We start from the raw sequence: 115,343 nt of genomic DNA, 5'->3' as shown, positions 1-115,343 counted from the left end.
CGATCGTCGCGGCGGCCAAGGAACTGGGCAAGTTCCTGGAGCAGGAGCTCGAGCAGTACCTGATCGGCGAAGTGCTGCAGAAGGCGATGCCGCCGCTGGTCCAGGCGGTGGAGAAGGCCGTGGGCGGCATGGTGTTCAACGCGGTCAGCGACATGCTCGACGGCGGCGACAGCTCCGCCTCGCAGGTCGGGCCGAGCTTCAGCATCGATCCGGAGATGCTCGAGTCCTACAGCAACGTCTTCGACCAGCACGCATCAGAGATCGAAGGCCACTCGCAGACGCTGATGTCGAATCTGCAGAGCCTGAACTTCAGCAGCTAGCCGGGAAACGCGTTCTTCCGTCGGCCGTGGAGGCCACAGCCGAGGAAGACGCGCGAGAGTTTAAGAAGCCTGCGTCAGGTTGGCCGCGGCCGTGGTGAGCAGCGGGAGGCGCGAGTTCTCGGTGAGGCGCAACGTCAGTTCCACCGCCGCGTCGAGCGCGAGCCGCTGCCCCTGGGTCACGAACACCGGCTCCGCCCCCTCCTGGGTGCGAAGCGCCCGGCCGAGGACGCCGCCCTCGTCGTCCACGAGGTCGGTCGCGGCTCCGCGCTGGGGGCCGGGCTCCGCGTACGTTCCGACGTAGGCCGAGTCGGACAGGCCGAAGGTCGGCTTGCCGGTGGCCAGTCCCAAGTGCGTGGCGAGGTTGAGGTCCGTGCCGTGGTTCGGGCCGTTGCCCGGGCAAACGATCACGCCGGCCGGGATGGTCAGGCCCCGCAACGCCTCGACGGCAGCCAAGGTCTCCTCGAAGTTGAGCGAGAACTCCCGCGCGTCCTTCAGCGTGTGGTCCACGGCCGACGACTCCTGCTCCAGGCCGGACTCGGCATCGAAGAGCACTGCGGCGGCCCGGAGGATTCGCGCCCCGTCGCCGTCGAGGTGGCGCAGATCGACGGCGGCGACATGGACCAGCGGCGAGGGAAGGGGCTGGTCCCGCTCGACCTGGCTCAGCAGCGAACGCTCGGTGCGCGCGGCGCGGTCAGGGTCCTGCGGGATGTTGAAGCCGCGGGTGACCGGCGGCTTGACGATGAGGTTCCCCTGCTCGTCCCACTCGTTGACCTCGACGAACTCGCCGTCGCGGAAACGGCGCTCCTCGGACACGACGCCGTTGCGGTGCCAGGCCCTGGCGATCCCGTCGACGCGGCGGTTGCGCACGAAGTTCTCCGTCTTCGGCGTGCCGTCGTCGTACCACGAGCGGCCCCAGCCGTCGGGCTTGCCGCCCTTGTACGCGACCTCGGCGGCGAGCGTGCCGTTCGGGTAGTACTCGGTCATCACGCCGGTGAAGGGCTCGTCGCGGTACGAGTAGTAGAGGTCCTCGTCCATCTCGAGGTCCGGGTCGTCCTCGTTGACCCGCAGTACCAGCTCGTCGCCCGCGTCGTTCGGGCCCTCGGTGTTCATGTCAATCACCATAGCTTCTCCGCATACCGTAAGGCAGGCTGGCGCCGTCCAGCAGGTGCGAGCAGTTCGGACAGGTCCGCGCCGGGCTGGTCTTGGTCCACGGGAACAGCGGCGCGAAGGACATCTCGCCGATCGCGCTGTCGCCGCTGTTCACGCCCGCGGCCTGCCGCTCGTTGAGCATCCCGTTGGCCGCCTTCACCTCGGCGTGGCCGAACGGGTCGTCGTCGCCCTTGGTGTCGTGCCCGGTCGACGAGTCGCGCCAGGTGTAGCCGTCGTCGCCCTTGCCGTCCTTCATGTCCTGCACGCGGTCGGAGAGCGTCTGGTTGCGGTCGGCGGTCGGGATGACCTGCGCCGAGTCGCCGTTGACGCCCTCGTAGACCGCACCGGTGCGCCGGTCGACGCCGACGGCCATCGCGGCGCCGGTGTCGTTCTTGGTGAACGTGCCGGCTTCCTTGGCGTCCTGGTAGGTCTTGAGCCGCTCGTCGGCGAGGCCCTTCATGTAGTCGTCGACCGGGACGTCCTTGCCGTCCACCTTGACGTGCGTGATCAGGTCGCCGTCGCGGGTGACCGAATCCTCCGGCAGCTGGCCCAGTTTCACGCCGTCGGTCTTGCTCCCGCCGACCCACGGGACCCCGTCCTTGCCCTCGGGCGGCTTGAGCACGTCCGAGTAGACCTTGCCCTCCGCGCCCTTGCCCGCTTCCTCGGTCGGGGAGAGGATGTTCTTGAACTTCTGGTACAGGTCCGTCTGCGCGGCCTTCGCCCCGGACTTGTCCACATCGCCGCCGACCCGGCCGGCGTTCTCCTTCATCTGCCCCAGGACGTCCTTGAGGTCGTTGGCGGCCTTCTCGTCGCCCGCCTTGGCGTCCCGGCCGATCTTCTGAAGGTTGCCCTTCGTCTTCTGATAGAGCTGTCGGAGGGCGTTGGACGCGTCGGTGCCCAAGCCCTTCCCGACGCTCTCGGCCGCATCCTCGAACGCCTTGCGTATCTCGCCATCCCCGGCCACGCACAGCATCCTGTCAGAGCGACGCAGGACGCGTCTATTTCCGGCGCGGGCGCAGCGAACAGTGTCAGGCAGCTGGGAAGCAGGCGCGGGCGACGGCATGGACGTCCTCGGTCAGGTTCCGGTCTTCGGTGCCTGGGTCGAGGACCTTGGCGGCCGTGGCGGCGAAGTCGACCAGTTCGGCCGAACCGACCGCGTCAACGTTCACCTGCTGCATGCGCAGCGCGCGTGTCGCGGCCACGAGTTCGACCGCGAGCACCAGGCGCAGCAACTCCACGCACTCCTCGAGCCTCGTCGTGGCCAGCGGAGCGAAGCTCGCATGGTCTTCGTCGCCGCGGGAGACGACCGAGTGGTTGAGGGTCGCGGGCTGAGCTGCGGAGCGCAGTTGGGCGAGGGCAGACTGGACGCCGTACTCCAGGATCATCAGGCCACTGCTGCCGTCCTCGCTTTGCGCCAGGAACGGCGGCACGCCGGTACGAGAGGGCTCGAATATCTCAGCCAACCGGGCGGCGGAAAGCTCGGCCGTGCCGACCAGCGCCAGCCGCAGATGGTCGAGCGCGAGGGCGAGGCGGGCCTGGTGGAAGCCGCCGTGGTGGACGTAGCGCGGGGCGCCGTCAGGCCCGTCCCGCACGAGCAGGGGATTCTCGGCCGCGGCGTTGATCTCGATGCACAGCACCGCTTCCAGCGTGTCGAACGCCTCCACCGCCGCGCCGTGGACCTGCGGCAGCGCACGCAGGCCGAAGCGGTCCTGAACCCGGCTGCCCGGCGCCGTCGGTCCGGGTATCAGGGCACGCATTCTGGCGGCGGTCGCCGCGGCCCCGGCGTGCGGACGCATCCGGTGTACGGCCACGTCGAAGGGCTCGAGGCTGCCGTGCACGGCGAGCAGCACCAATGCGGCGAGAGGCGGGATGGAGTCCAGCAGCACCCGTAGATCCTCCAAGGCCAACGCGGCCCGGCCGATCGTCAGGGCACTGCTGGACATCAGCGGCAGCGCGTCCCAGCCGGAAAGCCGGACTGGAGCAGGCGATGCACCGTCGCCTTCGCCCGGCATCCAGGGAAGCTCGCCGGACAGCGTGAGTGCGAGTTCCGCCAGCGCAGACAGGTCCGCTGTGCCAATCGAGCCGTGCGTATGCACCTCGGGCACGTGGCCGCGCGCCAATGTCGAGGCGAGTGCCTGGACGACGTCCCGGCCCACCGCCGTGCCCGCTCGTAGCAACTGGTTGAGTCGTACTGCCATCATGGCGCGCGCGGACGGCGCCGGCAGCAGCGGTCCGAATCCGCCGCTGTGCGCACGCAGCAGGTCCCGGCCGAAGCGGTCGAAGTGGTCTGCGGTCACCAGCGTGGTCAGGTTCGCGCCCACGCCCGTGCCGTATCCGTACGTGGGGCGATGGGGAGCCGCAGCAGCGAGGGCGGAGATCGCGGCGCCTCGGGATGCGCCCACGCGGGCCAGCGCCTCGGCGGCGACCACCGGCACCGCGCGCCGACGTGCCAGTGCGGCCACGTCGGCAGGCTCGAGGTCGTCCATGCCGAGCAGTACTGTCCTCATCGAGCGGACTCTAGGGCCTGCGCGAGGTTCATATCTATTGCGAGATTTGGTGATCGGCTGAGCGCTGGTGGGGCGTGGGATGACTTGTCGGGTCAGGGTGTGGTCGGCCGCTTCGCTCCGTCCGTTTTTCGCCTGTAAACCCGCCCACCCGTTGCGTTGGCAGGGCGGGCTGGAGTTTCAAGGTCTCGCCTCCGGCGCGGGCCCTTCCCTCGGAGAGAGTGCCGGGTCTCCGTAAGTGCTGGCGTCGGCGGGGCGGGTTGGGGTTTTGGGTGGTGGGGTTGCGGGGGTGTGTTCTCTCCTCGGTTGGTCCCCGGAGGCAATCAGGGACCTGCCGGGAGGTCAAGCGGCGGTGGTTTCCGTTGCTGGTGGATTGTGTATGGCGCCGCTTGACCTCCCGGCAGAACCCTGATGGGGCTTCGCCTGCCCGACCGAGGAGAGAGCCCACCCCCTGAGGTCCGGTGCGAGCTGCGCTCGGGCCGAGTCCCGCCGGTGGCCCGGTCGCGCTTGATGCACGATCATGCATCGCTGTTCTGGGCTGCGCTTCTCTTCTCTTCTCTTCTCTTCTCTTCTCTTCTCTTCTCTTCTCTTCTCCTTTCAACGTCGGGGAGCGCGCCCGAGTTCCCCGGAAATATCCTGGATTTTCTTTAACCGGCAAAGGCCGGATACGCGGCTTTTGTCGGTGGTGGTGTCTAGCATGGAAATGTACGGGGGATCGGGACTTGCGACGGGAGGGGTGGTGGGCGCGGTGGCTGGGCAGATGGCGGCGGGGGTGTGGCTGAAGACGGTGCAGGAATTGTCCTCGGCGTGCGACCGTGCCGCGCGATCTTGCGCGTTGCGTGAGCTCCGGGCCGATCGGACGAGGGTGATGGAGAATCCTTCCGCATCGGGCACGGCCGGCCTGCGGGATTCTGCTGCGAGATCCGGGATCGGGGTCGATCGCCCCGAGGCCGTGCAGGATCTGACATCAAGCGCGACCCGAGCGCCGACCTTTCGGGCGGATCGAGGGTCGGGATGGCCGGGTCAAGGTGATGCAGAATCTTTCCGCCCCGAGCGCGACCGCGACACGGGACTCGATCGCGCGGATCGAGGATCGAGATGCTCGGGCCAAGGCGATGCAGGATTCTTCCGCACCGAGCGCGACCGGGCCACAGGACTGGACTCGGCCCGAGTGCAGCTCGCACCGGACCTCAGGGGGTGGGCTCTCTCCTCGGTCGGGCAGGCGAAGCCCGATCAGGGTTCTGCCGGGAGGTCAAGCGGCGCCATGCAAAATCCACCATCAGCGGAAGCCACCGCCGCTTGACCTCCCGGCAGGTCCCTGATTGCCTCCGGGGACCGACCGAGGAGAGAGCACACCCCCGCAACCCCACCACCCCGAACCCCAACCCGCCCCGCCGACGCCAGCACTTACGGAGACCCGGCACTCTCTCCGAGGGAAGGCCCCCGCCGGAGGCGAGATCTTGAAACCCCAGCCCACCCCACCAACGCAACGGGTGGGCGGGCGGTCAGACATGAAACAGGCGACGCGAAGCGGCCGCCCACACCACCACGACCACCCCGACCCGACCGGCCACCACCTCCCACCAACACTCAGTCGATCATCAAATCGTTCTAGATCAGCCGTTCCGCCTAGATCTGAACCTCGCGCAGACCCCAGCTGGCCGCGCGATTCCATGCGCTGAGTTCACAGCCTGAAAGTCGTCCCGGTGGCCGAAAGCGTGTCCTATACTCGCCGCATGACTTCGGCTGGCATCCGGCTCGTTCGCCGTACGCACCTGGACACTGTCCGGTACGTCGGCTGCCTGTGTTGCGCCTAGCCGTCTGACCCGCCGCTCGCGGCGGCGCTCCTGAACTTCCTCACGTCCGCATGTATCGGCGCCTTGCCCGGCGGACTTCGGCGCGGACCTCCGCGCCTCTTTCCCGGCCCCTCGCCTGCCGCCGCGTGCGCCAGGCGTTCCGGCACACGCGTCTGACCAAGACAGGCCCGTTCCATGACAGCACAGACAACCCTGCCGCACTCTCCCGTCGCCGCGCCCTCGCCTGCCGAACTGCTCGCCTTCGCGCACCAGGCCGCCGCCGACCCAGTGCTCATCGCCCGGCTCGAGACCCTGCCGGACCAGCGCACCTGGTTCGCACTGCCGGGCCCCGTCGGCAGTGAGGCCTGGGTGATCGGCTGGCCGCCCGGCGCCGAGACCGGGTGGCATGATCACGGCGGTTCCGTCGGCGCGTTCGTCACCGGAGCCGGCTCCCTGCACGAATCCTCACTCGCCGTGCCGCTGCCGACCTCCGGCTGGCGCACGCTCGAGCTGCTGCCCGACCTCGACCGGGAGCGCGACCTGCCCGCGGGCGCGGGCAGGGCCTTCGGGCCGAACCATCTGCACCAGATGGTCAACCCCAGCGCGACCGAGCATGCCGTCTCCGTACACGTCTATTACCCGCCGTTGCCCTTGATCCGCAGATACCGGCGCCGTGGACGGGTAATGGAGCTCAAGATGGTGGAGAGTCCGGAGCAGTGGTGAGCGGCGGGAGGGGAGCGATGGCGGGTGTGACCAGGCGCCGGACCATCGACGAGATCCTGTCGGAGGCTCGGGGCAGACTGGAGCGGGTGAGTGCCACCGAGGCGCACTCCCGCGCCTCGCGAGGCGCGCTGTTGATCGACATTCGGTACGAGGCACTGCGGAGGCGCGACGGCATCATCCCCCACGCCCTGATCATCGAACGCAACGAGCTGCAGTGGCGGCTCGATCCGCTTTGCCCGTACCGGCTGCCGCAGGCCGAGCACCACGACGTGGAGGTGCTCGTGCTGTGCAACGAGGGATACGCCTCGTCGCTCGCCGCGGCCGATCTGCAAGACCTGGGGCTGCACCGGGCCACCGACGTGGTCGGCGGATTCCAGGCCTGGGCCGCCGCCGGCCTCCCGGTGTCCCGGCCCCCGACCGAGGAGAACGCTTGATCACCTTCGAGAACGTGACGAAGAAGTACCCTGACGGCACCGAAGCCGTCGCCGGCCTGAGCCTGGAGGCGCCCGACGCGGCGATCACCGTGCTCGTGGGGCCCTCGGGGTGCGGCAAGACCACCACGCTGCGGATGACCAACCGACTGGTCGAGCCCAGCGACGGACGCATCCTGATAGACGGCGTGGACGTCCGGGACCAGCCGCTGACCAAGCTGCGCCGCGGCATCGGCTATGTCATCCAGCACGCCGGGCTCTTCCCGCACCGCACCGTCGCGGAGAACATCGGCACCGTGCCGCGGCTGCTCGGCATGGACCGGCGCGCGGCCCGGCGCCGGGCGCAGGAGCTGATGGAATTGGTGGGGCTGGACCTGGCCTTGGGCGGGCGTTACCCGCACCAGCTCTCCGGCGGCCAGCAGCAGCGCGTCGGGGTGGCCCGGGCGCTGGCCGCGGACCCGGCGATCCTGTTGATGGACGAACCGTTCTCGGCCGTCGACCCGATCGTGCGCAAGGGCTTGCAGGAGCAGTTCCTGCAGATCCAGGCCGAGGTCGGCAAGACGATCCTGTTCGTCACCCACGACGTGGACGAGGCGATCCGGCTCGGCGACCGGATCGCGGTGCTGCGTGAAGGCGGCCACCTCGCCCAGCTCGACCCGCCGCGACGGCTGCTGGAGAAACCGGCCGACGCGTTCGTCGAGCAGTTCCTGGGCCTGGACCGGGGCGTGCGGAGGCTGACCTTCATACCCAGCTCCGGCCTGACCCTGCGCACGGATGCCTTGGTCGCGCCGGGTATAGAGCCGGACGCATCCCAACTCGCCCTGCCGTGGCTGCTGCGCACGGACGAGAACCGCCGGCCGGCCGGCTGGTTCGCGCCGGGCGATCCGACCGGAGACGAGCTGCCGATCGGGCATCCGTTCGTGGCCGAGACCGACTCGCTGCGCGCCGCCCTGGACGCGGCGGTGCTCAGCCCCTCGGGCTGGGCCGTCGGCGTGGACGAGGACGGGCGTGTCGTCGGCGTGATCAGCCAGGAGGACATCGCCGCGGCCATCCGCGCGACGCACCATCAGCCCGCGCGCGAGCGGGTGGTCTCATGAGCGAGCTTGCGAGCTCATCATTGGGCACAGTGCGTCGCGAATGCGGCCTACCGAGCGCTAGCGAGGTGGTCTCATGAGCGAGCTTGCGAGCTCATCATTGGGCACAGTGCGTCGCGAATGCGGCCTACCGAGCGCTAGCGAGGTGGTCTCATGAGTGTTTTCGACCTGCCGAGCTATGTTCAGGAGAGCTACCTAGGCCTCGTCGGGCTTCAGCTCGAGATCGGCCTCGGCGCCACGCTTCTCGGCCTGTTGGTCGCGCTTCCGGTGGGTCAGCTCTGCTCGCGGCTGCCGCGGTTCTACCCGCCGGTGCTCGGGATCGTCACCATCCTCTACTCGATCCCCTCCCTCGCCTTGTTCATCGTGCTGATCGACGTGTACGGCGAGAGCTACACCTCGGTGTTCATCCCGCTCGCGGTCTACTCGCTGGCGGTCCTGGTGCCGGGGGTGGTCGACGCGATCCACTCGGTGCCGCGTTCGGTCCTCGATGCGGCCGACGGCCTCGGCTACGGCCGAATACGCCGCTACCTGGCCGTCGAGCTGCCGATCGCGCTGCCCCCGCTGATGGCCGCTCTGCGCGTGGCCGTCGTCTCCTCGCTCAGTCTGATGAGCGTCGGCGCGGTCATCGGGAACTACGGCGGCCTCGGCGACCTGTTCACGCTCGGCCTGCGCTTCTTCAACGTCCGGCTTATCTGGCTCGGCGTGATCACGCTGCTGGTGCTCTCCATCCTCTGCGACCTGGCCCTGCGCGGGGTGCAGCGGCTACTGACCCCGTGGGCGCGAGTGGCCGGGAGCGGCGGATGAACCTGCTGACCTATGTGCGGCAGTTCTTCGAGAACCCCGCCTACCGCACGGGCTACAACTCGATCGGCCACCGCCTCCTGGAGCACTGCGAGTACTCGTTGCTGGCGTTGGCCATCGCGGTCGTCATCGCGTTGCCGCCGGCCCTGTTCTCCGGCCACCACGGCCGCGGCGAGGGCGTGATCTCGGGCCTGGCCGTCGTCGGCCGGGCGATGCCCAGCCTCGGCCTGCTGGTGCTGCTCGCGGTGGAGCTCAACCTCAGCCTCGCCGTGACCATGATCCCGTTCGTATTGCTGGGCATCCCGCCGATCCTGCTCTACACCCACGCCGCCGTGCGCGGGGTCGACCCGGCCGCCGTCGACGCGGCGCGCGGGCTCGGCATGACCGGCTGGCAGACCCTCCGGCGGGTCGAGATCCCGGCGGCGCTGCCGCTGATCCTGGTCGGCCTGCGCAGCGCCGCGGTGCAGATCGTCGCCACCGCCACGCTGGCCGCGGAGACGTCCTTCGGCGGACTCGGACGCTACATCGTCGACGGGTTCAGCCAGTACGACTACGCCCAGGTGGTCGGCGGCGCGGTGCTCGTGGCCGGGCTCAGCGTGATCACGCTGCTCGTGTTCTGGCTGCTCGACCGCCTCCTGGTTTCCCCCGGCCTGCGCTCTCGCTAGACCAGGCCATCCCCCTTCACGACAAAGGAGCACCATGGCACGCAAGGTCTACCTCCGCTTCGCCGCCCCGACGGCAACTGTGCTCGCGCTCGGCCTGCTGGCCGGCTGCGGCAGTACCTCGAGCCCGGTCGGCTCGGGTGCGAGTTCGGGCGCGCCGAGCAGTAATCCGCTGGTACAGAAGGCCGCGCCGGACACGGTCGTGGTCGGCTCGGACAACTTCGCCGAGTCGATCCTGCTCGCCGACATCTACGGGCAGGCGCTGGCGGACAAGGGCACGAAGGTGTCCTACAAGCTCAACATCGGCAGCCGTGAGGTCACCTACGGACTGATCAAGTCCGGTGGGATCACGCTCAAGCCGGAGTACAACGGCGCGCTGCTGGCCTACCTGGACAAGTCCGCCACCGAGAGCTCGACCACCGAGGTGGACTCGGCCATCTCCGCGGCCCTGCCGTCGAACCTGGAGATACTCCAGTCCTCGACCGCGCAGGACAACGACACGCTGACGCTGTCCAAGCAGGAGGCGGCGGGCCTGGGCCTGACCCAGGGCGCGACGATCTCCGACTTCATCGCGAAGCTGGGTACGAAGAAGCTCGTGCTCGGCGGCTCCTCCGAGTTCCAGACCCGCACCCAGGGCCTGGTCGGCCTGGAGAAGACCTACGGGCTCAAGGCGTCGCAGGTCACGTACAAGACGCTCGACTCCGGCGGCCCGCTCACCGAGAAGGCGCTGACCGCCGGCGACGTGGGCGCGGGCGACCTGTTCACCACCGACTCGACCATCTCCCAGGGCGGCCTGCTCACCCTGACGGACGACAAGGGCATCTTCGGCGTGCAGGACGTGCTGCCGCTGGTGAACAAGTCCTCGTTCAGCCAGAGCCAGGCGGACGTGCTCAACGCGGTGGACGCCAAGCTCGACAGCGCCACGCTGCTCAAGCTCGACACCGAGGTGCAGGTGCAGAAGGAAGACCCGCTGACGGTGGCCGGCCAGTGGCTGCAGAGCGTGGGTCTCGGCTCGTAGCAGTCGCGGGACGCATCGCTGCACTCTGATGTGGCGGACCGGCTCCGGCCGGTCCGCCACATTTGCGTTTGGGCCGGCTCGCGCCGAGCCGGCGTTGTTCTAGAGACAGGGCCATTACCAATTCACCGGCAATTTCCATGAGCGTGCTAGTTGGATTCCAATGCAGATCGCCCGGATGCAAGTGCGGGCAAGCGGAATCCGCGATGTGACAGACTTTATAAGAGTTCTACACCTTAACCGGATCAGTCTCATCTCCTACCCACCCGACGTGCCGCTCCCCGCATCCGCGGACGGCCGCTCGCTCGGCCGGAAAACGGCTGAGTTCCGGAACCGTGGAGAAGGCCGTGTCCGGTCGCTGATACGTGCAGGGCAGGATCTTGACAGGGTACTCAATTGCACTGGATCATGTCCTCCCATGGCTGAACGGGAGATGCTCATGCGACAACGGTGGAAGACGTGGTCGGACGAAGCGATAGGTGACAGGTGGTTGATCATCAGGATGATGCCGGCGGCGGGCTGGCCGCTGGTGGTCTCGCTCGCCGCCGTCGACCTGGTCGTCGGCCTGCTTCCGGTGGCGTTCGTGCTCTTCTCCAGCGACGTGATCGGCCGGGTGCCGGGCGCGGTAGAACACGGCACCGGCTCGAGCCAGTGGCACGCGCTGATAGCCGCGTTCGCGCTGGCGTCCGGGGCCTTCATCGTGCTGCAGCTGTTCGTGCCCTTGCAGACCTCGCTCGGCGAGGTGATGAAGTACCGGGTGGACGGCCACTTCCAGCGCACCCTGATCACCTCGGCGCTCGACTCGACCGGGATCGGGCCGATGGAGGACCCGGCCACTCTCGACCGCCTCGACGAGGCGACCGAGAAGCTCGACCACAGCTGGCAGACCCCGGGCGGGGCGACCGCCGGGATGCTGCGCTACCTGAGCCGCTACGCCGGCCTGCTCGGCTACGTCGTGCTCGTCGGCGCGGTCAGCGCGTGGTGGGTGGCGCTGCTGTTGCTGGCCTCGACGATGGCCTTCCGCTACGGGCACCGTTCCGGGTTGCGGATCTGGAGCCGGCTGTGGCCGGTGATCGGGCCGCACCGGCGCCGCCGCGACTACTTCCGCGATCTCGGCATGTCCGCGGGCGCGGCGAAGGAGCTGCGCATCTTCGGGCTGACCGGCTGGGTCACCGGCGAGTTCCGCACCAGCGCGATCGCCTCGCTCAAGCCCATGTGGAAGGCCCGGCGCCGCAGCAACACCTACAACTTCCTGGTCTTCGCCGCGTTCGGCCTCGTCGTCGACACGCTGGCCGTCGCCTACATCGTCCGCTCCGCCGCCTCGGGTGAGATCTCGCTGACCAAACTCGCTCTCGGCCTGCAGGGCACGATCGCGGCCGTTCTGATCGGCGTCTTCTTCCATGAGGCCGACTTCCCGACGCAGTTCGGCATGAACGCCGTCTCGGCGGCCGAGGAGTTCGCCGCGAAGGTGGCCGGCGCGGTCGTCGACGACATCCCCGACGGCGCGATCGCCACCGCGCAGGGCCTGCCCGCGCAGACGCTGCGCTTCGACGACGTCTCGTTCTCCTATCCAGGCAGCGGACGCCAGGTACTCGACGGCCTCGACCTGACGCTCAACGCGGGGGAGTGCACCGCGATCGTCGGGCTCAACGGCGCCGGCAAGACGACGCTGGTGAAGTTGCTCGCGCGCCTCTACGAGCCGACATCCGGCGCTCTGCGCGTGGACGGCACCGACGTGCGCTCTTTCGAGGTGGACGCCTGGCGCCGACAGATCGGCGTCATCTTCCAGGACTTCACCCGCTATCAGCTCTCCGTCACCGACAACATCACCGTGGGCGCGGTCGAACGCCCGGTGGACATGCAGGCGGTGCGGGCCGCGGCCGGGAAAGTCGGCCTGGTCGAGACGATCGAGGCGCTGCCGCGCGGCTTCGACACGCCGCTGGCCCGGCAGTACGACGACGGCGCCGACCTCTCCGGCGGACAGTGGCAGCGCGTCGCCATCGCCCGCGCGCTCTACGCCGTCGACGCGGGCGCGCGCGTCCTCGTGCTCGACGAACCGACCGCGGCGCTCGACGTGCGAGCGGAAGCAGAGTTCTTCGACTCCTTCGTCGACCTCACTCGCGGCCTGACCACGCTGCTGATCTCGCACCGCTTCTCCAGCGTCCGCCGCGCCGACCGGATCGTCGTGCTCGAACACGGCCGGGTGATCGAGGACGGCACGCACGAGTCGCTGCTCACCGAGGAAGGCCGCTACGCGGAGTTGTTCCACCTGCAGGCCGAGCGGTTCGCGGCCGGCCTCGACGCCGAGGGCGCCGAGGGCGACGAGGACGACGAGGACGAGAAGGAGGAGATCTGATGAGGGACGCGCTCGCCAGCACCTGGCAGCTCTACGCGATCGCCTGGCGCACCAGCCGCGGCCGCATCCTGCTCTCGACCGTCCTGGTGCTGCTCGAAGGACTGGCCTGGCCCGTGCTCGCCCTGAGCATGAAGGGCGGGGTGGACGCCGCCGTCGCGCACGAGCACGGCTCGATGATCGGCTACGGCGCCGCGATCGCGGTCTCCGCCATCGGCGTGCTGCTGCTGCACCACTTCTCCTACGTGCCCTACATCGAGACCTGCGACATGGTCGAGGTCGACCTCGACGCCGAGCTCATCGCGCTGGCGAACGGCTCGGCCCGGATCGAGCACCACGAACGGGCCGAGTACGCGGACCGGATCGCCGTGCTGCGGCGCGAGCTGAGCACCTTCGACACCGGCCTGACCGGGCTGTTCACCGGGCTCTCGCTGCTCGTCGCGCTGGTCACCACCAGCGTCATCCTGGCGGGCGTCGCCCCGTGGCTGCTGCTGCTTCCGGTCGCGGCGCTGCCGCCGGTGTGGACCGGCCAGCTCGCCCAGCGGATGGTCGACCGGTCAAAGAGTTACGCCGCCACTCCGCTGCGCCAGGCCGAGCATTTCTACAAGCTGGCCACCACCGCGGCCAGCGCGAAGGAACTGCGGGTCCTGCGACTGCGGAGCGAGGTGGTCCGGCGCCAGTCGGAGCAGTGGGAGATCGCCAGCCGCATCCTGCGGACCGGACAGCTGCGCGCGACCTACGTCAGTGCCCTGGGTCAGCTGTGCTTCGCCGCGGCCTACGTCGGATCAGTGCTCTTCGTACTGTTCCAGGCCGCGCACGGGCACGAGCAGGTCGGCGACGTGGTCCTCGTCGTCACGCTCGCCGCGCAGGTCAACCAGCAGGTCAGCACCGGGCTGGATCTGCTGCAGAAGCTCCAGCGCGTCGCCTACGCCCTGACCCGGCTGCGCTGGCTGCGCAAGCTCGTCGCCGAGCAGGAGCCGCCGGCCCCCGATGCGCCGCTGCCCGAGACGATCCAGCGCGGCATCGAGCTGTGCGACGTCGCCTTCACCTACCCGGGCACCGCCCAGCCGGTGCTCAGCGATGTCAACCTGCGGATCAAGGCCGGTTCGACGGTCGCGATCGTGGGGGAGAACGGCGCGGGCAAGACCACCCTGGTGAAGCTGCTCTGCCGCTTCTACGACGTCTCGAACGGGACCATCAGCCTCGACGGCGTCGACATCACCCGCTTTCCGCTCGAAGAGTGGCGCGGCCGGATCTCGGCCGGCTTCCAGGACTTCGTGCGCTTCGAGCTCACCGCCCAGCGCACCGTCGGCATCGGGGACCTGCCGCGGCTCGACGACGAGGCCGCGGTGCTCGGCGCGCTCGACCGGGCCCGGGCCACGGTGGTGCTCGAGCGGCTCGAGGACGGCTTGGCGACGGAGCTCGGCCGCGGCTACAGCGACGGCACCGAGCTCTCCGGCGGCCAGTGGCAACGGCTGGCCCTCGGCCGCGCGATGATGCGGGAACTGCCGCTGCTGCTCGTGCTCGACGAGCCGACCTCGGCCCTCGACGCGATGGCCGAGCACCAGCTCTTCGAGCAGTACGCGGTCAACGCCCGAAGGGTGGGCGAGGAGGCGGGGGCGATCACCGTGCTGGTCTCGCACCGCTTCTCCACCGTGAGCATGGCCGACCAGATCCTGGTGGTCGCGGACGGGAGGATAGCCGAGGCGGGCAGCCACGACGAGCTCATGCGGGCCGACGGCCTGTACGCCGAGCTCTACTCGCTGCACGCCTCAGCGTTCGAATAAACATCCGGCCGAAGCCGTCGAATAACAGAATACTGATTGAGATTCCCCGGGTGTCCGGGCGGTCGCGCGTCGGCCGCCCGGACGAGTATTTTCGGGTTCTGCTATTCCCGGCCCGTGACAGCCTTCTGCAAGGCGGTTTCCACGTCCGCCTCCGCCAACGCGCCGCTGTACTGGTCGTGCAGGACCCGCAGCACGTTCTCGTACCAGAACGGCGAGAGCGCGGTCTTGTGCTGGTCCAGCTGCACGAAGCCGATCTCGTAGGCGCGCTGAACCAAGGCGCGCCCGCGCGCGGCCACGGAGCCGGCCGCCACCGGCCACAGGTCGCACAGGTGGCTGTAGCCCACCTGGAAGGCGTGGATCGCCCGCGACTCCGCCTCGGTCGGGTCGGCCTTGTGCTCGTGGCGCGGAAGCCGGTGGTAGACGGCCGTTGCGGCGGGGGCGTGGTGGAACCGGTACCCCTCCCGGTCCATCCGCAGCCACAGCTCCCAGTCCTCAGCCAGCCGGATGCCCGCGTCGAACCGCGGCCAGTCCGGCCCGGTCCGGCGCAGGGTCAGGCCCAGCGGCGGGATGAAGTTGGCCATCTGCAGGAACTCGCGGTCGAAGTCGTAGTTGAAGGCCGGCCGGGCGTCCCGGTAGCCCTCGGCCGTCGGCTCCGCGCGCACATCGCTGACCAGCATCGTGGTGTACACGGCGTCCGCCAAGCCCTCGATGAGCGGCGGCAGCACGGCATCGAAGTGCCCCGGGAGCAGCACGTCGTCATCGTCGAGGAAGGTCACGAAGTCGCCGTCGGCCACGTCCATCGCCGCGTTCCGTGCGGCCGAAGGGCCCCGGTTGCCTTCCAGCTCCAGCAGTTCCAGCGCGAGGTCGTTGCGGAACGGCGCCACCGCCTCGGTCACGTCGGCGCCCCCGTCGTTCACGACGATCGCCTGGATGCGGCCCCCGAGGTCCTGCGCCCGCAGGCTCGCCAGCGCGTAGCCGAGCGCGTCCGGCCGGTTCGCCGTCGGGATGACGACGCTGATCTGATCCACTGTTCCCGCCTGTCCGATCGAGCCCTGCTCCGCTGGATCACCGGGGGACTTTATCAGACCCCTTAAGTTCTGCGCCGATGGCTGATCCGTGCGTGACACCTCCGGTGGCGGCGGATTCGTGCAGCTCGGACCGCTCCGCCCGGATCCGGTGAGGATGTGGGCACGTTTCCTGCCTCTGCCCCCGCCTCGCCCGCCCGACCGCACCGGAGAAGCCCATGACCCTCGCCGAATCCGCCGCCGCGCTCCAGCCGGAACTGGCCGCGCTGCGCCGGGAGATCCACCGGGAGCCGGAGATCGGCCTGCACCTGCCCGCGACCCAGGCCCGTGTCCTGAAGGCGCTCGACGGGCTCGGGCTGGAGGTGACGCTCGGGCAGCAGCTGAGCAGCGTCACCGCCGTGCTGCGCGGCGACCGGCCCGGGCCGGCCGTACTGCTGCGCGCGGACATGGACGCGCTGCCGGTGCAGGAGACGAGCGGCCTGCCGTACGCCTCGACCGTTCCCGGCGCGATGCACGCCTGCGGCCACGACCTGCACGTTGCCGCTCTGGTCGGTGCCGCGCGGCTGCTGGCCGAGCGCAAGGCGGAGCTGGCCGGGTCGGTCGTCTTCATGTTCCAGCCCGGCGAGGAGGGCGGCGGCGGGGCGCAGATCATGATCGATGAAGGGGTTCTCGACGCCGCGGGCGAGCGCGTCGTCGCCGCCTACGCCCTGCACGTGGGCTCGGCGCTGCTGCCGCAGGGCTGGGTCGCCGGACGGCCGGGACCGATCATGGCCGCGGCCGACTCGCTGCGGGTGACCTTCAACGGCCGAGGCGGTCACGGCTCGAGCCCGCAACTCGCGCTCGACCCGGTGCCCGCGATCTGCGAGGCCGTACTCGCCCTGCAGACCATGGTGACCCGCCGCTTCGACGCGTTCGACCCAGTGGTGCTGACCGTCGGCACCCTGCACGCGGGCACCGTCGAGAACGTCATCCCGCAGTCCGCCTCTTTCGCGGCGACGGTCCGTTCCTTCTCGCCGCAGTCCCGCGCCGTGGTCGCTGAGGAGTCGGTGCGGGTGGTGCGCGGCGTCGCGGCGACGCACGGGCTCGCCGTCGACGCTGAGTTCGAGTACGGATACCCGGTCACGGTCAACGACGCCGCCGAGAGCGCGTTCGCGGCCGGCACGGTGGAGCAGGTGCTGGGGGAGGGGCGCTACGTCGAGATGCCCCACGCCATCGCCGGCTCGGAGGACTTCGGCGTCCTCGGCGCCCTCGTCCCCTCCGCCTACGTGATGCTCGGCGCCTGCCCGGCGGACCGCGATCCGTTCACGGCCGCCTTCAACCACGCGCCGGAGGCGCTCTTCGACGACGCGGTCGTCGGCGACGGCGCGGCGCTGCTCGCGGGTCTGGCGATCGGCAGGCTCGCCCGCGGCTGAGCCGCGTCCGTGTCCTGATCGTTGTCTTCCCACGGATCGATCGGCACGTAGCCGTGGGCGCGGCCCTGCGCGTCGAGGAGGTGGCCGACCAGCTTCACCGTCCGCAGGGTCAGCTGCCGGTCGAGCACGCGCGCGGCCGGCACGCGGCGCGCCAGCGCCGCCTCGACCTGCCGCGCGTCGCCGATCCGATGCGTCATCACATTCGCCACCACGTTGGCCCGGGAACCTGCCGTCATCGCGCACATCCGGGTGGCCGGCTGCTCGGCGAACCAACCCGCCGCCGTGGATTCGTCCGGCGCGGGCACGTCCAGCCAGAGCGTCGTGCTCACGGACTGGCCGCTCAGCCGCGGGCTCGCGTCGCAGCGCAGCACGAGGCGGCCGGAGCGGCGCAGGTCGCCGACCCGCCGCCGGACCGTCGACTCCGGCATGTCCGTGTGCTTGGCCAGTTCCGCGAAGCTCATCCGGCCGTCCGCGCCGAGCGCCTGCATCAGGGCCCGATCGGCCATCACGTCGCGCAGCGGCGGCTCGGCCGGACGGACCGAGGGCGCCTCGCCGCTGATGGCGCGGCGCTGAGCCGCGTCCAACGCCCCCTCATGCCACGTGCTGCCCTCCCGGACCAGCCGCTCGACGAAGGCCGTACGGGTGCGCAGCACGCCCGGGACGCGGCCGATCCGCTCCAGGACGTACGCCGTGACCTGGCCCGGTTCCAGCGCCGCCACGGTGATCAGCAGGTCCGCGTCGCCGCTGACGACCTCCACGGTCGGCGTGCGGGCGTCGCCGGCCAGCGTCTCGGCCACCGACCCGACCGAGCCCGCCTGGCACTCCACACACACCAGCGCGGTCAGCCCGATGCCCATCCGCTCGGCCGAGGGGTAGCAGGTCACCCAGGCGTCGCCGTCCGCGGACAGCCGGCCCCAGCGCCGGGACAGGGTGGCCTGGTCCACGCCGAGCGGGCCGGCCAGCTTGGACCAGGGCGCGCGCGGGTCCACCCGCAGCGCGTCGACGAGGGCGAGGTCGAGTTCGTCGATCATGGCTGATCCTTGCGTGCAGGCGGGCTTCCCGGCGGATTCGTGCGACGATAGCGCATCGTTTCCCCCGGCGGCGATCCTTTCTCGCACTTCACCTCCCGCGATCCGCAGACCCGACCGGAAGTGCCCATGCCACGTCTTGCCCCGCCGAACGCCGGCGCCGCGCTCGTCCGCTTCCTCGTGGTGGTCGAGTTCTTCAGCGGCACGCTGCAGGGCGCCTTCCCGGTCCTGCTCCCGGATCTCGGCCGCACCCTGCACTTCGGCGCGGGCGACCAGGCCATCGTGCTCGGGGTGAACTACCTCGTCTCCGGCATCACCGTCCCGGTCTCCTCCCGGCTCGGCGATCTGTTCGGCCACCGTCGGCTGCTGCTCGCGACGCTCGCGATCGCCTGCGTCGGGTACCTGCTCTCCGCCGCCGCGACCGGCCTCGCGCTGCTGCTGGTCGGCCAGGCGCTGGCCGGCGTGCTCAGCTGCTGGCTGCCGCTCGAGCTCGCCCTGCTGCGGGACCGGCTCGGCGAGGATCGCGGCGGGCGCGCCGTCGGCCCGCTGGTCGGCTCGCTGACGCTGGGCACGATCGTCGGCGCGGCGCTGCGTCCGGGCCTGTGGATCCTGGCCGCGCTGCCCGCGCTGGCGCTGCTCGTGGTCTGGCGCCGCGTCCCGGAGTCGACCACCCGCGCGCTCGGGCGGGTGGACTGGTCCGGCGCGGCCCTGCTCAGCCTCGGCCTCGGCCTGCTCTTCGGCGGGTTCAGCAGCGTCGGTTCGCACTACGGCGCCCTGATGACGGGAGCGCTGCTGGCGGGTGCGGCGGTGCTGCTCGCACTCTTCGTCCGGCAGGAGCTGACGGCCGACTCCCCGACGGTGGACGTGCGCATGCTCGCCCGCCGGTCGACGGCACCGGTCTTCGGCCTCAGCTTCCTGCTCGGCTGCGCGCTCTACGGCTCGCAGTCCCCGACACTGTCCTTCGAGGCGGCCAAACCGGCATCGACCGGCTACGGACTGGCCGCCGACGACCAGCTGCTCGGGCTGCTCTCGCTCCCGGCGGTGCTCGGCGCGATGATCGGCGCCCTCGCCGCGCACCGGCTGGCCCGCCGCTTCGGCGGCCGCGCCGTCCTGACGTGCGGCTTCGCTCTGAGCGCGGCTGGCTACCTGGGTATCGCGCTGCGCCACGGCAGCGCGGGCGCGTTCATCGCCCCCAGCGCGGTCACCGGCTTCGGCGCCGGCCTCGGGCTCAGCCTGCTGCCAGGGCTGCTGATGCACCGTCTGCCGGCGGATCAGACCGGCATCGGCACCGGCGTCTACAACACGCTCAAGACCCTGGCCGGCGCGGCGACGGGCGCGGCCGGAGCGGCGCTGCTCGACTCGTTCCTGCTGCGCCCGGGCGTGCCGACGCAGAGTACGTACGTCGCGATCTGGTTCGGCTGCAGCGCGCTGTGCGTCCTGGGCGTGCCGATCGCGCTCGCCCTGCGCAACGGGCCCGAAAGCCGGCCGGAGCCGGTACCCGGTGGTGATGTGTCCGAAATGGGGATGTTTGCACAGTAAACTGCTTCATGAGGCTAATGTATAGCCTGTGAAGCTTTATCCGATTCCTGACATGAACGGCGCCGGGGCCTGTCCGCCGGACTCCGCCGACACCGTCCACGCGGTGAGCCACCACGCCTTTCTCGACCCGGCCACCCGGATGCTGCTGAGCTCCGACGGCTCGACGACCCGTCTGCTGGAAGCCGTGGTGGGCCCGCTGCACCTGCAGGTGCTCCACCAGGCGGTCGCCGGTTCCGCCGAGGTGCCCGAACCGATCCGTACGGCGCTCCGTCTCGACGGCGCAGTGCCGGTCCTCAACCGATGCTCGGCCCTGGTGGACGGACGCTCGCGTCTGGTCTCGCTCAACCACGTGGTCGCGCTGCACACCCCGGAGACCCAGGTCGGCAGGATCGTGTCCGGCACCGACCACGGCATCGGCCCGGAACTGGCCCGCCAGCGGGTCGAACACCGGCGCGAGCAGCTCGTGACCGGACTGGCCCGTTGGCCGGAGGGGCCGAGCGGACGCTGGGCGGCGGTGAAGGTCTATCTGATCTGCCACGGCGACGAGCCGCTGGTGTATCTGCGGGAGCTGTTCAACCCGGCGCTGGTTTCCGCGGCCACCGCCGATCCGGTCGCCGTGCCCGCCCGCGACGACGGCGCACGGCGCAGGCCTGCCGCCGTGTCGGTGCCGCGTCGGCCCGGTTCTCAGGATGCGGAGATCCGACGGGCGCGGCTCGGCACCATGCCGGGGCCGGTGTCGGCTGCGGACTGCCGCTCCCTCTCCGAGCTGACGGCGCTTGCCGCGACCGGACAGGGCTTCGTGATCCAGGTCGGCGACCGTGCGAAGAGGTTCGACCGCTGTACGCAGCAGGATGTGCAGGACCGGCACGCCCTGATCCGGCTGCTGGCCGCGACCGCGAACCGCGGCCTCGGCGTGCCGGTCGCGGCTGTGAACCGCATCGCAGGTGCCCGACTCGAGGGTATGTTCGAGGCGTATCTGCACACTGCGAGCCTCCTCAACGCGCTGCACAATGCCGATCAGGCAGCTGACACGCGGCTGGTGGACCGGATGCAGGAGCGTCTCGGGCAGCTGCCCGGGCGCCATCCGCGCGCAGAGGCCGCGCTCGCGCAGGCGGCCTTCGCGACGCGGTTCGCCGTGCCCGGATCCGGATGGCCGCGCACGTTCGTCTCGCACGATGTACGCGTCCTCGACTACGAATACGCCCTGACCCGCACGGATCCGGCCGCGGGCGTATTCGCCTCCTCCGGGCATCTGCCGGCGATCGGCGAGCATGCCCGCGAACTCGACGGTGCGCACATCGCGTTCGCCGCGTCGATCGCGAACCCCGTCTCCGTCGAGGTCGGCGACGACGCCACATCAGAACAGCTCCTCGGCCTGTGCGCGCGCCTCAACCCCGCGCGCACGCCCGGCAAGCTCGCCTTGATCGCCCGGATGAGCGCCGACCGGCTGCGGACGAAGCTGCCCGGGCTGCTCGAGGCCGTCGCGAAGTCGGGACACCCGGTGGCATGGATCTGCGATCCCCTCGGCGACACCCAGGCGGGGATCACAGCGTTCTTCGACGTGCACGCCGCGGCGGGCATGCGTCCCGGCGGCCTGCATCTGGAAGCCGCCGCCGAAGACGTCGGCGGTGACGAGCGCTCCTTGCGAGCGCTCGAATGCGTCCTGCACACCGTCGACCTCGCGATCGGCTTCGCGCAGGCCGCCGCGACGACTACGAGCCCTGCGGCCGCCCCACCCGCGTCGACGATGCAGGAGCCTGATGTGACGCGACGCAAATGGGGCCGGCGTTTCGATCTCTACGACACCGACGGAGACGGCTGGATCAGCCGCGCCGACCTCGAACGGTTCATCATCGAACTCGCCTCCACGTTCCTGCTTTCCGACAGCTCGCCCAAGGTCTGTGCCGCGCTCAGCGCCCAGCTTCACCTGTGGACCTCGCTCGCAGAGCGGGTCGGCGGCAGCGACAGACTCAGCAGGCAGCAGTTCGTCAGTGCCGCGCAGGCGCTGCGGACCGCGCACGCAGAACACTTCCGCACCCTGGTCAAGGCCGAGGTGGACACCGCCGTGGCGTTGGCGGACGTGTGCGGCGACGGGGAGATCGAATCCTCCGGCTTCGTCTCCTTCATGGCCGCGACCGGAGTGCCCCGGCACCACGCCGTGACGTTCCTGTCCACGCTCAGCGGCGGCGACCGGGTCGATACCGGGAAGTGGTCGGAGTTCGCGCTGCGCTACTTCACGAGCGCCGACCCGCGCGACCCGGCCAACGCTCTGCTCGGCGAGGTGTACGCATGAGTGGCAGCCTCCTGACGGATTACGTCCTGGGCCGAGCGGCCGAATACGGGGACAAGCCCGCCGTCGTCGACGCCGCGACCGGCGAGGCGATCACCTTCGGCCGGATCCCCGCGCGGATCGAGGAGATCGCCCAGGTTCTGCGTCATCAAGGCCTGAGACCCGGCATGGCCGCGGCCGTGCGCATGCCCAACGGGCCGCAGCTGCCCCTCGTCCAGCACGCGATCCTGAGCCTGGGCGCGGTGGCCGTCTCACTCAATGCCCTGACGACCGAGCCCGAGACCGGCTCGGCGATGGTGCAGACCGGCGCCGGTCTGCTGATCTGCGAGCCGCCGGGCGCCATCGAGGCCGCCGTGTGCGGCCCGGCCCCATCGCGCTCGTCAGACGGGGCGGACGGGGCGGACGGTGACGCGCCGGCGATGGTGTTCATGTCGAGCGGCACCACGGGCACGCCCAAGCCCGTCTCTCTGCCGCACCGCAGCCTCATCGGCGCGCTCGCCCGCCTCGAGGCCGTCCACCGGGTCGAGGCCGACGACGTCGTCTTCTGCGCCGTCGCGCTCTCACACGTCTACGGCGTCCAGTCGGCGCTGCACCCGGCTCTGCGTGCCGGAGCGAGCGTGCTCACCCTCGCCCGCTTCGACCTCGATCTGATGATCGACGCGATCGTGCGCCACCGGGCCACGCTCCTCTATCTCGTCCCCACCATCCTGCGCAGGCTCGCCGACCACCCGCGCCATCGCGAGCTGGCCGGCCTGCGCGCGATCGTCTCGGCCGGATCCCCGCTCGGAGCGGACCTCGCCGAGCACGCCGCGACCCGGCTCGGCGTGCGGATCGTGGAGAACTACGGCATGACCGAGGCGGGCGGCGCCACCCATACCGTCCCCGACGACGCCCGGCCCGAGCCCGGCTCGATCGGGCTGCCGCTGCCCGGTATCCGCTGCCGCCTGGTGGATCATGCGACCGGCCGGGAGGCGGATCCGGGCGAGCCGGGCGAGCTGTGGATGTCCAGCCCGGATTTCGTGCAGGAGGGCTGGCTGCCGACCGGCGACGTGGTCGAGCGAGCGGTCGACGGCGGCTACCGGATCGTCGGACGCATCAAAGAGCTGATCAAGTGCAACGGCAATCAGGTCGCGCCGGGCGAGCTCGAAGCCGTACTGGCGCAGCACCCTGACGTGATCGACGCGGCAGTGGTCGGCGTACCGGACGAGCGCTACGGCGAGGTGCCCAAAGCCTTCGTCGTCGCGTCCGGCGCCGACGGAGCGGAACTGCTGGCCTACGTGGCCGAACGCGTCGCACCCTATAAGAAGGTCCGAGCGATCGAATTCGTCGCGGCCCTTCCTCGCAACTCGGGCGGAAAGGTCCTGCGGCACAGGCTTGCGACGAGGAACGGCGCGCCCGTCACCGTCGTCACCGGCGGCAGCCGCGGCTTCGGACGCGCGGCCGCCGAGGAACTCGTCCGCCGCGGCCACCGCGTCGTCCTGACCGCGCGTGGCTCCGACCGGCTCGCCCGGGCCGAGGAGGAACTGCGCGCACTCGGCGGCGACGTCCTCTCCGTTCCCGCCGACCTCGCCGAGCCGGGCGCGTTCGAGGCGGTGCTGTGCCGCACCGAAGCAGAGTTCGGACCCGTCGGCACGCTGGTGAACAACGCCGGCGTGCAGGGACCCGTCGGAGAGCTGTGGAAGATCGACCCGGACCAGTGGTGGGCGGCGATCACGGTGAACCTGCGCAGCGCCGCGCTCGCCTGCAGCGCCGTGCTGCCGGTGATGACGCAGCGTCGGCAGGGCCGGATCGTCAACATCGTCAGCCACGCGGGCGTCGCGCAGTGGCCGCACCTGTCCGCGTACTCGGTGTCGAAGGCGGCGCTGATCAAGCTGACCGAGAACCTCGCCGCCGAGACCCGCCGCTACGGTGTCGCGGTCTTCAGCTTCCACCCCGGGCTGCTGGAGATCGGGCTCGGCGAAACGCAGCTCGCCACCGAGGCGGCCCCGGGCTCGTGGTCCGCCAAGGTCTCCGACTGGCTGCGCCAGGAGCAGGCGGCGGGCCATCTCACCCCCGTCCCCGACGCGGTGGCTGCCCTCGCCCGGCTCATCGAGCAGAGCGACAGCCAGCGCACCGGCAGCTACCTCACCACCGCCGACTTCCCGGCCGCGAGCCGCCGCGCCACGATCGGGATGACCACGGCTCCGGCGATCAGGTGAGCGGCGGCGAGGACCAGCTTGGTGGAGACCGCCGTATCCTGGGCCGTCAGCGGCACGAGGAGTGAGAGCGCGAGCAGCGGCAGCGTCAGGCCGAGGTAGATCCGGGCAGGGTCGCGAGCGAAGCGGGCCAGTGCGATCACGACGAAGGTGAACCAGAACGTCACCACCATCGTCCCCATCGCTAACATGCCGACAGTGATCGTCGAGGCCTGATGCGAGCCGAAGCCGGCCGCGCGCATCGGCACGTCGGCCAGGCGCGCGGCCAGCCCCCACACCTCGACGACGACGCTCGCGGCGAGCCCGGCGAGGTACGCGACCTGCCACACCGGACGGCGGGACAGGAACGCGAGGGACGCGGCGGAGCTGGACATGGGTTCCTCCTCGATTGCGGACGGTGCTCTCACCGGGGAGACGGTCCCGCCGCGCGCGTCTCTACATCGGGCCCGAGCGGATTCGGTAGAAAGAAATCGAGCGGACCGTGTCGAGGGCGCGGGGACGGCTCCGTCACGTCAGTGAGAGCGCCGAACGGGCGCGCAGACCGAGAGGAAGGCGACCACGATGAAGTACCTGCTCATGATCTACGGCAACCAGGAGAAGTGGGCGAGCATCCCGGCCGAGCAGTTTCCGCAGGAGATCGCCAAGCAGGACGCCTACAACAAGAAGTACACCGCGACCGGCGAGCTGCTCGGCGCCTTCGGGCTGGCCGACGCGGTGGCCGCGAGACTGGTCACCCGACGGGACGGCGAGCCGGCCGTGAGCGACGGGCCCTACCTGGAGACGAAGGAGTACATGGCCTCGTTCTACCTGATCGACGTCGAGAGCGAGGAGCGGGCCTACGAGCTGGCCGCGGACATGCCGTGGGCCGACCAGAACCCGACCGAGGTCTGGCCGATCCTGCACGAAGCCGCGAACGACGTCTGAGCCGGTGGATGCGGTGACTGACGACCGTCGACGGGTCGAGGACCTGCTGCGCGAGCTGGCGCCGCAAGTCCTCGGCACGCTCACGCGCCGCTACGGCCGCTTCGACACGTGCGAGGACGCCACCCAGGAGGCGCTGATCAAGGCCGCGCGGCTCTGGCCCGAGGACGGCGTCCCGGTCCACCCGCTCAGCTGGCTGCTCACGGTGGCCACCCGAGTGCTGATCGACGAGTACCGCAGCGACACGTCGCGTCGGCGGCGTGAGGACGCGGTGTTCGCGGCGACGCCTCAGTCCGAGCTGCTCGCCCGTCCCGCCGACTCGGTCGCGCGGGGCGGGCCGACGGACCGGGACGACTCGCTGGAGTTGCTGTTCCTGTGCTGCCATCCGGCGTTGTCCGTGCCCAGCCAGATCGCGCTGACGCTGCGCGCCGTCGGCGGTTTGACGACGGCGCAGATCGCGGCGGCGTTCCTGGTGCCCGAGGGGACGATGGCGCAGCGCATCAGCCGGGCGAAGGCGACGATCAAATCCGGCGGCATAAGGTTCGAGATGCCGGCCGGCGAAGCGGAGGCCGCGGAACGTCTGCGGGCGGTCCAGCACGTCCTGTACCTGGTCTTCAACGAGGGATACACCGCCTCGTCGGGCGAGGACCTGACTGCGCCGAGTTTGTCCGACGAGGCGATCCGGCTCACCCGCCTTCTGCGCCGCGCGCTGCCGGAGGACGGTGAGACGGCCGGACTGCTGGCCCTGATGCTGCTGACGGACGCCCGCCGCCCCGCCCGCACGTCGCCCGGCGGCGCGCTCGTGCCCTTGGCCGAGCAGGATCGCGGACTCTGGACTCAGGACTCGATCACGGAGGGCGTCGCCCTGATCTCCGAGGTGCTGCCGCGGGGCGTGGTCGGCCCGTACCAGCTGAACGCCGCGATCGCGGCCGTGCACGACGAGTCGCCGACGATACAGGACACTGATTGGCCGCAGATCCTCGGGCTCTACGATCTGCTGGAGCAAGTCGCGCCGAATCCCATGACCACATTGAACAAAGCGGTCGCGGTCGCCATGGTGCGCGGGCCCGAAGCGGGCCTGGATCTCGTCGTAGCCCTCGAACAAGACGGCCGGCTCGCGCGCAACCACCGTCTCCTGGCGACCCGCGCGCACTTGAAGGAGATGTCCGGCGACCCCTCCGGCGCCGTGACCGACTACCGCGAAGCCGCCCGGCGCACCGCCAGTCTTCCCGAACGCCGCTATCTCTCCGGCCGCGCCGCCGCAATGGACGGCACGGGCCCCGCCTGAAATTCGCGGGACCCGTGCCGTGCTCAACGCTCCTTATGTCAGGAGCTCACGAGCTTCCACAGATGGTCTGAGGTGCCGTTGTCGTTCCATTGCAGCGCCAAGGCGCCGGACGTGGTCGAGGCGTTGGCGATGCCGAGAGCCAAACCGCTGTTGGCATTGACGATTTGATACTCGCCGTTGCCGACCGGGTTGATGTACCACAGGTGATCAGCGGTACCGTTGTCAGTCCATTGCAACGCGTCGGCACCGGCGGCCGTGGAGGCGTTCGTGATGCCTAGGACCAGGCCGCTGTTCACGTTCACGATCTTGTACTTGTCGCTGCCCTGGCTGACCAGCTTCCACTCGTGGTCGGCGGTGCCGTTGTCAGTCCACTGCAGCGCGCCGGCCCCCGACGCGGTCGAGGCGCCGCTGATGCCGAGCACCAGGCCGCTGTTGACGTTCTGCAGCTTGAACGTGCCGGACAGCGTGGACGGTGTCGGAGTCACGATGAGCTGGTAGCCGTTCGACGCGTTCATCGAGTTGACCGGCACGGTGATCGATCCGTTGGAGATGGTGTAATCGCCCACGGAGACCGTCTGCGGCCCGAGCGAGGCCGTGGTCCGGCCGGCCGAGACGACCTGTTCGAGCACCGCGTGCGCGGTGCCGCTGAAGCCGGACAGGCTGCTCAGCCCGTTGACGGTGACCGCGGCCGAGCCGCTGCCGCCGCCGAAGATCACGTTGACCTGGTTGCGGGCGGAGTTGACCGAGGCGGCTCCGTCGATGCCGGTCTGCGCCGGCGGAACGGTGGAGACCATCTCGCCGCTCATCTGGCCGTACCAGTCATACAGCCACCAGGCCGCGTTCTGCGCGCCGCCGGTGCCGGTGAGCGTGTCGCCCATGGTGCCGTACTGGTTCCAGAAGGCGAGATCGGCCTCGTACACGCCGGCCCGCTCGAACTTCGCGATGTAGCCGGCCAGCGGGCCGGGCACGCCGGCCTCGCTGGTGGTGGCGTACTCCTCGATCACGATCGGCAGGGGGCTGATGCCGAGGCTCTTCTCCAGCGCCACGCACGCGGCCACGTCGGCGACGATGTTCTGCTGGCCCTGCAGCTCGTGCCAGCTCAGGTACTGCGGAAGGGCGTTGTTCGCCTTGGCGTAGCTCAGGAACGAGGACATCGAGCTCTGGTTCCAGGCCGAGTAGCTCGGCCCGTCGATCGGGATGCTCGAGTCGTTCTTGCGGATCTCCTGGTACGACTCGACCCAGCCGGCGTTGAAACTGCCGGCGGCCGAGGTGTTCCAGGTCCAGTCCGGCTCGTTCCAGATCTCCATGGCCTGGATGTTGCTCGCGCCCGAGGACTTGACCGAGGCGACCTGCTTGTCGATCGCGGAGAGCCAGTCGGACCAGCTCACCCACTTGTACGGGAAGTTCGGGTACCAGTCGGGCATCCGCACGATGACCTTGGCGCCGGCCGCGGCCGCCTCGGGGGCCACGACCAGCGCGTCACCGGCGGGCGCGGGCTCGCCGTTGGGCAGCTGCTTCCCGCCGGGGGCCATCTGGACGAAGCTGCTGGGATGCAGGGGATTGACATCGGCCGCGGACGGCGTGCCGTTCGCGGACAGGCCGTAGAGCGCGCCGGAGGCCACATGGGTGACCGAGCGCAGGTTGGTGCTCGCGTTGACCACGAGGGTGTTGGACGAGGATGCCGCGGATGCCGGGGTGAGCGCGCCCGGCGCGAGGAATCCCGCGGCGAGCAGGAGTGCGAGCCCGGGCGCCGTCGCCTTGGGTATTCGCATGGGGGTCACGTCCTTCGGAGAGAAGGCGGAAGCCGCTACGTGCGCGGATTCCGGCGATCGGTGGGGTGGCGCGCAGAGCGCAAACGATTGCGTCGCGTACCCTAGAACTGCCCTGCGAAGTTGTCAAGGTTCGATGCATGCTGAGATAGCACTGGTAGTAGCGTGGAGAAAACAAGGAAAAGTTAGGAAACGTAAAGGGATCGCGCGGTCCTGATCATCCGGGCCGCCCGGCGGACGGCGTCGAACCGGTCCGCGGCGGGGCGCCCGGGCACGGCCCGACCACGGCGCCGGTAGGCCGAAACCAGGGCCACGCGAGGACCGCGATATGAAAGTTTTCATATCCCAACTGCAACGCTTCCACTTCCATGAGCTGCCGCTTGACGCCGTGACGAGCCCTGCTTAGCGTCCGCAATGCTCGACGGAGCCCGCATCAGGCTTCGAAACATTCCCTTGCGCGAAACCTCGGAAGGACACCGGTTCATGCGCTCCGACCCCCACGCCCGGCCCGGCCGGACCACTACCCCGGCCACGGCCGCGGAGCCCCTGCCCTGGCACTCCCGCCGGCTGACGGCCGCGGCCGGCGCCGTCACCGCGGTCGTGCTCGCGGCCGGGGCGACCCTGCTGTCCGCGGCCGGCCCGGCCAACGCCGCCACCTCGCTCGGCTCCCTCGCCGCGGCCCAGGGCGGCCGCTACTTCGGCACCGCGCTGACCCAGAGCAACCTGAGCAACTCCGCCCTGACCGCCGTCGCCAACGCCCAGTTCAACATGGTGACCCCCGGCAACGAGATGAAGTGGGACACCACCGAGCCCTCGAACGGCTCCTACAACTTCGGCCCCGGCGACCAGATCGTCTCCTACGCCCAGGCCCACGGCATGAAGGTGCGCGGCCACAACCTGGTCTGGCAGAGCCAGCTGCCCTCGTGGGTCTCCAGCCTGCCCAGCACCCAGGTGCAGGCCGCGATGGAAGCCCACATCACCACCGAGGTCACCCACTACAAGGGCGAGGTCTACAGCTGGGACGTGGTCAACGAGCCGTTCAACGGCGACGGCTCGTACGTCTCGGACGCCTTCTACAACGCCATGGGCGTGGGCTACATCGCCGACGCGCTGCGCACCGCGCACGCGGCCGACCCGAACGCGAAGCTCTACCTCAACGACTACAACATCGAGGGCGAGAACGCGAAGAGCAACGCGATGTACTCGCTGGCCCAGTCGCTGCTCTCGCAGGGCGTGCCGCTCAATGGAATCGGCTTCGAGAGCCACTTCATCCTGGGCCAGGTCCCCTCGGACATGCAGGCGAACATGCAGCGTTTCGCCAGCCTCGGCCTGGACGTCGCCGTCACCGAGCTCGACGACCGGATCACCCTGCCGGCCACCTCGGCCAACCTGCAACAGCAGGCCACGGACTTCGCCAACGTGGTCAAGGACTGCCTCGGCGTGACGCGCTGCGTCGGCGTGAGCCAGTGGGGCGTGGGCGACGCCGACTCGTGGGTGCCCGGCACCTTCTCCGGCCAGGGCGCCGCGACCATGTTCGACCAGAACTACCAGCCCAAGCCCGCGTACACCGCCGTGGTCAACGCCCTCGGCGGCACCTCGGTGACCCCGCCGCCGACCACCCCGCCCAGCTCCGCGCCGCCGAGCAGCGCCCCGCCGAGCAGTGCTCCGCCCACCTCCGGCGCGGCCGGGACGTGTTCGGTCTCTGATGTGGTCAGCGCCTGGAACACCGGCCTGACCGAGCAGATCACCGTCAAGAACACCGGCACGAGCACGATCAACGGCTGGAAGCTGACCTTCACCCTGGCGTCCGGCCAGACGATCACCAACGCGTGGAACGCCACGATCTCCCCGAGCTCCGGTTCCGTGTCGGCGGCGAACCTCAGCTACAACGGGACCATCGCCCCCGGCGCGACCACCAGCTTCGGGTTCCAGGCCAACCACACCGGCAACACCGCCGCCCCGACCAACTTCGCTCTGAACGGAGCGAGCTGCACGAGCGGCTGACGCCCGGCCCGATCATCCGAGCGGAATCCGAGCGGCCCCGTCGTATCGACGACGGGGCCGCTTCACGCTGTTCCGGCGGGCGCGTCATCCGGCTGGTGCAAGGTGATCGGCGACTGGATGCCCGACGACCCGGCCGTGCCGCTGCACCTGCTGCGTTCCGTGACCGAGGCCGTGCACGCGATCGGCGGCAAGGTCGCCGTGCACTGCCAGACCGCGGAAGGATCGCGCAACGCGGTCTTGGCCGGCGCCGACAGCCTCGAGCACGGCATGCACCTCGACCCGGCGCTCCTCGACCAGATGGCAGCGCAGGGTACTGCGCTGGTCCCGACGTTGAGCGTCCTCGTCACCCAGATCGACAACCTGCGAACGAAGGATCCGAGCTTGCGCAGGGACTGGCTGCTGAGCGGCTGCCTGGGGATGGCGCCCCTGGTCCGAGCCGCGCACGAGGCTGGGGTCACGGTCCTCGCCGGCACGGACATGTTCGAGTTCGGCAAGGTCGCCGACGAGGTCGGCTGGCTGATCGACTCGGGCCTGCCGGTTGAGGCGGCACTCGGTGCCGCCTCATGGACGGCGAGAAGCTGGCTCGGCCTCTCCGGGCTCGCCGACGGCTCGCCCGCCGACCTCGTCGCTTTCGATGCCGACCCCGCGAAGGACCCGACCGTCCTGCACCGGCCCAGCCGGGTCGTCCTACGCGGACGCGTCATCAGGTGACGGGCTCCCGCTGAAAGCCGGCATCGCCTCGTACCGCGCGTGGTCGAAGTCGGCGTGGAAGCCGTCGGCCGCCATGTCCATGACCCACATGCCGACGAAAGCGCCGGTGAAGCCGGGATGGTCGCGCCCGGCGACGACGCCGGTGTGGGCGACATGCTCGTCCGAGAGGATGGTGGCGTCGAGCTCCACCGGGACGCCGCGCCAGCCCTCGCCGGCGTCGTAGCTGAAGCGCAGGGTCGGGCCGGACAGGTCGACGCGCAGCCCGAGCGGCCCGGCGGGCACCTCGACCGTCGCGGCGGGGTGCGCCGTTCGCAAGCCGTTGTCTTCCGTCATCAGCTGCAGTTCCCGTCGTCCCTCGGGAGTGACGGTCACGTAGAGGTAGTGCCAATCTCGGGTGTTGTAGTACGCGGTGATACCGCCAGGTGGTGGAACGAGCGAGGCTCGCAATCGAGCGAGACGGCGAGCGAACAGCGGCTGTCCGTCACCCGCCGCGCCACCAGGCTCGGGGTGCGCGGGCCGTGCGGGGACTGGCCGCCGGTGATGCGCAGGTGCGAGGGGCGCGCGTCCAGGCGCAGCCACTCGACCGCCGCCGGACGTCGCAGGGTACTCCATTGCGCACCGAGCACGGGCGCGTCGAAGTCGTCGTGGGCGGGCGGTTGCGGAAACGGGCGCTCGGGCAACGCCGGGCCTTCGACCTGCTCGTGCGGCACCCCACCGACGACGCGCGGCCAGCCGTCCGCCGACCACTCCACCCGCTGCACCGCCGTCTCCCGGCCGAGCACGCACTTGCCGAGCGGCGTGTAGGGGCGCGCGGTGAGGTGGGCGAGGAACCACTCGACGGTCTGTGTGCGCACCAGACTGCCGTGGCCCGCCTTCTGTAGCACCAGATTCGGATGGCCGTGCGCGGTCAGCATCGGCCCGGCCGGATCGGCTTCGTAGGGTCCGTATATGTCACGTGATCGGGCGACCGTCACCTGATGCTCGTATCCGGTGCCGCCCTCCGCCACCATCAGGTAGTACCAGCTGTCGACGCGGTAGAGGTGCGGGCCCTCGGTGATGCCCGCGGGAGTTCCGGTGAAGATGGTCTCCGGATCGCCGGTCAGCTTGCCCGCGGCGCAGTCGTACGGCTGGATCTGGATGCCGGCGAAGGGCCGGCGGCCCGGATGCCAGTCCGCCGTCATCGAAAGCAGATAGCAGGACCCTTCTTCGTCGTGGAAGAGCGAGGGATCGAAGCCGCGCGCGTGCACGGCGACCGGGTCCGTCCACGGCCCCTCGGCGGATTCGGCCGTGGTGACGAAGTTCGGGGTGTCCCACCAGCCGTGGCCGTGGCTGGCGACGTTGGTGAACACCAGGTGGAAGCGTCCGTGCGCATGGCTGAGGCAGGGCGCCCACACCCCGCCGGAGTCCGGCGCGCCGGCGAGGTCGAGCAGCCGGGTCTCGGTCAGCGCCCCGCCGAGCGGCCGCCAGTGCGCGAGATCGCGCGAGTGGTGCAGGCTCACTCCCGGGTACCACTCGAAGGTGGAGGTGGCGAGGTAGTAGTCCGCCCCGACCCGCAGGATCGAGGGGTCCGGGTGGAAGCCGGGCAGGACGGGGTTGGTCACGGCGGGCATCGCCGCGAGGTCTCCTTGCGCGGGGGTGGGTGGATCAGCGTCCGAATCCGGCGGTCAGCCCGGCCAGCAGGTGGCGCCGGCCGAGGAGGTAGAGCACGAGCAGCGGGAGCATGGAGAGCACCACGGCGGCCATGGTGGAGGGCACGTCCGTGCCGTGGTTGCCCTGGAAGTTCCACAGGCCCAGGGTGAGCACCCGGGTCGAGTCGGACTGGGTGAGCACCAGGGGGAAGAGGAATCCGTTCCACGCGCCGAGCGCCGTGTAGATCCCGACGGTCAGCAGGCCCGGCCGGGTCAGCGGGAGCACCAGCGTGCGCAGGACGCGGCGCGGGGTGGCGCCGTCCAGGCTCATCGCCTCGTAGAGCGACTCCGGGATGTCGCGCATGGTGCTGCTCAGTACGAGCACTGACATAGGCGGCGAGAAAGCCGCTGTGGGCAGAATGATCGCGAGCAGGGAGTCGTACATGTGCACCCGCGTCATCAGGAAGTACAGCGGGATGATGGTCGCCTGCGCGGGCACGGCCAGGCCCATCAGCATCACCGTGAAGGCGATGCGCATGCCCCGGCTGCGGCCACGGACCATCGCGTAGGCGGCGGGAGCGGCCAGCGCGAGCACGATCGCGACCGTGCCGACCGTGACGGCGGCGGTGTTGGCCAGGTAGCCGAGGAATCCGGAGTCGAGCACGTTCGCGTAGCTGCCGAAGTCGGGGTGCGCCGGCGGCGCGAGCGGACCGCTGCTCAGGTAGCTCGAGCGGCTGGAGAAGCTGTTGGCGAGCAGGTAGTAGAGCGGCACGCCGACCACCACCAGCCAGATCGCCGCCGCCAGAGCGCCGGCCCAGTTCGGCCGGTCTCGCCGCCCGTGCCGTTCCAGGCGGGCCGGGGACGCGGTGCGGGTGCGGCGTCGGGCCGCCGCGGTGGCCGAGGAGCTCACAAGCCCTCCCGTTGGCTGGTCATCCGGCGCACGCCGCGGCGGCGACGGCCTTCGACGGCGCCACCCTCACCGCCCGCGACCTGCCGGCGAACGGCAAGATCCTGATGGTCGTGGGCCAGGACAGCGACACCCTGTCCGCGTATCAGAGCTCTGTGCTCGACAACCCCTCGCTCGCCGCGCCCGGCCCCGGCGGGATCACCCTGTACACCAACCTGATCGAAGGCGGGAACCCGTCCGCGCTCGCCGGCATGTTCTCCACCGCGAACTGGGGCGCGGGGAACGTGAACTTCCAGCAGACCCTCAGCCAGTACCCGAACGCCGCGCTCTCGGCCGGCCTCGACCTGTCCGATTCCGGCTCCGGCTGCACCAACCAGCCGCTGCGCGCCCTGCTCGGCGGCCCGGGCTCCGACATCACCGCGGCCATGACCAGCCAGTATCGCAGTGACCTGACCAAGATGATCAACCAGCTCAAGGCCTGGAACCGACCCACGTACCTGCGCATCGGGTACGAGTTCGACGGTCCCTGGAACTGCTACAACTCGGGCTACTACATCTCGGCGTTCCAGTACATCAAGGAGCAGATAGACGCGCTCGGCGCCACGAACGTCGCCACGGTCTGGCAGAGCGCCGCGTGGCCGATCGACACCGACACCTCCGACCCGCAGTACGACTACATCGTCACCGACCCGAACCACCTCAACGAGTGGTACCCCGGCGACCAGTACGTCGACTACGTCGCGCTCTCGGACTTCTACAACTCCGGCTCCGAAGGGGAGCAGTGGGGCTGCAGCAGCTACAGCGTCGACCCGGTGAGCCTGCAGAACACGGTGCTGACTTTCGCCCGTGTGCATGACAAGCCGGCCATGATCGCCGAGTCCGCGCCGCAGGGGTACAGCAACGCGAACCTCACCCAGAGCTGCATCATGAACTAGAACCCGCAGAGCACCACGGCTCAGAGCATCTGGAATCAGTGGTACGCGCCGTACTTCCAGTGGATCGAGAACAACAGCGACGTGATCCGCGTGGTGTCCTACATCAACACCGACTGGGATCAGCAGACCCAGTGGATGTGCGGCAACGGCGACGCCGCCGGCGGCACCGGCTGCTCGAACGGCTACTGGGGCGACTCGGCGGTCCAGGACAATCCGACGATCCTGAGTGACTTCCTAACGACGATCAAGCAGTGCATCTTCGTCAACGGCACCACCGGCACCTGCCCGACCGGAGGCGCCAGCGGCCCGGCGTCTCCGCCCCCGCCGACCAGTTCGGCGCCGACTCCTTCGGCTTCGGCTTCGGCGACGGGTGGTTCTTCGGGTTCGGGTTTCTCGGAGGGGGTGAGTGGCGGTGAGATCTACTTCAAGCCGTCCGGGTTCACGGTGTCGTCGGTGTATGTGCATTACACGGTCAGTGGGCAGAGTCAGTTGAACTATGCGATGTCGTGGAATGCGTCGGCGGGGCAGTGGCAGCAGCCGGTTTCGTTGTCGGCGGGTCAGAGCGTGAGTTTCAGCTTCGACTACACGCCCACCGGCCAGGGCTACCAGGACACGACACCCACCTACAGCTACTCCGCATAGCGAGCGTCCAGTGATCTCCGCCCGACAGTGCGTCCGGCGGAGTGGACCTCGGATTTTGCTTTACTGCGCATTGATGATCGGCTGAGTGTTCCTGGGGCGTGGTGCCTTGCCGGGTCGGGGTGGTCGTCGTGGTGGGGGCGGCCGCTTCGCGTCGCCCGGTTCGTCTGACCACCCACCCACCCGTTGCGTTGGCGGGGCGGGCTGGGGTTTCAAGATCGAAAGGCGCCGCTGGCAGGCCCTTCCCTCGGAGAGAGATGCCGGGGTTTGTGGGGCGCTGGCGTGACGGGGCGGGCTGTTGTTCGGGGTGGTGAGGTTGCGGGGGTGTGCTCTCTCCTCAGTCGGTCCCCGGAGGCAATCAGGAACCTGCCGGGAGGTCAAGCGGCGGCGGCCTGCGCTGATGGTGAATCATGCATGGCGCCGCTTGACCTCCCGGCAGAACCCTGATCGGGCTTCGCCTGCCCGACCGAGGAGAGAGCCCACCCCCTGGGGGAGTGGTTTGAGCGGCGCTCGGGCCCGGGTCCCTCCCTGTGGCCGGGCCGCGCTCGATCCGGAAGAATCCTGCATCACCATGATCCGACCATCTCGATCATCGATCCGCGCGGAGGGGCCGGTGGTCCGGCCCCGCCTGATGTGAGATCTGGCATCGCCGTCTGAGCCGCTGTTTTCTTCTCTAGTCCTTCAACGCCGGGGAGCACGCCCGAGTTCCCCAGAAATATCCGGAATATTCCTTATCCAGTAAAAGCCAGATGTACGGCTTTTGTCGGTGGCGGCGTCTAGCCTCCGTCTTTCACCAAGCGTGTGAGTTCGTGGTCTGAGTCGGCTGGTTGGTGTGCCGGGTTCGAGGGCATGGCGAAGTGCCGACGCGATGGTCGGGCTCTTCCTGGTTCCTTCGGGTCGCGGCGGACGAGGCTGTGTGGTTGGTCAGCAGGTGCAGGGCCTGGGCAGGGCGGCGAGGCGGTCGAAGGCTTCTGTCAGCTGTTTCGCCCAGGGCCAGTGCTCGGCGATACGCAGGCGTGTGCGCCGGGCCGATCTGGTGATGCGCGCTGCGACGTGCAGCAGCCGGTAGCGGATCTTCTTCGGCTCGGCACGGGCGAGAGCGCCGTCGAGCAGCAGCATCCTCATCCAGCAGGTCAGGTCGATTCCGGTCAGGGCGAGTTCGAGCCAGGCCTGGTTGATGGCGTATTCGCGGGATGGGAAGCGCCCGAAGCCGGAGTCTTTGCCTGTCCGGATGCGGTCTTCGACCCGAGCGTGTGCCCGGTGACGTGCCTCGATCCAGGTCAACGGCCCGTCGCTGAGCCGGCTGTCGGTGGCGATGACCTGGTGGCGGTATCCCTCGATGGTGTCGAACAGGCTCAGTTGGGCGCCGGGGTGCGGGCGTTCGCGCCGCACGATGAACCGGGTGTCTGCGGGCAGGTTCGTACCGTAGCCGTAGAGCAGCCCGGTGATCTCGGCGACCTCGGCGCCGTCGCGTACCTGCCCGTCGGCCTCGATCGCCGGGTACCACGCTGTGGCGGGCAGTTTCGTGATCGCCTGCCGGACCTGCTCGTCGATCGGCGCGCCGACCGAGAAGCGCACGTCCACGCCCCGGTCACGCAGGGACCTGATGTGCGCGAGGAAGGCGTGCGTGCACCCGGCGGTATCCGTGCGCACCAGGATCGGGGCCCCGTGCCGATGCTCGTCCGGGATCTGCGCGAGCGCGGCGTCGAGGACCTCGATGTGATCGGCCGCCGTGTTCGATCCGGCCCTACCCGGGCGCAGGACGCCTGAAAGGGCCTCACCCGTGTTGTCCAGAAAGCACAGCAGTGGGTGGTAGCCGAACGTCTTCTTCCAGGTCGGTGTCGCGTTCTCCTTCTCGGAGTAGCAGATGCCGATCGAGGCGTCGATATCGAGCACCAGACCGGGTATCACCCGGCCGGCGGCTTCGGCCTGCGGCAGCGCGCCGCGCGTCTCGGCGCGCTGCACCCAGGCGAGTTCGCGCGCCACCGCCCGCGCACCGCGCAGCCGGGCGATCGCGGCGGCGTCGATCGAGTTCAACACCCGCCACGCCGTCGGATCCGATGCCACGGGGCCGAACAGTTCCGCCTGGTCCCGCAGCACCGCGAGGTCGCTGATCGCCTCACCGCCGTCCGCGAGCATCACCGCGAGATCGACCGCGACGCGTCCCGGCGCATGGCCGCCGGCCCGCTGCCGCAGCCCGGCGAGCGCGTCGATGAACGCGGACTCCAGTCCCGTGGCCTCGGCCAGGTCCGCCAACAGCCGGGACCCGGCATGCCCCACTACACCGCGCCCGTCGGACGAGACGACAAGACGAGGGCGCGACGTTGTACTCTTCACCTCGAAAGTGCTCCCTGCTGCAGAACATGTGACCCTAGAGAAGCCACATCATTCCAGCTCAGAGAGCACTTTCGTATATCAGGACCACGATCCGGACGCCACTACTGAAGCGCCGAGGCTAGCATGGAAGCGTACATAGGTTGTCGGGACTTGGGACTTGTGGCGGGAAGGGTGGTGGAGGTGACCGAGGGACGCGCCCGCTTGCTCGCGTACGACGCCGGATCGGAAGATCCCGGGCCGCATGCCGCACGGAATCGTCACTGTCCAGCACGTACGAGATGCAGGAATTCCCCTCAGACCACGACCGAGCCACGCGATCCCGCGCCTCGCATGACCACCGGGACAATCACACCAGGGCGATGCAGAATCCTTCCGCACCGAGCGCGACCAGGCCACCGGACAGAACCCGGCCCGAGCGCAGCTCACACCGGGCCCCAGGGGGTGGGCCAATGCCGTTCGTTTCATGTGCTCAATAGTGGGAGGAGTGTGGGTGTTGGGGGCTGTCTGAGGGTGGTGACGGGGCGGCCGGTGGCGGTTCTGGGTCGGCCGTCATAGCGGTGGGATGAGCGTTTGACGGTGCGTTCGGCGGTGCGTCCGGGTACGGGTCTGTGTGCGTAGCGGCGCAGGTCGTCTGCTATATCAAGGGTTTTAGTGACTGCTCGGGCCAGGGTGTGTGCCGCTTGGCGGATGACCGAGCGGCGCACCTCTTTCAAGACCTTGGTGAAGGAGATCTCGTCCGGGTCGCGCCCGCGCTCGTCGGCCAGCAGGCCGTTGAGACGGGTCAGCGCGTGGTTGACGGTCAGGTGCGCCCAGATCTCCTGGAGCACCAGTTCGGGGCTGCCGGAGCGCAGCACGAACGCGTGGCCTTGCTGGTAGGTCTTGAGCGAGCGGTTGCTGCCCTCTGATTCCCAGCGCTCGGCGTAGAGCGCGGCCAGTTCGGCGGCCGGGGCTTCGCCCGGATCGAGCAGGTTCGTCAGCAGCCTGACGCGTTCCCCGCCGCGCACGGTGTACTCGATCACCCGGACCCATACCGGCTGGCCGCGTCCGCGCACGCTCTGCTCCCACAGCGCGGCCAGGTAGCTGCCGTCGGCGAGCACGCGGACGTCGGCGCGGGCGATCCGGGTGGATCCGCGCATGAGCACCGCGGTGCCCTGCTCGTTGAACCGTCTGATCAGCTCCCGGCCGGGAAACCCCCGGTCCATGATCACGATCATCTCGGGGCCGGTCGCGGCGACCACGCCCTTGATCAGATCGCGTTCCCCGGTCGCGTACGGGCCGATCGCCGCCTCGCGCACCGCACGCGTCCCGGTCTCTACCAGCGTCACCACCCGCGCCTGCGGATAGCCGCCCGACTCGATCCGCCCACCCACCCGGGTAGACGGACCGCCGAAAAACCCCCGGTTCCCCGCGCTTTCGGGCACATCGAGCACGAACCCGTCGATCGCGCACACCAGCCGCCCACGCCACCGCGCCCCGGCCGTCCGCTCGCCCGCGACCTGCCCGGCCACCAGGTGAAAGAGCTCTTCCATCACTCCCGCGCCCAGGCGCTTGCGCGCCGCGTGGATCGAGGACTTCGCCGGCACGTCCCCGGCCAACTCCTCGATCGCGCCCACCAGGTTGTCCATCACGTCCTCGTACGAGTCCTGCGCAAACAACGCCAGCGCCAGCGCGTAATAGACCATGAACTCCAACGGCAAAGCATTGGGAACCAGATCCGGCCGCGCACGAGCCTGCACCGCCTGCCGCACCAACCCCGGAGCAACCCACCGCGTCAACACGCCTAGATTGACCCGATCCGTCCTACCAGCCCAAGGATGCTTCACACCCCCTCCAACGAGCCACCACACCGAACGATACGAAAAACAGACCAACTGAAACGAACGGCATTGGGGGTTGGGCTCTCTCCTCGGTCGGGCAGGCGAAGCCCGATCAGGGTTCTGCCGGGAGGTCAAGCGGCGCCATGCAGAATCGAGCATCGCCCCAGGTCACCGCCGCTTGAGCTCCCGGCAGGTTCCTGATTGCCTCCGGGGACCGGCCGAGGAGAGAGCACGCCCCCGGCACCCGACCACCCCGAACCCCAGCCCGCCCCGCCAACAACAGCACCCACGCAACCCCGGCATCTCTCTCCGAGGGAAGGCCCCCGCCGGAGGCGAAAGCTTGAAACCGCAGCCCACCCCGCCAACGCAACGGGTGGGCGGGTGGACAGAAGAACCGGGCGGCGCGAAGCGGCCGCCCACACCGAGACGACCGCCCCGACCCGACACGCCACCACACTCCAGGAGCACTCAGCTGATCATCAATTCGCCTTAGTGCTTGAGCGAATCGGCGCCGCGGTAGCCCTCGGGCACTCCGTCGACGAGGACGATATCAGCCTTCATGTTCCGGGTGCGCAGTGACATGATCTGCTGATACTCCGGCGAATCCCACCACGCCCGCAGCTGGTCGCGGCTCGGGAACTCGATGACGATCGCGTCCATCACCGCATCTCCTTCGACGACCTCTGCGCCGCCGCCGTGCACCACGAACCGCCCGTCGAACGGCTCGAGCGCGGCGTCGATGTGCTGAAGGTACTCGACGATCTCGGCGTTGAACTCGACTTCGCGAACGAACGCGATGGCGTAGGCCCTCATGGTGGCTCCTCCTCGGATTGCGGTGCCGGGTTCTTCCCTGCACTCATGACCCTACGAAGGACTCGTCGGGCGGGAATCAGTCGGCTATCAGTAATCCGAAGCCTGACGATGCTCCCCGGCTCTCTGCCCTGAGCGAACATCGTGGTTCGCGCGACGGTCCGCGGATAGGCTCGCATAGCATGGATGCCATCCAGTTGTCTCCGCGCTTGCATCTGCTTCGCTTCCCGGTCGGGCAGGCGTACCTGTGGGACGAGCGCGGGTCGTTGACGCTGATCGACACCGGGCCGGTCGGCCAGGGCGAGGCGATCGCGCAGTCGATACGGCGGCTCGGCTACGGGCCCGCGGATCTGCGCCGGGTCGTGCTGACGCATTTCCATGAGGATCACACGGGTTCGGCCGCCGAGATCCAGGCGTGGGGCCACGCGGAGGTCCTCGCGCACCGGCTCGATGCCGCGTTCGTCCGGGGCGAGGCTGCGTGGCCGGCGCCGGACTTCTCCGACGCCCCCGCCTGGGAGCGCCAGCTGTATGCGAACAAGCCCGCCCTCCCGGCGGCACCGGCCGCGCGGGTGGATCGGGAGCTCGAGGACGGCGACGTGCTCGACTTCGGCGGCGGCGCCGAGGTCGTCGCCGTGCCCGGTCACACCGAGGGCAGCATCGCGATCCACCTGCCCGCCGCGGCCGTCCTGTTCGTGGGCGACGCCGTGGCCAACGTCGGCAGGCCGACGCTCGGAGTCTTCAACCTCGATCGCGCGCGGGCGATCGCGTCGCTGGACCGCCTGTGCGGCCTTTCCGTGGAGGTGGCCTGCTTCGGTCACGGCGAGCCCGTCCTCGCCGACGCCTCGACCGCGCTCGGACTCGCCAGCGCGCAGGCTCGGGGCGGCCCGTCAGCCCACTGAGTCCACTGACTCCGCGGGGTCGGCTTCCTCGGCGTCGTCCCGGACCGTGGCCCCCTCAGGGTTCGAGGTGAGGATGTCGCGGACCTGTTCGGCGGCGCGGAACATGCTCTCGCTGATGAAGTCGCTGAAGCGGGCGATGTTCTCCAAGCGGACGGCGGCCGGGGTGCCGCGGCCGAGGACGGCCACGCCCTGGCGTGCGGTCTCGGCGACCTGCGCGATGCCCTGGGCGCCGGCGATCGTGGACTGATACCAGAGGTTCTCGTGGACGGCGTAGCGCTCGCGGCGGCGTTCGTCGCGCTCCCGGCGCACCAGGCCCTGGCCCTCCAGGAAGGTGACCGCCTTGGAGACCGAGGCGGGGCTCACCTGGAGCCGCTCGACCAGTTCGGCCGCGGTGAGGCTGCCGGAATCGGTGACGAACAGGCTGGTGAGCACGCGCGAGGTCATCTTCGGCAGGCCCTGTGCCATGAACAAGGTGGTGAAGGTCTCCTCGTATTCGCGCACGGCGTCGTCGTCGCGCCCGTGGGCCTGGGCCCGCGCGACCCGCCCGCCGGCAGGCACCGCCGCCGCCGGTTTGCGCCGACGGGAGCGGCGCTCGGTGGCGCGCTGTGCCATCTCGGGGCGGTACGCGGTGGGACCGCCGTTGCGCATCACCTCGCGGGTGATGGTCGAGGTGGGGCGGTCGAGCCGCCGGGCGATCTCCGCGTAGGCGAGTTCGTCGGCCAGTCCCGACGCGATCCGTTGACGTTCGGCCTGGGTGAGCCTGCCTCCCGGCATCGCGGGCTCCTTTCACACGTGCTCGACCTTGACGCCGCCAGCATAGCGTTCATCTTCATTCAATGCAACGAACGCAGGGCTCTTCGTTGCGTTAGTTCTGTCCTCGATGCAACGAAATCCTCACTCTGACCTCGCAGCACTCCACTGCGATGCAACAAGTATGTTGCGCGATCCATGAACGCAACGTAGCGTTTCCCATGTCAGAAACAATGACCCGAGGAGCGCACCATGCAGACCTACGCCACCCCCGCCCCGATCCGCACCCTGCTGCAGATCCCGGCCGGACGCGTCCAGTTCATCGCCACCGACCGCGCCGAGACCACCGTCGAGATCCGCCCGGCCGACCCGGGCAAGTCCCGCGACCAGAAGGCCGCCGCGCGCACCACGGCCGAGTTCGCCGACGGGACCCTGCGCATCCGCACCGACGAGCCCGCCCACCCCCGCCTCGGCCCGACCGGCGCGATCGAGGTCACCGTGCAGGTGCCCGCCGGCTCGCACCTGAAGGCGGAGACCGCCGCGTGCGAGGTGCGCGTGGTCGGACGGATGGGCGAGATCGCCTTCGACGGCGCCCACCGCCACATCAAGATCGACGAGGCCGCGGCCCTGGAGCTGACCGCGGTGGACGGCGACGTCGAGGTCGGGCGGCTGACCGGCCCGGCCCGGATCACCACCGCTCGCGGCGCCATCCGCGTCGCCGAGGCGGCCCGCGGCACCCTCGAGCTGAGCACCCAGTCCGGCGACATCACCGTCGGCGCCATCCCCGGCAGCAGCGCCACCCTCGAAGCCACGACGCTTCACGGCCGCGTCCACAACACCCTGCGCAACAGCGCCGCCACCCCCGACCTCGCCATCCACGCCAGCACCAACAACGGCGATATCACCGCCCACACCCTGGAGAAGTGAGCAGCCGACTCGCCCGTTCAGACGCGGACGGGCGCGCTGAGCCGGCCGTCGCCGAGGTCGAAGACCTGGTCCGCCGCTTCGGCGATGCGACGGTCGTGGGTGCTGAGCACGATGGCGGTGCCCTCGACGTCGGCGATCTCCCGCAGCAGGCGGAGGATGCCGGCGCCGGTGTTCGAGTCGAGGTGGCCGGTCGGTTCGTCGGCGATCAGCAGATCGGGTCGCTGGGCGAGCGACCGGGCGACGGAGACGCGCTGCTGCTGGCCGCCGGAGAGCTCGGCGGGGCGGTGCTCGGCCCGGTCGGACAGCCCGACCAGGTCCAGCAGGCGGCGCACGCGCCGGTCCCGTTCCCGGGGATCGGCGCGCGCCAGCCGCAGCGGCATGCTGACGTTCTCCGCGGCGCTGAGGTGGGAGACGAGGCCGAAGGACTGGAAGACGAAGCCGATCCTGGTCCGCCGCAACAGGATCCGGTCCCGCTCGGAGAGCGAGGCCAGGTCGGTGCCGTCGATGCGCACCGACCCGGCGCTCGGCAGATCGAGCCCGCCGAGGATGTTGAGCAGCGTGGTCTTTCCCGAGCCCGAGCGGCCGCGCACGACGTGGATGCGCCCGGCCTCCACGACGAGGTCGATGTCCCGCAGGGCATTGACTTGCGTCCTGCCCCGGCCGAACGAGCGGCTCACGCCGACGGCTTCGAGCAGGGGTGCCTTCATCTCCGCGTTCACGCTTCGTCCTGCTCGGGCTTGGTGTCGGCCTCGTCGAACCCGGCCGCTCGTCCGTGCTCGGGCCAGACCTCGATGTGCCCGGGTTCGCGAGTCAGGCGGACCAGGTTCTTGATGCCGAGCGGTTCGGTGAACTCGGGCGGCAGTTGGAGCCGGCCGGCTCGGTCGATGACTGCGTATTCGACGTCTGCGTTCGAAGGATGGAGGGGACCGTTGCCGTCGTCCAGTGACGCTTCAGCGCCGGGCGCGATGCCCGGCCGGTGCGTCTCCGTCGCGATCCGCCCGTCTCGGATGGCGACCGTGCGCCGCACCTGGCCGGCCACCTCCTCGTCGTGCGTGACGATCAGCGTGGTGACGCCGTGCTCGACGTTGGCCTCGCGCAAGCCGGAGATGACGTGCCGCGCCGATTCGGCGTCCAGTTCACCGGTCGGTTCGTCGGCCAGCAGCACCGCCGGGGAGTTGGCCAGTGCGACGGCGATGGCGACGCGCTGCTGCTCACCGCCGGAGAGATGTCCGGGAGTGCGGTCGCGGCAGTGCGCGACACCCATCGAGTCGAGCAGTTCGAGCGCACGCGCTCGGCGCGCCTTGCGCCCGATTCCGTTGAATCGCTGGGGGAGCGCGACGTTCTGCGCGGCGGTCAGTTGTGGCAGCAGGTTGCGCGGCGGACTCTGCCAGATGAAGCCGACACTCTGCCGCCGGTAGAGCATGCGCTCGTGCGCGCTCAGACCCGCCAGTTCCCGCCCGTCGACCCGAACCGAGCCGGCCGAAGGCGAGTCGAGGCCCGAGAGAATGCCCAGCAGGGTCGACTTCCCGCTCCCGGACGCGCCCACGAGCGCGATGAACTCGCCCTTGGCGACGTGAAGGTCGAGCCCTTGCAGGGCCTGGACTTCCAGGTTCTCGGTCCGGTAGATCCGCACCAGCGACGTGCACTCGATCGCCGACGACGAGGCGCCGCTTATGGTCTGCGTCTGCGCGTTCACGGCCTACTGTTCTCCCTGAGCTTGGTCGCCGAGGCGTAGGACTGCGGCCGCGCCGCGCCGGGCGAGAGCGGCGCCGCCGAGGCCCGCGAGGAGGGCCAGCGGAATGAGCGTCGATACCGGTACGGCGAGGTCGGCCACGGTCAGCCGCACACCGGCCCGGCCGAGGACCGCCGCCAGCGCGGGCCGCACGATCCATGGAAGTACGTACGCTGCGATCGTGCCGCCGAGCACCGCGAACACGATCGGCGCACCGAGTTCGACGGCCGTGACGCCGCGCGCCTGCCCCGCCGTCATTCCCGTGACCGTCAGCCGGGCGGTCGTCGCACGCCGTTCCGCCGCGTCCCCGAAGGCGCTGATGGCGACGATCACGCATCCGGCGCCCAGCGCGGCCGCGGACAGCACGGTGAGGTACATCGCGATCGCGTGCGCCAGCGGCTTCTGATCAGCGCTCTGCGCCACCGCGCCGGTCGTGCGATGCAGGGCGAAAGCGATGTCCGCGGTGCTCAGCGCGAGCGTCAGGATGAAAACGATGATGGCCGCAGGCGCGGGTGTGCGGGCGATGCGACCCAGACCGAGTAGGAGGATCGCGCCACGTCCGCGCCGGGACCGGCGCATCAGGACACGGAGAACGGCTGGTCCGAGCGCCAGCGTCACGAGCGTGGCGAGCGTGGCGGCGAGCAGGGGAGCGCAGGCCGTGTAGAAGTCGACGCCCCCGCCCGACGCCAGTCCGCTCGCGTGCACCTGATCGAGCCCAGCCACGCACAGCACGGCCGCTGCCGTTCTGAGCACCAAGCCCCGATCGACAGCGAACACACGGCTGCGGCGTCGCAGGCCACTGCCGGTCTTCTCGGCTCGCACGTGCCGATGCAGAGCGGGCCAGTAGCGTCCAAAGGTGAGAACCGTCGGAGCCGCCGTGGCCGCGACGCCGATCAAACCAAGGTGCCACCAGAGAGCCGACGGCGCCGTCCCCGGCAGGGCGAGGGTGATTCCGCTCGCCACCGCGAACATCGGGAGCATCGTCAGGATGCTGTCGGCCGCAGCCCGCCCGAGCAGTTCGCGCAGCGGTGCGCCGCGGGCCAGCAGAAGCCTCGACTCCGAGGCGCGCCGGTCCAGACTCGTCCGGGTGAGGAGCGCGAGGGCGATGAGCCCGATCACGACCAGGCTCGCCATGGGCAGCGCGATCTCCACGGCCTCGTCGTTCTGACCCTCGACGAAGCGCTCCAGAGTCGGCGCGAGGCCGGATTTCAACTCCAGTCCGATGCCAAGATTGTTGCCGGTGTTGCTGCCCGAAGCACTGGCTCGGTAGAGCTCCAACGCATCCCCGTCGAGGCCCGAGGTCAGTGCACTGACGATCGCGGCGGTTTCCCCGGGCTGGTACCCGGTCTCGACGAGGGGCACGGTCCAGCTCAGCTCCAGCTCGCCGGTCTCGTAGACGTTGCCCAGGATAGCGATCTCGTTCGTCCCGATGAAGGCGCCGGTGTCCCAGTACGGCGGGGTCAGCCCGGGCGTGTCCAGCACGGGAGCACCGAGGTAGGGGCGCGAGCGCCAGAACGCCCCGTCGGGATCGGTGGGCGTGACGACCCCGACGACGATCATCGGCGACCCTCCGACCACCAGGCTCGAGCCGACGTGCGCGCTGAGCCTCGCGAGTGTCGCGGGGGTGACCGCGATCTCCAGCTCCTGCGAGCCGTCCGGCATCAGCTGCGTCGTATCAGGCCAATGTCCTGCGACGAGCTTGGCGTGCGCGGACAGGTTCTGCCGGTAGTCGACCGTGAGCATCGGCGGTGTTCCGGGCGAGGCGATCGCGCTCGCCGGAGCGTCGCTCAGGCCGACCGGCGGCGAGACGAGGTCGGCCCAGGCCTGCGTCATGCCCTGTACGGGCACATGCGGCGCCATCGTGGCGTAGAACCGGCCGGTCTCCTGATCGATCGCGGTGCCCGGGTCGCTGTTCGCGGCGGCGAACAAGGGATAGTCCGCGTCGGCCTCGACCGTGCGCAGAGTGACCGGGGTCTGATTCACCGCGGCTTGCAGCGCGTTCGTCCGCGATTGCAGATCCACCCGGGCTGAGACCGCGGTCGCGCTCATGACGCAGCCCGCGAGCAGGGCCAAGGCCGCGCAGCCGGGCCTGCGCCACGCGGCGGCGAACCTGTTGAGAGGAACCCCCATCTTCGCGACCCTCACCCTCGAGCCCCGAACTGTGCGAACCGGCCCGTGCGCGCAAGGCAGCTCGCGAGGGCGACTGTCACGGTCGTCGCGACGATGATCAGCGCTGCCGTCGCGCTCCAGGTTGCGTCCAGCAGCACCATGACCGAAGGCCGGGGTGGTGAGCCGTCCGCGCCGAGCACGAACACCGGCGTGAACACGCGGGCGAAGAGGAATCCGAGGCCGGTGCCGAGTAGAGCCGCCGGAACGATGACGCACGCGTGCAGGAGGCAGGTGAGCCCGACGAGCTGCGAGCGGGTCGTGCCGAGTGCGCCGAGCACCGCGTCGCGCCGGGCCGAGTCGCGTGAGGCGGCGAGCAAAGCCGTCACCAGGCCCAGCATGGCGAGAAGCACGAGCGCGGGCGTCGCGATGTCAAGCGCCTGTTGCGGGATCGCAGACAACGGATCCGAGATCAAGTTGGCCTGTACCTCGTCCGCAGTGGTAGCCACCGCGCCGGCCGGCAGTGCGGCAGGCGCATTACCGCTCTTGGTATCCAGCCACCAGGTGTAGCTCGGCCAGAGCTCGGCCCCGCCGGCGTTGACGACGTCGGCCAGCGTGGGAAGGTCGACGATCAGACCGTCCGGGTTGCCGGCCGGGAGTGCCGGGAACGCCGAGACCGTGGCGATGATCAGAGCACTGACGGACACGCCGTTCACACTGAGCTGGACCGTCGACCCGATGTGCACGCCGTTGGCGCTGAGGTAGTCATCCGTGGCCAGGGCAGGAACCACGAGCCCGGGTCCGGCCGCCGGCGCCAGCATGACGTCGGTCGACTGGTTGTGCCGGGTCCACTTGGCCATGGCCGCCGCGCCTGGGAACGAGATGGTGCCGCCGCCTCCCGCGACCTGCTCGGTCAACCCGGAGATGGCGAGTTTGTAGGCCTTGTCGGCGGTTCCGAGCGTGACGCCGATGATGCGCAACGGATAGTCGGCTTTGGCATCGGGTGCGATCTGTGCGCTCAGGGCGTGCTCGGCCTCGTCGGGTGCGAGTTGCCCGACAGGGATCGAATACGTCAGGCCGACCGCGTCTTGGATGGTCAGAGCCACGGAGACCGTATCCCCCCTGATGTTGGAAGCGTGGCCGGTCGCGGTCAGCGTGCCGGTGAGGCCGAGCGCGACCGGCCGTCCTGGCACGGAGATACCGGACATCACAGGATGCTGTGAACTGCTCGGTGTCAGCCCAGCCCACAGCTTCGCCGCGGACCCGTCCACCAGATCGGCACGGAGCGCGACCGTCGAAGCGGCGTTCGCCGCGTCGAGCGCCACGAGCGTGCCGGTCCCGATGTCGATCTCGTCGACGGGAGTGGCGGCGATGACTCCGGGAGCGGAAGCGACCGAGGCCACCTCACCAGGCGGCAGGGTCTGGCGCAGCGCGACCGCGACCTGCGCGCCATTGACGAACGCGGCTTGGTCGTGCGCGGATCGGAGTCGGCTGGCATGCTGCGCGGCCAAGGATCCGCAGCCGGCGACCGACGCGACGCACAGCAACGCCGGAACGAAGTACCGCAGAGGTGTGCGCGCCAGTTCCCAGGTCGCCAGCCGCACCGGTGCGCTGCGGACCCGGCGGGCGACGAACTCCGCGACCCGGGCGCCGCCGCCCACCAGCCGTCCGCACAGCGCGGCACCGGCGGCGACGGCCAGAGCAGGCGCGGCGGCGACGATCAGCACCGGGGTGGCGCCGCTCCCGTTCGCCGCGCGGGTGGAGAGCCCGACCTCACCGGCCTGCCACACTGCCACGCCCGCAAGGGCGATCAACGCGATGTCGCCGCCCGCGCGGATGATTCCGGGGACCGAAGACTGCCGGCCGGAGGCGATGGCGACGTCCGCGGGCTCGGCGGTCCGGGCCGCGCGGCCGCAGAGCAACAGCGAGGCCACCAGTGCGACCGCGAGCCCTGATACCCAAGCTACGCTCGGAATCGCGCGCCCGAAGTCCTCGCCCCACAACTCCGACTGCGTCAGCACTCCACCCACGGCGAACAGGAAGACGATCGCGACGTCCACCACGTAGAAGGAGACGAGGGTTCGCCGCGGCGCCCCGCGCGAACACAGCAGCGCGGCCTGGACTCTGCTCCGTGCGACCAGGCTCCCTGCCGCGGCCGCGAGCGCGACCCCCGCCAACACCCCGAGCAGGATCGCGCCCGCCAGGAGTTGAGCCCGGCCCGCAGCTGTCCGCGCCGCGATGCCGGCGACGAGCCCGGGTAGGCCCGAGGAGACCGTGAATCCGTTCTGCGGCGCCAAATCCGCGGAGTGTAGAAGAGCGCTGGCCTGCGCCGCGAGCGTCGCCGAGTCCTGATCTCCCGTTGCGGGAGTGAGCACCCACGTGCCACTCGCGGTACTGAGGGCACCGGCCGCGAAGGCCGCAGGATTGGCGACCAGCGGACCGAAGTAGGTCGTGGGGCCGCTCGGCTCCACACCCGACATGCCGATCTGGTTCCACGTCAGAGCACCCGGATCGTCGTCGGCATACCGGAAGGAGCCGGTCACCACGAAGGCGACGCTGGAGTGGGAATTCGGATCGGTCAGGCTCACGCTGGCGCCGACGCGCAGGTCCATGGCTTCGAGGGCTGATTCCGGCACCGCCACGCCGATCGCCTTGCCGGGAACGAAGATCGGCCACGTGCCTGCAGTCAGAATGGCGTGCGGCCGCACCGCAGCCGACGAGACCGCGTAGGTCTGCTCGGTCGAAGCGTCGTTGCTCTCGGATGGAAGATCGAAAATCTCTGACACGGTGAGCGCGTCGACGTGCCACAACGCGGAACCCGCATGCGCCACAGCATCCCGAACGCGTTGAGCGCTGGCGGCGTTGTCGGCGAAATCCTGAGCCGGCCGGGAGATCACGACAGCGTCCGCCGACGAGGCACGCAGGTCGCGCTGCGCCCCCTCCGACAACCCCGTGCCCCAAGCGGTGGCGAACAGTGCGGCCAACCCCGCGGCGACCGCCACCGCGGCCGCCAGCGCCGCCAGGGCCCAGTGCCGGGTCCGCAGCTCCCGCAGTGCGGTCATCCAGCACGCCGTGCGCAGCAGACATCTGTCGCGGGCACTCCGACGTGCATACGACTCCCCCTGAGATGGAACTGTATGTACCGAAAAGTCGCGCGGTGAGCGCGCAGGAGAGCGCTCTCCCAAAGCCTGGAGGAATGAACTCCACGGTGTCAACCCCCGTCGTGCGGAACAAGCAGGACGCGAGGAGGTCGATGACCTCCTCGCGTCCTTGGGCAGTGAACTTCCGGCCGACCTGCTCAGCCTTCGACCGCGGCCTCCACACTCGGGTAGAGACTCAGTTCTGTGAGCAGGCCCGCGGTCTCGAAGACGCGGACCACCGCCTTGCCCGCGCCGGCGATGCGGAAGGCGCGGCCGGCGCCGTGCGCCCGCTGCATCGCCTCCAGGATGGTGCGCAGGCCCGAGGAGTCACAGAACTCGCACTTGGTCAGGTCGAGTACGGCCACCGGCCGGCTGAGCGCGTCGCTCAGCGGACGGTGCAGCTTCGTCGCGCCCAGTAGGTCCAGGTCGCCGTGGACCGACACCACTGCATAGTCGGCCGTGTCAGCTGTGACTGCCACATCGAACGTCGTCTCGCTCATGCTCTGCATCCCTCTGGCGTCTGTCGTGTCGTCGCGGCGCCTTCGGAGCCGCGCTGGCCCCTCGTACCCCGCGACGGCACGCTCATCCGTCCTGTTGCCTATCGTGTGACTGCTTATTGCGCGACGGTCCACACGAAGGTGGCCGAGCCGGACACCCCCTTCGTATCGGTCGCGGTGATGGTCACGGTGTAAGTCCCGAGTGTGGTGCCGGTTCCGGAGACCGTGCCGTTGGCTGCGATCGAGAAGCCTGGCGGCAGTCCGGTCGCGGTGTAGGTGAGCGTCTGGGACGCGTTCGAGTCCACGGCCTGCATGGTGAAGGAGGCCGAGGCGCCCTTCGGGCTGCTGTAGCCGAACGGGTTGACCACGCCCACTGTCTCCGCGCCCGGCACGCCGGAGTTGGCGGTGACGTTCGCGCTCACGGCAGCGTTGGCGCTCGAGACGCCGGCGGCGGACGCTCCCGCCGCGATCTGGCCGGTCAGGGTCTGGGCCAGGCTGGTCGAGCCGGTCAGCGGCAGGTTGTTCGACGCGTCCCCGACCTTGATCGAGTACGTGCCGGCCTGCGCCTCCCACTGGTTGTCCGTCTGCGCCCAGGAGGCGAGGTCGTGGATGTTGAGGGGGAAACTCACGGTGGCGCTTTGGCCGGGGTTGAGGCTGACCCGGTCGAAGCCCTTGAGCTGGAGCGGCGGGTCGGCGCTGGCGGCGGGATCGCCCACGTACATCTGGGCGACGTCGGCTCCGGCGACCGAACCGGTGTTGGTCATCGTCGCGGTCACGGTGGCGTTGCCGTCGGCGTTGAAGGCGCCGACGCTGAGGTTGGAGAACGAGAACTTCGTGTAGGAGAGCCCGTATCCGAACGAGAACAATGGCGTGATGTTCTGCGACTGGTACCAGCGGTAGCCGATGTTCACGCCCTCGCTGTAGATCGGCCCGGTCGGCGTGCCCGGCCACTGCGCGGTCGTCTGCGCGGGAACCTGGCTCAGACTGGACGGGAAGGTGACCGGCAGCTTGCCGGACGGGTCCGCGGTGCCGAAGATCAGCGCCGCCGTCGCCGCGCCGGTCTCGCCGCCGCCGTACCAGTTCTCGAACACGCCGGCGACCGAGCCCAGCCACGGCATGACGACCGGGCCGCCGCTGTTGATCACGACGATGGTGTGCGGGTTGGCCGCGGCCACATCCGCGATCATCGTCTCGTCGGCGCTGGAGAGGTCGATGGAGGTCAGGTCGCTCTCCTCGCCCTCGGGCAGGTTGACGTAGATGATCGCGTCGGTGGCGGCCTGCGCGGCGGCGACCGCCTGCGGGATGTCCGCGGTGCCGTTGTCGTCGCCCTGGGTGTAGGTCACGGTGACGTTCGGCCCGACCGCGTTCTGGATGCCGGTCAGCGGCCAGATCGTGTTCGAGCTGTCGACCCCGCCGCTGCCGCCGCCGGCGAGCTCGACCCCGGCGCCGCCGTCGGTGCCGATGACCGCGATCGTCTGCTTGGTGGTCGGGTTGGGGTTGAGCGGGAGCAGGCCGCTGTTCTTGAGCAGGACCGTGCCCTCCTCGCCCATCTGCAGCGCGGTCTGCACGTGTGCCGCGTTGGTGACGGTGTTGGAGAGGGATCCGGACGCGGGGTTGTCGAACATGCCGAACGCGAACATCTGAGTGAGGATCTGGGCGACCCGCTCGTTGACGATCGCGGGGCTCAGGGTGCCCGCGGACAAGGCCGCGGTGACGTCGCCTGCGTTGGAGAACGGCATCGCCACGTTCATGCCGCCCTCGAGGTCGCCGACGGCGGAACCGGCGCCACCCCAGTCGGAGGTGATGAAGCCGCCGTAGTTCGCCTGGTTGTCCAGACCGTCCTGCAGCATCTCGGCGCTGGCGCACGAGGCGGCGTTGTTGACCACCGCGTAGGAGCACATCATCGAGGCGGGCGCGGACTGCTCGGCCGCGGCCTGGAAGGGTGCCAGGTAGAGCTCTTCGAGCGCCTGCTGGCTGACCGTCTCATTGTTGCTGCCGTTGGGGTACTGCTCCTGGTCGTAGGCGGCGACGTGCTTGACCATGGCCATCACGTCCTGGCTCTGCAGGCCGTCGACCTCGGCCGTGGTGATCTGGCCGGCAAGGTACGGGTCCTCGCCGTAGGTCTCGTAGGTCCGGCCCCAGCGCGGGTCGCGCACCAGGTTGGCCGTCGGGCCGAGCGAGACATTCGCGCCCTTGCCGGCGAACTCGGCGCCCTTGGCCGTGCCTTCTTGCTGGACCAATGCCGGGTCCCAGGTCGCGGCGGCGTTCTCGCCGTCCGGGAACGCGGTGACGCCGCCGTTGCCGTCGCCGACTCCGGACGGGCCGTCCTCCATGTTGATCGAGCGGATGCACAGGTTCGGAATGGCCGGGACCTGGCCGATGTAGCTCGAGGTGCCGTCACCGGAGAGCAGGCTGGCCTCCTCGGACTGGTTCATGGTGTTGAGCACCTGCTGTACCCGCTGGGAGACCGGCGCGGTGGACCCGACCCAGGGGCAGCTGCCGTTGCCGCCGTTGCCGGTCCCGCCGGTGAGCGGCGCGGTCGTCGTCAAGCCGTAGACATCGAGCTCGAAGATCGAGTCGCCCCACTGGGTCGCCCTCGTCGTGGCGTAGACGCGGACGTACCGCGCGGTGGTGGAGACGGGGTACGTCTCCTGCCCGCCGGCGCCGGTCGTGGTGGAGTACACCGTGGTCCAGGTCGCGTTGTCGTTGGACACCTGGATCTGGAACGCGGAGGCGTAGGCGGATTCCCAGAGCAGGCCTATGCTGCAGATCTGCGTCTTGGACCCGAGGTCCACATCGAGCCACTGCGGGTCGCTGTACGCGCTCTCCCACCGGGTGCCCGGGTCGCCGTCGGTGGCGGCGTAGGCCGGGTTGCCGGTGGCGGAATAGGTCGAGGAGGCCGTGGTCGGCTGGCCCATCGCAAGATCCTGAATCCCGCAGTACTCGGTCGGGCTGGTCCCGCCGCTTCCACCTCCGCCCCCGCCGCCTCCGCTGCTCGAGCCCTGAGAGAACGCCATGTAGTGGAAGTTGAAGCCGTTCGAGTCCTGATCGACGGTGAGGGTCTGGGTGCCGGCCGGCAGCGTGACGCTGACGGTGACGGTCGTCCAGGTCTCGTATCCGCCGGTGTTGGGCACCGCGACCGAGCCGGTCAGGTTGGTGCCGGAGGAGTTCACGATGTGTAAGGCATCTGCGATTCCGTACGGCGAGGCGACCCGGAAGCCCACGGTGTACGCCCCGGCGCTCGCGACGTTGACGGTGTACTTGAACCACTGGCCGGGGTTGGTCCAGCCCATGTCGTAGGCTCCGCCGCCAGTGTTGTTCTGGGTGTCGGCTGTGGTCTCGAGGTCGACGCCGTCGCTTCGGTAGCTGTTGGCGCTTCCGTTGGTGGAGGCCACGTTGTAGGCCGTGCCCTGGCCACCGGTGTCGTAGTTGGCGACCGGGAGCGTGCCCGGGACGGCGGTCGGGGTGCCGCCGAACGGCTGGTCATTGCCCGACGAGCCTGAACCCGTGCCTCCGCCGCCCCCGCCGCCCGAAGTCTGGGTGAAGGCCATGTAGTGGAAGTTGAAGCCGTTCGAGTCCTGATCGACGGTGAGGGTCTGGGTGCCGGCCGGTAGGGTGACGTTGGCGGTCACCGTGGCCCAGGTCTCGTATCCGCCGGTGTTGGGCACCGCGACCGAGCCGCTCAGGTTGGTGCCGGACGAGTTGGCGATGTGCAGCGCGTCGGTGATCCCGTAGGGCGAGGAGACGCGCAGCGCGACGCTGTAGGTTCCGGCAGCGGCGACGTTGACGGTGTACTTGAACCACTGGCCGGCGTTGGTCCAGCCGATGTCGTAGGCTCCGCCGCCGGTGTTGTTCTGGGTGTCGGCGGTGGTCTCGACGTCGATCCCGTCGGCCCGGTAGCTGTTGGCGCTTCCGTTGGTGGAGGCCACGTTGTAGGCCGTGCCCTGCCCGCCGGTGTCGTAGTTGGCCGCCAAGACGGTGCCGGGCACCGGGGCCGCCGTGCCGCCGTAGGGCGCCTCCGCCGCGGCGGACGCCGGGGAGTTGGCGCTGGCGGCCATGGACAGCGAGAAGAGCGCCGTGACCGCGAGCAGCGCACGCAGCGCGGGCCGGCGGCGGGGTCCGCCGCGCGCGGGCGCCGGGGGCCGTGGGAGTGGGCGAGGACTCATGACATTCCCTTCGATTACCTGATCCGCGGCCCGAATTCCGGGCGCGTGCCAGCGGTCGCAGAGCACATATACGTGCCCGCGTCTCGTCGGCATCGGAGCGCGCGCGATGGCTGGTGAAACCTGTGAGAGCGCTCTCCGAGGGAGGTGTACGGGAATTCCCGGGCGGTGTCAATCCCATGCGACAGGTTCCGGGAATCGATCACGGATTCACCCCATGGGTTCCGGAACCCGGCAGAACTCTTGACATGCGGATCGTTCAATACGGATTGATGACCGACTGGGTGCTGATGGGGTGTAGTGGCTTGTCGGGTCGGGGTAGTCGGCGGGGCGGCCGCTTCGCGTCGCCCACGGTTCTTCTGTCCACCCGCCCACCCGTTGCGTTGGTGGGGTGGGCTGGAGTTTCAAGATCTCGCCTCCGGCTGGGGCCCTTCCTCGGAGAGAGATGCCGGGGTTGCGTGGGTGCCGGCGTGGCGGGGCGGGCTGTTGTTCGGGATGGTGAGGTTGCGGGGGTGTGCTCTCTCCTCGGTTGGTCCCCGGAGGCAATCAGGGACCTGCCGGGAGGTCAAGCGGCGGTGGCTGTGGCTGGTGCTTGATTCTGCATGGCGCCGCTTGACCTCCCGGCAGAACCCTGATCGGGCTTCGCCTGCCCGACCGAGGAGAGAGCACACCCCCTGAGGGTCCGGTGCGAGCTGCGCTCGGGCCGAGCCCCGGCCCGCGGCCCGGCCGCGCCCGATCCGGAAGAAACCTGCACCACCCTGATCCGACCATCCCGATCATCGATCCGCGCGAAGGGTCCCGTGGGCCGGTCGCACCTCATGTCGGATCTTACATCACCCTGATCCGAGCATCCCGATCCCAGATCTCGCGGCAGAATCCCGCGGCCAGCCGCGCCCGATGCGGAAGGATTCTGCAGCGCCCCGGTCCGATCCACCCGGTGCTCACGCGATGCGCACGATCGCGTGGCTCGGTCGCACCCCGAGGGAAATCCTGCACCGCCTTCAGCCACACCCCTGACGCCATCTGCCCAGCCACCGCGCCCACCACCCCTCCCGTCGCAAGTCCCGATCCCCGTACTCTTCCATGCTAGACGCCGCCACCGACAAAAACCGCGTATCCGGCGTTTACCAGATAAAGAAAATTCAGGCTATTTCCGGGCACTCGGCGACGTTCCCCGGCGTTGAAGGAGTAGAGAGGAAGGGCAGCTCAGGACGGCGATGCAGGATTTTGCCGGATCGATCGCGGCCGGGCCGCGGGCCGGGGCTCGGCCTGAGCGCAGCTCGCACCGGACCCTCAGGGGGTGTGCTCTCTCCTCGGTCGGGCAGGCGAAGCCCGATCAGGGTTCTGCCCAATGCCGCGTAGTTAAGGGTTCTGGTGGTCTGTCAAGGGCTGTTTCTTGATCGTGTAGGTGCCGGGGGCTGTTTTGGTCAGGAGTCCTTGGTGGGCCCAGCGGTTGATTCTGACGCCCAGGTTGTTGGTGTGTTTTCGGCCGCTGATACCGAGGGCGGCGGCGATCTCGGGGATGCGTCGGGGCTGGTCGGGGGTCTGTCGGAGGAGGTTCAGGACGTGGTTTTTCTCGGGTGCTCGGCCGGGTTGGCCGGGTTGGCCGGGGGGTGGGGCGGGTGGCGGGGTGATGGTGGGCGGGTGGATCGTGAGGGTGATGCCGGTGATCGTGGTGCTGTGGGTGGGTCTGGTGGGGTCTTTGTAGGTGTAGCGCTGGCCGGGGGATTTGAGTTTGCGGGTGCTGTGGCGGGGGCGGCGGGCGGGGTTGGGGTGGGGCCAGGACGGCGTGGCCGATGGGCCCGGGCCGGTCGGTGGGGTTGCCGAGGTCGGCGAGGATGGTGTGGGTGCGGGCGGTGTGCAGGGCGAGGGTGAAGGACATCCGGTCGGGGTCGGTGCCGGGGATTGTTTCGGCTGCTTCGCACATGAGGGTGCGTAGGGCCTGGTAGACGGTGAGGATGCCCCACATCTCCTGGGCCAGGCCCGCGGGGTCGCGTGAGCGTAGGACGCGTCCGTCGAGCAGGGTGTGGCGGATGGCGAGGAACGCGGTCTCGGTCTCCCAGCGTTCGTGGTAGAGGGCGAGGAGTGTGGGTGCGGGGTCGGACCGGTGTTCGAGCAGGGTGGTGATCAGCCGGTAGGTGCCGGTGTGGGTGGAGCCGTCGGTGGCGGTGACGGTGACCTCGGCTTCGATCACCCGCATCCTGAGTGTGCCGATCAGGGTGAGGTAGGAGCCGTCGGGTAGGTGTGCGAGCACGGGCGGGCGGCGGTTGGCGGTGGCGCGCACGAGCAGGTGTGCCCCGGTGCCGGCGGCTTTGGCCAGGAAACCGGCGGCGTCGAAGCCGCGGTCGGCCAGTAGCAGCATGCTCGCGTCGAGGTGGGCAAGGAGTTTCTCGGCGTAGGCGATCTCCCCGGTGCCACTCGGTCCGAACACCGCTGCGGCCAGTGCGCGGGTGCCGGTCTCGGCCAGGGTCATGAGCATCAGCATCGGGTAGCCGGCGTGTCCGTGGCGTACCGGTGCGCGGCCGTAGACGGCCCGGTTGTCCGGGGTGTCGGGGATCTTGGTGGAGGAGCAGCCGTCGAACGCGACCGTGCGCCACCTGCGGTAGCGCGTTCCGGGGGTGTGTGGTTGCGCGATCGGGCCGGCGAGCACGTCGAAGAGCGCTTTGACCGGTTCCGGCCCGATCCGCCGGCGTGCGTCGCGCAACGCCTTCTCCGAGACCGCCGGTGCCCTCAGTCCCGCGCTCAGCACGGAGAACACCCCGGATATCGGGGCCTTCTCGAACAGCGCCATCGCCAGCACGAGGTAGAGCGCGACGCGTGAGGGCAGCCGGCGCACTCGCCGCTCGGTGCGGCCGGTCTCGGCGAGTACCGCGTCGACCAGCTCGAACGGGATCACCTGTGTCAAAGGACCGAGATGGCCCGCGGCGAAGGAACCACAGGCGCGCGTGATGGCGCGGGTGAGAGCGGGCATGGCAGACTTGGCAGGCAACGAGACCTCTGATTTCCCGGGCAGTCCTGGCAGACCGCACCGGTGTATCAGAGGTCTCGTCCCGTTCGCGCGTCCACCACCCCGACCAAGACCGACATGCCCTGAAAAGCACCACTTGACAGGGCCGGGAAACCCTTAACTACGCGGCATTGGGGTTCTGCCGGGAGGTCAAGCGGCGCGATGCAAGATCGAGCATGAGCGGAAGCCGCCGCCGCTTGACCTCCCGGCAGGTTCCTGATTGCCTCCGGGGACCGACCGAGGAGAGAGCACACCCCCGGCACCCGACCACCCCGGACCACAGCCCGCCCCACCAACGCCAGCACCTACACGACCCCGGCAGCTCTCTCCGAGGAAGGGCCCGCGCCGGAGGCGAAATCTTGAAACCCCAGCCCGCCCCGCCACGCAACGGGTGGGCGGGCGGTCAGACGAAACCGCAGGTGGCGCGAAGCGCCCGCCCACACCCTGACGACCACTCAGCCGATCATCAGCTCGCAGTAGGCCACCTTTAGCCTCTTCGACGCCTCCACGGTGGCAAGTTGGGCTGCCGGCAACGGAGTCGGCCGACTCGACCGGCTACGGCGGCTCCGGCACCCAGGTGCAGATCTGGACGTGCGGGGACACCTCCAATCAGCAGTGGCACATGCCCTGACCTCACGAGACGACCGCGCGGCCCGGCGCGTCCGGGCCGTGCGGCCTTAGGGCTGAGAGAGCGCTCTCACGCGACCCCGATGCTGCGGTGCGGGATATCGGGGTCGAGCACCGAGGGTGGGACGACGTGGCCTGATACCGAGATCCGCCTGACCACCCGTGCGACAACCTGGTCGACCGGACAGTAGCCGTGCTGCTTCGAGTCGCGGCTGCCCGGATGATCCCCGACCAGCAAGAGCATGCCCGGCGGCACCCGGAACTCCGGACCCGCGGCGCCCACCGCCTCTCGGAAGGCAGCCGGAACCTCGTCACCAGCGGAGGCGGCGACGCGCTTGACGAACAGGCCGGCACCCGCGGCGAGTTCTGCCGGCAGCGGCTGGCACCACCCATTGCGCTCGTCCGGCCGAGGCACCACCACAATGGCGCCCACGGATGGCGACGCAGGCTGCTGATTCGTGCCCTGCTTCGCCCGCCGGGCCAGGAGCCGGTCGCCGTCCGCGTAGGTCGGATACATGCTCCAGCCCTCGACGACCACCACGAGGTAGCGTCGCAGGAATCTCATTGGGCCGCCGCCATCGTGTCCTGATATCCGGCCGCCTGAGCCTCGAAGAGCCGTGCGTACTGGCCGCCGACCGCCATCAGCCCGACATGGTCGCCGTCCTCGATGATGACCCCTTCGGACAGGACGTAGATCTGCTCGGCCGCGCGCACGGCGCTCAGCCGGTGCGAGATCAGCAGGTTCGTCTGGCCGTCCCGCAGGGTCCGGAGTCGCTCGTGGACATCGCGCTCGGCCTCGGCATCCAGGCCCGAACTGGGCTCGTCCAGGATCAGCAGGTCGGCCTGGTCGCGCATCAATCCTCGAGCGAGGGCCAGCCGCTGCCACTGGCCGCCGGAGAGCTGGACCCCGCGCTGCGGGCCGACGCCTGGTGCCGCGTCCACGAAGAACAGTCGGCTGAGCAGCGTGTCGTAGCCTGACGGCAAGGCGCTCACCGCGGCGTCGACCCCGGCCTGCACGGCCCGCGCCACGACCCGCTCCCGATCGTCCAGCGCAGGCAGGTCACCGACCCCGACGTTCTCACCGGCCGTCAGGTCGTAGCGCATGTGGTCTTGGAAGATCGCCCCGATTCTGCGGCGCAGGCTCTCCGGGTCGATCTCGCGCGCATCCAGCCCATCCCAGCGAATCGAGCCGCGCTCCGGCTCGTGAAAGCCGCACAGCAGCTTGACGAGCGTGCTCTTGCCCGAGCCGTTCAGCCCGACGATCGCGGTCGACTGGCCGCGCGCGATCGTCATGCTCACCCCCTTCAGGACCCAGGGTCCATCCGGGCTGTAGCGGAACCAGACGTCGCGCAGTTCAATGCCCTCGACGAGCGCCGGACAGCCGGCAACCGCGGCCGGACGGTCGTCCGCGAGGTCGACGATGTCGGTGTAGTAGCCGAAGCAGCCGACAGCCTGGTTGAGCGTCCCGGCAGAGGTGCTGATGGTGGCCAGGCCGCCCTGGATGGCGGCGAGCGCCGCTACGAACACTGACACGTCGCCGACCGTGATCGCGCCGCGCGACGCCGCGTCCGCCGCCCACAGCAGCCCGATCCCGGCGATCGACGCGCCGAGGATCGCCAGCGGCGCGTTGAACAGCACGGTGCGCAGATCGGTCCGGCGCTCGGCGTGGTTCACGGTGGCGGTGTCGGCGGCCACCCGCGACCGGAAGAAGTCACCGAGGCCGAACAGTCGCAGCTCCCTGACTGCCACGGGGTCGGACATCAGGCTGCGGGCCGTCAGCTGGCGACGGGCGGTCTGGCTCGTCGAGGCCATCACCTGGTTGCGTTCGGCGCTCAGCCGCAACTGCACGACGAGGCCAGGGACGCCGGCCGCGAGGGCCGCCGCGGCCAGCAGCGGGGCGCGCGAGCCGAGGAAGAGGACGAACGAGGTGATCGTCACGAGCGACTGGCCAAGGATGAAGAGAGCTGACACCGCCTGATCAGGTCCCTGAGTAGTGGCCTGCTGTGCCATGCGGAGCTGGTCGAGGAAGCGCGGGTCCTCGAAGCGGTCCGTGCGGTGGAAACCGTTGACGGCGTGGAAGATGCGGTCCTGCACCGTCAGGCCGAGTGCCCGGCGGATCTGCGATCGGCAGTACTGGACCAGGATGGGCAGCAGCGCGGTCGCGGCTCCGACCAAGGCGAGCAGCACGACGAGCTCGGCGATCGACGACGTCGGACGGTGCCGCACGACGTCGTCGATGATGTCGCGGAGGATGAGCGACGCCGCGGCCCCCACCAGGCCGCTCGCTATCGACAAGACGATCTGGACGAGGACTGCGACCGGCGCGACGGAGACGGCCAGCGCCAGGGCCCGCGCGACCAGCCGGCACCAGCGGCGGGTCCGGTCGGCGCGCTTCATCGGCTGCCGGCTCCGGCAGCGATCTCGCTGACGACTTGCGGCGCGTGAACGCCGGACAGATCGAGTAGCCGCACGTCCAGGCCGGTCGTGCGCACGCCGCCGCCCGCATCGGCGATGACGAAGGAGGGCCAGGCGCGCAGCTCGACGGCGTCGCTGAGCAGCCCGTGCGCCGTGGTGTCGGAGACGTTCCGGATGCCGGGGCCCAGCGCCGCGACGTACGACTTCAGCGCGTCCGGATCGCCGTTGAGCACCGCCACTGCGTCACCGGGGAAGGTCTCGGCGAATTCGCGGAAGCGCGGCAGGTGTTCGGGGCACGCCTTGCAGGTCGAGGAGAAGAAACCGACGAGGAGCGGGCGGCCGTCGTGGCCGAGCTCAGAGGCATGGGGGAGGGGCGTGCCCGCGCTCAGCGCCGGCGCCTTGCTGCTCCCGCCGCCGGTCGAGGCGAATGCGCCCGCGGGGAAGGGCGCGTGGGCGTGCGCCGGTTCGGCGGATCCCTGGCGCAGCTTCCTGGCCAGGCCGAGGGCCAGCAGGAGATTGAACAGCGAGAGCACCCCGAAGAGTGTCACGGCAATGGCGAGCACAGTCATCGGCCTACTCCTGTCAGCGGCTGCCGCCGGCTCTCGGCCGGCGACAAGAGGAAGACGACGTCGTCGAGCGACGCCACGACGGTGGCGACAGCGACCGCCGCGAACGCGACCGTCACCAGCCCGGACCGCATCCCGTTCGGGCTCCAGGCCAGGCCGCTCAGCACGGCCAGCGCCAGCAGGAAGGTGTTGCGCCCGACCTGGAGCCACCCGGCGGGCTCGGTCGAAGCCCCGAAGCACGAGCACGCGACGGTCTCGCGGCGCAGGATCAGCCGGAGGATCAGCAAGGTGAAGGACAGCAGCAAGACCCCGGCGAGCGCGGCACCGACGCGGCCGGTCGCCGGGATGAGCAGCAGGATCGCGGCGAGCGCTTCGGCGCCGATCGAGGCGACGGCCAATCGCCCGGCGGCCCGGTCGGTGACGCCGACCATGTCCCGCACCGAGGCCGCGAACCCGGCGCGGCTGCGGAACTTGCCGGCCACCGCGACCGCGAACACCAGCGCCAGCGACCAACGTGACAGGGCTATGACATAGAACATCGGCATCCGTCCGCGATGGTCTCGGAGTCTCGTGGTGAGCGGAGTCTGCGCAGGTGTGGCGGCGTCGGCAGGTTTCGGGCGGGACCGGAGCGGCGGAAGTCGGCCGCCGCTCCGGTCGCGGGACCTACCGGCTGGCAGCCGGCTGCCTAGCAGGAGCCGCCGTTGTAGTAGGTCGTCGAGCTGGCACAGTTGCCGGCGACGTGGTAGACGGTGCAGTCGAGCCACGGCGCCCGCGTGCCGTTGTTGTGGTCGCAGGTGCAGGTCGTGTACGTCGCCGGGGTGCAGCTCGCGGAGGCCTTGACCTCGGGGAGCAGAAGGCCGGCGGTACGGTCGGCGAGCTTCATCAGTGCTTTGACCATGTTGGGGCCTCTCAGCGGATCGGCGCCGCGGCTTCGGCGCGATTGGTCTGGACCTGTCAGAGCATGGCCGAGCCCGCTGGCGCCGCCGTGGCGCCCGGCGCCAGCCGGACGCCAGAAGGCTGCTCAGTCCACGACGATCTTCCCGTCAGAGACCCGGATCACCCGGTCGCAACGGGCGGCGACGGACTGCTCGTGGGTGGCGATGACGGCGGTGAATCCGTGGGCCTCGGCGAGTTCGAGGATGAGGTCGACGACGGCTGTGCCAGTGGCGGAGTCGAGGGCGCCGGTCGGCTCGTCGGCGAGGAAGAGCGAGGGGCGCCCGATGAGGGCCCGCGCGATGGCCACGCGCTGCTGCTGGCCGCCGGACAGCTGCGAGGGCAGGGCGTCGTGGCGTCCGCTCAGGCCCACCGCGTCGAGTAGTTCGGCGGCCCGCTCGGCCTTGTCGAAGTCGACCTTCCGCGGCAGCACCGCGGCCACCACGTTGTCCAGTGCGGTGAGCGCCGGCAGCAGGTGGAAGCGCTGGAAGACGAAGCCCACCGTCTGCCGGTAGTCCGCGGCCGCAGTACGCCGAAGCTGCGTCACCTCGGTCGTGCCGACCGTGATCCGCCCCGAGTCGGCCTTCTCGATCGCGCCGATCAGGTGCAGCAGCGTGGACTTGCCCGAGCCGGACGCGCCGGTCAGCGCCACGCGCGAGCCGGCCTCGACGTCCAGGTCGACGCCGTCCACCGCGCGGACGGCGTTCGAGCCGGATCCGAACGCCTTCCTCAGTTCGCGCACGACGATGGGAGCAGGGAAATCCGACATGGCTCTCTTCCGTGTTGAGGCGGCCGGCGGGCAGCCCGGAGTCAGGACAGGGCGGGCGCCGGCGAGACCGCGCCATCGAGGACCGTGCGGTGCAGGCGCTGCAGGTCCGCACCCGGCGCCACGCCCAGATGCTCGAAGTACGTGCTGCTCGTGCGCTGATACGCCTCGAGTGCCTCGGTGCGGCGCCCGTCTTGAGCGAGCGCAGAGATGTAGAGGCCTGCCAGGCGCTCGTGGAACGGATGCTCGTCGAGCAGCGGGCGCGCGCGGGCTGCGGCCGAGGCGAAACTGCCGAGTTCGACGAGCGCACGGATGCGGAGCAGTTCCGTGCAAAGCCGTTCCTCACGCAGGAGCGCCGCGTCCGAACTGTCGCCGATCTCGGTCGAGACATCCAGGAACGGATTGCCGCGCCACAGGCGCAGAGCGCTCTGCGCATGATCGAGCAATGAGCTCCAATCGGCGCTCTTCGCGTCGCTCTCGCACATCTCGTGCCATCGGCGGTACTCATCGAGGTCTAATTCACCCGGCGCGACGAGGATGCGATAACCGGGCGCCCGGGTCTCGATGCGTTCGCCGGCGACGTTCCCCAGCTGCCGACGCAGTCGCAGCACATGGGTATGCAGGGCATTGACAGCGTTGTCCGGACGGCTGGCCGGCCAAAGCCGCTGGATCAGCTCGTCGGTGGTGCGGACGCGATTCGGACGCAGCAACAACAGGGCGAGCAGATCGCGTTGTTTGCCGTGGGCGAGGCGTAACTCGCGGCCGTCGACGAACACCTCCACCGGCCCGAGCAGTCCGAACCGCAGCATCGAGCATCCCCTCCCGTGGTATCACAGGGCCCTGCCGCTCACGCAAAGAAAAAGGGCCCGGTGCCGACGAACATAGCAGGGGGCGCGGTTAATGGTCTAGACCAAATGTCAACTCCTCAGCATTCACTCAGTGTTCGCGCGATGGGCGCCCGCGCGGCGAGCCGGGCGGGCGCCAGGCAGGCGGCCCCGGTGGCGGCGAAGCCGAGCGGGCCGAGCACCACCAGCGCCGGATAGACGGCTGCCGGGACCTCGCCGAGCAGCAGCCTTGTACCCGCCAGGCCGAGCAGGCCGCCGAAAACCGCGCCCAGCGCCGAGATCAGCGCACCTTCCCATAGAACCAGTCTACGTATATCAGCATCACGCCACCCGGCCGCGCGCAGGGAAGCCAGTTCCCCGAGCCGCTCGACGATGCCGAGGTAGAGGACGTCGGCCGTGGCGGCTATGGCGAGGGTCAGGGTGAGGACGGCTGCGACGACGTCGGCTCCGCGTACCTTCACGCCGACCGCGTCGGCCAGGAGCGACTGAGACGCGGCGGTGTGGAACGCCGCCTCGATGCAGACCAGCAGCGCCGTCGCCCCGATGCCGAGCGTCAGGGCCAGCACGGCGGCAGCCGTGCGCCATCGGGTGCGCCCTGCGGCGGTCCATGCCAGCGTCCTGATGCCGGACACATTCCCGCCGCGGCGCCGGCGCGCGGCGACGACGTCGGGAGTGAGACCCGCGCCGGGGTGCGTTCGGCCGGCTCCGATCGCGGGCTTGACGGCTGCCGCGAGCGCGACACTCAGCGCGACCGGGATCGCGAGGGCAGCGCGGACGAGACCGACGTGCAGGCCCAGCGCCGCGCCGAGCGGGCGCGCCAGCACACCGCCGGCGACACCGGCCGCCAGCGCCACCAGCAGGACCTCGCCGAGCACGAGCAGAGCGATGCGCCGCGACCGCCAGCCGAGGCAGGCCAGCACCGCCAGTTCGTTGCGCCGCGAGCGGACCGAGGAGGAGACCGCGTTGCCCACGAACAGAATGCACACGATGAGCACCAGTACGAACAGAAACAGGCTCTTGCGATCGACCGCGGAGATCAGCGCGACCGCGACCCCCTCGCGCGACCAGAGCTCGGCCAGCGTCAGCGCGGGCCGGCCGTGATTCCCCGCGGGCAGGCGCACGGTGACGGGTGAGGGCGAGGACCCGGCCACGATGTCGACCTGCAGACCGGTGTCCTTGCGGATCTCGGCGGCCACCGCGGCCACCCGGTTGCGCGAGCGTTGGTCGACGCCGGTGACGTCGGCGACCTTGACCTGGATCTCGGAGATGGGCGCCGTGGTGCTCGGATCGCCCGTGTCGAGGATGTAGGGGAGCGCGTCCATCGTGGTCAGCAGCTGGGGCGGCGTGGCGACGTAAGAGCCCGGACTCGAGTTGCCGGTCAAGGATCGGCCGCCGAGCGACTGCCGGCTCGCCGCGTCGGCGCCGGCTGCCGAAGTGGACTGGAAGGTCTCCATGGCGACGGCCGAGAGCGAGGAGAACTGCTTGAGCTCGGCCGGATTGAAGGTGCCCACCGCCACGCCCTCGACGGCGTTGCTGACGCCTGGCGTATCGCCCTTGACCGAGACGGACCGGAAGGCGTCGTCGGTGACGTACGCCGGCACGTCGGCGCTCTCGCCGTACGTCGCGATATTCCACGTGTTCTGATTCGGCGCGCCGAGATCCACGGCACTCAGGCTGCCGTCCGCGTTCGCGTGGTAGGTCGGTTCCTGCGCGACGTACCGGGGATTGAGAGTGGCGACCATGGCGGAGGAGTCCTGATCGTAAGAACCGGAATACTTCACCAAAGGCTGCTGCCGCACAGTGGACGCATAGACGCTCTGTACGTCGAGCGTCGTGTGGCCGGCGCCGCTCGCCTCGCTCGCGCCGGCATAAGCCGTGGCGGCAGCGGCGGTCTGCTCATAGACGCCGGACAGATCGCCCTCGATGCGCCCGGATGTGGACGCAAGTTGCTCATCGAGCCCTGAGTCGTCGGAGAGCACCACCGGCACCGTGGCCGAGGCACCGCCCCGCACGCCGGCCGAGCTCTGGCCGAGCGCCGGCTTCATCGCGTCGGCCAAGGCGGATCCGCGCTCCGTCGCCGAGTCGAGCCCGACCAGCGCGTCCTCGGCGGTCGGATCGATCGCCGCGAGCTGCACCATGACGTTCCAGTTCACCAGGACGTCGAGGCGCTTCGAAGACACCGGCTGCTGCCCGGGAAACGGATGGTCGATGGTGAAGCCACCGTCGGCGCCGAGGTGTGCGACCAGGAAGTCGCTGCGATTCGCCACGGAGAACCGGTCGGTCGCCGTCACCGCCGTGTTCCCGATCGCCGCGCATATCGGCCGGAACGTCCCGTCCGGCAACGCCTCGACCGGCACGCCCGTGCCGACGAGCACGCCGACCGTGCCCTGGCCTCCCGGGGCAGGCTCTGTGCCGCACGAGTCCGCGGGGATATGCACCTTACGGCCCTGATATATGTACTCGATCGAAGAGTTCAGGAAGACACTGCCGTCCTGGGTGCCGACGAAGGTCGGCCAGATCACCGGGTTCCGTGTGACGTAGACGTAGTCGGCACCGGGATCGTCGATCTTCGTCAGACCGCGGTCGGTGAGCCACGAGCGCGAGACCTTGATCAACTGCTGCTGAAGCGACGGGTCCACCTGAGCGGTGACGTCGACGTCCGCCGTCATCCCGATCGGCACATACCCGAGCATGGCGACCGGCGCGGCCGTGCGCACACCGGTGAGCTGCTGGATCCGGTGCCACTGCGCCAGACCGATGCCGCCGTACTGCCCGGCCAGGAAGTTGCCCCGGACGAGGTCGCTGTTGCGCTCGGGCTCTGATTCGCTGCCCGCGGGCCGGACCAGGATGTCGTACGCGCCGACGCTGTTGGCCTGCACAAAACTGGTGAGCCTGGCCTGCTGCGTCGAGACCGAGCCGGTGAGCACGACGAAGCCGGTCACCGCGGTGAGGATCCCGGCGAGCACGGCCAACGTCCGTCCGCGCTGCCGGCGCAGCCGCCCCCACGTCATCCTGAGCATCGAGCCACATCCACCCGTCCGCGCCGCCGTCTCGGCTGCCCACTATGACGTGAACCTCTTGCGGTTCACTGTCGCTTCACGCGTCCTCGGCCGCGAGCAACTCGCGCGCCCCCGCCCGCACGGCCGCCCAGGCGGTGCCCGCCCGCTGCGCCCGCCGCCGCTGCAACCAGCGCGAACCAGTGCAGTGCCGGCTCATCCCGACCCCACGGCTCAACCTCCTGCAACAGCCGCAGATCGAATCGAAAGCGGATCATCGGGCAAGTGTCGCAGATCGCCCGGGCCCGATCGGCGGGGTCCTGGTCGGAGCGGGGCGGCGCGGCGGTCGACGTCGAATTGGTCGAGACCATTGACTTTCCTTGGAGGGTAACGGTACTTTCCAAGGAAAGTCGAACCGGCCGTGCGCGGCCGCCGAATCAGAAGCGGATCATGAAGTCGCTGCGCACCATCGCGAAGGCGTCTCCGGCCGATGTGCGCGCCGCGAACCGCCGGCTGCTGCTTCAGCACGTCGGCGAGGGGCACGGGCGGATCTCGCGGGCGGACCTGGTCCGGTTGGCAGGACTGAACACGGCCACCGTCTCCGGCCTGGTCGCGGAGCTGCTCGAGCAGGGCCTGATCCGCGAGGTGGGCTTCGGCCCGTCCATCGGCGGCAAGCCCCCGATCCTGCTGGACCTCGACCAGCAGTCCTTCGCGGTGCTCGGCGTGCAGCTGATCCGCGACGGCTTCCGCGTCGCGGCGGTCTCGCTGCGCGGCGAGATCATCGAGCGGCACGACCAGATCTGCACGCCCGAACAGGTGATCGACGACCTCGTGGTCGCGGTGAAGACGATGGCTGACGCCCTCGGACGGACCGTGCTCGCCGTAGGCGTCGCAGTGCCCGGAATCGTCGACCATCGAGGCCTGATAGCGCGCTCGGTCCTGCTCCAGCGCAATGATTTCGACCTCGGCGGCGTCCTCGGCCGACGGCTCGGCTATCCGGTGCACCTGGTCAACGACAGCGACGCGTGCGCTCTCGCCGAAGTGGCGATGAGCGAAGAGCCCGAACCCACGCTGCTGGCGCTCTACGTCGGCGACGGCGTCGGGGCGGGCCTGGTCCTGTCCGGAGCGCTGTTCCAGGGCGAGACCTTCGGCGCCGGCGAGGTCGGTCATCTCAATCTTCGTACACACGACCTCCGGTGCGAGTGCGGGCGGGCCGGCTGCCTGGAAGCCGCGGCGCGTATCAGCGTGCTCACCGGCCGGCCGCAGTCGCTGCAGCTGACCCCGCAGGGCCAGCAGGCGACGGGGCAACTCGACGAGGTCGCCGCGGAGCGGGCCGGCCGCAACATCGCGGCGCTGCTCGAACTCGTCCACGAACTGATCGACGTGCGCCGGACGGTCGTGTGCGGGCCGGTCTGCGCGCTCGGGCCCGGCCTGCTCGACCACATCCGGGCCGCGCTGCATGACAGCAGGCCCTATCTCGGCGGCCACATCACCGTCGAGTACTCCAAGCTCGGCTGGAACGGCACGTTGCTCGGCGCCGCGGCCACCGCCGCGCACCTGGAGCTCGGGCTGTTCTGGTCGTTGGCCGCAACGGTGAACAGGGGGAGAGAATGACCATGGAGGCCACGCTGGAAGGCGTGCGCGAGCGCCCTTACCTCAGGGTCAAGGGCCAGATCGTCGAGCGGATCGCGCAGCTGCGGCCCGGTGTGCTGATCCCCCCGGAGCGGGACCTCGCCGTCGCGTACCGGACCTCGCGCACCACCGTCCGCAAGGCGGTCGCCGAACTCGTCACCGAGGGCCGGTTGGTCCGCCGCCAGGGGTCGGGCACGTACGTGGCCGAGCCGAAGCTGGCCTGGCCGCTGTCCGTCTCCGGCTTCAGCGGCCACGCCGAGGCCGAGACCGAGGGTCTGCGCACCTGCACGACCCTGATCGGGACCGAGCGGGTCGCGGCTTCCGCCGAGCTCGCCGACCGTCTCGGCACGCAGCCGGGCGCCGAGATCCTGTCGCTGCAGCTGCTGCGCTCCGTCAACGACGCCCCGATGGCGCTGGAGTGCGTGCACGTCTCCGGCCGCCGCTACGGCGGACTCGAAGCCGAGATCGAATCGAGCGACTACGTCTACGACGTCCTGCGCGAGAAGATCAGCGACCGGGTCGCGCACGCCGTCGAGACGATCGAGACCGTGCCTGCCGCGCCCAGGGAGGCCGCGCTGCTCGGCACGGAGATCGGTACGCCGATGCTGCTGGTCACCCAGCACGGCCACACGGCGCAGGGCGAGCCGGTGGAGTGGGTCCAGACCTGGTACCGCGGCGACCGGTATTCGTTCGTCGCGCACATCACCCGGCCGCAGGCTCACTCGGGCAAGGGCGCCGGCACGAGGCCGTGAGCCCGCCGACACCGACGCCGACGCGGATGCTGACCGCCGACGCCGACGCACGGAAGAACGCCGAGCCGCGGGCGGGGTCAGGTGATCTCACAGAGTGGTTCTCGCCTGCCGCCTGCTCGATGACCTGCTAATTTCCGCCTCATGGTGGATGACAGCGACAGCACGGCCCTCCGGACGCTCGGGGCGGACAGCAAGAGCGGCATCCTCCTGTTCGGCATCACGCCGCCGCGCGTGAGCATCCCGACCGAGCGGATCCGCGAGATCACCGCCGCCACCCTGGCGCGGCTCGCGACCGTCGACGTGGACGGCCTGGCGCTGTACGACATCGACGATGAGAGCGACCGCAACCCGGAGGAACGGCCGTTCCCCTACCTGCCGACGCTGGACCCCGCCGCCTACCATGCGGACTACCTCGGTGAGTGGAAGCGCCCGACGGTCATCTACCGGTGCGTCGGCAAGTACTCCGAGGCTCAGATACGGGCCTGGCTGCAAGAGGCCGACGCCGAGCGCGTGCTCAGCGTCTTCGTGGGCGCGTCCTCGAAGAGCAAGGCGGTCCAGACCCTTCTGCCGCAGGCGCACGCGCTGCGCCGCGAATACTGCCCGAGTCTGCAGCTCGGCGGCGTCGCCATCGCCGAACGCCCGGACGAGCACCTGCGGCTGATAGCCAAGCAGGAGGCGGGATGCGGCTACTTCATCTCGCAGGTCATCTACAACGTCGACGCGGCCAAGAACATGGTCTCCGACTACTACTACACCTGCCGTGATCGGCAGCTCGCGCCGAATCCCGTCCTCTTCACGCTCTCGGTGTGCGGCTCGGTGAAGACGCTGGCGTTCCTCAAATGGCTCGGCGTCGACGTCCCGCGCTGGCTCGAGAACTCCCTCTGCCACGCTGAGGACACCCTCGCCGAATCGTACGAGCACTGCCTGGCCAACGCCCGCGATCTGATCGCCTTCTGCCGCAAGCTCGACATGCCGTTCGGCTTCCTCGTCGAGAGCGTGTCGATCCGCAAGGTCGAGATCGAAGCCTCGGTGGCCCTCGCCCGCGAACTGAGCGGGCTTCTCGGACGCGCCGCGAAGTAGGCCTCTGCGTCGCGCCGTGAGAGGCTGACCGCCATGCCTGAAGTCGATGGTACGACAGAGAATCCGGCGCCCAAGGTGCCGCGGTTCCCCTGTGTTTGCTGTGGCCACCTGGTCTTCGAGCAGCGCGTCGGCTCGTTCGAGATCTGCCCGGTGTGCTTCTGGGAGGACGATCTCGTGCAGACTCGCTGGCCCGACTTCGAAGGCGGCCCCAACCAGCTGTCGCTGATCGAGTGCCAGCGCAATTACCGGGCCCTCGGGGCCGTGCAGACGCGCGTGCTCAAGTACGTGCGGCCGGCTGCGGACGACGAGCCGATCGAGGACGGCTGGTTCCCGCTCGGTCCGGCCGACCTCGTCCACTTCGAGCCGGTTGCCGAAGACCTGGAGCCCTGGCCGGAGGAGATGACCAGACTTTACTGGTGGCGTCCCACCTTCTGGCGGGCCCGACCGCCACGTTGAACTCCGGCGCGCCAGCCGACGCCGGCTGCGTGCTTGATCGCCGCGGAACTCGACTAAAGCGGTCGGGTCAGGATCCTGACCTGAGCGGATAAGGGAATGCCCTGATATGTTCGATCCAATGCCTGCCGAGCCTGAAGACGCCGTACCCGCCGGTTACGAGCCGGAGCCCGCCGAGGCCGCGAACACGACCGGCAAGAGGGATGGCCACCTCCTCCTGGCGACTTTCGGCACCCCCTGGCTGATGGCGGGCGCGTGGCTCGAATGGGCAAGCCACTACAGCGGTTGGGTGACGCTGCTGATCGCCGGCGGCGGAATCATCGGTTTCTGCGGAGTTCTGGGCGAGGAGGCGGTAGCAGCGCCGTTTCTCGTGGGCGCGCTGCTCGGGCTCGGGGCCTATGCCTACGGCATCGTCACATCGCACGACTCGATCCGCATGCTGCTTTATCTCGGCCTTTGGACGGCTGCCTGTTACCTGGTGCTCGGCGCGGCGTCAATGGCCTTCGGACCGGCGGAATCACCGGATCCGGGCTCAGCGGCTGAAGCCCCGGCCGAGCCGCAAGAGCCGCAGGACCGGGACGTTCAAGAATCCGCCGGCTAACGGCAGGACAGGGGAGTGGCCGGATGCCGCAGCGGATCGACATCGACGGGCCGGACGTGGATCTGACCCCTTCAGGCCTCCTTCTCTACCGGGGCGAGCTGTTCACCGGCGAGGCCGTGGAGTACTTCGAGGACGGCAGCCTGTGGACGCTGGAGACCTACACCGAGGGCTACAAGAACGGGCCCACGATGCAGTGGTTCCGGGACGGGACTCTCGAGGAGCAGGGGCAGACGCGGGCGAGCATCCCGGTCGGGGAGTGGACGACCTGGCACGCGAACGGGCGGCTGCGTCAGCGAACGGTCTTCTCGGGCGATGGCTTCGTTCTGAACAAGCTTTCCGAGCAGCAGTGGGATGAAGAGGGAAATCGGATCAGCGACGAGTAGGCCCTGCGCCGCAGGGGACTCTCGCCGGGACCCTCAGCTCTGGAGCCCAGTCAACAGGCAGGCAACGTCGAGGCCCGTGGCGACTGCGGTCCTGAGACCTCTCGGTCCCGCTGCCGCGTCCGCTTCACGGTGCCTCCCACGGCGATCCCCACACGGCGACTCCCTCACGGGACTCGCCCACGTGCCTCCTCAGGCCAAACGCGGCAGTGGGGCACGGAAGTTCCGCGGCTTATGCTGGGCAGATGACAGTCGCGGTGCCCCCGGCTTCGGCTCCGTCTCCGGTGGCTCCGCCTCCGGCGGCGCCGGCGGGGCCGGTGCTCTTCAGCACGGCCGGTCTGGCCGAGGCGGAGCGGGTCGCGCTGTGGGAGCAGCACAACGCGCAGGCGCTGATCGGGCTCAGGTGCCGGTCGCTGGAGGACGACGCGCTGGAGCTCGAGGCCACCGAGATCAACCTGCAGCTCCCGCGCGTGCATCTGGCGCGGGTCACCGGTACGCCGCATGTGGTGGAGCGGACGCGGTCGGTGGTGCGGCGGCTGCCGTCGGAGGCGGTGGCGTGCTACTTGGCGCTGGCCGGGGAGGCGTTCTTCTACCACGACGACGGGGTGCGGGTGCTGCGGCCGGGGCAGCTGATCGTGTGCGATGCGGACCGGCCGTTCATGCGCGGGTTTTCGCAGGGGCTGGAGGAGCTCGCGGTGAAGGTGCCGCGCGAGGTGTGGCAAGCGCTCGATGGGCCTTCGTTGACGCAGCCGCTGGTGTTCGACGTGGACGAGGGCACCGCCCAGGCCCGCGCGCTGGCTCGGATGGTGGGGCGTGCGGTGCTGCCGCAGGCGGCCGCGGGGGCGGTCGAGGAGGGCGTGCTGCTGGAGTTGCTCGGCAGCGTGGTGTCGGGGCGGGCCTCGATGTCCGCCGCGGTGCATCTGGCCACGGCGAAGGCCTTCGTGGACGAGCACCTGGCCGACGCGGGCCTGACCGCGGCCCGGGTCGCGCGGGGGATCGGCGTGAGCGAGCGGCATCTGTCCCGGGTCTTCGCCTCCGGCGGCGAGGGTTTCCCGCAGTACCTGCTCGGCCGCCGGCTCGAACGTGCCCGGGTGCTGCTGCTCGCGGGCACGCCGGAGACCGTGGCGTGGACGGCGGCGGCCTGCGGGTTCGGTTCCGCCTCGCACTTCTCGCATACGTTCCGGGAGCGGTACGGGGTGCGGGCGGCGGACCTGCTGCGCGGAGGTAAGATCGAGGGCTGATTCGGTTCAGGCGCCGTCCGGGGCCAGCACGATGTCGAAATCGACCCTCGACCAACTGCGCCCGCCCAAGTCTCGGCCGTCCGGCGTCGGCGCGCCGCCATCCTGCGGCTGGAAGTCCTTGACCAGCGAGTCCTTCACGCCGAAGACGGCGTCGCTCGCGAGCAGTTCGTCGCCGCGCACGAAGATGTGCGTGACGAGGGTGCGCCGGCCCAGGGCGCTGACCATGAAGTGCAGGTGCGAGGCGCGCATCGGCGAACGGCCGGTCGCCGCCAGCAACCGGCCGACCGGACCGTCGTGCGGAATCGGGTACGGGGTCGGAGTCAGGGCCCAGAATCGGTAGCGGCCGTCCGTGTCGCTGAAAAGGTGCCCGCGCGCGGCGACGCGATCGTCGCCGTACTGGGTGTCGTAGAACCCGTCTTCGTCCGCCTCCCACACCTCGATGCGCGCGCCCGCGACCGGCGCTCCGTCGGCGTCGGCGACGGTTCCCTCCACCCAGCACGGTTCGCCGACGGCGCCGAACGCGAGGTCCTCGCCGTGGCCGATCTCCGGGCTGTTCTGCACGAAGAAGGGCCCGAAGACGGTGGCTTCGGTGGCGTCGCCGTAGGCCTCGTTGTTCACCGCGACGGTCTGCATGGACACGCCGAGGACGTCGGAGAGCAGGATGAACTCCTGTCGGCGCTCGTCGGTGATGTGGCCGGTGCGGGTGAGGAATTCGATGCCGGCGTTCCACTCCGCCTCGGTCAGGCGGACCTCGCGGACGAAGCTGTGCAGGTGCCGGACCAGCGATTCCATCACCTCGCGCAGGCGCGGATCGGCGCAGTCGGCGAAGGAGCGCAGGACCTGCGCGGTCACCGCGGCCTCGCGGTCTTGCTGCTCGTCGGTCATCGGGGTTCGTTTCCTTCCCAGGCGGCGTCGAGGAGCGCGGCGATCTCGTCCACGGTGACGGGACGCGGGTTGCCCGGCGGCGCCGCGGCCACGACGGCTTCGGCCGCCGGCCGCACGCCCTCGCGGGGCATGCCGAGATCGCGCAGCGAGCGGGGAGCGTTGAGGCGCTCGCGCAGCAGGGCCAGGCCCTCCGCGGCTGTGCGCGCGTCGAACGCCCTGGCCAGACGTGCTGCGGCAGCCAGCGCGTCGGGCGCGTTGAAGGCGAGCACGTGCGGCAGGATCACGGCGTGGGTCTGGGCATGCGGCAGGTTGAACATGCCGCCGAGCACGTGGCAGATCTTGTGGTGCAGCCCCGATCCGGCGGACGCGAACGCCGCCGCGGACAGGTAGGCGCCATAAAGTACTTGCTCTCGACCTGGCAACGCGCGCGGCTCGTCCGCGATAAGAGACAGTCCGTCCCGCAGTGCGCGCACGCCCTCGACGGCCAGAGCCTGGTTGATCGGATCGGTACGCGGAGCCCACATCGAGTCTACGCAGTGAGCCAGGGCATTGAGGCCGGACGCGACGCTCAGGTCCATCGGCAGATCGAGGGTGAGTGAGGCATCGTAGACGATCACGCGTGGCAGGACCCTGTGATCTGTGCCAGTGGTCTTAGACCCGGCCTCGGTCATGCCCCACACCGGGGTCGCCTCGGAGCCCGCGTACGTCGTGGGCACGGCGACGATCGGCAGCGACGTCGTCAGCGCGACGGCTTTGGCCAGGCCGGTGGCCGAGCCGCCGCCGACCGCGACCAAGACGTCCGCAGCGTGCGCCGCCGCCGCCTCCCGGGCCCGCTGCGCCACCTCGACGGGTACGTGCATGACGACCTCGTCGTGGCGGTGGACGACGGGCAGTCCGGCCGTGATCCGCTCGGCGAGCTCCCGGCTGGACCCGGACGCGATCACCAACACCCGGCCGGCGCCGAGCTCGGCGACCTCCGCGGCCAGGTGCTCGGCGGCCTCGCCGGAGCCGAAGCGCACCCGTTGCGGCAGGGTGTCGTGCACGAAGCGCACGGTTCCTCAGCTCCTTCCCAGCACGGACAGCAGCGCGCGGCGCAGCTGGGCTTCAGGGTCCTGCGGCAGCGTAGCCGCGCGCCAGGCGATGTGCTTGTCCGGGCGCACCAGCAGGACGCCGCTCTCCTCAACCTCGCGCAATTTGGCCCAGTCGTAGTACAAGTCGGTCACCTCGCGGCCCGGCCCGATGACGACGGTCTCGAGCGGCACGCCGAGCTCCCGCCCGACCGTCTCCGCAGCCGCCTGCCAGGCCTCGCCGGCGATACCGGTCAGCAGCGTCCAGCGGCTGTAGGGGGCCAGGTCCATCATCGCGAGCCGGTGCGCGTGGTCTCCGACCCAGGCGTGCGGCAGGTGCGCGCCCGGCACGGTGGACATCGCGTAGTAGAGGTCTGCGTCAGCGGACTCCGGCGGCGCCGTGCCGTCGGAGATCACGGCCGCGGAGGCGTAATGCTGGCCCAGCTCCACCCCGTGCGCGTTGAACTCGTAGTTCTTCAGCTCCATCGCCCGCACCAGCGCGGCCCGCTTGGCCGCTCCGGCGGCGGTGTTGGCCTTGCGCTCCTCGATCGCCGCGGCCATCTCGGCCTCGCTGTCCGCACCGAGCACGCCGAGGGCCTCGAAGATGTCCACGAACTCGCGGCTGGACTTGTTGGCCCGGGTGACGATCCGCTCGGCGACCGGCGCGCGCTCCTCGGTGTACGTCTCCAGCAACGCGGGCCCGGCCTGGCCCCGAAGCACGGCCGCCAGCTTCCAGACCAGGTTGTAGGCGTCCTGGACCGAGGTGTTCGAGCCCAGGCCGTTGCTCGGCGGATGCCGGTGCACGGCGTCGCCGGCGCAGAACACCCGGCTCTGGTGCAGCCGGGTCGCGTACATCTCGTTGTTGCCCCACAGGCTGGTGCCGGTGATCTCCACCTCCAGATCCGGCATACCCAACAGGCTGCGCACGATCTGGATCGCGGCGGCCTCGTCGACCACCGGGGGCTCCTCGGCGATGTCGTAACCCCACACGATCAGCCACTCGTCCCACGGCCGCACCATCCGGACCAGTCCGGCCCCGATGCCCCCGACGTTCGAGCCGGGCTGGATCACCCAGTACAGCACCGACGGCCGGTGCGCGACGTGTCCGCTGATGTCGGCCTTGAAGGTGATGTTCATCGACCCGGCGATGTCCATCGCGCCCACGAACGGCAGGTCGATGTCCGCGGCCACCTTCGACCGGGCCCCGTCCGCGCCGATCAGGTAGCGGGCGCGGATGTGCTGGCGCTGCCCGGTGAGCCGGTCCAGCACCTCGACCGTCACCCCGTCCTCGTCCTGACGGTGAGACAGGTACTCGGTGGAGAAACGGACTCGGGCGCCGCGTTGGGCGGCGTTGCGGACCAGGATCGGCTCGAGGTAGGTCTGCGGGATGTCGACGGTGAGGCAGGGGGAGGCGAGCCGGTAATCGGCCTCCCGGTCCGGCCGCGTCCCCCAAGTGCGGATCCGGCCGATCTCCTCGCCCGCGATACTGGTGCAGAACACGGTGTCGCCGACCAGGCCGTGCTCGGTGGCGTCGGCGAGGATCTGCTGCTCGATGCCGAGATCGCGGAAGACCTCCATCGCGCGCTGGTTGGTGATGTGCGCACGCGGCGTGTTGGCCGTCCACCGGTATTTGGTGATCATGACGCAGTCGATTCCGAGCGTCGCCAGCAGTAGTGCGGCGGTGGCGCCCGCCGGCCCGGAACCCACGACCACGACCTCCGTGGTGACGGCCGGATCCGCCGTCGGTTCGGACTCGATGGTGCCGTCGTTCGATTCCGGCATGAGCGGCCTCTCCTCTTCCGGCGATGTCCTCGCCTCGAGGCCAGTCTCAGGCCGTCGAAGGCCGGGGAGAAGGGGAAACGCCCAGGTGGGCGGAAATGCCAACAGGTGGCGGATCCACGAAGGGATCGGCGCCGGCACCTGGCCGGCTTGGGGGAGCCGACGGCGAGCACGGCCGTCTTAAGCCGATGAGCAGCTCGGAATACCGCGCGGCCGAGCCTGCCGGTGTGCGATGTCCGGGGCACCAAGGCGCCCCGGACATCGCTGAGCCTTGCTAGGCCGGCCGGATGTTCTCGGCCTGCGGGCCCTTCTGGCCCTGGGTGACGTCGAACTGGACCTTCTGGCCCTCGGTCAGCTCACGGTAGCCCGTGGCGGCGATGTTCGAGTAGTGGGCGAACACGTCCGGGCCGCCCCCGTCCTGCTCGATGAAACCGAAGCCCTTTTCGGAGTTGAACCACTTCACGGTGCCTGATGCCACTGGTACTGCCCTTCGTGAACGAGAAATCTTCCACGCTAGTGTGCCATGGGCCGCCCACATTGGGTGGTAAACAGGCACAGAATCGTGATCAAGATTGTGACAACGGCGCCTGCGGGCGCTGCGCGGGCCCGGTTGGATCTAGCGCCGGACGGCGTGTCGGCGCTCGTGCGGCCCCGCCACGGCGGCCCCGGCTCGCTCAGTACTGGCTCAGTAGACGTCGCGGACGTAGCGTTTCTCGTTCGACAGGCGCTTGAGGTACGCCGCGCCGGCTTCGGGGGTGAGGCCCCCGTGGGTGGTGGCGACCTCGCGCAGCGCTTGATCGACGTCTTTGGCCATCCGGGAGGCGTCGCCGCAGATATAGAGGTGCGCGCCGTTCTCGAGCCAGGTCCACAGTCGGTGGCCGTGTTCGCGCATGCGGTCCTGGACGTACACCTTGGCGCGTTGATCGCGGGAGAAGGCGGTGTCGAGGTGGGTGAGGGTGCCGTCTTCGTGCATTGCGGCGAGCTCGTCGCGGTAGTAGAAGTCGGTCGCCTGGTGCTGCTCGCCGAAGAAGAGCCAGTTGGCGCCCCGGTGGCCTTGGGCGCGGCGGTCGTCCAGGAAGCCGAGGAAGGGCGCGACGCCGGTGCCGGGGCCGATCATGATGGCGGAGGCCGCGGGGTCGGCCGGCGGGTGGAAGTGCGGCGAGGGCTGGATGTGCAGCGGGACGGGTGTGTCGGGCTCGGCGTCGGCGAGGTGGGTCGAGCAGACGCCCTTGCGGATCCTGCCGAGCGGGCTTTCGTAGCGGATGACGGAAACGGTGAGGCTGACCTTGGACGGGTCGGTGCGGGGGCTCGAGGAGATGGAGTAGAGGCGGTTCTGGAGTTTCGCCAGGGTGTGGGCCCATTCCTGCGCCGTCGCGCGGACGGGGTGTTCGGCCAGGACGTCGGCGGCCTGGCGTCCCCAGGACCATTGGGACAGCTCGCCTTTGTTGTCCGGGCGCAGCAGCTTGAGCAGGTGGCGGTCGCCGGTGCGCTCGGCGAGGAACTTCAGCAGCCCGCTGCTGATCTTGGTGATGTCGAGGTGGCGCTGGAGCGCTTCGGCGAAACCGAGGGTGCCTCGGCCGTCGATGCCGACAGGGGTGTCGGCATCGATGCCGGTGAGGGCGAGCCATTCGGCGACGAGGGCCGGGTCGTTGGCGGGCCGGACGCTCAGTGCGTCGCCCGCGCGGTAGGTCAGGGGTGTGCCGGTGAGGTCGAAGGTGAACTGCCGGACCTCCTTGGTGGCGCCGGGGCGGCTCAGCAGCCGGTTCCCGACGAGGAGTGCGGTCGCGGTGACCGGGCCGGGACGGTCCCCTGCCGCGTCCGCAGCAGGCGTGGCAGTGGGACGCGCTGAGGCGGCGGTGAGCGGGCCGGGGGAGTCGGTGAGGGCGGCCAGGACACGGTCGAGCCAGCCGGTGGCGTCGGGTTCGAAGTCTGGTTCGCAGTCGGCGCGAGGGGCCAGCCGGGTGGCGCCGAGCTCTTCGAGGCGCTCGTCGAGGCGTCGGCCGTGGCCGCAGAAGTCGTCGAAGGAGGAGTCTCCGAAGGCCAGGACGGCGTAGCGCAGGTGATCGAGCCGGGTGGTCGTCTGAGCGAGGGCATCCCAGAAGTCGCCTCCGTTGTCGGGTGCGTCGCCGTCGCCGAACGTGCTGGTGATCAGGAGGGTGTCGGCGGCGGGGAGGGCGGCGACGTCGGCCTTGTCCATGCCTTGGAGCGTGACGACGTGCCCTGCGGCGGTCAGGCGCTGCGCTGTGGTGGTGGCGAAGCCTTCGGCGTTGCCGGTCTGCGACGCCCACAGCACGGTCACGGCTCGACCGGCCGGGCTCGCGATCGGTGCGCGGGAGAAGCGGCCCGCCAACAGGCCGTCCACCCACAGGCGGCTGTCGGCGGACAGGGGAGCGAAGGCGGGCAGGACCGGCACTCCGACGGGCTCCGTCCCGACGCCGGCGAGGAATCCGGCCAGGTAACGGCGTTCGTTCTGATCCAATTCCGGAGGTTGCAGGCCACTGATACCAAGCCGCACCGCAAGGCTCTGATCCACTTCGGCAGGCACGGCCACGACGGTAGGCACGGCCACCGGCTCGCTCTCCGGCGCGGTCACGCGGACCGGAATCGCCGACCTGGTCAGCGAAACCGCGCACACCTTGAACTCGGGCTGGAACGAAAGCGGATCGACGGCGTCGTTCGTGACGGCGTTGACGCTGAGGTACTCGCCGAAAAGGTCGTTCCAGTGGAAGGGCGCGAAGCAGTTTCCGGGACGCACCCGGTCGGTGACGACGGCGGGCAGCACCGCCTTGCCACGGCGCGAGGCGACCTCCACCGAGTCGCCGTCGACCAGGTTGAGCTCACGCGCGTCGTCGGGATGGATCTCGATGAACGGGCCAGGATTCAGCTTATTGAGTTTCTCGACCTTGCCGGTCTTCGTCAGGGTGTGCCACTGGTGCTGGAGCCGGCCGGTGTTGAGGACGAAGGGGTAGTCGTCGTCGGGCATCTCCCGGGCGGGGATGTGCGGCCGGGGGAGGAAGACGGCGCGGCCGGAGGCGGTGGGGAAGCGCGGGCGTCCCTCCTGGTCCAGGTAGCGGATCGGGTTGCGGTCGGGGCCGTCGGGCGCTGCGGGCCACTGCACCGGCGTCAGGCGCAGCCGGTCGTAGCTCACGCCGGTCAGGTCGTAGCCGGTCCGGGGGTTGGCGGCGCGTTTGATCTCCTCGAAGATCTCTTCCGCGCTGGTGTAGGCGAAGGCTTCGGTGTAGCCCATGGCCTGCGCGACGCGCGCGATGATCAGCCAGTCGGCGATGGCCTGCCCGGGCGGGTCGACGGCAGGCCGGGCCAGGGTGAGGTTGCGTTCGCTGTTGATCAGGACGCCTTCGGTCTCGGCCCACAGCGCCCCGGGCAGCACCACGTCGGCGTAGCCGTTGGTCTCGGTGTCGGCGAAGACGTCCTGGGTGACCACGAACTCGGCGCGTTCGAGCCCTGCGATCACGGTCTTGCGGTTGGCCACCGAGGCGACCGGGTTGGTGCAGATGATCCAGCAGGCCTTGATCCGGCCCTCGGCCATCTGCTCGAACATCTCGATCGTGCCCTTGCCCACGCCGTCCTCCCGCAGCGTTCCGGCGGGCAGGCGCCACAGCTCCTCGACGAAGGCGCGGTCCTCGGCGACCAGGACCGAGCGCTGTCCGGGCAGGCCCGGGCCCATGTAGCCCATCTCGCGTCCGCCCATGGCGTTGGGCTGGCCGGTCAGCGAGAACGGCCCGCTGCCCGGCCGGCAGATCGCGCCGGTGGCCAGGTGCAGGTTGATCAGGGCATTGGTGTTCCAGGTGCCGTGGGTGGACTGGTTCAGGCCCATGGTCCAGCACGACATCCACGCGCCGGCCTCGCCGATCCAGTCCGCAGCGGTGCGGATGTCGGCTTCGGGCAGGCCGGTGAGCTCGGCGACCGCGGCGGGCGGGTAGTCGGCCAGCAGCTGCGCCATCGCCTCCCAGCCCTCGGTGTGCTCGGCGATGAAGGCCGGATCGGTGTGCCCGCCCGCCACCAGCAGGTGCAGCAGGCCATTGAGAAGGGCGAGGTCGGCGCCGGGCTTGATCGGGAGGAAGAGGTCTGCTTTGTCGGCCGTGGCGGAACGGCGCGGGTCGACGACGATGAGCTTCGCCCCGGCCTTGACCCGCGTCATCATGCGGGAGAACAGGATCGGGTGGCAGTCGGCCATGTTCGAGCCGATGACGAAGAAGACCTCCGCCTGCTCGAAGTCGGTGTACGAGCCGGGCGGTCCGTCCGCGCCCAGCGAGAGCTTGTAGCCGGTGCCGGCGCTGGCCATGCACAGCCGGGAGTTCGACTCGATCTGGTTGGTGCCGATGAAGCCCTTGGCCAGCTTGTTCGCCAGGTACTGGGCCTCGAGGCTCATCTGGCCGGAGACGTAGAGGGCGAAGGCGTCCGGGCCGTGCTCGTCCACGATCGACCGGAAGCGGCGCGCCGTCTCCCGGATCGCCGCGTCGAGCTCGGCGGGCACCGGCTCGACGCCGCGCTCGGGGCGGACGAGCGCGGTGTCCAGCCGGCCCGGCGCGGCGAGCAGGTCGGCGGTGGTCGCGCCCTTGGTGCACAGCTTCCCGAAGTTCGCCGGGTGGTCCTTGTCGCCCGAGGCCTTGCGCACGACGCGCCGGCCGTCCGGGCCGGCCCCGATCTCCAGCACGATGCCGCAGCCCACCCCGCAGTACGAGCAGACGGTCCGGACCGTGCCGTCCGATCGCGTGGTGCCGGCCATGGTGGCTCCCCTCCCGAAGCTGTCTGGCCACGACGGTAGGAAACGGCTGTGACACGCGGGTGACGCCTGATCGCGTGCGAGGTTTCGCCGCGCGCAGACCGGAGGATCTCCCCGTGCCGGTGCGGCGACGTCCGGACGAAATGTTCATCGGACTTATCCGGTCCCGCGCGCCGCCGGGCGTGTCCGTCCCCATCGGCGCCGCCGCTCGCTACTCTCTGAGCCCGGGAGTTCATAGCAAATCGCTGAGATAAGCCGGTGGTCCCGGCCGGCCCCCTCCGGTCTCCAGGAGACGATCATGGACAAACTCTCTCGCCGCGGCCTGCTCAGGTCGACGGCCGTAGCCGGTCTCGGCGCGGTCGTCGTGCCCGGCACCACGGCCGCGGACGTCGCAAGCGCGAGCACCGCGACGCCCTGCCCGCGCTGCCCGTGCCCGCCGGCCGAGCTGACCGGCCGCATCGTGCGCCCCGACGACGCCGGCTACGCGCAGGACAGCCTCGGCTGGGACGAGCTCTTCGCGCACTATCCGCTGGTCATCTCGTTCGCCCAGAACACCCAGGACGTGGTCAACGCCCTCACCTGGGCCCGGCAGAACGACGTCGCCTTCCGCGTCCGCAGCGGCCGGCACAGCCTGGAGGGCTGGTCCAACGTCGACAACGGCCTGGTCATCGACGTCAGCGAGCTGAAGTCGGTCCGGATCGACGCGGCCGCCAAGATCGCGAAGGTCGGCGCCGGGCTCAGCCAGCTGGAGGCGGTGACCGCTCTGGCCAAGCAGAATTTCGCCGTGACGACCGGAACGGAGGGCACCGTCGGCCTGTCCGGCGCGACCCTCGGCGGCGGTTTCGGCTTCCTCACCCGCTGGCTCGGCATGGCCTGCGACAGTCTCGTGGAAGCCGAGGTCGTCGTCCCGGCCGGCACCGGCTGCGCGAAGGTGGTCACGGCCTCCCTGAACGAGAACGCGGACCTGCTCTGGGCCCTGCGCGGCGCCGGCAACGGCAACTTCGGCATCGTCACCTCGCTCAGCTACCGGCTCGCCCCGCTGCGCAGCGTCACCTATCTGCAGGCGACGTGGACCGGCATGGGAGACCTGCACGGGGTCTTCGACGCCTGGCAGAGCACGGCCCCGCACGCCGACGACCGCCTCGGCACCCAGGTCGAGGTGCACAAGAACCAGATCCTGCTGTTCGCGGTGCTGGCCGAGGGGACGCCGGCGCAGGCGCGGCAGATGCTGGCTCCGATCCTGTCGGTCGGCAGCCCTCAGATCACCGTGCAGGAGGGCAACTGGGGCGACGTATACACCGGATTCCAGGTGCCGACCCAGGACGACCCGGCGAACTGGAAGTTCTTCTCCCAGTTCACCCGCAAGCCGTTCCCCAAGGAGGCGATCGACGTCATCGGCACCTTCATGGCGAAGGCCCCCAACGACGACAGCAATTTCTTCACCCAGGCATTCGGCGGGGCGGTCAAGCGCAAGCCCAAGGGCGGCACCTCCTTCCCGCACCGCGACGCGCTCTTCTACTCCGAGCCCGGCGCCGGCTGGGGCAAGCGCGGCGGCACCCAGCCAGGCGTCTGCGACCCGCTCACCCCGCAGGCCCAGGCCTGGATCGCCGAGTTCAGCCAGGCCATGCGGAAGTACGTCGACGGCGCCTACGTCAACGTGCCGAACATCGGGATGCAGGACTGGGAGACGGCGTACTGGGGTCCGAACTACCGCCGGCTGCGCCAGCTCAAGGCGAAGTACGACCCCAGCAACATCTTCCAGTACGAGCAGAGCGTCCCGCCGGCGTGACCGGCCGCGTGTGACGAACGGAAAAGCGCGCCGCCCGGCCGAGAGATCGGCCGGGCGGCGCGCTTTCCCACCAGGCTCCGGCCACGCGGGAACGCCGGGCCGCTGACGACGCTCTGCCCGGCTCCGCGGCGGGAAGGCCCGCTTCCCCCGTTCGGCCGAACGGGCTACCTCAGCCCGGGCCGTGCGCCGGAGCTGACGCGCCCTCAGCCGCACCGGGCCGTTCGCCCGCGGGCAGCCGGGCCGCGGCGGCGAGGCCGAGCAGGCCGAAGCCGCCGAGGACGATCATCGCCGCGGCGTAGCCGCCGCGCACGAGGTTCGCGGCGAGGATCGTCCCGGCGATCGCGGTGCCGAGCGAGGAGCCGAGGTTGGACACGCTGCGCGAGAGGCCGGAGATCTCGCCCTGCTCGCTCTCGCCGAACGCGGACTGCACGAGGTTGACCGAGGGCGTGAGCATCAGGCCGAGCCCGAACCCGATCAGCAGCAGCCCGGGCGCGAAAGCCCACGCCTTCGATGTGAGGTACACCAGGCCGATCAGTACACCGATGCCCACGATGGTGACGCAGAACCCGGTCATGATCAGCGTGCGCTGCCGTCGGCGCCGGGCGAAGCTCGCCGCGGCGAGCGAGGAGGCCAGCAGGCCGACGGTGGCGGCGGTGAAGATCACGCCGGTCCCGATCGCGCTGTAGCCGCGCACCACCTGCAGGTACGCGGAGACGGTGAAGGAGGATCCGAGCAGCATCATCCACTGGATGTTCTGGGTCACCAGCCCGAGGTTGGACACCCGGTTGCGCAGCAGCGCGGGCGAGAGCAGCGGCGCGCGGCCGGCCCGTTCGGCCCGCCGCACGTGCCCGAAGAACGCGACGAGCACGAGCGCGCCCCCGACCATCAGACCCAGGCAGACCCACCAGTTCCGGCCGGCCGCGAGGATGCCGGAGACCAGCAGGATCAGCCCGGCCGCGGACAGCACGACGCCGAGCAGGTCGAGCCGCGAGCGCGGGTCGGCCGGCTCGGGATCGACGAGGCGCCGGCTGAGCGCGAGGATCAGCACGACGATCAGCGCCTGGAAGCCGAAGGCGGCCCGCCAGCTGATGCCGGAGGTGATCAGCCCGCCGATCAGCGGACCGGCCGCGGCCCCCACCCCGCCCGCCGCGCTGATCACGCCGAACGCGCGGGCCCGCGCGACGGTGCCGGTGAACAGCAGCGTGGCCAGGATGTAGACCGGTGGGATCAGCAGGGCGGTGCCGATGCCCGCGAACACCGAGTTGCCGAGGATGAGCACGCCCAACCCCGGCGCCACCGCGCTCAGCACCGCGCCGACGCCGTAGACGCCGAGGCCGATCCGCAACAGCCGGACCCGGCCGTGGCGTTCGGTCAGCTTGCCGCCGGGGATCATGAATGCGGCCATGATCAGCAGGAACAGCGTGATCGCGCTCTGCACGCCGTGCACCGTGGTGCCCAGGTCGTGGCTGATGTCGGTGATCATCACGTTCATGTTGGACCCGGCGAAGCTGCAGACGAACTGGGCCAGTGCCAGCGGTACGAGAGCCCTGCCCGCATCGGCGGGCGGGCGTGGCGGCGGGTCGGTGCTTTGTGACACGGGATCATTTTCGCCCGGTCCGTCCGCTTCGGCCCGGCACCGCCTCGCTGCGTGTCGGGCCCGGCGCGGGTGACGTCCCCGGATCCCGCGAACAGGTCAGCGGGATCCGGGGGCGTTCGAGCTCAGCCCTCGGTGATGCTCACTGTCGGCTGGAACGCGCGGTCGAACCCGACCTCGCGGCGCGGGCCGGTCAGGGTCGCGCCGAGGCGGGCGCGGATGTCGCGGCTGGAGGCGCCGACCCACAGCTCCACCTCGCCCGGCTCGACGATGCGGCGGCCGGCCCGGCCGGTGTACGAGGTCGCGTCGGCCGGCAGGTCGATCAGCACCGTGCGGGTCGTGCCCGGCTCGAGGTCGACGCGCGGGGCGGCGATCAGCTGCTGGAGCGGGCGCGCCACTTCGGCCTGCGGGTCGTGCAGGTAGACCTGGACCACTTCGCTGGTGGCCGACGCGCCGTCGTTGCGCAGCGTCACGGCGAGCCGGAGCGTGCCGCCGGTCGGCCAGCCCTCGCCCGCCGTCAGCGCGATGTCCGTCCACGCCGCCGGGTTGTAGGACAGGCCGTGGCCGAAGGGGTAGAGCGGCGTCGGGTCGACCGTGCTGACGTCGCTGCGCTGGGCGAGGGTCGCGGCGAGGTAGGTCGAAGGCTGGTTCGCGCCCTCGGCCGGGAAGCCCACCGGCAGCCGGCCGGCCGGATCGACGCGCCCGGAGAGCACGTCGGCCAGCGCGTTCGCGCCCTCCTCGCCGGGCAGGAAGCCGCAGACCACGGCCGCGAGCCGGTCGGCGTAGCGGGAGAGCTCGTACGGGCGGCCCACCAGCAGCACCAGGACGACCGGCGTTCCGGTCTCCAGCAGCGCTTCGAGCAGCTCGCCCTGCCGCCCGGGCAGGCGCAGGTCGGAGGTGTCGCAGCCCTCTCCCGAGGTGCCGTTGCCGAACAGGCCCGAGACGTCGCCGAGCACGGTGACGCACACCTCGGCCTCGCGGGCCGCCGCGACCGCCTCGGCGATCTGCCGATCGCCCAGCTCCCGCAGCACTTCTTCGTCCCCGAGGTCTTCGGGTGCCGCGCCCTCGGCCATCGCGCGCTCGGCCCGCAGCCGGATGGAGCCCTCGGCGTCCGGGACCGGGCAGCCCTGTGCATACGAGATCTGATACCCGGCCGGATCGGCTTGCAGCGCCTCGAGAACCGTGCGGGTCTCGACGCCGATCGCGACGTCCGGGTGGTGCACGAGGATGTGCCGGGGGAAGGAGTAGCAGCCGAAGACGGCGTCGGCGACGTGCGCGCGCGGCCCGACGACCGCCAGCCGCTTGCCGGGAGCCAGCGGCAGCGCGCCGTTCTCGTTGCGCAGCAACACGATCGCGCGCCTCGCCAGACGGCCGGCCAGCGCGCGGGTCTCGTCGTTGTCGAGTCGCTGGTCGGCTTCGCCGAGGATGGCGGGCTCGGGCGACCAGTCTGCGTCGAGCAGTCCGAGCTCGCACTTCTGGATCAGCACCCGCTCCAGCGCCCGATCGACCAGCGCCATGTCCGCCTCGCCGGATTCGAGCGCCTCGATCAGCGGCGCGCCGAAGCAGTCCACGGTCGGCAGTTCGACGTCGATGCCCGCGGCCAGGGCCTGCGTGGCGGCCTGCCCCTTCGAGCCGGCGGTGCGGTGCAGGCGGTGGAGGAAGACCACCGCGAAGTAGTCCGACACGACCGTGCCGTCGAAGCCGTACGTCTCGCGCAGCAGGTCCGTCAGCAGCGTCGGGTCGCCGGCGACCGGCACTCCGTCGTTGTCCGCGTAGGAGTTCATCACCGAGCGGGCCCCGGCGTGCAGCGCCATCTCGAACGGCGGCAGGATCACGTCTGCCAGTTCGCGCGGCCCGATCGATACGGGGGCGAGGTTGCGTCCCGCCCGCGAGGCGCTGTAGCCGGCGAAGTGCTTGAGCGTCGCGACGATTCCGGTGGACTCGAGGCCCCGGACGTATTCCGAGCCGAGCGTTCCTACGAGGTACGGGTCTTCCGCGATGGTCTCCTCGACCCGGCCCCAGCGCAGGTCCCGCGCGACGTCCAGCACCGGCGCGAGGCCCTGGTGCACGCCGAGGCGACGCATGGTCGTGCCGATCTGCTCGCCGACCTGGCGCACCAGCTCCGGATCGAAGCTCGCGCCCCAGCACAGCGGCGACGGGTAGATCGCGGCCTGCCAGGCGCCGAGGCCGGTCAGGCACTCCTCGTGCACGAGCGCCGGTATGCCCTGGCCCGCCTCGGCCAGCTCCCGCTGGGTGTTGGCTATCGCGCGCGCCCCGGCCACCGGATCCACCGGCGCGGTGCCGAACGGGCGGGTCAGCTGCCCGACGCCGTCGCGCCGCACCTGCGACCAGTCCGCGGCGGGCAGGTCGTTGGAGTGCTGGAACGGCGCGACCTGGCCCGAGGCGTCGGCGCCGACCCAGATCCCGTAGAGCTGCGCCACCTTCTGGCGCACTGTCATGCGCGAGATCAGGTCTTTGACGCGTTCGGCGGACGGGGCGGCCGCGTCGCGCCAGAGCTCGGCGGGCGTGGAGTTCTCTATAGCCATGTGCGGCCGTCCTTAATCGGGAGACGTGGCTTCCCGTCTGGGAGGTGGTGCCGGTCGGCCCCGGCGGGGCGGGCGTCGGCGAACAGGGCGGCGGGGCGCCGAATATCCGAGTACTGCGAAGTCGGGCCGGCCGGGGCGGCGCTGCCCCGGCCCGTCATCGGGTTCAGGGTGCGGACGCGGGCGGCGCGGTCGAGCCGCGCACCACCAGCTCCGTGTCCAGGGTGAGATGGGTCAGCTCCACCGGCTGCTCGCGAATGAGCCGGATCAGCATCTCCACCGCGCGGTGGCCCATGGTGCGGATGGGCTGGTTGACCGTGGTCAGCGGCGGGTTGCACAGCGCCGACTCGGGGATGTTGTCGAAGCCGACCACCGACAGGTCCTCGGGCACCCGCAGACCGAGCTCCTGGGCGACCGCGATCGTGGCGATCGCGGTGATGTCGTTGGCCGCGAACACCGCGCTCGGCCGCTCCGGACTGTCGAGCAGTTCCCGGGCCGCGGAGGTGGCCAGCTCCGCGTCGTACCCGCCGATGCGCACCAGCGAGTCGACGAAGGGCACGCCCGCCACGTCGAGCGCCTCGCGGTAGCCCTGCTCGCGCAGCTTCGCGGACTGCAGGTCCTCGCGGCCGGCCAGCAGCGCGATCCGCCGGTGCCCGAGGCCGAGCAGGTATTCCGTCGCCACCCGCGCGCCGCGCAGACTGTCCGCGTCCACGGTCGGGAAGTCCGAGGGGCCGGTGTGCGGATCGACCGCGACCACCGGCGCGCCCTGCTGCACCTCCACCACCGTGGGCGTGACCAGTACGGCGCCGTCCACCAGCGTGCCGCTCAGGCGCGAGAGGTAGCGGCGTTCCCAGCCCACCATGTCGCTGGTGCCCCCGCCCGCGCTGTAGACCACCAGCTCGAAGCCGCTGCCCCGGATCGCGTCCGCCGCGCCCTTGAGCAGCTCGGTGCTGAACGGCTCCAGGTCGGCGACCAGGATGCCGATCACGTTGGTGCGGTGGTTGCGCAGGCTCTGCGCGACCAGGCTCGCCTCGTATCCGAGCTCGCTGATGACGGCTTGCACGCGTGCCGTGGTGTCCGCGGCCACGCCGTAGCGCTGGTTGATGACCTTGGACACGGTGGCGACCGAGACGCCGGCGTGTTCGGCGACGTCGCGGATGGTGGCTCGGGCTCTGGGCTGATGCACGGCGTCACCCTAGCGTTAGAAATCGTTATCGACAACGATTGACAAGTCTGGAAACTCACGCGCAAACTCATCGCCAGCCCCCAGTGCCCTCGGGGTCCAGGTGCGACCATGACGATAAGATCAGGGAGTTTCCACGATGACGAGGAAAGCACGCGGCGCGACGGCCGTGGCCTTCGGCTTGGGCATCGCACTGGCTGCCAGCGGCTGCGCCGGCGGCAGCAGCGGTGGCGGCGGCGGCGGTTCGGCGGACGGCGCGGTCACCTTGACGCTGTGGGAGAACGCGTCGACCGGACCGGGCGTCGCCTTCTTCACGAACGCCGCGGCCGCGTACCACAAGCTGCACCCGAACGTGACGATCAAGATCCAGACGGTGCAGAACGAGGATCTGGACGGCAAGCTGCAGACCGCGCTCAACTCGAACTCCGCGCCGGACCTCTTCCTGCAGCGCGGCGGCGGCAAGATGCAGGCGATGGTCGACGCGAACGAGATCCAGGCGCTCCCGCTCACGGCCACCGACAAGGCGAACGCGGGCGCTGCCGCGCTGGCCGGCAACACGATCGACGGCCAGGTCTACGCGATGCCCTTCGACACCCAGCCCGAGGGTTTCTACTACAGCAAGGACCTGTTCCAGCAGGCCGGCATCGCCGCGCCGCCGACGACCATTCCCGAGCTCGAGGCCGACGTCGCGCTGCTGAAGAAGATCAACGTCGCGCCGATCGCGGTCGGTGCCAAGGACGCGTGGCCCGCGGCGCACTGGTACTACAACTTCGCGCTGCGCGAGTGCAGCCAGGCCACTCTGGCCAGCACCGCCAAATCGCTGCAGTTCACCGACCCGTGCTGGACCAAGGCCGGTGACGACCTGGCCGCGTTCCTGAAGGTCAGCCCCTTCCAGAACGGCTTCCTCACCACCTCGGCGCAGCAGGGCGCCGGCTCCTCGGCCGGCATGGTCGCCAACCACAAGGCGGGCATGGAGCTCATGGGCAACTGGGACCCCGGAGTGATCGCCAGCCTCACCCCGGACCAGAAGCAGCTGCCGGACCTCGGCTGGTTCCCGTTCCCCGCGGTTCCGGGCGGCCAGGGCGACCCGAGCGCGATCATGGGCGGTAGCGACGGATACTCGGTGTCCAAGAACGCGCCCAAGGAGGCCTTCCAGTTCCTCGAGTTCCTCGAGACCAAGGACCAGCAGGAGCTCTACGCCAAGGCGTACGACTCGATCCCGGTCAACGCGGCCGCTCAGTCGGTCGTGACGGACTCGTTCAACATCTCCTCGATGAACGCGTTCAACAAGGCCGCCTACTCCATACAGTTCCTCGACACGGAGTACGGCCAGAACGTGGGTAACGCCCTGAACACCGCGGTGGTGAACATGATGGCGGGCAAGGGCAGCGCTGCCGACATCGTCTCGCAGACCAACGCTGCTGCCGCGAAGGGCTGAGTAGTTAGATTATGAGTGAGTCCCTGGGTACTGACACCGTGAGTGGGAGCCAGTCGCAGGGCACGTTCGGGGCCGGGGGCGCGGGTGTGACCGCGTCTCCGGCTCCGCCGCGAGCGGCCGCGCGCCGCCGCGGGCGTGCCCGGATGCGGTTGGAGATCACCCTGCTGTCCGGGCCGGCGATCATCATGTTCCTCGCGTTCGTGATCTTCCCGGTCGCCGTCGCCGCGTACTACGGCTTCTACCGGTGGCACGGGTACGGTCCGGCCACCGACTGGGTGGGCCTGAACAACTACAAGCTCATCTTCACCGACCCGGCGTTCCAGCAGGTGCTGTGGCACAACCTGCTGATCGTGGTGCTCTCCCTGGTGATCCAGGGCCCGCTCGCGATCATCATGGCGCTGTTGTTGAACCAGAAGATGCGCGGGCGCGGGCTGATCCGGGTGCTCATCTTCGTGCCCTACGTCATCTCCGAGGTCATCGTCGGGACCGGCTGGTCGCTCATGCTCCAGGCCAACGGCGCGATGAACGACCTGCTCGGGCACATCGGGCTCGGCGCGCTGCAGTCGGACTGGCTCGCGGATCCGAACCTGGCGCTGTGGACGCTGATGGCGATCATCTCGTGGAAGTACATCGGGTTCGCGGTGATCCTGATGCTCGCCGGGCTGCAGTCGATCCCGGACGAGATCTACGAGGCCGCCGCGATCGACGGGGCCTCGTTCTGGCAGATGCAGCGGCGTATCACGGTGCCGCTGCTCGGGCCCACGATCCGGATCTGGGCGTTCCTCTCGATCATCGGTTCGCTCCAGCTGTTCGACCTGGTCTACATCATCTGGGGCCAGTACGTCTCGGGTACCGCCGGGACCTCGACCATGGCGATCTACATGGTCGCCCAGGGCCGCGACGCGGGCAACTACGGGTACGGCTCGGCCGTGGCCGTGGTGATGTTCCTGATCTCGCTCGTGGTCGCCCTGATCTACCAGCGTTTCGTGCTACGCCGCGACCTGCGCGGGGCCGTTACCGAAGGGACCGTGTGATGGCCGCCGCCTCCAGTACCCGGGTCTGGACCCCGGCCGGACGCAACCGGGACCGGCGCCGCCAGAAGGAGCAGTGGGGCAACCCGGTCACCTACTTCATCGCGCTGATCTTCATCGCGGTGTGTATCGCCCCGGTGCTCTACCTCGTCCTGGGCGGGTTCCGTACCAACTCCCAGATCACCACCAGCCCCGCCGGACTGCCCCACCCCTGGGTCCTGTCGAACTACACCGGGATCCTGAAGTCCTCCACGTTCTGGGGCGAGTTCGCTAACTCCACTGTGGTGGCCTTGGTCAGCTCGGTGGGGATCGTGGCCCTCGGGCTGATGGTCTCGTTCGTGATCGCGCGTTACGACTTCAAGCTCAAGGGCGCGATGTACTCGCTGTTCGCCGCGGGCCTGATGTTCCCCCTCGTGATCGCGATCACCCCGCTCTACATCGTGATCAAGGATCTCGGGCTGATCGACAACCTGTTCGGGATCATCATCCCGCAGATCGCGTTCGGCCTGCCGACCACGGTGATCATCCTGGTGCCGTTCCTGCGCGCGATCCCCAAGGAGATCGAGGAGGCCGCCGCGCTCGACGGCGCCAGCCGCCTCGGGTTCTTCGCCCGCATGGTCCTGCCGCTCTCGCTGCCCGGGGTGGTCACCACCGGGATCCTCGCGTTCATCGGCAGCTGGAACAACTACGTCCTACCGCTCTACGTGATCAACTCCCAGCGCAACTTCACCCTCCCGCTCGGAGTCCAGCAGTTCTCCTCCCAGTACTCCACCGACACCGCGAAAGTCCTCGCGTTCACCTCCCTCGCCATGCTCCCCGCCCTGATCTTCTTCTCCATCTTCCAGAAGCGCATCGTCGGCGGACTCACCGGAGCAGTCAAGGGATAGCAGTACTTGCTCGCGCTCAGCTCCAGGCGACCCGCAACGCTGTGGTCGCCTCGAGCGGGCTCGCGCCGCGGTGGGTGACGAGGATGCCCTCGCCCTCCGGCGAGGACGCGGCGACCGGGCGGCCGGCGCAGATGTGCCGGTTCCAGGCCGCCGTGAAAGCCTCGACCCGCCGCGCGCTGCGGGCGAACACCGCCGGCACGGCGTGGTAGACCACTGCGTTGCCCGGCGCCGAGCCGAGCAGCCAGGCGCGCACGACGGCTCGGCGCTCCCGGCCCGCCGCGGGCAGACTGGCCAGGTGGTAGCGCGGCATCAGCCACCGCGGCTCGGCGATCGGGCCGGCCAGTTCGTCCAGCGCCTGGACGAACGCCAGCGACGTGGCCGGATCCACGCCGCTCAGCTGCAGCCGGTAGGTCCCGCTCGGCTCGACCACCGCGTCCAGCGCCTCGGCCCCGACGGGCGAGATGCCGCACTGCTTCAGCGCATCCGCGACGGCACCGCCGAGCGACGCGATCGGCGGCTCGCCCGCAGCCTCAGCCAGCAGCCGGGCCGCGCGTCCGGGCGTAAGCCACAGCAGCATCCGGCTTCGCCCGCTCAGAGCGGCGCCGCTCGGGCCCGGAAGCGCGCGGCGGACAGGAATCGTCTCGCCGGTCGTCGTTCGCAACGGCGCGCGGCGTGCCGTCACCCGGATCGTGTGGACCAGTTCATCGGTGTACGGCTCGCCGATCGACCAGTCGCGCCGCGTATCGACGCGTTGTCCGGCCCGCAGCAGCATCGCGACGTTGGAGGCGTCGAAGACTGCTGATTCCGGCGGTCCGTACGGCGAGAAAGCCGGGTCCACGTGGCCGATCCCGGAGACGATCTCACCCGCGGCCCTGACCGCCAGATGGCCCTCGTGCTTGCGGACGAACCGGTGCCAGTCCGCGGCGCCCTTCGGATGGCCCTCTGCCACGCACACGACCGTCCAGTTGTTCGTGACCTTCTCCGGCCACGAAGGATCCAGCCGCAGGCCCCGTCCGCGCATCTGCACTACCGACCCGGTCGTGGTCGCGGTGGTCAGATCGACGACCACGTTCACGCCGTGCGCATCCCAGCCTTCGCCCAGCAGCGCGCGCGTCCCCACCAGCACGCGGGTGTGGCCGGCCTCGAAGAACCTCGTCGCCAACGCGACCCAGGTGCGCGAACTCCAGGCCCCGCGCAGATGCGCGAGACCGTCCCGGAGCTCGACGTCGAGGGCCAGCGCCGAATCTTGCTCATGCGCCCACCGAGCGAACGCGGCAGCGGTCTCCGGTGCGGCCGCGACCGTACGGCCGGTCACCAGAATCGGTGCGAGGTCCGCCGTGCGTTCGTCCTCGACGAGCTGGCGTAGCACGTGCACGGCCCCGCCCGTCTCCGGCTTGAGCACGTCCGCAAGGCTGGCGGAGACCGTGGCCGTAGCGGACTCGAAGTCGCAAAGAATCAGGGCTCTGAGAGCTGGGCCGAGCTCGCCCGCTTCCACGGCGAGGATCTCGATAGTGCTGTGGGTCTTGGCGTCGCTGCGAGCGAGCACGCGATCTACCGGCGAAGACGCCGCACGCACGCCGTTGGTCGTGAGCCGGTACCCGATCGACGGCAGCGCGGCCCGAATCGCGGCCACCGCTGCGGCGTCCTGCGGATCCGCGGAACGGCTCAGGCAGTTGCCGACGTAGTCGTCGAGCAGCGTCACCCAGTCCTCCGCGGACGGCTCGCGCCGATGTTCCTCGCGCACGCGCGATCCGGGCGGCAGCGAGAGCAGACCGACGTGGTGCATACGCAGCGCGGCCGCGGCGAGGGCCGGCTCCTGCTGCTCGAGACGGCTCCACGGCACGGTTCCGGCTTCGACCGCCACCTCGCCGCCGGTCGCCGCGGCCCGCTCGATGAACCGTGTGTCGCACCACGCCAGGAACCCGGTCGAGGCGAACTCCGGATCCATCAGGCCACTGCGAAACTCGACGAAACGCTCGGCCTGCCCCCGGATGTAGTCGGCCTCGACCGGCGTGGGCGGGGTCAGGAACGCCAGCTCGGCGAAGGGGGCCAGATAGCCCTGCCGCACGACGGCGGGCAGGCTCGCGCCGCGCAGCGGTGCTCCGAAAAGCCGTTCCACCAGCTGCGCCTGGGTGTGAGTGAGTGTCTCCGGCGGCGTCGCGGTCAGACCAAGCACTGCCGCGTCGTCGAGTTCGTCCAACAGCTCGACGACCAGCCGGCCCCAGACCTCCAGCAGGTGATGGCATTCGTCGAGCACGATCGTCAGCGGCCCGACGGAGTGCATCGCGGCGACCAGCGCGCGGCCGTTCTCGTGCAGTTGCTCCAGCAGCGGCCCGGTCGATTTCACCCCGCGACCGCCGTGCTCGTCATCGAAGACCGCGAGCGACTGATAGGTCAGCACCGTCACGGGATGCCGCAGGTCGCGCTCCGTCCCCACCTCCAGCAGGGGGACGGTGCCGTTGGCAGGATCCTGATCCGACGCCGCGAACCGCTGCCAGGTGCGCACCCACTGGCCCTGGATCGCCGTGTTCGGAACCAACACCACGATCCGGCGTCCCAGCCGCCGCGCCGACTCCAAGCCTACGAGCGTCTTACCCGCGCCCGGCGGCAGCACGGCCCAGCAACGTGACCGTCCCGCCGCGAACACCGCATCGACCTGGGCCAGCGTCTCGCTTTGATATGCGCGGAAGCCCTCCGGCCAGACGGTGGCGGCGAAACGGGAACTGGAGTGCCGTACGTCGGCCGAGCGTGGGGACATGGTTCGAAACCCTACGCCAGATGTACGACGGAGCAGAGTGCGTCCCGCCGGGTGGGCGGCGGGACGCACGCGGTGCTGTTCAGGGTTGGGTCACAGCGTCCACTGCTGGTTGCTGCCGCCGTTGCACGTCCACAGCTCGACGAGCGTGCCGTCACCCGTGTCGCCGCCGGTGACGTCCAGGCACAATCCCGATTGCACGCCGGTGATGGTGCCGTTCGAGTTCAGTACCCACTGCTGGTTCGCCCCGCCGTTGCAAGGCCAGATCTCGACCTTCGTTCCGGCCGTGGTCTGGTTGTTGTAGGCGTCCAAGCACATCTGGCTGCTGCCGCTGTAGACCGTGAGCTGCTTGGAAGCGGTCTGCGTCCAGATCTGGTTCGCGCCGCCGTTGCAATCCCAGATCTCGAGCTGGGTGCCCGCGGTCGTGGTGTTGTTGTTCACGTCGAGGCACTTGCCGGCGCCTACCGCGTTGACCTCGCCGGTCGGATACACGGTCGCGCCGCTGCCACCGGAGACGCGGTAGACGACGGTGCCGTGGGCGGGCACCGACGCGCTGATCGCGCCCGAGGTAGTGGATGAGGCGCCGGTCCACTGGTTGACGAGACCATAACTCGACGCACCGGACTTGCCTACGGCCGCGGCCGTGGTCGAGATGGTCGCGCTCGAACCGGTCTCGTTGAACAGCGCGACAGCGACATCGCCATTCGCCAAAGGCTTGGCGATCACGTCCAAGCCGCCGGATGCGGCGACTTCGACCCCTTGCTTGCCGGCGGAGTCCTGGTCGATGGCGATCAGGTTCTTGTTGGTCAGGGTGGAGAGCGTGGCGCTGCTCGCGCCCGCGATGTTCGTGCCGGAGATCAGCGCCGCGGCCATCAGCGCCCAGAGGCTGAACTCGCTCTGGTCCTCGGTGGCGGACATCCCGTTGCCGATCTCCAGCATGTCCGGGTCGTTCCAGTGCCCCGGCCCGGCGTACGACGCCAGCGCGACGTTCTGGTGGAAGTTCGAGAGCATGCTGGAGAAGCTCGCGTTGATGTCACCAGTGGTACGCCAGCTGTTGCCGTCGTTCGCACCCCAGGTCCAGACGTTCTCCTGCCCCCAGTTGCACAGGCTGAACAGGATCGAACGCCCGGTAGCGGCGAGAGCGTCGCGCATCGTCGTGTAGCGGGTCTGGGCACTGACGCCAGTGTTGTTGCAGTTGTCGTACTTGAGGTAGTCCACGCCCCAGGCAGCGAAACTGGCCGCGTCGGTGCTCTCGTGCCCAAGGCTGCCCGGGTACCCGGCGCAGGTCGCGGTGCCGGCGTCCTCGTAGATGCCGAGCTTGAGGCCGAGCGAGTGGACGTAGTCGGCGACAACCTGGATGCCGTTCTCGCCGTTGGAAGCGGCCGGGAACTTGGTCGGATCGGGCACAAGCTGGCCGGCCGAGTTGCGGCTCGAGCTCATCCAGCAGTCATCGATGTTGACGTACTGGTAGCCCGCAGCCTGCATCCCGTCGTTGTGCATGGCCAACGCGGTGGACTCGATCAGCGACGCGGAAACGTTGCAGCCATAAGCGTTCCAGTCGTTGAAGCCCATCTGTGGCGTCGTAGCCAGCCCATTGGCCAGCGCAGACGCCGGCGCAGCGGTCGCGGCAGCGAGGACGGGAGCGGCAGCGAGCGCCAGCGAGCAGACCAAGAGCAGGCGCAGCGAGCGCGCGGGGCGGGGGAAGCGGAAGGAGCGGGCGGAGCCGGGTTCTGAGTGTGGTGCGCGTGGGTGTCGCACGGTATCGACCTCCGTTGGTCGATTCGAGGGCTGGGGACGGTGGGAGCGGCCTGACGCACGCACCGCCATGTGCGTGCGGTCCTGTCTGATATGTGTAGCTCTTGAGCCTTTTACCGTCAACAGTGCTTTGAGAATCGTTGATTAGTGTTCGATCGCCGCAGCCACGCGCGGATAACAGGCCCATCCTCTGTGCGAGAGTGCAACTGGTCGGAGCGGACGTCCCGCCGACTGCTCTGCTACTGATCGATCGGCTGGTGTTTGGTTGGGCTTGCGGGCTGGCTCTTCGGTTTGGGTTTTTTGTCTCTCCGAGGGGCCCTTCGCTCGGAGAGGGGGTTGCTGGTGGGTTGGGGTTTTCCGGGTGGGTGGGTGGGGTGCGGGGTGGTTCCTCTCCTCGCTCGGTCACCGGAGGACATCAGGGACCTGTCGGGGGTGCAAGCGGCGGTGGTTTGGGTTGGTGGGGTGGTTGTCGTTGCGCCGCTTGCGCCCCCGGCAGAACCCTGATCTGGCTGCGCCTGCCCGAGCGAGGAGAGGATCCACCCCTTCCGGGCCGGGTGTGCGCTGCGCTCGGGCCGGGCGACCGGTGCGGGTTTCCGCACGGGTCAGTGGGGGTCGGGGTGGTGGAGGGTGCGGTGGTGTTCGGCGCAGAGGGAGGTGAGGTTCGTCAGGGTCGTGGCCCCGCCTTCGGAGTAGGGGGTGAGGTGGTGGGCTTCGAGGGACCAGGGGAAGGGTCGGTCGCACCCGGCGTAGGTGCAGGTGCGGTCGCGTACGGCGAGGGCGGTGCGCTGGGCGGCGCTGGCCAGGCGGGCGTGCGGGTTCTGGTCGATCGGCTGCCCGTCGAGCAGGACGGGGCGGTGGTCGCGGTCGTGGTGCAGGATCCGGTGGCGCGCGTGATCCTCCAGCCATGCCGGATCATGCAGCCGTGCGCGATCGCGCGGCCGTGCGGAATCTCGCAGTGGTGCCAGGCGGGTCGGAGGTGTGCGGACGAGAGCGGCGAGGGGGATGACGTCGTCGTAGGCGCTCAGCGCGCATCCGTCCGGGATCCGGCCGCCACGAGCGCCGCCGGAGCGCTCCTCGAGGACCGTATCCGATGCCGGATCCCGCATCACCGCGATCGTGGGGCCCATGGTGCCCGATACCGGATCCGGCAGCACTGCGGTGGCGGGGGTGGCAGTGGCCGGTGTGTGATGATGCGTGCCCGCCGCTGCGTTCGCGGCGGCCGCAACGGTGGCCGGGGGCGCTACCGGATCCTGCGTCACTGCGGTGGCGGCTGTGCCGGCGGTGGCCGCTGCCGGATTATGCATCGGCCCGGAAGTGGTCGTCGGTTCCGCGTCGGTGTCTGTGTCCGGGAGGGGGGCGGTGAAGATGACGGGCGGGGTGAAGGCTGCTTGGCGTAGGCGGGGTGGTGCGTTGAGGCAGACTTTCGCGAGGTGGTAGAAGGCGTGGGCGGTGATCTGCTCGGTGGTTTTCACGTCTTCGGGCAGGATCTGGATGCCGTCGCGGCCGTTGACGCGCATCCAGTGCGCGGTCAGGGCCTCGAGCGCGGCTTTCACGACGGCGGCCCGGGCGGGGTCGAGCAGGATCTCGAAGCGCCACAGCCCGTTCTCGAGCCTCCACGATTCCGCTTTGCTGCGCTGCCGATGCCGCTCATGATCCGACTTGGCCTTGTCCGGGTCGAGCCGGTGCTCGAGTGCCCGGACGTGTCCGGCCGCGGCGCTGACCCCGTCCTGCTTCACCAGGTGCAGGATCGCGCTGGTCGCTTCGGCGGGGTCGATGCTGGTGTCTTTGCAGGCTTTGACGGTGCGGGCCAGCAGCCGGGTGGCGTCCGCCGTGAGCTCGCCGGCGGTCAGGTGTGGGGCGAGGTCCGGGACGCAGGCGAGGAGCCGGGCGTCTCGGGCCAGGGCGCGGGCGTGACCGGTGGCATAGCCCTGCCGTGCCGCGAGCCAGGGCCCGATCCCCCCGCGCGCCGCTTTGACCCGGTCCGCCTGCGCGAGCGCCTGCAGGTGCAGGCCGTGCGCGACCTGCTCGATCCGCCCGATCGCCGCCGCCAGCTCCAGGCTCGCCGCGGCCGCCTCCCGATCCTCCGGCCCCGCCGCGGCCAAGGCCTCCAGCTGCCGGGCCACACTCGCGCGCAGCACCACGGCCATCTGCTCGAGCCCTGCCACATCCGGCACCTCTAGCGCGTCCGCGATGTCCGTCATCGACCCCACCCACTCCCCCTAGCCACCCGTGTTCAACCTGCTACCTCAAGTATAAGACAGGGTTCCGACAAAAGACGCATATACGGCCACTCGTTCCCACACGAAAGAGGACGAATAATCCGCAACCCGGCAGCCACGCCACGCGTCTACAGGCAGAAGACAAACGAGCCCGCGCCACCCGGCCGGACCCCCGGCACAATCCCGCACGCACACGCCACCCATCCGCAGCAGCACCGGACCGGGATGACGTCCCGACCGGCACAATCCCGCACGCACACGCCCACCATCCGCAGCAGCACCGACCGGCACAATCCCGCACCGGCGCCCGGCCCGAGCGCAGCGCACACCCGGCCCGGAAGGGGTGGATCCTCTCCTCGCTCGGGCAGGCGAAGCCAGATCAGGGTTCTGCCGGGGGCGCAAGCGGCGCAACGACAACCACCCCACCAGCCCAAACCACCGCCGCTTGCACCCCCGGCAGGTCCCTGATGTCCTCCGGTGACCGAGCGAGGAGAGGAACCACCCCGCACCCCACCCACCCACCCGGAAAACCCCAACCCACCAGCAACCCCCTCTCCGAGCGAAGGGCCCCTCGGAGAGACAAAAAACCCAAACCGAAGAGCCAGACCGCAAGCCCAACCAAACACCAGCCGATCGACGACCCGAGCATCAATCAGCATTAACGCCAGCGGTGAGCCTGAGACTCGCTTGTCTACACGAACAAGCCGGACGGCTGGATGAATGTGCTTGACGTTCCGGAGGGCGCGCGCGGTCTGGCTGGTCAGGAAAGGGGTGACGTCGGTCGTCTCCGGACGTCTGGCCAATTTCGAAGACGCAGCTCGTTGCGGCCCTGGCGGTCGGCGGCCGGGTCTTGGTCCGTGAGGGCCGGAGCCAGAGTGGGGTAGCGGGTTCTGGCGATCAGGCCAGTGTCCCGGCTGTCAGTTGGTGCTGCAGCGCCGCTGTGTCCAGCAGTGCCCAGTGCTCGATGATCCGACCGTTGCGTACACGGACCATGTCGAGGCCGGTGACTTCGTAGCAGCGTCCTGAATCGATGTGGGTGCCGCGGATGGTGTAGCGGTTTGTGGAGAGCTCATCGGAGCTGACGTTCTGCTCGATCGTCGCTGTGACGTCGCGCAGGCCGTCGTACATGTGCTCCCACTTCTCCGCCCACGCCGCGATTCCGATGTGATCGCCCGAGACGCCGCCGCGGTGGTCGATGACCGCAGGGTCGATGAGCGCGAGCGCCTCCTCACCTTGGCCGGCTTGCCCGAGTTCGACGATCCGTCGGTGCACCTGTGCCGCGTCGGCCTCGGACCCGGCCTCGGACCCGGCCTCGCACCCGGCCGCGGGCTCGGACTCTGCCTCGGACCTGGACTCGGCCTCGCTGGTGATTGCCCCCGTTGTCATGCTTCCTCCCACGGACGTCGCGGAAACCGGGGAACTCCCCGGTTCTGAACTACCCGTAGACTAAATGGGGATCACCCCGGTTAGCAAGGAGTCGCATACGTGCCACACCCCACAGCCGCCCACGACTCCGACCCCGCGGCACCTCGCAAAGCGGGCCCGGGCCCGCGCCCGCTGCGCGCCGATGCGCAGCGGAATCGAGAGTTGCTGATCGCTGCCGCTCGCGCGCTCTTCAGTGAACAGGGCACTGACGCCCCCCTCGACGAAGTCGCTCGTCGAGCTGGCATTGGCAATGCCACGATGTACCGGCACTTCCCCGACCGGCGCGAGCTGCTCATCGCCGTCTACACCGACGAGGTGGAGGCCCTGAGCGCCGAGGGGGCATCACTGCTCTCCGAACCCTCGTCGCCCGATGCTCTCTTCACCTGGCTGCGCGCCTTCATCACGCACGTGGCCACCAAGCGGGACCTTGCCCTCGCCATCCCCAGCGATCACGCGGGTGAGCGTTCGGCTTTGTTCGACCGCTGGCATGCGGCGATGCACGCGACCGCAGCTGCACTACTAGCACGCGCACAGGCTGAGGGCACCGTCCATGGCACGCTCGATCCCGCCGACCTGCTCGCACTCGCGAGCGGCATCGCCCTGTCCACAGCGAACGCCGCGCAAGCAGACCGCTGCCTCGCCCTTCTGCGCGAGGGCGCGACCGTGCATCAGCGATGAGTTCACGCGCTGCCGATCAGCCGGCGGTGCTCTCGCGGATCGCCAGTTCGTAGGGGGCCCACAGCTCGATCGGCTCGTCGTCGGCGCGGTCGCCGAGGCGGGCGATCAGGCGGTCGACGGCGAGCCAGGCGATGGTGGATTTGTTGGGGGAGATGGTGGTGAGTGACGGGGTGTTGTAGCGGCCGGCTTCGATGTCGTCGAATCCGACGACGGCCACGTCCTCGGGGACGCGCACGCCGCGGCTGAGCAGGGTGCGGATGGCGCCGAGGGCGAGGAGGTCGTTGTAGCAGAACACTGCGTCCGGCGGGCCTTTGGGGTGGTCCAGCAGCGCGGCCATCGCTTCGGCGCCCTCGGAGTGGTGGAAGCGGCGGTTGGTGACGATCAGCGACTCGTCCAGCTTGCGTCGGCGTGCCTCGTGCGCTTGGCGGAAGCCTGCGGTGCGCAGTTGCGCGGTCTCGCCGCTTTCCCAGGGCTGGTCGCCGATCGCGGCGACGCGGTTGCGGCCGATGTCGAACAGGTGCTCGGTGGCGGCGCGGGCGGCGGCTACGTTGTCGATGGCCACGTGGTCGTAGGTGCTGCCGGCGATGCGCTCGCCGAGCAGGACCAGGGGCCGCGAGGGGTCGCGGTGCGCGAGGTCGGCTTGGGAGAGCGCGAGCGGGCTGAGGATCACGCCGTCGAACATCGCGGCCATCGAGCCGCCCATCACGATCTCGCGCTCTCGGTCCGGCTCGCCGTCGGTCTGGTCGACGACGACGGTGTAGCCGTGCTGGCGGGCTTTGGTCACGATGGCGCGGTTGAGCTCGGCGAAGTAGGGGACGTCGAGTTCCGGCACCACCAGCGCGATCATGCCGGTGCGGCCTTGGCGCAGGTTGCGGGCCATCAGGTTCGGCTGGTAGCCGAGTTCTGCGACGGCGGCCTCGACGCGGGCGCGCCGTTCGTCGGACACCCGGGCGTATCCGTTGACCACGTTGGAGACTGTGCGGATCGAGACCCCGGCGCGCTCGGCGACGTCGCGCAGGCGAGGGGTGCTCATCTTCGGGCCTCCGAGGGGCGGGTGCGGGTTATTTCAACGATGCAGAGCATATCAGGCGGCCTTCGTGGCGGAAGGGGTGTGCGGATGCTGCTTGTCCGACGCTCGGCAACGCGGCGAAGCGCCGCGGCGGCGGGCAAGGCCGGGTCGAAGGCAGGACGAGCGAGAGGAAGTATTTGCTGTTCAGCGCAGGGATCCGGGCCGTTTCTGCGGCAGCGTCGGCGGGAGTGAAGGCGAGGTCGTGGATTTGCCTGTCGGCAAGTGGTTGTCGGGGGTTTGCGCAGTCGCTACCTTAACGGATGTCCTTCTGCAACGTTGCAGGACCCATGCACGGCCCAATCTGCAACGTTGCAGCAGTCATTCCACGAAGGAGTCTGCATGACTCGCACAGGACGTCCCTTCGACCTCCGCCCGAGACGCGGGAAACCGCGGGGTCCCGTGTCGCGCGGCAGTGCCGGGCTCGGGGCGGTGCTCATGCTCGGCCTGGCTCTGGCCGGCCTGCAGTCCGTGATGGCGGCCGCGCCGGCCGCCGCTGCCGCCACCACCGGCACGCTTTACGCCCCCAACACGAGCGTCAACGCGAGCGAGGACGCCAGCTATTCGCGGGTGATCCGCCTTGCGCACAGCTCCACCGAGAACGGGGACCTGCTGGCGACGTTCGCCCACTCGGGCGTCAACGGCACGAAGGCGAACTTCCCGATCTACAAGCCCACCGATGACGGCAAGACCTGGACCTCATCCCCGATCGGCACCGTCACCGACACTGTGCACGGCTGGGACCTGGACGGACCGACGCTCTACGAACTGCCGCGGGCCGAGGGCTCGCTGCCCGCGGGTACCCTGCTGGCGGCCGGCACGGCGTGGAACCACGGTGACTACACCCAGCAGGCCATTGAGGTCTTCTCCAGCACCGACGACGGCGTGACCTGGAGCTATCGCAGCTCGTGCGCCTCAGAGTCCGGCACGGCGAACACCCAGGGCCACGGCATCTGGGAGCCGGAGTTCGACGTGGCCTCCAATGGGAGCCTGGTCTGCTACTTCTCCGACGAGCGGCCTTCGAGTGACAGCTACAACCAGGTCCTCGCGCACGTGGTCAGCACTGACGGCGGTGCCACCTGGGGGAGCGAGGTCTACGACGTCGCGGTACAGGACGGCGTGCAGCGTCCCGGCATGGCGACTGTTGTCAATCTGCCCAACGGCAGCTACGCCATGTCCTACGAGGACTGCAAGGCCGGATACGACCCCGACGAGGCCTGCTCGGTCTACATCAAGACCTCGACGGATGGCGTGAGCTGGAACGCTTCCAGCCTCGGCACGCTGGTTCAGACGGCCGATGGAAGGCATCTGCTCCACACGCCCTATCTGGCCTGGTCTCCGATCGGCGGCGCGAATGGAACGCTGCTGATATCCGGGCAGCGGGTGGTCGCCGGGTCCGACGGATCTCTCATGGTGCAGGACGAATCCGGCACGGTGCTTCTGGCCAACACGAATCTCGGCGTCGGGTCCTGGACCGAGACGACCGCGCCGGTCAACACCAACCCGACGGGTGGCTACGACTCGGGCGAGACCTCGTGCGCGGGGTACAGTTCGCCGATCCTGCCGTCAGTGTCGGGCTCGACCATCCTGTATCTCGCCGGAACTCACATCAGCAACGGCAAGTGTGAGGTCACTTTCGGCACTGACGTGGCGCCGGGCGCTACCGGTGCCATCACGAATCCCAGCATCTCCGGTGAGTGCCTCGACGTGAACACGAACACGTCGACCGAGGGCAACGCCGTCCAGCTCTGGAACTGCGGCACCGCGACCGGCCAGCAGTGGTCGATCGAGCCGGATGGAACCATCCGTGCTTTCGGCGAGTGCCTCGACATCGACGGCAACGGCACTGCGAACTCCACCAAGGTCGAGCTGTGGCCGTGTGACAACGCCGGTGGCCAGCAGTGGCGCGAGCAGTCGAACGGCGCGCTCTACAACCCGCAGTCCGGGCGCTGTCTGGATGATCCGGCCGGTGCGACGGCCGAGGGCACGGTGCTGCAGATCTACGACTGCAACGGCCTGTGGACGCAGGACTGGTCCACGGCCGTGTAGCGGCTGCCTGTACGAAGGAAGACGAGGAAGACCGAGGAATAGCGCCCGGCTCCGCCAACCCGCCGTGTTCGGCGGGCCGGCGGAGCCGGGCTTCGTCTCGGCTGACATCAAACCGTGATGACGGGCCGTCTTGCAACGATGCACGACGCCGGGATATCGTCTTGCAACGTTGCAGTGCAACGTTGCAAGACGGCCCCCGGCCCGCGTCGGGCAGGCCGGCGGCGGGCCGGACCGCGGAACCTGATCCCCGCGGTACCGCCAGGCCCCGAAGATGAGCCAGTTAAGATCAGCCCCACACTGCGAAGAGAAAGCAGAGGTTGCGATGGCTACGTCCCACAGCGACGTCGGCAACGTCCGTCGCACAGACGGTGCGAGCCCGGCGGAGGCGAGCGCCCGCCCACGAACCGGCCGCGCTCTCCGGCGCCGGCGCATATTCGGTCTGCCGATGATAGCCGCCGCGGTGGCGCTCACCGCCACCGCCTGCGGCAGCTCGGGCCTGCCGGCCGGCGGGTCGGCCGGCAGCACCGTGGCCGCGAGCGCCACCGCCGCCGGCTGCAAGGCGGGTGCCACGGTCGTTACCTTCTGGGGTTGGTCGGCCGGATACAACCTGGTCGTCGACGAGTTCAACAAGACGCACCCGGACATCTGCGTCGAACTCGACAACGCGGGTGCCACGACCACCGAGTACACCAAGCTGACCAACGCGCTGACCGCGAAGAGCGGCACGCCGGACGTCGCGCAGATCGAGTACTTCGAACTGCCTTCGTTCGAGGTCACCAACAGCCTGGTCGACCTGACCCAGTACGGGATCAACTCGGCCAAGAGCAACGAGGCCGGCTGGGCCTGGGACCAGGTGAGCAGCGGCTCCGGCGTCTACGCGATGCCCGTCGACGCCGGCACGATGGCGCTGTACTACAACGAGAAGGAGTTCACCGCCGCCGGGATCACCACGGCCCCGACCACGTGGGCCGAGTTCGCCTCGGACGCCGCCAAGCTCAAGGCGAAGAACTCCAGCCAGGCGATCACCAACTTCGACCCGGAGAGCACCCAGGACGTGCTAGCCCTGATGCAGGAGTACGGGGCCTTCCCGTTCACCTACACCGGCGGCACGACGGTCGGCATCAACTTCACCGGCAAGGCCGAGAAGGCTTTCGCCGACTACTGGCAGGGCCTGATCGACGCCAAGGAGGCGACCACCGCCACCGACTTCTCGCAGGCGCAGTGGGACGGCTTCGACAGCGGCGCCGCCGCCTCCCGGCTCAGCCCCGCCTGGGGTCCGGTCGGCATGCAGGGCAGCATCTCCAAGACGCTCGGCGACTGGCGCGCCGCGGCGCTGCCGGAGACGACGGCCGGCGCGACGCTGCAGGGCAACTGGGGCGGCTCCACTCTCGCGGTGGTCAAGGGCTCCAAGAACGCGGCGGCCGCGGCCACCTTCGTCCAGTGGTTCGGCGGCTCGGACGACGCCTGGAAGATCCTGAGCGGCGACACCGCCGGCGCGTACCCGGCCTACACCCCGCTGCTTGACTCCGACGCGTTCCTGAACTCCACGCTGAAGATCTCCGGTGACTCCACCTACAACAAGGTGTTCGCGACCGCGGAGGGCCAGGCGAGCGGCGCCCAGTGGCCCCCGATCATGACCGCCGCGCTGACCCAGTGGACCTCCACGTTCGCCGGGGTGAGCAAGGGCTCGGAGACGATGGAGCAGGCGTTCACCACGTTCCAGTCGCAGATGGTGGCCTACGCGAAGGACCAGGGCTTCACCGTCGAGGTCGGGAGCTGACGGTGACGAGCCGTCAGAGCAACGGCGGCACGGTCGAGACGGCCGTGCCGCCCGTCCTCCGGGCCGGCCGGGCGGCCGGGCCGCACCCCGCGCCCGCCCGCGCCGCCGGACGCCGCCGCGGGCTGCCCCGGTGGCCCGGGGCGGCGTTCATCGCCCCGCACATGCTGGTGCTCGCCCTGTTCATGCTCCTGCCGATCGGCTACGCGGTCTACATGAGCCTGTACACCACGAAGCTCATCGGCGGCACCCGCTACTCCGGCCTGGCGAACTACCGCACGGTGCTGGCCTCCTCGGAGTTCTGGACCGGCGTGCGCGAGGTGCTGATCTTCGCCGCGATCCAGGTGCCGCTCACGCTGGCGCTCGCCTTCTTCTTCGCGGCGATCTTCGACGCCGGAGTGGTCAAGCACAGCCGCTTCTTGCGCACGGTGTTCTTCATGCCGTTCGCGGTGCCCGGCGTGGTCGCCGCGGTGATGTTCTCGTTCCTGCTGGAGCCGACCTTCGGGCCCTATTCGCGGGTGCTGGCGACGCTGGGCCTCGGGCACGTGGACTTCTTCTCCTCGAGCCTGATCATGCCGACGATCGTGCTGATCGTGGTGTGGGAGTGGACCGGCTACAACATGACGATCCTCTACACCTCGCTCAAGACGATCCCGCGCGAGATCACCGAGGCCGCCGTCGTCAGCGGGGCGTCGCTGCGCACGATCATCCTGCGGCTGAAACTGCCGATGGTGCGCCCGACCCTGGTGATGCTGGTGTTCATCAACACCGTGGGCGCGCTGCAGCTTTTCACCGAGCCGTCCATCATCGAGTCGTTCGAGCCGCAGGCGGTCTCCTTCGGGTTCACCCCGACGCTGTACGTCTACAACACCGCGATCGGCAGCAGCGAATACAGTCTCGGCGCCGCGGCCGCGGTCCTGCTCGCCGTCATCATCGGCCTGATCTCGCTGGCCGGGTTCGCGGTGCGCCGCAGAAACGGAGAGTTCCGATGAGCCTGCTTCGTTCCCGGCGCTCCCGCTCCGGGCGCCCCGCCGTCCGGCCCGACGAGGTCCCGGTCCGACTGTACGGCCTGAGCCGCACCACGACCTCGGTGATGACGCTGATCAGCGTGCTGTTCGCGCTGTTCATCCTGGCGCCGCTGGTCTGGCTGCTCATCGCCTCGACCAAGTCGCAGACCTACGTCTACTACAGCTCCGGATTCTGGTTCGCCGGCCCGTTCCGGCTCTTCCAGAACATCAGGGCGCTCGGCCAGGACGTCAGCGGCGCGGGCACCTACCTGACCTGGCTGTGGAACACGATGCTCTACGCCGTCCTCGGCGGGGTCGGCTCCACGATCATCTCGGCGCTGGCCGGATACGGCTTCGCCCGGTTCCGGTTCCGCGGCTCGAACGCGCTCTTCTCCGTGGTGATGTCGACCCTGCTGGTGCCGATCAGCGCCGTGGCGCTGCCGCTGTTCCTGGTCTACGCCAAGGTCGGCCTGGTCAACTCGATCTGGGGCATGATTCTGCCGAGCATGGTCTCGCCGATCGGCGTGTACCTGATGCGCTCCTACATCGACGCCTCGGTGCCGTCCGACCTGATCAACGCGGCGCGCATCGACGGCGCGGGCGAGCTGCGCATCTTCTGCCGGATCGTGCTGCCGCTGACCGTGCCCGGCCTGGTCACGGTGCTGCTGCTGACCGTGGTCGCGGTGTGGAACAACTACTTCCTGCCGTTGATCCTGTTCAGCCGCAGCAGCCTCTACCCGCTGACCGTGGGCCTGTCCGCCCTCTCCCAGGCCGCCCAGACCGGGACGCAGAGCCAGGACATACCCGTCCTGATCGCCGGTGGCCTGGTCACCGTGCTGCCGCTGATCGCCCTCTTCCTCCTGCTCGAACGCTACTTCCGCGGCGGCGCGCTGCAGGGCAGCCTCACCAGCTGACCTCGCCGGCGCCCGCCCACCTCGATCCTTCCTCCGCAGTGCGGGGCACTCCGAGTGCCCGCGCGCTCTGTCACCGACCCTGGGAGAACTCTCGTGTCATCCGTACGTCCCGAATACCCTCGGCCGCACTTCGACCGTTCGCACGCCTGGCTCAGCCTCAACGGCGAGTGGGACTTCGCGCGGGACCCGGCTGGTTCGGCCTCCCCCGAGCGGATGGCCGCCGCGGAGCAGTGGTCCGAGCGGATCGTGGTGCCGTTCGCCTGGGAGAGCGAGGCCTCGACGGTCGAGGCGCAGTGGCTCGAGCACGGCTGGTACCGGCGCTCCCTGCCGGTCCCGGCGGAGTGGGCCGGGCAGCGCGTGGTACTGCACTTCGGCGCCGTACACCACCAGGCGCGGGTCTGGGTGAACGGCGCGTTCGTCGGCGAGCACGAGGGCGGCAACACTCCGTTCGAGTTCGACGTCACCGGCGCCCTGGCTGCCGCCGCGGAGGGGACGGCGGAAGCCACTGTGCTGGTCAAGGTGTACTCGCCGGCCGACAAGCGCGAGATCGTGCACGGCAAGCAACGCAGCATCCCGCGCGACGTCTACGACATCTGCGCCTTCACCCCGAGCAGCGGTATCTGGCAGCCGGTCTGGCTCGAAGCACGTCCGGCCACCCACCTGGCCGAGGTCGCGCTCACCCCCGCGGATTCGCTCGACGCCGTCGTGGCGCGGATCGCCGTGGCCGGCCCGAACGCGAACGGCGCCCGGGTGACGGTCGAGGTCGCAGGCCGCAGTGTGCAGGCGATCGCAGAGAACGTCGATTCCTCCGACGGCGCCCGCGTCGAGGTCGCCGTGACCGTGCCGATCAGCGAACCGCGGCTGTGGAGCCCCGAAGACCCGCACCTCTACCCGGTGCGCGTGCGCCTGGAGTCGGCTGACGGCGAGGACACCGTCGGCGCCTCGACCGGACTGCGCCGGATCGAGACGCGCGGCTCGCAGATCCTGCTCAACGGGCAGCAGGTGTACCTGCGCGGCGTGCTGGATCAGGGCTACTGGCCGCGCACCGGCATCACCGCGCCGGACGACCAGGCGTTCGTCACCGACATCGAGATCGCCCGGGAAGCCGGCTTCAACCTGGTCCGCAAGCACCTCAAGCTCGAGGACCCGCGGTTCCTGTACCACGCCGACCGGCTCGGCATGCTGGTGTGGGCCGAGCCCGCCAGCACCGGTGTGTTCACCCCGGCGGCGGTGGCCCGTTTCGAGGCGCAGATCGAGCCGATGGTGCGCCGCGACGGCAACCACCCGAGCGTCGTGGTGTGGGGCCTGTACAACGAGGAGTGGGGCCTGGATTGGGACGTGGCCGCCGACCCGGCCAAGCAGGAGGCCGTGCGCCGCGCCTACGACCTGCTCAAGGCGCTCGACCCGACCCGCCCGGCGGTGGATGACTCCGGCTGGTCGCACGTGGCCACCGACCTGGTGGACTGGCACATCTACGACGAGACCCCGCGTGGCTGGGCGGAGAAGGTCAGGGCTCTGCTTGAGCGCAACGAGGCGACCTTCCCGGTGGGCCTCGGCCCGGACTGGGTGGTCGACAAGCATCTGATGGCCGAGGTCGGCGCAGGCGCCCCGGCCGACGTGCCGAACCTCAACAGCGAGTTCGGCGGCGGCATCACCAGCGTCGAGCGCGGCTGGAATCTGCGTTGGCAGACTCAGGAACTGCGCCGCTACGACCAGCTCTCCGGTTACGTGTGGACCGAGCTGTACGACATCGAGCACGAGACCGCCGGCATCTACTCCTTCGACCGCAAGCTCAAGGACACCGGCGCCAATCCGCCCGCGCTGACGAACGCAGTCACGGTCCTGATTCCCGAGGTCGAGCCGCTCGCGCCGGGCCGCGACCTGGTCGCGGGCAGGGGCGGCGAGATCGCGTTCGTCGTGCGGGTCTCGCACCACGGTGACGAGCCGGTCGAGGGGTACGTGCTTCCGGTCTGGAGCGCGCCGTTCGCGCTGGATGCGGAGCGCGACGCCGTGGCCGGTTCCGCCGACGAGCCGGCCGCGACGGAGTCGGTGAAGGCGCAGCCGTTCCGGCTGAGCGAGCCGGTCCGCGTTTGCACGTCCCTGCCCGCGGGCGCCGTCTCGGCGCGCCTGCACCTGCTGTTCGTCGCCGCGGGCCGTGTCGTGGGCCGCACGCTGCTGGACGTGACGTCCTCGCGCTGACAGGACTCGTACATTCAAGCAATGCTCTGAGTCAGGGTGCTGCTGAACCCGCCCGGCCGTGTACCCTCGGCCGGGCGGGCCGTCGTCTACCTGCGCTTCCGCGCCTCCTCAAGCCCATGTCCGCTAAAAGTCCGCTTCCGCGGTGAGATGCCGGTCGGCCGACCGGACGTTTAGGACGGTCAGGGAACTGCGAGGCTCGCGGATGCTGATCCGTCACGCGACTCGCACCTCACATCGATTTACTATTCCGGCACGGCGGCCTACGCTGAGTTACCGCGCGTCCACACGGGAGCGTCGAGCCGCCGGAAGATCTCGCCTGCGAAGGAGAGTCGGTTTTCATGTCGGACAGTCCAGAGGTTGCCGTTTCTCCCCTCGTCGCGGAGCCGAAGCCACCGGTCGGGGTGGACCCCACGCGGGCGAGCATCGCCAGGGTCTACGACGCCTTCCTTAACGGCAAGGACAACTACGCCATCGACCGCGCGGTCCTCGCGCAGGTGCAAGAGCACATGCCGACAGCGCAGGAACTGGCCTTCGAGAACCGCGGCTTCCTCACCCGGGCCTGCCGGTTCCTGGTCCTGGAGGCCAAGATCGACCAGTTCCTCGACCTCGGCTCCGGCCTGCCCACGGCCGAGAACGTGCACCAGGTGGTGCAGCGCATCAACTCGGAAGCCGAAGTCGTGTACGTGGACAACGACCCGGTGGTGCTCGCGCACGGCCGCGCGCTGCTCGAAGCGAACGAGCACTGCCGCTTCATCGCGGAGGACATCTTCGAGCCGAAGGCCATCCTGTCCAACGAGGTGATCACGCGTAAGATCGACTTCACCCGTCCGCTCGCGCTCGTGCAGAGCGGTACCCTGCACCACTACTCGGGCCCGAAGGACCGTCCCGCGCAGATCATGCGCGAGTACATCGAGGCGCTCCCTTCCGGCTCCTTCGTCGTGCTCTCCCACTTCTTCGACCCGGAGAACGAGTACAGCTCCACCGCGCGCGACGCCGAGCAGGCCTTCCTGCACAGCCCGATGGGATCCGGCACCTTCCGCACCCAGGCCCAGCTCCTCGAGCTGTTCGCGGGGCTCGAGCTCGTCGAGCCCGGCCTGGTCCGCTGCGCCGACTGGTGGCCGGACGGCCCCCGGCTGCGGCCGCTCACCGCAGCGCAGCGGTGCATCGCGGGCGCGGTCGGTCGCAAGCCGTGATCTAAGACGCGCTCTCGACGAAGTACTGCGGCACGTCGATGCCGAACTCCGTGCGCAGCAGGCGAATCAGTTCCGCGCGGTCCTCGATCTCGCGGACCGCGCGGGTGCCGTCGACGTGCCGCTCGGTCAGGGTTTTGCCGGTCAACTCGAGGTGGCGCTCGGGGCTGTTGTGCTGGATGAACGGCGCCAGCTTGAACGGCGAGCGCGGGAACGTCGAGGTGTACCAGTTGAGCATCTGGTAGTCGACCGGCAGGAACGTCTCCTCGGTGAACATGTACTGATTCACCCACTCGCCGTCCGTGTGAGCCTGCAGCGTCCAGGTCGGTAGCGGATTCGGGCCGGTCTCGCGCACAAGGCGGTGGCGGCGCGGCTCGTCCCGCAGTTCGGCGTCGGCGATCAGCGGGATCGGCGCGAGGAGGCAGCCCACGGTGCCGAAGCCGACGTCGGTCAGGTAGGGCTGGGGCTCGTCGTCGAAGTGGACGAGGAGCATCGTGTGCGAACGCGGCCGCACCGCGTCGCCCCGCGCGCCGTACAACACGCGCCCGGAGTGCAGGCTCACCGTGTAGCCGAGCTCGCGCAGCACCGCCGCGAACAGCAGGTTGTGCTCGTAGCAGTAGCCGCCGCGGCCTCCGGAAACCAGCTTCGCGGCGAGATCGTCGAGTTCGAGCGAGGCGCACGGCCACTGACGGGGTCGAGGTTCTCGAACGGGATGGAGAAGACGTGCGCACGCGTCAACGTGGCGAGCGTCTGCCTCGTGGCGGGGTAGTCTTCGCGACCCGGCTTGAGGCCGACCCGCGCCAGATACGCATCCACGTCGAACGTCATGGTTCGAGTATAGGCGGACGTATGGGCTGCTCATGTAGTGTGATCACGAGATGAACCGTGCCGTGGAGGAGACCAACCGTCGCATGCTGCGCGCCCGCGACGCGATGGATCGGGACTACGCCGAGCCGTTGGACGTGCCCGCGCTGGCCCAGATCGCGCACGTCTCCCCGCGCCACTTCATCCGCGTCTTCCGTGCCACGTTCGGTGAGACGCCGCACCGCTACCTGCAGCGTCGGCGGGTGGAGCGGGCCATGTTCCTGCTGCGGTCGTGCGACCGGAGCGTGACCGAGATCTGCATGGAGGTCGGCTTCACCAGCCTGGGGACCTTCAGCCGCACGTTCCGGGAGATCGTCGGCGAGTCTCCGTCCGACTACCGCCGGCGCGGGCCGCTGCCGGAGGTGCCGACCTGTTTCGCGATGGCCTGGATGCGGCCGCGGGGCTGAGCCGTTTGGCGCTTTCGGATAAGCACCAGGCCGGGTCCGCGCACTACCGTTGCTGACATGTTCACTTCGATCAACATTTCGCAGATCTACGTGCTCGACCAGGACGAGGCGCTGGACTTCTACGTCGGCAAGCTCGGCCTCGAGGTCAACACCGACGCCGATCTCGGCTTCATGCGGTGGCTCACCGTTCAGGTGCCCGGTCGGCCCGACCGCGCGATCCTGCTGGAGAAGCCCGGCCCGCCGCGGCTGGACGAGGCGACCGCGGACCAGGTCCGGGAGCTGCTCACCAAGGGCGCGATGGGCGGCTCGCTGTTCTTCACCACCGACGACTGCCGCAAGACCTACGAGACCTTGCTGGCCAAGGGCGTCGAGTTCACCGACGAGCTGACCGAACGCGACTACGGGACCGACTGCGGCCTGCGCGACCCCTTCGGCAACAGCATCCGCTTCACCCAGCTGAGCTCTGCCGGCTGACGGGACGAATCCGGCTCAGACAGTGGCCCGGGCTGCGGCGTGCTCCGCGAAGACGTTCGCGAGCAGCCGCAGCAGCGCGGCGTTGAACTCCTCGGCATCACCGGCGTCGTCTACGGCGTGATCGAGGGCGGCGGAACCGGTGCCGATCGGCCTGCGCGAGCAGCGCGCGGGCCTCGTCGAGCATCGTCGCACCCGCCGGAGTGAGGGCGACACCGGCCGGGGAGCGTTGCAGCAGCACCGCGCCGACCTCGATCTCGAGTCGCTTGATCGCGCGGCTCAGCGGCGGCTGGCTCATCCGCAGCCGCACAGCCGCCCGCCCGAAGTGCAGCTCCTCGGCCACGGCCACGAAGTAGCGCAGCGTACGCAGCTCCATGAGCAGTCACGATACCCCAGGGGTATCAGGCTGCCGGAAGAAGTGTTGGACGGCGGTGCGGGCGAGCCGGTGCAATGGCGCCATGCATATCGCGTTCTGGATCGTCGCCGGCGTGCTGGCCTTGTTCTATCTCTACGGCGGCGGGATCAAACTGATCCAGAGCCGGGAGCAACTGCTGCCGATGATGGCGTGGGTCGACACCACGCCGATGCGGGCCGTGCGCGCCATCGGAGCGGTCGAGGTGCTGGGCGCGATCGGCCTGATCCTGCCGCCGCTGACCGGCATCGCCCCGTGGCTCGCCCTCGCCGCGGCTGTCGGCTTCGTGCTCCTGCAGATCCTCGCCACGCGCGTCCATCTGCGCCGTGGCGACCGCCAGATCGCCCTCAACCTCGGCCTCGTCCTGCTGGCCGCCGCCACGGTCTGGCTGGCGACGATCTGGCTCTGACTGCTGACGGGTCCGTCGTCAGACTTCCGCCAGCCGCAGGCCTTGACCCTGACGCTGCGTCAGGGTTGCAGCCTTGCACCATGACGAAGAACTTCGCTTCCGAGGCCCGATCCGCGCCCACGTCGCCGCCTGCGCCGCCTATCGGCGGATTCCAGGAGGTCGGCGGCCACCGCCTGTGGGTGCATGAGGTGGGCAGCGGCGGGCCGGCCGTGGTCTTCCTGCCGGGCGCGGGTGCCTCGGGGCTGGACTACCTCGCTGCGCAGCAAGGGGTTTCAGAGTTCTGCACTGCGCTGGTCTACGACCGTGGCGGCAGCGGATACAGCGATCGGGTTCCGCTGCCGCGCACTGCGTCCGCGGTCGCTGAGGAGCTGCGCGAGTTGCTCCGCGCTCTGGACCTCGCCGGGCCGTACATCCTCGTCGCGCACTCTCTCGGCGGCGCCTATGCGCATCGGTTCGCGCAGCTCTACCCGCACGATGTGGCCGGGCTGGTATGGCTGGACGGCTTCCATCGCGACTGGGACACGTTCATGCCAACCGCGGCGAGCCCTGCCGCGGGCGGGCAAACGGAACTGGTCCTCGAGAAGACCCGCGCGATGCGTCCGGCTCTCCGCGCGATGTTCACCGAGCTGGTGGCGGGATATCCGGAGCAACTGCAGCAGCCGCTGATCGATGCGCACCTCAGCGACGAATGGCTGCGGGTAGGCATCGTCGAGCGGGGCACCTTGGTCGCGCTCGCGGACGAGCTTCGAGGCGGGCCGGGGCTTCCCGACGTGCCGCTGATCGCGATCACTGCGGAGGGCGTCGATCCCGGCCCACAGGCGCAGATTCCGGAGCAGGCGCTGCGTGCAATTCATGAAGGGATGCGGAAGATGGCCGCTGCCGTGGCGGGTTCGGTGACGTCGGGGGAGCATCGCGTCGTGTCCGGCGTCGGCCACCTCCAGTTGTGCTTCACGCACGCTGACATCGTGGTCGGCGCGGTGCTCGACGTCGTCGATCGGGTGACCCGCGCCGCGTGACCATGCGCCTAGACTCGGCTCGACCACGTTCTCTCGGACCGGAGGTGGCGGTGCTCACCATCGGGCAGCTCGCGGCGACCGCCGGCGTGACCGTGCGCACCGTCCGCCACTACCACCAGGTCGGCTTGCTGCCAGAGCCCGAGCGGGACGCCTCCGGTTACCGCCGGTATGACGCGCAAGCGGCGGTGGATCTCGTTCGGATCAGGACTCTGGCCGAAGCCGGGGTGCCGCTTTCCCGCATCGACGCGCTGCTGCACGCGGAGCCGGAGGAGTTCGCGGCCGCCGTCAGCCGGATCGACATCGCGCTGCAAGCCAAGATCGACCAGCTCGCCGAGCATCGCCGCCGCATCGCCGGGCTCGCGAGTGGCGAAGAGCTCGTCCTGCCCGGCGAACTGGTCGCCGTCTTGAATCGGCTGCGCAGCCTCGGAGTCAGCGAACGCACGGTCCGGCTCGAGCGCGACTGGCTCATCCTGATGCAGGCGGCGGAGCCGGAGGCGGTGCCACGGTGGGTGCGGGAGAAACACGCCGGCTTCGCGGATCCCGAGAAGATGCGGCTGTATCTCGCCTGCGACCAGTCCGTCGACTGGGATCCGCACGATCCGTGCGTCGATCGACTCATCGACGACCTGGAGGCCTGGGAGGTCGGGCACGCGGGCGGCAGCAGCCGCCCGGAGAACCCGACGCCGGTCTTCGCCCTGATCCTCGCGGCGTCGCCGGCGTGGCGTCGGGTTCTCGACGTGCTCGCGCAACGCGCCGAGCGGCGGCGATCCGCACCGCCCGGCGGGGGCTGACCTGCCGAAGCGGACAGGCACGCGGCGAGTGGGGGAGGAGCGAAAGCTCAGACCCGCAGCACGATCTTGCCGCTGGCGCGGTTCGTCTCCCCGCGGCGGTGTGCCTGCGCGGCTTCGGCGAGCGGGAAGACCGAGTCGATCTCGACGCGGAGCCGGCCCTGCTCCACCAGGCCGACGATGGCGGTCAGGCCGAGCCGATCCGGCTCCACCAAAGTGAATCCGGTGGGGATCGCGCGGACCCGTGCCGTTTCCGCCGCCTCCGGGGGCACCGGAAGAATCGACACCAGCGCGCCGCCGTCCTTCAGGACGCTGATCGAGCGCGCGCTGTAGTCGCCTGCGATCGGGTCGAAGACCACGTCGACCGGGGTCTCGCGCAGCACCTGCGCGAAGTCCACGCTTCGGTAGTCGATCATCTCGTCGGCGCCGAGTGCGCGGACGAAATCGTGCTTGGCCGCGCTGGCGGTGCCGATGACGTAGGCGCCTGCGCTCTTCGCGATCTGCACCGCGAGGTGGCCCACCCCGCCCGCCGCCGCGTGCACCAGCACGCGCTGACCCGCCGTCAGCTTCGCTGTGTCGAAAAGGCCCTGCCACGCGGTCAGCG

86 protein-coding genes and 3 pseudogenes (2 of these 89 running past the window's edge) are annotated in these 115,343 nt (G+C 69.8%); 44 read left to right on the top strand and 45 right to left on the bottom strand.

Annotation, left to right across the window (positions count from 1 at the left end; genetic code table 11):
• On the top strand, positions 1-320 hold the 3' end of the coding sequence (locus ACTRO_RS14215) for a WXG100 family type VII secretion target (protein WP_034263564.1). The gene continues 415 nt to the left of window position 1, outside the view; 320 of the gene's 735 nt are visible here — the last part of the coding sequence; its start codon lies beyond the left edge, outside the window; it ends in the stop codon at positions 318-320.
• Between the two features lie 60 nt (positions 321-380).
• Here ACTRO_RS14215 and ACTRO_RS43320 read toward each other — a convergent pair whose 3' ends face one another.
• The 3 genes from ACTRO_RS43320 to ACTRO_RS14200 all read right to left on the bottom strand — a co-directional run bounded on the left by ACTRO_RS43320 (position 381) and on the right by ACTRO_RS14200 (position 3,976).
• Entirely contained in the window at positions 381-1,430 is a 1,050-nt protein-coding gene (locus tag ACTRO_RS43320; protein WP_051450821.1) for an endonuclease V, read from the bottom strand.
• Position 1,431: 1 nt separating this feature from the next.
• Positions 1,432-2,433, bottom strand: a complete 1,002-nt coding sequence (locus ACTRO_RS47200; protein WP_157436182.1) for a hypothetical protein — start codon at positions 2,431-2,433, stop codon at positions 1,432-1,434.
• A gap of 64 nt (positions 2,434-2,497) precedes the next feature.
• Entirely contained in the window at positions 2,498-3,976 is a 1,479-nt protein-coding gene (locus tag ACTRO_RS14200) for an aromatic amino acid lyase (protein WP_034263562.1), read from the bottom strand.
• Positions 3,977-5,964: 1,988 nt separating this feature from the next.
• Between ACTRO_RS14200 and ACTRO_RS14195 the strand changes: the two genes are divergently transcribed.
• The 8 genes from ACTRO_RS14195 (at position 5,965) to ACTRO_RS14160 (ending at position 14,635) form a co-directional block, all read left to right on the top strand.
• A complete protein-coding gene (locus tag ACTRO_RS14195; protein WP_034263561.1) occupies positions 5,965-6,492 on the top strand; it encodes a cupin domain-containing protein in 528 nt (175 codons plus the stop codon).
• An 86-nt stretch (positions 6,493-6,578) separates the two neighbouring features.
• Positions 6,579-6,926: a rhodanese-like domain-containing protein gene (locus tag ACTRO_RS14190; protein WP_245594376.1), complete on the top strand. Its 348-nt coding sequence runs from the start codon at positions 6,579-6,581 to the stop codon at positions 6,924-6,926.
• Entirely contained in the window at positions 6,923-8,020 is a 1,098-nt protein-coding gene (locus ACTRO_RS14185; RefSeq protein ID WP_034263559.1) for an ABC transporter ATP-binding protein, read from the top strand. The genes ACTRO_RS14190 and ACTRO_RS14185 overlap by 4 nt, the downstream gene beginning before the upstream one ends.
• A gap of 150 nt (positions 8,021-8,170) precedes the next feature.
• A complete protein-coding gene (locus tag ACTRO_RS14180; protein ID WP_034263558.1) occupies positions 8,171-8,821 on the top strand; it encodes an ABC transporter permease in 651 nt (216 codons plus the stop codon).
• Complete coding sequence (locus ACTRO_RS14175; RefSeq protein ID WP_034263557.1) at positions 8,818-9,483, top strand: ABC transporter permease; 666 nt, start codon at positions 8,818-8,820, stop codon at positions 9,481-9,483. The genes ACTRO_RS14180 and ACTRO_RS14175 overlap by 4 nt, the downstream gene beginning before the upstream one ends.
• 34 nt (positions 9,484-9,517) lie before the next feature.
• Complete coding sequence (locus tag ACTRO_RS14170) at positions 9,518-10,498, top strand: ABC transporter substrate-binding protein (protein ID WP_051450820.1); 981 nt, start codon at positions 9,518-9,520, stop codon at positions 10,496-10,498.
• A gap of 487 nt (positions 10,499-10,985) precedes the next feature.
• A complete protein-coding gene (locus tag ACTRO_RS14165) occupies positions 10,986-12,851 on the top strand; it encodes an ABC transporter ATP-binding protein (RefSeq protein WP_051450819.1) in 1,866 nt (621 codons plus the stop codon).
• Positions 12,851-14,635, top strand: a complete 1,785-nt coding sequence (locus ACTRO_RS14160) for an ABC transporter ATP-binding protein (RefSeq protein WP_034263556.1) — start codon at positions 12,851-12,853, stop codon at positions 14,633-14,635. The genes ACTRO_RS14165 and ACTRO_RS14160 overlap by 1 nt, the downstream gene beginning before the upstream one ends.
• 101 nt (positions 14,636-14,736) lie before the next feature.
• Here the strand turns inward: ACTRO_RS14160 and ACTRO_RS14155 are convergent, their stop codons facing one another.
• Entirely contained in the window at positions 14,737-15,663 is a 927-nt protein-coding gene (locus tag ACTRO_RS14155) for a glycosyltransferase family 2 protein (RefSeq protein ID WP_034263555.1), read from the bottom strand.
• A gap of 215 nt (positions 15,664-15,878) precedes the next feature.
• On the opposite strand from ACTRO_RS14155, the gene ACTRO_RS49645 reads away from it, so the two are divergent.
• Positions 15,879-17,072 (top strand): M20 metallopeptidase family protein, encoded by a 1,194-nt coding sequence (locus tag ACTRO_RS49645; RefSeq protein WP_034263554.1) that lies wholly within the window; start codon positions 15,879-15,881, stop codon positions 17,070-17,072.
• A 389-nt stretch (positions 17,073-17,461) separates the two neighbouring features.
• Here the strand turns inward: ACTRO_RS49645 and ACTRO_RS49640 are convergent.
• Positions 17,462-18,103 (bottom strand): annotated as a pseudogene (locus ACTRO_RS49640) (Lrp/AsnC family transcriptional regulator); the annotation flags it as partial.
• 126 nt (positions 18,104-18,229) lie between these two features.
• On the opposite strand from ACTRO_RS49640, the gene ACTRO_RS14145 reads away from it, so the two are divergent.
• The 3 genes from ACTRO_RS14145 to ACTRO_RS43315 are packed head-to-tail and all read left to right on the top strand — an operon-like array spanning position 18,230 to position 24,127.
• Positions 18,230-19,639, top strand: a complete 1,410-nt coding sequence (locus tag ACTRO_RS14145) for an MFS transporter (RefSeq protein ID WP_051450818.1) — start codon at positions 18,230-18,232, stop codon at positions 19,637-19,639.
• 52 nt (positions 19,640-19,691) lie between these two features.
• Positions 19,692-21,932, top strand: a complete 2,241-nt coding sequence (locus tag ACTRO_RS14140) for a 3-deoxy-7-phosphoheptulonate synthase (RefSeq protein WP_034263553.1) — start codon at positions 19,692-19,694, stop codon at positions 21,930-21,932.
• Positions 21,929-24,127 carry an SDR family NAD(P)-dependent oxidoreductase gene (locus ACTRO_RS43315; RefSeq protein ID WP_051450817.1) on the top strand — a complete coding sequence of 733 codons (2,199 nt, stop codon included), beginning with the start codon at positions 21,929-21,931 and terminating at the stop codon, positions 24,125-24,127. Before ACTRO_RS14140 ends, ACTRO_RS43315 begins: the two co-directional genes overlap by 4 nt.
• Here ACTRO_RS43315 and ACTRO_RS14130 read toward each other — a convergent pair.
• Positions 24,049-24,498 carry a DUF6069 family protein gene (locus tag ACTRO_RS14130; protein WP_034263552.1) on the bottom strand — a complete coding sequence of 150 codons (450 nt, stop codon included), beginning with the start codon at positions 24,496-24,498 and terminating at the stop codon, positions 24,049-24,051. The two genes, ACTRO_RS43315 and ACTRO_RS14130, sit on opposite strands and share 79 nt — an antisense overlap.
• Before the next feature lie 187 nt (positions 24,499-24,685).
• Between ACTRO_RS14130 and ACTRO_RS14125 the strand changes: the two genes are divergently transcribed.
• Complete coding sequence (locus ACTRO_RS14125; protein WP_034263551.1) at positions 24,686-25,048, top strand: YciI family protein; 363 nt, start codon at positions 24,686-24,688, stop codon at positions 25,046-25,048.
• Positions 25,049-25,061: 13 nt separating this feature from the next.
• Positions 25,062-26,333 carry an RNA polymerase sigma factor gene (locus ACTRO_RS14120; protein WP_034274811.1) on the top strand — a complete coding sequence of 424 codons (1,272 nt, stop codon included), beginning with the start codon at positions 25,062-25,064 and terminating at the stop codon, positions 26,331-26,333.
• Positions 26,334-26,371: 38 nt separating this feature from the next.
• Here the strand turns inward: ACTRO_RS14120 and ACTRO_RS14115 are convergent, their stop codons facing one another.
• Positions 26,372-28,105, bottom strand: coding sequence for an RICIN domain-containing protein (locus tag ACTRO_RS14115; RefSeq protein WP_034263550.1), 1,734 nt, complete (start codon positions 28,103-28,105; stop codon positions 26,372-26,374).
• 480 nt (positions 28,106-28,585) lie between these two features.
• Between ACTRO_RS14115 and ACTRO_RS14110 the strand changes: the two genes are divergently transcribed.
• Positions 28,586-30,106 (top strand): endo-1,4-beta-xylanase, encoded by a 1,521-nt coding sequence (locus ACTRO_RS14110; RefSeq protein ID WP_084316251.1) that lies wholly within the window; start codon positions 28,586-28,588, stop codon positions 30,104-30,106.
• A gap of 117 nt (positions 30,107-30,223) precedes the next feature.
• A complete protein-coding gene (locus tag ACTRO_RS14105; protein ID WP_084317072.1) occupies positions 30,224-30,817 on the top strand; it encodes an amidohydrolase family protein in 594 nt (197 codons plus the stop codon).
• On the opposite strand, the pseudogene ACTRO_RS14100 reads toward ACTRO_RS14105, so the two are convergent.
• Positions 30,794-32,427: pseudogene (locus ACTRO_RS14100) on the bottom strand (glycoside hydrolase family 43 protein). The gene ACTRO_RS14105 and the pseudogene ACTRO_RS14100 sit on opposite strands and share 24 nt — an antisense overlap.
• A 34-nt stretch (positions 32,428-32,461) precedes the next feature.
• Positions 32,462-33,355, bottom strand: coding sequence for a carbohydrate ABC transporter permease (locus ACTRO_RS14095; RefSeq protein ID WP_084316250.1), 894 nt, complete (start codon positions 33,353-33,355; stop codon positions 32,462-32,464).
• Between the two features lie 11 nt (positions 33,356-33,366).
• Between ACTRO_RS14095 and ACTRO_RS48875 the strand changes: the two genes are divergently transcribed.
• Positions 33,367-34,287: a glycoside hydrolase family 26 protein gene (locus tag ACTRO_RS48875; RefSeq protein WP_051450816.1), complete on the top strand. Its 921-nt coding sequence runs from the start codon at positions 33,367-33,369 to the stop codon at positions 34,285-34,287.
• An 81-nt stretch (positions 34,288-34,368) separates the two neighbouring features.
• Positions 34,369-34,929 (top strand): hypothetical protein, encoded by a 561-nt coding sequence (locus ACTRO_RS48870; RefSeq protein ID WP_051450815.1) that lies wholly within the window; start codon positions 34,369-34,371, stop codon positions 34,927-34,929.
• Between the two features lie 921 nt (positions 34,930-35,850).
• On the opposite strand, the gene ACTRO_RS14085 is transcribed toward ACTRO_RS48870, so the two are convergent.
• The 3 genes from ACTRO_RS14085 to ACTRO_RS14075 form a co-directional block, all read right to left on the bottom strand.
• Entirely contained in the window at positions 35,851-37,263 is a 1,413-nt protein-coding gene (locus ACTRO_RS14085) for an IS1380 family transposase (protein WP_034263549.1), read from the bottom strand.
• Between the two features lie 461 nt (positions 37,264-37,724).
• Entirely contained in the window at positions 37,725-39,239 is a 1,515-nt protein-coding gene (locus ACTRO_RS14080) for an IS4 family transposase (RefSeq protein WP_084316249.1), read from the bottom strand.
• A 330-nt stretch (positions 39,240-39,569) separates the two neighbouring features.
• Positions 39,570-39,893 (bottom strand): DUF1330 domain-containing protein, encoded by a 324-nt coding sequence (locus ACTRO_RS14075; protein WP_034263548.1) that lies wholly within the window; start codon positions 39,891-39,893, stop codon positions 39,570-39,572.
• Positions 39,894-40,072: 179 nt separating this feature from the next.
• Here ACTRO_RS14075 and ACTRO_RS14070 point away from each other — a divergent pair, with 179 nt between their 5' ends.
• On the top strand, positions 40,073-40,789 hold the full coding sequence (locus ACTRO_RS14070) for an MBL fold metallo-hydrolase (RefSeq protein WP_034263547.1): 717 nt from the start codon (positions 40,073-40,075) through the stop codon (positions 40,787-40,789).
• Here ACTRO_RS14070 and ACTRO_RS14065 read toward each other — a convergent pair.
• A complete protein-coding gene (locus ACTRO_RS14065; RefSeq protein WP_034263546.1) occupies positions 40,778-41,563 on the bottom strand; it encodes a helix-turn-helix domain-containing protein in 786 nt (261 codons plus the stop codon). The genes ACTRO_RS14070 and ACTRO_RS14065 overlap by 12 nt on opposite strands.
• A gap of 228 nt (positions 41,564-41,791) precedes the next feature.
• Here ACTRO_RS14065 and ACTRO_RS14060 point away from each other — a divergent pair, with 228 nt between their 5' ends.
• Positions 41,792-42,466 carry a DUF4097 family beta strand repeat-containing protein gene (locus tag ACTRO_RS14060; protein ID WP_034263545.1) on the top strand — a complete coding sequence of 225 codons (675 nt, stop codon included), beginning with the start codon at positions 41,792-41,794 and terminating at the stop codon, positions 42,464-42,466.
• 17 nt (positions 42,467-42,483) lie between these two features.
• On the opposite strand, the gene ACTRO_RS14055 is transcribed toward ACTRO_RS14060, so the two are convergent.
• The 16 genes from ACTRO_RS14055 to ACTRO_RS47195 all read right to left on the bottom strand — a co-directional run bounded on the left by ACTRO_RS14055 (position 42,484) and on the right by ACTRO_RS47195 (position 66,630).
• Positions 42,484-43,185 (bottom strand): ABC transporter ATP-binding protein, encoded by a 702-nt coding sequence (locus ACTRO_RS14055; RefSeq protein WP_211244240.1) that lies wholly within the window; start codon positions 43,183-43,185, stop codon positions 42,484-42,486.
• Positions 43,182-44,162 carry an ABC transporter ATP-binding protein gene (locus ACTRO_RS14050; protein WP_051450813.1) on the bottom strand — a complete coding sequence of 327 codons (981 nt, stop codon included), beginning with the start codon at positions 44,160-44,162 and terminating at the stop codon, positions 43,182-43,184. The genes ACTRO_RS14055 and ACTRO_RS14050 overlap by 4 nt, the downstream gene beginning before the upstream one ends.
• Positions 44,163-44,165: 3 nt before the next feature.
• On the bottom strand, positions 44,166-46,328 hold the full coding sequence (locus tag ACTRO_RS14045) for an ABC transporter permease family protein (protein WP_034263544.1): 2,163 nt from the start codon (positions 46,326-46,328) through the stop codon (positions 44,166-44,168).
• A gap of 11 nt (positions 46,329-46,339) precedes the next feature.
• The gene (locus tag ACTRO_RS14040; protein ID WP_034263543.1) at positions 46,340-49,366 is read right to left on the bottom strand and encodes an FtsX-like permease family protein; all 3,027 of its coding nucleotides are present in this window, start codon (positions 49,364-49,366) and stop codon (positions 46,340-46,342) included.
• Positions 49,367-49,602: 236 nt separating this feature from the next.
• Complete coding sequence (locus ACTRO_RS14035) at positions 49,603-49,944, bottom strand: STAS domain-containing protein (protein ID WP_051452383.1); 342 nt, start codon at positions 49,942-49,944, stop codon at positions 49,603-49,605.
• Between the two features lie 113 nt (positions 49,945-50,057).
• Positions 50,058-54,107 (bottom strand): glycoside hydrolase family 3 C-terminal domain-containing protein, encoded by a 4,050-nt coding sequence (locus ACTRO_RS43300; protein WP_051450812.1) that lies wholly within the window; start codon positions 54,105-54,107, stop codon positions 50,058-50,060.
• Positions 54,108-55,440: 1,333 nt separating this feature from the next.
• Positions 55,441-57,000: an IS4 family transposase gene (locus tag ACTRO_RS14025; protein WP_245594375.1), complete on the bottom strand. Its 1,560-nt coding sequence runs from the start codon at positions 56,998-57,000 to the stop codon at positions 55,441-55,443.
• An 808-nt stretch (positions 57,001-57,808) separates the two neighbouring features.
• Positions 57,809-58,303: a S26 family signal peptidase gene (locus ACTRO_RS14020; protein ID WP_051450811.1), complete on the bottom strand. Its 495-nt coding sequence runs from the start codon at positions 58,301-58,303 to the stop codon at positions 57,809-57,811.
• Positions 58,300-60,135 (bottom strand): ABC transporter ATP-binding protein, encoded by a 1,836-nt coding sequence (locus ACTRO_RS14015; protein WP_051450810.1) that lies wholly within the window; start codon positions 60,133-60,135, stop codon positions 58,300-58,302. Before ACTRO_RS14015 ends, ACTRO_RS14020 begins: the two co-directional genes overlap by 4 nt.
• Positions 60,132-60,722 (bottom strand): TlpA disulfide reductase family protein, encoded by a 591-nt coding sequence (locus tag ACTRO_RS14010; RefSeq protein ID WP_157436176.1) that lies wholly within the window; start codon positions 60,720-60,722, stop codon positions 60,132-60,134. Before ACTRO_RS14010 ends, ACTRO_RS14015 begins: the two co-directional genes overlap by 4 nt.
• The gene (locus ACTRO_RS43295; RefSeq protein WP_051450809.1) at positions 60,719-61,264 is read right to left on the bottom strand and encodes a MauE/DoxX family redox-associated membrane protein; all 546 of its coding nucleotides are present in this window, start codon (positions 61,262-61,264) and stop codon (positions 60,719-60,721) included. Before ACTRO_RS43295 ends, ACTRO_RS14010 begins: the two co-directional genes overlap by 4 nt.
• Positions 61,265-61,404: 140 nt before the next feature.
• Complete coding sequence (locus tag ACTRO_RS14000; RefSeq protein ID WP_034263541.1) at positions 61,405-61,617, bottom strand: hypothetical protein; 213 nt, start codon at positions 61,615-61,617, stop codon at positions 61,405-61,407.
• A gap of 123 nt (positions 61,618-61,740) precedes the next feature.
• Complete coding sequence (locus tag ACTRO_RS13995) at positions 61,741-62,421, bottom strand: ABC transporter ATP-binding protein (protein WP_051450808.1); 681 nt, start codon at positions 62,419-62,421, stop codon at positions 61,741-61,743.
• Between the two features lie 41 nt (positions 62,422-62,462).
• Positions 62,463-63,227, bottom strand: a complete 765-nt coding sequence (locus tag ACTRO_RS13990) for an AfsR/SARP family transcriptional regulator (protein WP_034263540.1) — start codon at positions 63,225-63,227, stop codon at positions 62,463-62,465.
• A 116-nt stretch (positions 63,228-63,343) separates the two neighbouring features.
• Positions 63,344-66,283 (bottom strand): FtsX-like permease family protein, encoded by a 2,940-nt coding sequence (locus ACTRO_RS13985; RefSeq protein ID WP_034263539.1) that lies wholly within the window; start codon positions 66,281-66,283, stop codon positions 63,344-63,346.
• Positions 66,284-66,348: 65 nt separating this feature from the next.
• Positions 66,349-66,630, bottom strand: coding sequence for a DUF5984 family protein (locus tag ACTRO_RS47195; RefSeq protein ID WP_157436174.1), 282 nt, complete (start codon positions 66,628-66,630; stop codon positions 66,349-66,351).
• Between the two features lie 79 nt (positions 66,631-66,709).
• Here ACTRO_RS47195 and ACTRO_RS13980 point away from each other — a divergent pair, with 79 nt between their 5' ends.
• The 7 genes from ACTRO_RS13980 to ACTRO_RS13950 all read left to right on the top strand — a co-directional run bounded on the left by ACTRO_RS13980 (position 66,710) and on the right by ACTRO_RS13950 (position 72,398).
• Entirely contained in the window at positions 66,710-67,873 is a 1,164-nt protein-coding gene (locus ACTRO_RS13980) for an ROK family transcriptional regulator (protein ID WP_034263538.1), read from the top strand.
• Positions 67,870-68,643, top strand: a complete 774-nt coding sequence (locus ACTRO_RS13975) for a GntR family transcriptional regulator (protein ID WP_063627997.1) — start codon at positions 67,870-67,872, stop codon at positions 68,641-68,643. The genes ACTRO_RS13980 and ACTRO_RS13975 overlap by 4 nt, the downstream gene beginning before the upstream one ends.
• Positions 68,644-68,784: 141 nt before the next feature.
• Positions 68,785-69,723 carry a methylenetetrahydrofolate reductase gene (locus tag ACTRO_RS13970; RefSeq protein WP_034263537.1) on the top strand — a complete coding sequence of 313 codons (939 nt, stop codon included), beginning with the start codon at positions 68,785-68,787 and terminating at the stop codon, positions 69,721-69,723.
• Positions 69,724-69,756: 33 nt separating this feature from the next.
• Positions 69,757-70,179, top strand: coding sequence for a CPCC family cysteine-rich protein (locus ACTRO_RS13965; RefSeq protein WP_051450806.1), 423 nt, complete (start codon positions 69,757-69,759; stop codon positions 70,177-70,179).
• A gap of 106 nt (positions 70,180-70,285) precedes the next feature.
• Complete coding sequence (locus ACTRO_RS13960; RefSeq protein ID WP_034263535.1) at positions 70,286-70,777, top strand: hypothetical protein; 492 nt, start codon at positions 70,286-70,288, stop codon at positions 70,775-70,777.
• Between the two features lie 23 nt (positions 70,778-70,800).
• Positions 70,801-71,160: a toxin-antitoxin system YwqK family antitoxin gene (locus tag ACTRO_RS13955; RefSeq protein WP_034263534.1), complete on the top strand. Its 360-nt coding sequence runs from the start codon at positions 70,801-70,803 to the stop codon at positions 71,158-71,160.
• 242 nt (positions 71,161-71,402) lie between these two features.
• Positions 71,403-72,398 carry an AraC family transcriptional regulator gene (locus ACTRO_RS13950; protein ID WP_084316247.1) on the top strand — a complete coding sequence of 332 codons (996 nt, stop codon included), beginning with the start codon at positions 71,403-71,405 and terminating at the stop codon, positions 72,396-72,398.
• Between the two features lie 6 nt (positions 72,399-72,404).
• Here ACTRO_RS13950 and ACTRO_RS13945 read toward each other — a convergent pair whose 3' ends face one another.
• The 5 genes from ACTRO_RS13945 to ACTRO_RS13925 all read right to left on the bottom strand — a co-directional run bounded on the left by ACTRO_RS13945 (position 72,405) and on the right by ACTRO_RS13925 (position 80,876).
• Positions 72,405-73,283 (bottom strand): intradiol ring-cleavage dioxygenase, encoded by an 879-nt coding sequence (locus ACTRO_RS13945; protein ID WP_034263532.1) that lies wholly within the window; start codon positions 73,281-73,283, stop codon positions 72,405-72,407.
• Complete coding sequence (locus tag ACTRO_RS13940) at positions 73,280-74,335, bottom strand: maleylacetate reductase (RefSeq protein WP_034263531.1); 1,056 nt, start codon at positions 74,333-74,335, stop codon at positions 73,280-73,282. Before ACTRO_RS13940 ends, ACTRO_RS13945 begins: the two co-directional genes overlap by 4 nt.
• A 6-nt stretch (positions 74,336-74,341) precedes the next feature.
• The gene (locus ACTRO_RS13935) at positions 74,342-76,132 is read right to left on the bottom strand and encodes an FAD-dependent oxidoreductase (RefSeq protein ID WP_034263530.1); all 1,791 of its coding nucleotides are present in this window, start codon (positions 76,130-76,132) and stop codon (positions 74,342-74,344) included.
• Between the two features lie 271 nt (positions 76,133-76,403).
• On the bottom strand, positions 76,404-76,607 hold the full coding sequence (locus tag ACTRO_RS13930; protein WP_034263529.1) for a cold-shock protein: 204 nt from the start codon (positions 76,605-76,607) through the stop codon (positions 76,404-76,406).
• Positions 76,608-76,814: 207 nt separating this feature from the next.
• Positions 76,815-80,876 (bottom strand): bifunctional nitrate reductase/sulfite reductase flavoprotein subunit alpha, encoded by a 4,062-nt coding sequence (locus ACTRO_RS13925; RefSeq protein WP_034263528.1) that lies wholly within the window; start codon positions 80,874-80,876, stop codon positions 76,815-76,817.
• Between the two features lie 295 nt (positions 80,877-81,171).
• Between ACTRO_RS13925 and ACTRO_RS13920 the strand changes: the two genes are divergently transcribed.
• Complete coding sequence (locus ACTRO_RS13920; protein ID WP_034263527.1) at positions 81,172-82,662, top strand: FAD-binding oxidoreductase; 1,491 nt, start codon at positions 81,172-81,174, stop codon at positions 82,660-82,662.
• Between the two features lie 169 nt (positions 82,663-82,831).
• Here ACTRO_RS13920 and ACTRO_RS13915 read toward each other — a convergent pair whose 3' ends face one another.
• From ACTRO_RS13915 to ACTRO_RS13905, 3 genes are all read right to left on the bottom strand, one after another.
• Positions 82,832-84,259, bottom strand: a complete 1,428-nt coding sequence (locus ACTRO_RS13915; protein ID WP_051450805.1) for an MFS transporter — start codon at positions 84,257-84,259, stop codon at positions 82,832-82,834.
• Positions 84,260-84,381: 122 nt separating this feature from the next.
• Complete coding sequence (locus ACTRO_RS13910; RefSeq protein WP_034263526.1) at positions 84,382-86,802, bottom strand: glycoside hydrolase family 3 protein; 2,421 nt, start codon at positions 86,800-86,802, stop codon at positions 84,382-84,384.
• A 163-nt stretch (positions 86,803-86,965) separates the two neighbouring features.
• Positions 86,966-87,985, bottom strand: a complete 1,020-nt coding sequence (locus ACTRO_RS13905) for a LacI family DNA-binding transcriptional regulator (RefSeq protein WP_034263525.1) — start codon at positions 87,983-87,985, stop codon at positions 86,966-86,968.
• A gap of 136 nt (positions 87,986-88,121) precedes the next feature.
• Here ACTRO_RS13905 and ACTRO_RS13900 point away from each other — a divergent pair, with 136 nt between their 5' ends.
• From ACTRO_RS13900 to ACTRO_RS13890, 3 genes are read left to right on the top strand one after another with little or no spacing between them, the layout of a single operon-like run.
• A complete protein-coding gene (locus ACTRO_RS13900) occupies positions 88,122-89,420 on the top strand; it encodes an extracellular solute-binding protein (RefSeq protein WP_034263524.1) in 1,299 nt (432 codons plus the stop codon).
• An 11-nt stretch (positions 89,421-89,431) separates the two neighbouring features.
• Positions 89,432-90,454: a carbohydrate ABC transporter permease gene (locus ACTRO_RS13895; protein ID WP_034263523.1), complete on the top strand. Its 1,023-nt coding sequence runs from the start codon at positions 89,432-89,434 to the stop codon at positions 90,452-90,454.
• A complete protein-coding gene (locus tag ACTRO_RS13890; RefSeq protein WP_034263360.1) occupies positions 90,454-91,338 on the top strand; it encodes a carbohydrate ABC transporter permease in 885 nt (294 codons plus the stop codon). The genes ACTRO_RS13895 and ACTRO_RS13890 overlap by 1 nt, the downstream gene beginning before the upstream one ends.
• Positions 91,339-91,354: 16 nt before the next feature.
• Here ACTRO_RS13890 and ACTRO_RS13885 read toward each other — a convergent pair whose 3' ends face one another.
• The 4 genes from ACTRO_RS13885 to ACTRO_RS13870 form a co-directional block, all read right to left on the bottom strand.
• Positions 91,355-94,096: a DEAD/DEAH box helicase family protein gene (locus ACTRO_RS13885; protein ID WP_034263522.1), complete on the bottom strand. Its 2,742-nt coding sequence runs from the start codon at positions 94,094-94,096 to the stop codon at positions 91,355-91,357.
• A gap of 90 nt (positions 94,097-94,186) precedes the next feature.
• A complete protein-coding gene (locus tag ACTRO_RS13880; RefSeq protein ID WP_034274778.1) occupies positions 94,187-95,776 on the bottom strand; it encodes a glycoside hydrolase family 27 protein in 1,590 nt (529 codons plus the stop codon).
• A gap of 674 nt (positions 95,777-96,450) precedes the next feature.
• On the bottom strand, positions 96,451-98,049 hold the full coding sequence (locus ACTRO_RS13875) for an HNH endonuclease (RefSeq protein ID WP_034263521.1): 1,599 nt from the start codon (positions 98,047-98,049) through the stop codon (positions 96,451-96,453).
• Between the two features lie 915 nt (positions 98,050-98,964).
• Positions 98,965-99,453, bottom strand: coding sequence for an ester cyclase (locus ACTRO_RS13870; protein WP_084316245.1), 489 nt, complete (start codon positions 99,451-99,453; stop codon positions 98,965-98,967).
• Between the two features lie 201 nt (positions 99,454-99,654).
• Here ACTRO_RS13870 and ACTRO_RS13865 point away from each other — a divergent pair, with 201 nt between their 5' ends.
• Positions 99,655-100,170 carry a TetR/AcrR family transcriptional regulator gene (locus tag ACTRO_RS13865; protein ID WP_084316244.1) on the top strand — a complete coding sequence of 172 codons (516 nt, stop codon included), beginning with the start codon at positions 99,655-99,657 and terminating at the stop codon, positions 100,168-100,170.
• Between the two features lie 16 nt (positions 100,171-100,186).
• On the opposite strand, the gene ACTRO_RS13860 is transcribed toward ACTRO_RS13865, so the two are convergent.
• Positions 100,187-101,203 carry a LacI family DNA-binding transcriptional regulator gene (locus ACTRO_RS13860; protein ID WP_034263520.1) on the bottom strand — a complete coding sequence of 339 codons (1,017 nt, stop codon included), beginning with the start codon at positions 101,201-101,203 and terminating at the stop codon, positions 100,187-100,189.
• Positions 101,204-101,674: 471 nt separating this feature from the next.
• Here ACTRO_RS13860 and ACTRO_RS13855 point away from each other — a divergent pair, with 471 nt between their 5' ends.
• From ACTRO_RS13855 to ACTRO_RS13830, 6 genes are all read left to right on the top strand, one after another.
• Positions 101,675-103,285: a ricin-type beta-trefoil lectin domain protein gene (locus ACTRO_RS13855; RefSeq protein WP_034274772.1), complete on the top strand. Its 1,611-nt coding sequence runs from the start codon at positions 101,675-101,677 to the stop codon at positions 103,283-103,285.
• A gap of 445 nt (positions 103,286-103,730) precedes the next feature.
• Complete coding sequence (locus ACTRO_RS13850; protein ID WP_157436170.1) at positions 103,731-105,065, top strand: ABC transporter substrate-binding protein; 1,335 nt, start codon at positions 103,731-103,733, stop codon at positions 105,063-105,065.
• 2 nt (positions 105,066-105,067) lie between these two features.
• Positions 105,068-106,054, top strand: coding sequence for a carbohydrate ABC transporter permease (locus ACTRO_RS13845; protein ID WP_211244237.1), 987 nt, complete (start codon positions 105,068-105,070; stop codon positions 106,052-106,054).
• The gene (locus ACTRO_RS13840; RefSeq protein ID WP_034263519.1) at positions 106,051-106,983 is read left to right on the top strand and encodes a carbohydrate ABC transporter permease; all 933 of its coding nucleotides are present in this window, start codon (positions 106,051-106,053) and stop codon (positions 106,981-106,983) included. Before ACTRO_RS13845 ends, ACTRO_RS13840 begins: the two co-directional genes overlap by 4 nt.
• A gap of 93 nt (positions 106,984-107,076) precedes the next feature.
• The gene (locus tag ACTRO_RS13835; RefSeq protein WP_034263518.1) at positions 107,077-109,182 is read left to right on the top strand and encodes a glycoside hydrolase family 2 protein; all 2,106 of its coding nucleotides are present in this window, start codon (positions 107,077-107,079) and stop codon (positions 109,180-109,182) included.
• A gap of 338 nt (positions 109,183-109,520) precedes the next feature.
• Positions 109,521-110,375, top strand: a complete 855-nt coding sequence (locus tag ACTRO_RS13830) for an SAM-dependent methyltransferase (RefSeq protein WP_051450803.1) — start codon at positions 109,521-109,523, stop codon at positions 110,373-110,375.
• 1 nt (position 110,376) lies between these two features.
• On the opposite strand, the gene ACTRO_RS13825 is transcribed toward ACTRO_RS13830, so the two are convergent.
• Positions 110,377-111,234 (bottom strand): arylamine N-acetyltransferase family protein, encoded by an 858-nt coding sequence (locus ACTRO_RS13825; protein ID WP_211244236.1) that lies wholly within the window; start codon positions 111,232-111,234, stop codon positions 110,377-110,379.
• A 16-nt stretch (positions 111,235-111,250) separates the two neighbouring features.
• Between ACTRO_RS13825 and ACTRO_RS13820 the strand changes: the two genes are divergently transcribed.
• Positions 111,251-111,643 (top strand): helix-turn-helix domain-containing protein, encoded by a 393-nt coding sequence (locus ACTRO_RS13820; protein ID WP_034263515.1) that lies wholly within the window; start codon positions 111,251-111,253, stop codon positions 111,641-111,643.
• Between the two features lie 57 nt (positions 111,644-111,700).
• The gene (locus ACTRO_RS13815; protein ID WP_034263514.1) at positions 111,701-112,117 is read left to right on the top strand and encodes a VOC family protein; all 417 of its coding nucleotides are present in this window, start codon (positions 111,701-111,703) and stop codon (positions 112,115-112,117) included.
• Between the two features lie 130 nt (positions 112,118-112,247).
• On the opposite strand, the pseudogene ACTRO_RS13810 reads toward ACTRO_RS13815, so the two are convergent.
• Positions 112,248-112,490, bottom strand: a pseudogene (locus ACTRO_RS13810) (LysR family transcriptional regulator); the annotation flags it as partial.
• Positions 112,491-112,572: 82 nt separating this feature from the next.
• Here ACTRO_RS13810 and ACTRO_RS13805 point away from each other — a divergent pair.
• From ACTRO_RS13805 to ACTRO_RS13795, 3 genes are all read left to right on the top strand, one after another.
• A complete protein-coding gene (locus ACTRO_RS13805) occupies positions 112,573-112,935 on the top strand; it encodes a DoxX family protein (RefSeq protein WP_034263510.1) in 363 nt (120 codons plus the stop codon).
• Between the two features lie 80 nt (positions 112,936-113,015).
• Positions 113,016-113,951, top strand: coding sequence for an alpha/beta fold hydrolase (locus ACTRO_RS13800; protein ID WP_034263509.1), 936 nt, complete (start codon positions 113,016-113,018; stop codon positions 113,949-113,951).
• Positions 113,952-114,001: 50 nt separating this feature from the next.
• The gene (locus tag ACTRO_RS13795; protein ID WP_034274765.1) at positions 114,002-114,742 is read left to right on the top strand and encodes a MerR family DNA-binding transcriptional regulator; all 741 of its coding nucleotides are present in this window, start codon (positions 114,002-114,004) and stop codon (positions 114,740-114,742) included.
• A gap of 47 nt (positions 114,743-114,789) precedes the next feature.
• On the opposite strand, the gene ACTRO_RS13790 is transcribed toward ACTRO_RS13795, so the two are convergent.
• Positions 114,790-115,343, bottom strand: partial view of an NADP-dependent oxidoreductase gene (locus ACTRO_RS13790; protein ID WP_034263508.1) — the 3' portion only. Its footprint extends 397 nt past the window's final position; 554 of the gene's 951 nt are visible here — the last part of the coding sequence; its start codon lies off the right edge, out of view — the gene reads right to left on this strand; its stop codon occupies positions 114,790-114,792.

Source organism: Actinospica robiniae DSM 44927 (genome assembly GCF_000504285.1).
GTDB classification, from domain to species: Bacteria; Actinomycetota; Actinomycetes; order Streptomycetales; family Catenulisporaceae; genus Actinospica; species Actinospica robiniae.
This window is presented reverse-complemented; position numbering and strand designations above follow the sequence as displayed.

Bases quoted from the DNA above. Each gene is read 5' to 3' on its own strand.
- ACTRO_RS43320 (WP_051450821.1), bottom strand. From the start codon at position 1,430: ATGAACACCGAGGGCCCGAACGACGCGGGCGACGAGCTGGTACTGCGG.
- ACTRO_RS14200 (WP_034263562.1), bottom strand. From the start codon at position 3,976: ATGAGGACAGTACTGCTCGGCATGGACGACCTCGAGCCTGCCGACGTG.
- ACTRO_RS14195 (WP_034263561.1), top strand. From the start codon at position 5,965: ATGACAGCACAGACAACCCTGCCGCACTCTCCCGTCGCCGCGCCCTCG.
- ACTRO_RS14180 (WP_034263558.1), top strand. From the start codon at position 8,171: ATGAGTGTTTTCGACCTGCCGAGCTATGTTCAGGAGAGCTACCTAGGC.
- ACTRO_RS14175 (WP_034263557.1), top strand. From the start codon at position 8,818: ATGAACCTGCTGACCTATGTGCGGCAGTTCTTCGAGAACCCCGCCTAC.
- ACTRO_RS14170 (WP_051450820.1), top strand. From the start codon at position 9,518: ATGGCACGCAAGGTCTACCTCCGCTTCGCCGCCCCGACGGCAACTGTG.
- ACTRO_RS14160 (WP_034263556.1), top strand. From the start codon at position 12,851: ATGAGGGACGCGCTCGCCAGCACCTGGCAGCTCTACGCGATCGCCTGG.
- ACTRO_RS49645 (WP_034263554.1), top strand. From the start codon at position 15,879: ATGACCCTCGCCGAATCCGCCGCCGCGCTCCAGCCGGAACTGGCCGCG.
- ACTRO_RS14145 (WP_051450818.1), top strand. From the start codon at position 18,230: ATGCCACGTCTTGCCCCGCCGAACGCCGGCGCCGCGCTCGTCCGCTTC.
- ACTRO_RS14140 (WP_034263553.1), top strand. From the start codon at position 19,692: ATGAACGGCGCCGGGGCCTGTCCGCCGGACTCCGCCGACACCGTCCAC.
- ACTRO_RS43315 (WP_051450817.1), top strand. From the start codon at position 21,929: ATGAGTGGCAGCCTCCTGACGGATTACGTCCTGGGCCGAGCGGCCGAA.
- ACTRO_RS14130 (WP_034263552.1), bottom strand. From the start codon at position 24,498: ATGTCCAGCTCCGCCGCGTCCCTCGCGTTCCTGTCCCGCCGTCCGGTG.
- ACTRO_RS14125 (WP_034263551.1), top strand. From the start codon at position 24,686: ATGAAGTACCTGCTCATGATCTACGGCAACCAGGAGAAGTGGGCGAGC.
- ACTRO_RS14115 (WP_034263550.1), bottom strand. From the start codon at position 28,105: ATGCGAATACCCAAGGCGACGGCGCCCGGGCTCGCACTCCTGCTCGCC.
- ACTRO_RS14110 (WP_084316251.1), top strand. From the start codon at position 28,586: ATGCGCTCCGACCCCCACGCCCGGCCCGGCCGGACCACTACCCCGGCC.
- ACTRO_RS14105 (WP_084317072.1), top strand. From the start codon at position 30,224: ATGCCCGACGACCCGGCCGTGCCGCTGCACCTGCTGCGTTCCGTGACC.
- ACTRO_RS14080 (WP_084316249.1), bottom strand. From the start codon at position 39,239: ATGCTCGATTCTGCATGGCGCCGCTTGACCTCCCGGCAGAACCCTGAT.
- ACTRO_RS14075 (WP_034263548.1), bottom strand. From the start codon at position 39,893: ATGAGGGCCTACGCCATCGCGTTCGTTCGCGAAGTCGAGTTCAACGCC.
- ACTRO_RS14070 (WP_034263547.1), top strand. From the start codon at position 40,073: ATGGATGCCATCCAGTTGTCTCCGCGCTTGCATCTGCTTCGCTTCCCG.
- ACTRO_RS14065 (WP_034263546.1), bottom strand. From the start codon at position 41,563: ATGCCGGGAGGCAGGCTCACCCAGGCCGAACGTCAACGGATCGCGTCG.
- ACTRO_RS14060 (WP_034263545.1), top strand. From the start codon at position 41,792: ATGCAGACCTACGCCACCCCCGCCCCGATCCGCACCCTGCTGCAGATC.
- ACTRO_RS14045 (WP_034263544.1), bottom strand. From the start codon at position 46,328: ATGGGGGTTCCTCTCAACAGGTTCGCCGCCGCGTGGCGCAGGCCCGGC.
- ACTRO_RS14040 (WP_034263543.1), bottom strand. From the start codon at position 49,366: ATGACCGCACTGCGGGAGCTGCGGACCCGGCACTGGGCCCTGGCGGCG.
- ACTRO_RS14035 (WP_051452383.1), bottom strand. From the start codon at position 49,944: ATGAGCGAGACGACGTTCGATGTGGCAGTCACAGCTGACACGGCCGAC.
- ACTRO_RS43300 (WP_051450812.1), bottom strand. From the start codon at position 54,107: ATGAGTCCTCGCCCACTCCCACGGCCCCCGGCGCCCGCGCGCGGCGGA.
- ACTRO_RS14020 (WP_051450811.1), bottom strand. From the start codon at position 58,303: ATGAGATTCCTGCGACGCTACCTCGTGGTGGTCGTCGAGGGCTGGAGC.
- ACTRO_RS14015 (WP_051450810.1), bottom strand. From the start codon at position 60,135: ATGAAGCGCGCCGACCGGACCCGCCGCTGGTGCCGGCTGGTCGCGCGG.
- ACTRO_RS14010 (WP_157436176.1), bottom strand. From the start codon at position 60,722: ATGACTGTGCTCGCCATTGCCGTGACACTCTTCGGGGTGCTCTCGCTG.
- ACTRO_RS43295 (WP_051450809.1), bottom strand. From the start codon at position 61,264: ATGCCGATGTTCTATGTCATAGCCCTGTCACGTTGGTCGCTGGCGCTG.
- ACTRO_RS14000 (WP_034263541.1), bottom strand. From the start codon at position 61,617: ATGGTCAAAGCACTGATGAAGCTCGCCGACCGTACCGCCGGCCTTCTG.
- ACTRO_RS13995 (WP_051450808.1), bottom strand. From the start codon at position 62,421: ATGTCGGATTTCCCTGCTCCCATCGTCGTGCGCGAACTGAGGAAGGCG.
- ACTRO_RS13990 (WP_034263540.1), bottom strand. From the start codon at position 63,227: ATGCTGCGGTTCGGACTGCTCGGGCCGGTGGAGGTGTTCGTCGACGGC.
- ACTRO_RS13985 (WP_034263539.1), bottom strand. From the start codon at position 66,283: ATGCTCAGGATGACGTGGGGGCGGCTGCGCCGGCAGCGCGGACGGACG.
- ACTRO_RS47195 (WP_157436174.1), bottom strand. From the start codon at position 66,630: ATGGTCTCGACCAATTCGACGTCGACCGCCGCGCCGCCCCGCTCCGAC.
- ACTRO_RS13980 (WP_034263538.1), top strand. From the start codon at position 66,710: ATGAAGTCGCTGCGCACCATCGCGAAGGCGTCTCCGGCCGATGTGCGC.
- ACTRO_RS13975 (WP_063627997.1), top strand. From the start codon at position 67,870: ATGACCATGGAGGCCACGCTGGAAGGCGTGCGCGAGCGCCCTTACCTC.
- ACTRO_RS13970 (WP_034263537.1), top strand. From the start codon at position 68,785: ATGGTGGATGACAGCGACAGCACGGCCCTCCGGACGCTCGGGGCGGAC.
- ACTRO_RS13965 (WP_051450806.1), top strand. From the start codon at position 69,757: ATGCCTGAAGTCGATGGTACGACAGAGAATCCGGCGCCCAAGGTGCCG.
- ACTRO_RS13960 (WP_034263535.1), top strand. From the start codon at position 70,286: ATGTTCGATCCAATGCCTGCCGAGCCTGAAGACGCCGTACCCGCCGGT.
- ACTRO_RS13955 (WP_034263534.1), top strand. From the start codon at position 70,801: ATGCCGCAGCGGATCGACATCGACGGGCCGGACGTGGATCTGACCCCT.
- ACTRO_RS13950 (WP_084316247.1), top strand. From the start codon at position 71,403: ATGACAGTCGCGGTGCCCCCGGCTTCGGCTCCGTCTCCGGTGGCTCCG.
- ACTRO_RS13945 (WP_034263532.1), bottom strand. From the start codon at position 73,283: ATGACCGACGAGCAGCAAGACCGCGAGGCCGCGGTGACCGCGCAGGTC.
- ACTRO_RS13935 (WP_034263530.1), bottom strand. From the start codon at position 76,132: ATGCCGGAATCGAACGACGGCACCATCGAGTCCGAACCGACGGCGGAT.
- ACTRO_RS13925 (WP_034263528.1), bottom strand. From the start codon at position 80,876: ATGGCCGGCACCACGCGATCGGACGGCACGGTCCGGACCGTCTGCTCG.
- ACTRO_RS13920 (WP_034263527.1), top strand. From the start codon at position 81,172: ATGGACAAACTCTCTCGCCGCGGCCTGCTCAGGTCGACGGCCGTAGCC.
- ACTRO_RS13910 (WP_034263526.1), bottom strand. From the start codon at position 86,802: ATGGCTATAGAGAACTCCACGCCCGCCGAGCTCTGGCGCGACGCGGCC.
- ACTRO_RS13900 (WP_034263524.1), top strand. From the start codon at position 88,122: ATGACGAGGAAAGCACGCGGCGCGACGGCCGTGGCCTTCGGCTTGGGC.
- ACTRO_RS13895 (WP_034263523.1), top strand. From the start codon at position 89,432: ATGAGTGAGTCCCTGGGTACTGACACCGTGAGTGGGAGCCAGTCGCAG.
- ACTRO_RS13890 (WP_034263360.1), top strand. From the start codon at position 90,454: ATGGCCGCCGCCTCCAGTACCCGGGTCTGGACCCCGGCCGGACGCAAC.
- ACTRO_RS13885 (WP_034263522.1), bottom strand. From the start codon at position 94,096: ATGTCCCCACGCTCGGCCGACGTACGGCACTCCAGTTCCCGTTTCGCC.
- ACTRO_RS13875 (WP_034263521.1), bottom strand. From the start codon at position 98,049: ATGACGGACATCGCGGACGCGCTAGAGGTGCCGGATGTGGCAGGGCTC.
- ACTRO_RS13870 (WP_084316245.1), bottom strand. From the start codon at position 99,453: ATGACAACGGGGGCAATCACCAGCGAGGCCGAGTCCAGGTCCGAGGCA.
- ACTRO_RS13860 (WP_034263520.1), bottom strand. From the start codon at position 101,203: ATGAGCACCCCTCGCCTGCGCGACGTCGCCGAGCGCGCCGGGGTCTCG.
- ACTRO_RS13855 (WP_034274772.1), top strand. From the start codon at position 101,675: ATGCTCGGCCTGGCTCTGGCCGGCCTGCAGTCCGTGATGGCGGCCGCG.
- ACTRO_RS13850 (WP_157436170.1), top strand. From the start codon at position 103,731: ATGATAGCCGCCGCGGTGGCGCTCACCGCCACCGCCTGCGGCAGCTCG.
- ACTRO_RS13840 (WP_034263519.1), top strand. From the start codon at position 106,051: ATGAGCCTGCTTCGTTCCCGGCGCTCCCGCTCCGGGCGCCCCGCCGTC.
- ACTRO_RS13830 (WP_051450803.1), top strand. From the start codon at position 109,521: ATGTCGGACAGTCCAGAGGTTGCCGTTTCTCCCCTCGTCGCGGAGCCG.
- ACTRO_RS13825 (WP_211244236.1), bottom strand. From the start codon at position 111,234: ATGAGCAGCCCATACGTCCGCCTATACTCGAACCATGACGTTCGACGT.
- ACTRO_RS13820 (WP_034263515.1), top strand. From the start codon at position 111,251: ATGAACCGTGCCGTGGAGGAGACCAACCGTCGCATGCTGCGCGCCCGC.
- ACTRO_RS13815 (WP_034263514.1), top strand. From the start codon at position 111,701: ATGTTCACTTCGATCAACATTTCGCAGATCTACGTGCTCGACCAGGAC.
- ACTRO_RS13805 (WP_034263510.1), top strand. From the start codon at position 112,573: ATGCATATCGCGTTCTGGATCGTCGCCGGCGTGCTGGCCTTGTTCTAT.
- ACTRO_RS13800 (WP_034263509.1), top strand. From the start codon at position 113,016: ATGACGAAGAACTTCGCTTCCGAGGCCCGATCCGCGCCCACGTCGCCG.